Genomic DNA, 110,335 nt, shown 5'->3' with positions numbered 1-110,335 from the left:
AGCCGAACTTGTTCTGCGGAGCAGCGCCGGCATCAGCAGCAGCGGCCAGAAGATCAACGATAAACATGCGATAGTCCTCTCAGAGAAGAATAAGTGTCTGGAAAAACCCGGCTCAGCCAGCCGAGCGGTCAATGTGAAATCAATCCTTCGGAATCACCCAGCGGACGCGGTTCGAGTAGCTACCCGTGGTCGGGTTGCCATCGCCATCGGTTGCGGGGTTGAACCGCGCGCGACGCGTCACGTTCGAGCAGGTGGCGGCGTCGAGATCGTCGCTCCCGCTGGAACCGGTGATTTCGCAGCTGGTGACACGGCCATCCGGGCCCACCGTCACGCGGAAGCTGGTAGTGCCTTCGCGTTCCTCGCGCAGCGCGCGGGTCGGGTAGTCGTTGGTCGTCGCCCAGTTACCGGGGTTGCCCTTCGGCGTAGCCTGCTTCGGCTGGACCCGCGGCGGCGGCGGCGCAACCGGAGCGGGCGGGGCGAGCACCGGCACGACCGGGGCTACCGGCGGCGGAGTCACCACGGTCTGCACCGGGGGCGGAGCCACGCTCACATTGATCTTCGGCGGCGGAGCCACGATCGGGGGAGGCGCTGCCTGCTGCTTGGGCGGTGGCGGCGGCTCCTCCTTCTTCGGCTCTTCCTTCTTAATGTCGACGGTCGTCACCTTTTTCACCACCTGGCGCAGCCCTTCATAGGCAAGCCCCGTTACCAGCGCATAGCCGACAACGACGTGGATCAAGGCAACGATGACAAACGCGGTAACCTTGTTACCGCTCATCTCCTGGTCAGCGTAAGCCATTCAGACGGATCACTCCTAACAGTCCCCCCGGGCCGAAACCCGGACCTAACGCCCGGCCCCGCTGACGGAACCGACCGCTTAAAAACTTAACTTCCACCCTGCGGATCAATCCGGGAAACCGCGCCGGCGCCCGACGCCGACTTGGCCAGATCGCGGGCATTTTTGTTTATAAGCCCGGTTTTCCGTGTGCTTTAACCGCGCTGCGGCAACCACGCAACGCTTTATCCATTAACGGTCGATTCAAGTGTGTTAATGTCTCATTCCATGCCAAGGCCTCGGGAAACCCGCGCTTCATGGCGTGCGAATCCCCCGTCGAAAAGTGGAAAATCACCCAAGATGCCCGCGCTGACCAGAACTTTTGCCCCGATTCTCACAATGGCAGCATCGCTGGCGGCAATCATGCCCGCACCGGCCGATTCGCAGCCCGTCGTCCCCGCCCGGCCAACCCACACATATGCCGACCTGGCCGATCTGGCGGATGGCGCGCCGCTGGTGATCCGGGTCCAGCCGCGCAAGCTGGTGCAGGTCGAGGCCGCGCGCGCGCCCGGGCTGGGGGCTGGCCGGGGCCGATTCTATATCGAGAGCCGGATCGAGGCGCTGGTCAGTGGCGGGGGCCTGATGGGCGATCAGGTCCGCTTTCTGGCCGACCTTCCGCTGGATGCGAAGGGCAAGCCGCCGGCAATCAAGAAGAAGAGCGTGGTGATCTTTGCGCGGCCCGTGGCCGGGCGGCCGGGCGAGCTGCAGCTCGTCGCGCCGGATGCCCTGCTGACGTGGGATACGGCGCTCGACGCCCGCCTGCGCGGAGTGCTGGGCGAATTGCTGACCCCCGGCGCGCCACAGCGGATCACCGGCGTGCGCGAGGCGATCCACGTGCCGGGTACCCTGGCAGGCGAAGGGGAAACGCAGCTGTTCCTGTCGACCGCCAGCGGCGACCCGGCGGCCGTGACGGTTGTCCGTACTGCGGGCCAGTTGCCGAAAATCAGCGTCTCGTTCTCCGAACTCGTCGGATCAAGCCACGGCGTCCCGCCAACCGATTCGCTCGCCTGGTACCGGCTGGCCTGTTTCCTCCCGCCCGCGCTGCCCGCTGGCGCCAACATTTCCGGCACGGCGGGTGATCGCGCCACCGCCGCGGCAGACTACCGCGCATTGCTGGCCCGGCTGGGGCCATGCCCGCGCACCCGCGGCTGACCGGCAGCGACCAACAACCGGAAATAGCAGCCGCCCAAGCACAACTGGCTTTCCAAGCGGGCCGGGGATTGGCATGGGCGCGCCAGCATCAGGAGGGGCACCATGGCCGAACCGCTACGTATCGCACTTGCAGGACTGGGAACCGTCGGGGCCGGCGTGATCCGCCTGGTCGAAGCCAACGCCGCGCTGATCGCGCGCCGCGCGGGCCGTCCGCTCCAGATTACCGCCGTCAGTGCGCGCGACCGCAACAAGGACCGGGGCGTGGACCTGTCCCGCTATGCCTGGGTCGATGACATGGTCATCCTGGGCGAGCGCGATGACGTGGACGTAGTGGTCGAACTGGTCGGCGGCTCGGACGGCCCGGCGCTGGCGCTGGCGCGCACCACGTTCGAAGCAGGCAAGTCGCTGGTCACCGCCAACAAGGCGATGATCGCGCATCACGGCCTGGAACTGGCCGCGAAAGCCGAGGCGGCGAAAGTCGGCCTGAAGTTCGAAGCGGCCGTGGCGGGCGGGATTCCGGTGATCAAGGGCCTGCGCGAAGGCGCCGCGGCGAACGAGATCGAGCGGGTCTATGGCATCCTCAACGGGACCTGCAATTTCATCCTCTCCACGATGGAGGACACCGGTCGCGATTTCGGCGACGTCCTGGCCGAAGCACAGGCCAAGGGCTATGCCGAGGCCGATCCCGCCTTTGACATCGAAGGGACGGACGCCGCGCACAAGCTGTCGATCCTGGCCGCGATCTCGTTTGGCTCGCAGGTCGATTTCGGTTCCGTCGATACCGCCGGGATCACCCGCCTGCGCGCTGCCGACATCGCCCAGGCCGACGCACTGGGCTATGTCATCCGCCTGATTGGCATGGCCGATACCGAAACGGTCGATGGTACCAACCGCCTGTTCCAGCGCGTCCAGCCGCATCTGGTGCCGTTCGATCATCCGCTGGCGCACGTCGATGGCGCGACCAATGCCGTGGTGGCCGAGGGCAATTTCTCTGGCCGACTGCTGTTCCAGGGCGCGGGTGCGGGCGACGGCCCCACCGCCAGCGCCGTCGTGGCCGACCTGATCGATCTGGCCCGGGGTGAGATCGGCGCGCCGTTCTCGGTCCCGGTGGCGGAACTGGAAGCCATGCCGCGCGCCGAAACCGGGCACCGGCTGGGCCGTTCCTACATCCGCTTCATGGTCGCCGACCGGCCGGGCGTACTGGCCGAAATCACCGCGGCGCTGCGCGATGCGGGCGTTTCGATCGAAAGCCTGATCCAGAAGGGCCGCGCGGGCGATGCCGGGGCCGTGATGGTTTCGATGGTCACCCACGAAGGCCCGGAAAGCGCCGTGACCGAGGCGATTCGCCTGCTTGACGGGTCCGACAGCCTGACCGAGCCGCCGCTTGTGATGCACCTGCTGGGCAACTGAACCTACGGCGCGGGCAGTTCGCCCCTGGCGATCCGGTCCGCATCGGAGCCTTCGGGCGCCTGCGGCAACTGGCTGACGTCCACTTCATAGATCGGCGGCGGCGCCCAGCCACCGGTGACGCAACCGGGCTGGCCCTTGCACGAGCCGCGATCGAGCTGCGGCGCGCGCATCACGTCGGCGTCACGGGCGTGCCGTGCCTCACGCGAATCAGGATCGGATTCCGCCGTGGAGGGAACGCGCAGGTCCTCCCCCCGGTCGATGCAGACCACGATCTCGCCCTCGGCCGAACGTCGGCAGCGGTCGCGCGGATCGCGCACCCCATAAGCGGCGCGGGCGGTTTCCAGAAGTTCGGCCACCCGCTGGTCCACGGGATCGGGTGCGGCGGCCTGCGCCCCGGCGGCTGCCGGAACCATCAGGGCCAGCGCGGCGATCATGATCAGACCCTGATAGCGCACTGCCCACCCCGCCCTCGAAACAACCGCCACAAGCCCGCAGCGCCGTTAATCGCCGCTGAACCACTGCCTGTATCGGGACCGCACTCGACATTCCGGCCGCCGCTGTCTAAGCGCTGCCGAACATACGTATTCAAAGGAAAGAGCCGCATCATCATGAGCAAGACCTCTGCCACGCCGCCCAGCAATGTCCTCGACCGCGTCCTGGTGATGGAAATGGTCCGCGTGACAGAAGCGGCCGCGGTCGCCGCTTCGGCCCTGATCGGTCGTGGCGACGAGAAGGCGGCAGACGCCGCCGCGGTCGAGGCGATGCGCAAGGCGTTCGACGAGCTGCCGATCGACGGCACCGTGGTGATCGGCGAAGGCGAGCGCGACGAGGCGCCGATGCTCTATATCGGGGAAAAGGTCGGCGGCGCGCAGGGCACCGGACCGAAGATCGATATCGCGCTGGACCCGCTGGAAGGCACGACCATCACCGCCAAGGCCGGCCCGAACGCGCTGGCCGTGCTGGCCTGCGCCGAAGAAGGCAACCTGCTCAACGCGCCCGACGTCTACATGGACAAGCTGGCCGTCGGCCCCGGCTATCCCGACGGGATCATCAGCCTGGCCAAGACGCCGACCGAAAACGTCCAGGCCGTGGCCGCTGCCAAGGGCGTCCAGCCGAACGAAATCATCGTCTGCGTGCTCGATCGCCCGCGCCATGCCGACCTGATCGCGGAACTGCGCAGCATCGGCTGCGGCATCCAGCTGATCCCGGACGGCGACGTGGCGGGCGTGATCGCGGTGACAAACCCGGACACGACGATCGACCTCTACATGGGCCAGGGTGGCGCGCCGGAAGGCGTGCTGGCCGCAGCCGCGCTGCGCTGCGTCGGCGGGCAGTTCAACGGCCGCCTGGTGTTCCGCAACGAGGACGAGCGCCAGCGCGCCTACAAGTGGGGGATCGAGGATCTGAACAAGATCTACACCCGCGACGAACTGGCCAAGGGCGACTGCATCTTTGCCGCCACCGGCGTGACCGACGGGTCGATGCTGGACGGGGTGAAGCGGCGTCGCGGCGGCGTGATGACCACCGAAAGCGTGGTGATGCGCGCCAGCTCCGGCACGGTCCGCTGGGTCAAGGGCGAGCACCGCAAACCGCGCTGAGCCCGCTGCGCCGGCCCGGCCGGCGGGGTAAAAAGTCTGTCCCGCGATATTGCATTCGCGCCCTGCTTGATTAGAGCCGGGCGCGGGTAGCAGTGGCGTAAAAAGGGACAGCGCAATGAAGATCATGGCCGGCAACAGCAATCTGCCTCTGGCACGGGCCATCGCCGCCTATCTCGAACTGCCGCTGACCGACGCCAGCGTGCGCCGCTTCGCGGACGACGAGGTCTTTGTCGAGATCCACGAGAACGTGCGCGGCGAGGACGTATTCGTCGTCCAGTCGACCAGCCATCCCACCAACGACAACCTGATGGAGCTGCTGATTTGCATCGACGCGCTGCGCCGCGCGTCGGCCAAGCGGATCACGGCGGTCATCCCCTATTTCGGCTATGCCCGGCAGGACCGCAAGCCGGGCCCGCGCACGCCGATTTCGGCCAAGCTGGTCGCCAACCTGATCACCACTGCCGGGGCCGACCGCGTGCTGGCGGTGGATCTGCACGCCGGGCAGATCCAGGGCTTCTTCGATATCCCGACTGACAACCTGTTCGCTGCGCCGGTAATGGCTGCGGACGTGCAGGCCCGGTATGGCGCGCAGCCGCTGATGGTGGTTTCGCCCGACGTCGGCGGCGTGGTCCGCGCCCGCGCGCTGGCCAAGCGGCTCGACAACGCGCCGCTGTCGATCGTCGACAAGCGCCGCGACAAGCCGGGTCAGTCCGAAGTGATGAACATCATCGGCGACGTCGAAGGGCGCGCCTGCATCCTGATCGACGACATCATCGATTCGGGCGGCACGCTGTGCAACGCGGCCCAGGCGCTGATGGATGCCGGCGCGGCCAGTGTCACCGCCTATCTCAGCCACGGGGTCCTGTCGGGCAGCGCGGTGGAGCGCGTGAACAAGTCCGCGCTGAAGGAACTGGTGATCACCGACACCATCCAGCCGACCGAGGCCACCCAGCAATCCGACCGCATCCGGGTGCTGTCGATCGCCCCGCTGATCGGTGAAGCCATCCGCCGCATCGCCGATGAAAGCTCGGTGTCGAGCCTGTTCGACTGATGAACCTGACGGCCGACATCGCCCTTGCCCACCGCCTGGCCGATGCCGCGCGCGCGGCCATCCGGCCTCATTTCCGCAGCGGGCTGACGCCAGAGCGCAAGGGCGATGCCACGCCGGTCACGCTGGCCGACCAGGCCGCCGAGGAAGCGATGCGCGCGATCCTGGCGGCGGACGTGCCGGACGATGCGGTGCATGGCGAGGAATTCGGGGCGACCAATGGCAAGTCGGGACGGACCTGGGTGCTCGATCCGATTGATGGCACGGCCGGGTTCCTGGCCGGGCGGCCGCTGTTCGGCACGCTGATCGCGCTGGTCGTCGATGGCTGGCCGGTGCTGGGCGTGATCGATCAGGCGATTCTGGATGAACGCTGGGTCGGCGTGACTGGCAAGCCGACCACGCTGAACGGCAAGCCGGTGCGCACCCGCGCCTGTGCCGCGCTGGCCGACGCCACGCTGGCCACCACCGGCCCGCACTATTTCGACGATCATGACGGCGAACACTTCATGGGGCTGGCGGCGAAGACCGATCACAAGCGGATGGTGATGGGCGGCGACTGCTACAATTATGCCATGCTGGCATCCGGCCATCTCGACCTGGTGTGCGAGGCCAACCTGAAGCTGCACGACTATGCCGCGCTGATCCCCATCGTCGAAGGCGCGGGCGGGACGATGTGCGACTGGAACGGCGATCCGCTCCACGCCGCCAGCGATGGCCGCGTGCTGGCGCTGGGCGATCCGGCCCGGCTGGAGGACGTGATCGAGGCGCTGGCCTGCCAGCACTGAGCATGCGCCCGGCAGCGCGGATGCCGCGCCGCCGGAGGGGCCGAGAGGTCTAAGCCAGCGCCGCCTTGACGAAGTCGGCCGCGCGTTCACCGATCATGATCGACGGGGCATTCGTATTGCCCGACACCAGCCGCGGCATGATCGAGGCATCGGCGATCCACAGCCCGTCCACGCCCCGCGCCTTGAGCGTCGGGTCGACTACGCTGTCCTCGTCCCCGCCCATCCGGCAGGTGCCGACCGGGTGATAGACCGTGTCAGCGCGGCTGCGGATCAGATGATCCAGCGCAGCGTCGTCGTTCAGGTCGACGGGATAGCGGTCCCTTGGCCCATAGTTGCTGATCGGCGGCGCTTCGACGATGCGGTGCATCATCCGCACGCCCCGGCGCAGCGTGGCGATGTCGCGCGGATCGTCGAGGAAGTTCGGATCGATCGCCGGCGGCGCCGCCGGATCGCTGCTGGCCAGCCGCACGGTGCCCCGGCTTTCCGGGCGCAGGACGCAGGCATGGCAGGAAAAACCGTGCCCGTGCACCGAAGTGCGGCCATGATCTTCCAGCATCGCGGGCACGAAATGGAACTGGATGTCCGGCGCGGGCAGATCAGGGGCGGAGCGCCAGAAGCCGCCCGCTTCGGCAAACGGGGTCGTCATCATGCCGGTGCGGTCCATCCGGTGCTGGACGATGGCCTTCAGCATCTTCCAGGCACCTGCCAGGCTGTCGCCGATGAAATCCTTCGATTCCGTCTGCCAGCTCGACACGTAGTCGATGTGGTCCTGCAGGTCGGCGCCAACCGCTTCGCGGTGCGCCGCCACCGGAATGCCCAGCTCGGCCAGATGCCCGGCCGGGCCGATGCCGGAAAGCATCAGGATCTGCGGGCTGCCAAACGCCCCGGCGGAGAGAACCACCCCGCCGCGTGCGCGCAGCACTTCCGACCGTCCGCCAAACCGCGCCGCAACGCCCACGACCCGGCCCTGTTCGATCACCAGGCGCTCCACCAGCGCGCCGGTGCGGATCGCCAGGTTCGGGCGGGGGGTGAGGTAGGCGCGGGCCGCAGTCCAGCGTTCCCCGCCTTTCTGGGTGACCTGATAGACGCCGAAGCCGTCTTGCTGCGCGCCGTTGAAATCATCGTTGCGCGGCAATTGCAGCGCGCTGGCGCTGGCAACGAAGGCATTGCTGCCGGGGTTCGACCAGTGCTGGTCTGAAACCGACAGCGGGCCATCACCGCCGTGGTAGGCGTCCGCCCCGCGTTCGTTGCTTTCGGAGCGCTTGAAATAGGGCAGGACATCGGCATGGCTCCAGCCGGTGCAACCCAGCGCCGCCCATTGGTCGTAGTCGAACGCATTGCCGCGAACATAGAGCATCGCGTTGATCGCGCTGGAGCCGCCCAGCCCCTTGCCGCGTGGCTGATAACCGGGACGCCCGTTCAGCCCCTTTTGCGGGACGGTTTCGAACCGCCAGTTCGCGTTCTTGGGGATCCAGGGCATGAAGCCCGGCGTCTTGACCCGGATGTTGTCATTGTTGCCGCCCGCCTCAAGCAGACAGACCCGGCGACGGCCATCCTCGGCCAGCCGTCCGGCGACCGCGCTGCCCGCACTGCCACCGCCGATCACGATGACGTCGAATTCTTCCATGACCCACTCCGGAATTGTGTTTCCGGCAGGAGTTAATTGCTCGATTAAATTCGCGCAACGAGTTTCGCGCAGGCGCCGCTATTCCGCCGGGGCCAGCCCTTCACCCTTTTCCCAGCGGGCGCGGATCGTGTCGGACGTGTCGCGGCTGCCATCGTGGGTCCAGCCGGGTGCGCGGACCATGTAGGAGAGCTTGTGCCGCCAGGGTGCGCGCCAAACGTCCTTCGCAATCCCGATCCACTCGTGAAACACGGCCCACAGGACGTTGAAGCTGCCCAGTTGCCGGACGATGCCATACTGGATGCGCTGGTCGTCGCGTTCTGGCTGAAACGTGCGGAACAACCGGTCCCAGACGATGAACACGCCCGCATAGTTGCGGTCCAGGTATACCGGATTGATCGCGTGATGGACGCGGTGGTGGCTGGGCGTGTTCATCACCGCCTCGTACCAGCGCGGTAGCCGCCCCACCGCCTCGGTGTGGATCCAGAACTGATAGATCAGGTTCACCGCACCGCAGGTGGCGATCATCACCGGATCGAAACCGATGAACGCTGGCCAGATGCGGAACACGAACGACAGCGCGATGAACCCGGTCCAGGTCTGGCGCAGCGCGGTCGACAGGTTGTAGTGCTGGCTGGAATGGTGGTTCACGTGCGCCGCCCAGAACCAGCGGACGCGGTGTCCGGTGCGGTGCGCCCAGTAATAATTGAAATCGTCCAGCACGAAGCAGGCGATCCATGCCCACCACGCCCAGCCGATCGTCGCCACCCGATGCTGGAACAGCCAGACCGCGGCAGCCGCCACGATGCCGGCGGTCAGCGCCCCGGCTGCGGTGCTGCCCACCCCCAGCGCCAGCGACGTCAGTGTATCGCGCGGCTCGTATTTTTGCGGAGCGTTACGGCGCGCCCAGATCATTTCCAGCACGATCAGCAGGATGAAGAAGGGAATCGCGTATTCCACCGGGCCCAGTTGCGGCATGGTCAGTTCCCCAGTCTGCGCAGGCTGGCCGCCCAGACCTGCGCCTTGTCGCCCAGGTCCAGCGTGATCTGGCCAAAGGTCTTTTCGCCAGTCCCCACGGTCAGGAAATTGCGGTCAAGCCGGGCAAAGGCGTGGCTGTCGAGAATGCGGGCAGCAAACTGCGCCCCGTGCCGGCGCAGCAGCATGACCCGCCCTTGCGAATCCCGCAGCAACGCGCCGATGCCCGCCCGGTCCAGCGCGAGATCGACCGGATCGAACCCGCAAACCGCGGTTTGCGCCAGCTCGCGCGCCTCGGCCTCACCCTTCAGCCGCACATCGTTGCCCAGTTTCAGGGCCAGCGCCAGCCAGCTGACCAGCAGGATCAGCACGATGGACGCCGCCAGCTGGATCGCGATGAAGGGCACGCCGGGGTCAGTCCTTACGGGTGGCGAGCATGTCCATCACCGCGCGGACCGGGCCGACATCGTATCCGGCGGCCGCTGCCGCGCTGGCCAGCGCATCGGGGCTTTCACCCCGGCTGGCTTCGGCCAGTGCCCACAACAGGGTCGAGCGGGTACCCGACCGGCAATAGGCCAGGACCGGCCCATCGGTGGAGGCCAGCGCAGCGGCCATGGCCGTCACCTGCGGCTGGGAAAAGCCCGCGTGGGTCACCGGGATCGCGACATAGGCAATGCCGGCCGCCCTGGCCGCGGCCTCAATCTCGGCGCCGCTGACCTGATCCTCGCTTTCGCCCTCGGGCCGGTTGTTGATGATCAGGCCGATGCCCTGGGCCTGGGCCTCTGCCACTTCGGCAAGGCCGATTTGCGGGCTGGCGAACACACGCGGCGAAAGCTGGCGAAACATGGCAAATGCATCCCTGGGATCGGCCGGAGCGCAAGGGCGCGCCCGGCCTGTCCGGTGCTCTCTGCCAAGCGCGGCCCCCGCTGACAAGCAGGCGGTTGGCCGGCGCGGGCATGGCCGGCGGTGCTGGCAGAAATGTCACACCTCTCCGTCCGAACCCGGTGGAATGGGCGATTTGGAGGAATCCATTCGCCATGTTGCAGATTATCGGATATTAGGCACGGTGCAGCGGAGAGGGCCTTGCGGTGTTTCGCCCTGTCGTCCGGCGCGAATCGTCCGCGCCGCCGGACTGTGCGAATTGCGGCGAAGCGAAGGTTTGTTCGGGTTTATGGGTTTTGATAGAGGGCGTCGTGGCCGGGGCCGCGACAAGCGGGACGGTTTCGGTGAGGATGGTTTCGATCCCTTCGCCGGTGGTGGTGATCGCTTTGGCGGTGGTGACCGGTTCGGCGGCGGCGATCGCTTTGGCGGCGGAGACCGGTTCGGCGGCGGTCCGCGCGGCGGCTTCGGCGGTGGCGATCGTGGCGGCTTCGGCGGTGGCCCGCGTGGCGGCGGCGGTGGCGGCTTCGGCGGCCCGCGCGGCGGCGGCATGCCGGCCCAGGTCGTGGGCGAAGGCACCGGCACGGTAAAGTTCTTCAACGCAGCCAAGGGCTTCGGGTTCATCCAGAAGGATGGCGGCGGTGAGGACGTGTTCGTCCACATCAGCGCGGTCGAGCGCGCCGGGCTGGAAGGCCTGGCCGAAGGCCAGCAGCTGGAATTCACCCTGGTCGATCGCGGTGGCAAGGTTTCCGCCAGCGACCTGAAGGTCGTCGGCGAAGTGATCCCCGTGGCCAAGCGCGAAGCCCCGCCGCAGCGTGAGCTGACCGGCGAACGGTCGACCGGCACGGTCAAGTTCTTCAACGCGATGAAGGGCTTTGGCTTTATCACCCGCGACGATGGCCAAGCTGATGCCTTCGTGCACATCAGCGCGGTGGAGCGTTCGGGTCTGCAGGGCCTGAACGAAGGCGATCGCCTGGAATTCGACATCGAAGTCGATCGACGAGGCAAGTACTCGGCGGTCAACCTGGTGCCGCGTCAGGATTGACCAGCCGGCTTGGCTGCGGTCGGGTTTGACCGCGTCCTCGCGACAATTTAAAGAACACGGCAATGGCGGTCCCCTCCTTCATCGGCAGGGGGCCGCCATTTGTCGTTTGCGATTTTGTTTCCCGATTTCCCGGTGGTTTCCGTTTCCCGGCAACTGCCAATCATCGTAACCAAGAAGGATCCTTGCGATGTCGATTACCCCGCTGATGCCAGTCTATCCCCGCTGCGGCTTTCGCCCGGTGCGTGGTGAGCACTGCCACCTGATCGGGGAGGACGGCCGCCGATGCCTGGATTTTGCCAGCGGCATCGCCGTGAACCTGCTGGGCCATTCGCATGAAGGGCTGATCGGTGCGATCCAGCGCCAGGCGGCCACGCTGATGCACGTATCGAACCTGTATGGCAGTCCGCAGGGCGAACATCTCGCCCAGCGGCTGGTCGATCTGACCTTTGCCGACACGGTGTTCTTCACCAATTCGGGCGCGGAAGCGGTGGAATGTGCGATCAAGACGATCCGCGCCTATCACGCCCATGTCGGCAATGATCACAAGTTCGAGATCATCACTTTCAAGAACGCCTTCCACGGGCGGACGATGGCCACGATCAGCGCGTCCAACCAGGACAAGATGCACAAGGGCTTCCTGCCGCTGCTGGCGGGCTTCAAGTACGTCGAGTTCGACGATCTGGAAGGGGCGAAGGCGGCGATCGGCCCGAACACCGCCGGGTTCCTGGTCGAGCCCATCCAGGGCGAAGGCGGGATTCGTCCGGCCTCGGACGAATTCATGCTGGGCCTGCGCGCGCTGGCCGACGAGCATGACCTGCTGCTGGCGCTGGATGAGGTGCAGTGCGGCGTCGGCCGGGCGGGAACGCTCTATGCCTATGAGCAGTACGGCATCACCCCGGATGTCGTCGCCACGGCCAAGGGCATTGGCGGTGGCTTTCCGCTGGGCGCGTGCCTGGCCACGGAAAAGGCCGCGCGCGGGATGGTGATCGGCACCCACGGTTCGACCTATGGCGGCAACCCGCTGGCCATGGCCGCCGGCGAGGCCGTGCTGGACGCGGTCGCGAACGAGGCGTTCATGGCCGATGTCCGCGCCAAGGGCGAACGGCTGCGCAGCCGCCTCGAACAGTTCATCGGCAACTATCCCGATATGTTCGAACTGGTCCGCGGACGCGGGCTGATGATCGGCCTGAAGATGAAGTTCGAAACCCGCAGCTTCGTGGCGCACCTGCGCGACAACCACGATCTGCTGACCGTGGCGGCGGGCGACAACACCGTGCGGGTAATCCCGCCGCTGGTGATCGACGATTCGCATATCGATGAATTCATGGACAAACTGTCCGCCGGTGCGGCCAGCTTCCAGCCTCCGGAGAGCGCATGATGGTCCGGCATTTTCTTGAACTGACCGATGCCGGCGGCGATGCCGTGGCAGCGATGCTGAACGACGCACAGGCCCGCAAGACGGCCCGGGCCGCCTGGCCGAAGGGGCAGGTCGATGCCGATGCCCCGCTGGCGGGCCGCGTTCTGGCGATGATCTTCGAAAAGAACTCCACCCGCACGCGCGTGTCGTTCGACATGGCGATGCGCCAGCTGGGCGGCAGCGCGCTGATCCTGGAAGCCGGATCGACCCAGCTGGGGCGCGGCGAATCCATCGCCGATACCGCCCGCGTGCTCAGCCGGATGGTCGATGCGATCATGATCCGCACCGACGATCACGCCAAGATCGACGAGCTGGCGCACTATGCCACGGTCCCGGTGATCAACGGCCTGACCGATCGGTCGCACCCCTGCCAGATCATGGCCGACCTGCTGACCGTCATCGAGCACGGCAAGGCCCTGCCCGGGCTGGAAGTGGCTTGGCTGGGTGATGGCAACAACGTGCTCAACTCGATTGTCGAGGCGGCCGGCCTGATGCGCTTCAACGTGCGGATCGGGGTGCCGGAGGGGTATGATTCCGATCCGGCATACATCGCGGCGGCGCGCGCGCGGGGCGCGACCATCACCGTCACCCGCGACCCGCGCGAGGCAGTGGCCGGGGCGGACGTGGTCGTCACCGACACCTGGGTCTCGATGGGGCAGAGCGGCGCCGAAGCCCGCATCGCGGCCATGACACCCTATCAGGTCAACGAGGCACTAATGGCCGGTGCCAAGGCCGACGCCCTGTTCCTGCACTGCCTCCCCGCCCACCGGGGCGAGGAAGCGACCGATGGCGTGATCGACGGTCCACGTTCGGTGGTCTGGGATGAGGCCGAGAACCGCATCCACGCCCAGAAGAGCGTGCTGCGCTGGGCGTTCGGGCAACTGTGAGCGCGCCCGCACCCATCGCCGAGGGGCAGACCGGCTTTGACCGGGTGCTCAGCTTCACCATCCCGGAGCGCAACGCGCGCGGCCGGGTGGTGCGGCTGGGGCCGGTGCTGGAAACGATCCTGTCGGCGCACGACTATCCGCCGCCGATCAAGCATGTCCTGGCCGAGGCGCTGGTGCTCACCGCGTTGCTGGGCAGCCTGCTGAAGGACGAGGAAGGCCAGCTGACCATGCAGGCGCAGACCGAAAGCGGGATCGTCGATCTGCTGGTTTGCGATTATCGGGCCGGGGAAGTGCGCGGCTATGTTCGCCACGATGCAGAGCGGCTGGCGGCGCTGGGCGCCAACCCCTCGCTGACCGCCCTGTTTGGGCAGGGGTATCTGGCGATCACGTTTGACCTCGCCACCACCGATCAGCGCTATCAGGGGATTGTCCCGCTGGAAGGGGATTCGCTCTCGCAAGCGGTGGAGAGCTATTTCCTGCAGTCCGAACAGATCCCTACGCTGGCGCGCGTTGCGGTCCGTTCGGATGGGCAGGGCTGCGTCGGCGGCGGCCTGCTGGTCCAGCATCTGCCAGAGGGCGAGGAAGGGCGCGAACGGCTGCACGTCCAGCTGGACCACCCGGAATGGGAACATGTCGCCGCTCTGGCTGGCAGCATCCGCCATGACGAGCTGGTCGATCCGGACCTGTCACTGGAGATGCTGGCCTGGCGCCTGTTCCACGAAGAATCGGAAGTGCGCGTGCAGGCAGGCAAGGCGCTGTCGCGCGGGTGCCGATGCAGTGTCGCGCATTTCGCGGCGGTGCTGGGTCGATTCCCCGAATCCGAACGGGTCGAGATGCGCAACGAGGCTGGTGTGATCGTCGTCGATTGCGAATTCTGTTCGCGATTGTTCGAGATCACGGCTTGAAATTTCAATTCGCCTACAAAAATACACGTTTGGTCGTGCCGCGTCGGCATGATACAAGCGGCTGCAACGATATCCGGGTTTGTCGCGCCCAATTGGCTTGAGACCGAGGATGGACATGGTGGGGAAATACACTCTGCGCGTTGCAGCCGGGGCAATTGCCGCCCTGCTGGCCTTCTCCGCCCCGGCATCCGGGCAGCGGTCAAGCCTGACCATGCTGGACCAGCTCGATGCCGGTCGCTGGGAATTGCGCGTGCGCGATTCCGGCAATGCGGCGGAGCGGCTGTGCGTGAGCAACGGTCGGCGGTTCATCCAGTTGCGCCATCCCGAAGTCAGCTGCGACCGGCTGGTGGTGGAAGACGGACCGAGCGAGGTGACGGTGCAGTACACCTGCCGCGGGCAGGGATATGGCCGCACCAGCATCCGCCGCGAGACCAGCCGGCTGGTCCAGATCGAGAGCCAGGGCATCCGCAATGGCTTGCCCTTCGAATTCAGTGCGGAAGCGCGGCGAGTGGGTGACTGTTCGACCTGAGCGGTGTTGCCAGCCGCGCGGGCACAGGCTAGCCCGGTGCGATGCAATCCAATTCGGATGACCCCACCGTTTCAGCGCCCGGCACCGGGAGAAGTGCCGTCGTCCTGCTGTCCGGCGGGCTGGATTCCATGGTCACCGCCGGCCTTGCACGGGAACGCGGCTTTGCCATCAATGCCCTGACCATCGACTACAACCAGCGCCACCGCCGCGAGCTGGATGCCGCGCGCGAAATCGCCGCCGTACTGGAGGCCAGGCGCCATGTCGTGCTGCCGCTGGACTTGCGCCAGTTCGGGGGTTCCGCGCTGACCGACGATATCGCCGTGCCCAAGGATGGGGTCGGCGATGACATACCCGTCACTTACGTTCCCGCGCGCAATCTCGTCTTCCTGTCGCTGACCCTCGCCTGGGCCGAGGCGATCGGTGCGAGGGACATCTTCATCGGGGTCAATGCGCTCGATTATTCCGGCTACCCGGATTGTCGACCGGAATTCATCGAAGGATTTGCCCGGCTGGCAGAGCTGGCGACCAAGGCCGGCGCGGAAGGGGAAGGGTTCACCATCCACGCTCCGCTCCAGTATCTTGGCAAGGCCGAGATTGCCGCAGAAGCCTATCGGCTGGGCTTTGACCCGGCGATGAGCTGGTCCTGCTACGATCCCCAGCCGGATGGCGCGGCCTGCGGGCTGTGCGACAGTTGCCGCCTTCGCCGCGAGGGCTTTGCCAAGGCCGGGCTGGTCGATCCAACCCGCTATGCCGCCTGAAACCAGATCAACACCGGGAGAGACTGCGTGAACGAAGCACAGGATTCGAATAGCGCCCCGCGCGAGGCCAGTTCCTATAGCTGGTACGTGCTGAGCGTGCTGGTGGTGGTGTATATCCTGAACTTCATCGACCGGCAGATCATCTCGATCCTGGCGCTGGAGATCAAGCGCGACCTCGGACTGACCGATAGCGACATGGGCTTCCTGGGCGGCGCGGCGTTTGCCGTGTTCTACGCCTTGTTCGGCATCCCGCTTGGGCGGCTGGCTGACAACTGGAGCCGCGTGAAGCTGCTCAGCATCGGTCTTGCGCTATGGTCGACCATGACCGCGCTGTCGGGCTTTGCCCGAAGTCAGTTGACCCTGACACTGGCACGGATGGGCGTTGGCATCGGCGAAGCCACTGCCAGCCCGACCGCATACTCGTTGATTTCGGACTACTTCCCCAAGCGTCAGCGCGCGACCGCACTCGCGATCTACTCATCCGGCCTCTACCTGGGCGGCGGCGTCTCGCTGCTGATCGGGGCCAAGATCAGCCAGGTTTGGAATGCCACTTATCCGGGCGGCGGTCCGCTGGGGCTGGTGGGCTGGCATGCCGCGTTCCTGGCAGTCGGCATTCCCGGCTTGCTCGTGGCGCTGTGGGTGGCAACGCTGCGGGAACCGGTGCGCGGCGCGATGGACGGAACCCCCAGCCAGGGATCGGCGCGGCCATTTGCCGATTTCTTTGCCGATCTTTCAACCATTGTGCCCCCCTTCACACTGATCGGCGCGGCACGGCGCGGCGGTGCGGCGCTGGCGATCAACCTGCTGGTCGCGGTCGGACTGTGTGCGTTCGCGTGGGTCATGATCCAGTGGACTGGCAACCTGCCGCAATGGTCAGCGGTCGCGCTGGGCTATTACGCGGTGTTTTCGTGGGCCAGCGTGCTGCGCCAGAAAGACCCGGCGACCTTCCGCCTGATCTGGGGGACCCCGGCGTTCATCTGCACGACCCTGGGCTACAGCATGGTCTCGCTGGCAGCCTATGGCCTGTCGTTCTGGTCTGCCCCCTACGCGGAACAGGTGCTGGGCCTGCCCAAGCACGAGCTGGCCTTCTGGTTGGGTGCAAACGGCGCAATCAGCGGTTTCCTGGGCGTGATCATCGGCGGCCGGGTGGCCGACGCGCTGCGCGCCCGCAATCCCGCGGGCCGGATCCTGGTGATCCTGTTCGGGGTGGTCGCGCCTGTCGTGCCGATCTGGATCGGCTATACCACGCCCGATCCGGTGCTGTTCTATGCCATGAACTTCCTGGCCGGACTGTTCGGCGCGGCGGCGCTTGGCGCGGCGGCGGCCACGACCCAGGATCTGGTGCTGCCGCGCATGCGTGGCACGGCCACGGCGGCCTTCTTCCTGGGCACGACGCTGGTTGGCCTGTGCTTCGGCCCCTACATGGTCGGGCAGGTTTCGGATCTCACCGGCAGCATGGTCGATGGCAAGCTGGTTGGCGATCTGCGGACAGGCATTCTGTCGCTGATCGCCGTGGCGCCGCCGGCCGTTGTGCTCCTGATTTACGCCTACAAGGCTGTCCCGCGCGCCGAGGCCACGCTGGCCGAGCGCGCGGGCGAAACGGGCTGAGCCACGCGGCTCAGCCCCGTTTCAGGACGCCACAGACGATCCGTGCCCCGCTGTTGCCAGTGGGGTCGGTCTTGTAGTCGTCAGCGGCGGCGTGAATGATCACGGCCGTCCCATCGGCGTCGAACAGGGCGCTTTCAACCTCTGCCCGGGTTCCGCGCAAGGCCGCGCTGAGTGTGGCCACTCCACCTGCGTCGGCAACGATGTTGGGCAGATCGCCCAGATGCGATCCGGCCGGATTGTCGGTTCCATGTTGATGCCCGCCGGGATTGAGATGTCCGCCTGCGGTGGTGAAGGCGGGCGGGGTGCAATCGCCCACCATGTGCAGATGGATCCCGTGCGGGCCGGGTGAAATGCCGGTCGCGGCGACATTCAGCGTCAAGGTATCGCCAAGGCCGCCGACAAATGCCGTGCCCACCGGCAAGCCGTTGGCATTCTGCAAGGTCGCTGAAGCCAGCCGGACCGGTTTGGCGACATCATTCGTGGCGCAACCTGAAACGAGCACGGCGGCAAGGACAATGGCTGTGGTGGTGTGCTTCACGGTTCTCTCCCTTGATCAATCAAAAGAAAGGGGGACCGGATCGCTCCGGCCCCCCCAATCTTTCAGCGCCTTGCGGCTGCTTACATGCCCGAACCCGGACCGTAGGTGATTTCCACCCGGCGGTTCTGCAGTTCACGCACGCCGTCAGCAGTCGGAACGCGCGGGTTGTTTTCGCCAAAGCCCTGGCTCGAGATCGCACCGTCGGCGATCCCACGCGAGTTCAGGTACGCACGGACCGAGGCGTTACGACGCTCCGACAGGCCCTGGTTGTAGGCGGGCTTGCCCGAACGGTCAGCGTAACCGGCCAGCATGATCGGAACGTTGGCGCAGTTGGCATAAGCAGTGACGGCGCTGTCGAGGATCGAAGCGGCTTCCGGCGTGATGTCCGACTTATCCCAGTCGAAGAACACGATGTACGGACCCTTGTTGCAGACCACAGCCGGCGGCGGCGGCGGCGGCGGCGGCGGGGGCGGCGGGGGCGGCGGCGGGGGCGGCGGAGGCGGCGGAGCCACTTCTTCCGGAGCGCCACCGAAGTTGTAGCCCAGCGTCAGCAGCAGCGAGTGCGAACGGAAACCGACGCGCACGTTGCGGCCCGCAGCGCTCACCAGGTCGTTGCCGTACTGGTTGTAGAAGCGATACTTGAGACCGATGTCGACATTGTCGCTCAGCGGAGCGCGAACGCCCGCCAGACCCTGCCAGGCAAAGCCGGTGTCCGAATCGACGACGTTGAGGCCGGCATTCGGCGTGATCAGCGCGACCTTGGCGCGGCCAACGCCGACGCCACCACCAACGAAGCCCTGCAGACCATCGTCTTCACCGAAGTCGAGCAGGCCGTTCAGCATGAAGCTGAGAGCTTCGGCACCACCGCCGGTCTGAGCCTGGGTGTAGTTGAGGGTCGGGCTGCGATAGCCTTCTTCTTCAGCGCGACGATAGCTGGCTTCGGCTTCGAGGCGGAACGAACCGAAGTCATAACCGACGATGCCGCCGAAGTCATAACCGGGCTTCAGTTCCAGGGTGCCGACGTTGTTCTGGCCCGTCAGGTTCTGGATGTCCTGGACGATCGTGCCGCCAGCATCCATTTCGACGTACCACGAATCGTCACGAGCCAGGGCCGGCGTCGCGAGGGCCGAGGAGGCCAGCGCCATCCCAATGACCAGTTTCCGCATTATGATTTCCCCTTTGAAGTAGGATTGGAGCCACCGAGTTGGCGTTGTCTAACCCCTTAGAATTCCCCGCGCAAGCGCTCAAAGATCGTATCTGTTGCAATTATGCCGCAGTTACAGGCCTGTTTGGCGCGAAAAAGACGCTGTAAACCGCCGCTCACCTGCCTTGCGAGCGGATTGGTCCGGATCGGGCCAAATTCATTCGCTGCCGAGCAGTCCGGCATCAGTCAGGCAATCGACAATCGCGGCAATCGCCGAGCGCGCCTGCACATCGACAGTCTGGCCGCCGCTCGGCAGGTCCGGCCGCGTGGCCACTTGCCAGCCATCAGCAAAGCGGATTTCCTGGCCGCTCGCGCGGTTCAACACCCGCATTCCGTCGCGCGGCAAAAAAAACATCCAGTTGCCGTGGTTTAAGGCAGCGATCTGGTCAGCGCGTCCGGTCCATTCCCCGGTCGGGGCCTGTCCGACCAGCCAGCACGCACTCTCAGCCGGCGTGGCGGGCGGGCTGTTCGCCACGCCTTCGACCGACAGGTGCAACAGGGTGTCGATCCGGGCCAGCGCCTCGTTCACATACCCTTCCTTCTGGGCCTGTCCGGGAAGCATGGCTGTGCTGCGGCCCGCGCAGGCTTTCCGGTTCCCCGGCGGAATAGAGCATGGCCTGCGCGCCACTGCGCCAGGTCAGCAGGCGCTTGGACGGTTCGAACCGGGGGCGGTTGTCGCGCGGGGCAATCGCCAGCAGCCCGCTTTCCCCTTCGACCATCACGCTGCGCGCCTCGACCAGCGAAGCGCCGACCAGCGCAATCCGGGCGCTGCCATCGTTCTGGGCAATCGCGCGGACCCATTCCGCCCCGGCGCGGGTCTTGCCGAACCCGCGCCCGGCCATGATCAGCCAGGCCAGCCAGTCGCCGGGTGGCGCGATCTGCCCTTCATGCGCCCACAGGTTCCAGTGGGTGCGCAGCGACCGGCGCTCCCGGTCGCTCAGCCGGGCCAGCGCAGCGCGGCGCTCTGGCGGTTCGAGGCTGGCAAGATAGGCTCCACGGTCAATCCGCGCCAAGATCACCCTCCCCGCCGTCCATCTCGGCCAGCAAGGCCGCGTTGGCCGCCGCGCGCTCGCGCATCTGGTCGATCATGGCATCGATCGAATCGAGCACTTCCTGCTCGCTGCGCTCGTCCACCGGCGGGCGCGCTTCGGCTTTGGCGGCGCGGTGGTGCGACAACAGCTTCAGCGCGTTGGCGACGTCGATCTTCCGCGCCGGATCGGGATTGCGCAGGTGGGCCAGCAGTTCCAGCTCCAGGTTTTCATACCCCTCGGCCAGCGCGGTGCGCCACTGCGCGGCAAAGGCCGGATCCTCGCGCCGCGCGCGGTAGGCGCGGGTAGGGGACACCCCGGCGATCTGCGCCGACGCCTTGACGCACGACGTTTCGACCAGTGCGGCAAGGAAATACGTGCGCCAGTGCTTGTTCAGCGCGGATTCGCCCGCAGCGGCGCGCAAGCCGGGAGCCAGCTTGATCCGCCGCCCGCGCGGGCGCGGGGTCCGCACCGGCACGGGATTGCCGGACGATGAAATCGCCTTGGTCATGCTGTGGGTTCCTGCTGGCTGGGAGCGACCGGGCGAAGCGGCAGGGCTGCCGAATCGGTCGATCGCGATGTTCTCTTTATGTACCGAAACAGCGTGACGATGTCAAGATATTTTAACCGAATTGGTTATATCGTGTCCGCGCTTGTCGCCAGCGGGCCCGCCCTATAAGCAGGCCGCGTTCCCGCCATCCCCAAGGAAACCCGATGCTGCGCAGCCTCTACGAATGGACCATGGCCAAGGCCGCCCACCGCCACGCCGAATGGTGGCTGGCCGCCTTTGCCTTCGTCGAGGCCAGCTTTTTCCCGATCCCGCCGCACCCCTTGCTGGGGCTGATGTGCCTGGCCGAACCGAAAAAGGCGATCCGCTTTGCCATGATCGCCACGCTGGCGTCCGTGGCGGGCGGGCTGCTGGGCTATGCCATCGGCTATGGCCTGTATGAAACGGTCGGCACCCAGCTGCTCGGCGCGCTGGGGCTGACGGAGAGCTTCCCCAAGGCGGCCTGTTACCTGCGCGAATTCGGAGCCGAGATCATCATGATCAAGGGGGCGACGCCGATCCCGTTCAAGCTGCTGACGATCACGGCCGGCTTCATCGAGATGCCGCTGCTGACCTTCATCGGCGCCAGCCTGGTCAGCCGCTCGATCAGCTTCATGATCGTGGGCGTGCTGTTCCGGATGTTCGGCGCGCCGATCAAGGCGTTCATCGACAAGTACCTGGGGCTCGTCACGGCCGGGTTCGTGATCGCGGTGATTGGCGGGTTCATCGCGGTGACGATGCTCGGCGGCGGCGGCACCGCCGAAGCCAGCGCAAAGTGCGCCGCCGCCACATTGGAGTCCGCCGCATGAGCCCTGCCATCCAGCTGTTCCACTGCCGCGATTCCCGCTCGTTCCGCGTGCTCTGGGCGCTGGAAGAGCTGGAGCTGCCTTATGGCCTTGAGCTGATGCAATTCCCGCCACGCGTCTTCGTGAAGGGATACCGCGACGTGAACCCGCTGGGCACGGTCCCGGCGGTGCTGGTCGATGGCCAGTTGATGACCGAAAGCGCGGCGATCCCGCATTACCTGGCCACCCGGTTCGGCCCCAGCGACCTTGCAGTCGCACCGCACGAACCCGGCTATGCCGCCTACCTCAATTTCCTGCACATGGGCGAAGCAACGCTGACGTTCCCGCAGACGATCCACTTGCGCTACACCATGCTGGAGCCGCCCGAACGCCGCGTGGCGCAGGCGGCGGAGGATTACGCCCAGTGGTTCGGATCGCGCCTTCGCAATGCCGAACTGATGCTGGACGGCGATTACGCCGCCGCCGGGCGCTTCACGATGGCCGACATCTCGGTCGGCTACGCGGTGATGCTGGCGCAGTCGATCGGGCTGGAGGCGCAAGTCACCCCCGGCATGGCCGCCTATCTCGACCGGCTCAGCCAGCGCCCCGCGTTCCAGCGCGCCAAGGCGGCGCAGGGATCGCAGGCAGGCGAAACCAACCCGCTCGGTTAAGGATAGGCCGCTTCCGCCTCGGCCAGCGCGCGTTCGGCTATCGGGCGCATCAGCGCATAGCCGGGCGCTTCGGGATGGACCCCGTCCTTGCCCAGTTCCGGCCGCAGTGCGCCATCGGGCGTCGCCAGCACGCCATGGTAATCGGCATAGACCAGCCCCTGCTCCGCCGCGAACGCGCGCAGCCAGCGGTTCAGCTCGGCAATCCGCAGGGCCGGTTCCAGGCCGGGGCGCCAGTCCATCCGCTTGGCCGGAGGAATGCTGCCCAGAACCACCCGCACACCATTGACCCGCGCCAGATCGACCATCGCCCGGATATTGGCCTGATAGGCCGCGACCGAGGTTGGCCCGGTGTTGCCCGCGATGTCGTTGGTGCCGATCATGATGTGCACGACGCGCGGGTGCAACGCGATCACGTCCTGCCAGAACCGCAGCAGGATCTGCGGGCTGGTCTGCCCCGACAGCCCGCGCCCGACCACCCCCTTGCTGAACAGCGCCGGATCGGTCCGGGCCCAGCCTTCGGTGATCGAATCGCCAATAAACACCGCCCGCGCCGGATTGTGCGCGCCATAGGCCGCGTTTTCGGCGCGATAGCGGCACAGCCACGGCCAGTCGTTCTTCAGCACGTCTTCCGACAGCGCCCACTGGCCGTCGCGACTGGCCGGGCAGGGATCATCCAGCATCCCCGATACGGGTGGCCGGACGGCCGCTTCCGGCGCCTTGGCATGGACAGCCACCGGCAGGGACAGGAACAGGACGGCGAGCAAGGCGGAACGGATCATGCCCTCCGCCTTGCCCCCGCGCAGGGCGGCAGGTCAACTATCGACGGGCGCGAAAGAAATCACGCAGCAAATCTGCCGCAACCGATTCGCCGATGCCGGTGTAGACTTCGGGACGGTGCAGGCACTGCTCATGCTCGAACACCCGTGCGCCATGTTCCACGGCGCCGCCCTTGGGATCGGCCGCCGCGTAATAGAGCCGACCGATTCGCGCATGGGCGATGGCGCCCGCACACATCGGGCAGGGCTCCAGCGTGACCCACAGCTCGCACCCGTCCAGCCGCTCGTTGCCCAGATGCTGCGCCGCAGCCCGAATCGCCAGGATTTCCGCATGTGCGGTGGGGTCGGTCAGGGCGCGCGGGGCGTTGTGCGCGGCGGCAATCACCACGCCATCCTTGACGATCACCGCGCCAATCGGCACTTCGCCCGCAGCGGCCCCGGCGCGGGCCTGCTCCAGCGCATGGGCCATCGGTTCCGGAAGGGGCCACGTCGTCATGTGCGGAGCGCTACCGCGCCGATCCCGTTCACGCAACTTGACCTTTGCAGGGTGAATCGCTAAGCGCCCGCCTTCACCCGGCAACGGTAACGACATTCAAAGCGAGTTTGAACCATGTCCCGTATTTGCGAACTGACCGGCAAGGGCCGCCAGGTAGGCCACAACGTCAGCCACGCCAACAACAAGACGAAGCGCGTGTTCCTGCCCAACCTGCAGAACGTCACGCTGATGTCCGAAGCGCTGGATCGCAGCTTCAAGTTCCGCGTCTCGACCCACGGTCTGCGTTCGGTCGAACACGTCGGCGGGCTGGACAACTGGCTGCTGAAGACCGCGGACGACAAGCTGTCGACCAACGCGCTGAAGGTTAAGCGCGAACTGGCGAAGAAGCAGGCCGCCTGATTGCTGCCGCGCGGCTTCGGCCGCGCGCGGTGACAACCGGCAATGCGATGGGCGTGCGGGCTTGCTCGCGCGCCTTTTGCTTTGTCCGGAGAAGGCGCGTTTAGCGCGTAGCGGGCCGCTCCATGGCCGGCAAGTCGGCCAGATCCAGTTCCAGCCGCCACAACAGCGTGCGCTGGGTAACGGCCATGTTGTCGTCCGAAATCAGCCAGACGTGCACTTTGCCTCCCGGAGCCGGGGTGATCGTCAGCCCTTCGAAATTGTCGACCGGCAGCGGCGCCTCCAACCGCGCGAGCACTTTGCCGCGCCAGCGCCCGCCGGGCTGCAATGTGGCCGGATCGGCCAGCGCGATGGCCCCGGAAAAGCGCGGCGGGAAGGGCCAGAGCAGCGTGCGCTGCAGGATCAGCACCCGACCGTCCGGCAATTGCGCCATATCGGTCGGCCGCCCGCCGCCGTTGCTGTCATAGGTAAACGCCTGTTCGGATGTCCCGCGCGTGGGGTCGCCCGCCAGCAGCAGCGCGGGATGCGAATCGCGATCGCGCCAGCCACCGTCGCGTTCACCCAGAACCACGAACCGGCCATCCGCCAGGCGGACCATGGCTTCTGGCCCCTGGTTGCCCGACCAGCCCTGCATCAGGCGCGGAAAAGCCATCTGCCAGCCCTGCAGCGCGGGCGTGGTGCGGGTAATGGCGTTGCGGAATTCCATCGCCAGGAAAATCTCGTCCTGCCGCGGGTCATAGGTTGCCGCCTCGATATCCCGGGAGGCCTTCAGCGCCTTGTCGTCGCCCGTTGCCGTCAGGATGCGGGCCGGCTCCACCGCCGGACTGCCGGGCAGCGGCAGATCGATGGCATAGCCCCGGTCGGAAAAGGCCAGCAACCGGCCCGGACGAACCGCGACGAGCGCGGAATAGCCGCCAAACCATTCATGCGGGCTGGTCAGGTGCCACACGCCGCTCAGCCGCAAGGGGCCAAGCTGCGCCAGCGCCGGATCGACCGGCACCGGCCGCACATCGACCCGCTGCTCGTAAACCGGGGCGGGACGCGGCATCTGCCACCACAGACCGGGCGCCAATCCAACTATCAGCAGGGCAATCATCACGCGGCGCAGCATCGCCTGACGGTGTGGGGCCAGCCGCCCCGCGAATCAAGCGCCGCCTGCACATGATTGACGCTGGCGCACCGCGCGGGCATCGTCCCGGCAACCAGCCTTGTCATTGGCCAGCCCGAAACGGGCCAGCCCGGAATGGAGAGACGCCGTGACCCGCCTGCCCCGATCGCTCGTGCCGCTTGTAATGCTGACGCTGGGCGCGCTCGCCGCTCCGGCGGCAGCCAGGAACAAAGACGTCTCCACCCCGCCGCCGCCGGTGTTCCAGGCCGTGCTGGACTGCAAGAGCGTGGCCGATCCGGCCGAGCGGCTGGCCTGTTATGACCGCACGGTCGGCGCCATGGCCACCGCGCGGGACGCCAAGGATCTGGTCATTGCCGACCGCGAAACCATGCGCGAGGCGCGGCGCGGCCTGTTCGGCCTGTCGCTCCCGTCGATCAAGCTGTTCGGCGGCGGTGACAGCGAGGACGTGAAGGCAATCGAAAGCACGATCGAAAGCACATACCCCGCCCGCGACGGGCAGGCCGTGTTCGTGCTGGCTGATGGCGCACGCTGGAAACAGATCGCTGGACGCCCGGTCTATGCCAAGCGCGGCGATCCGATCGTGATCGAGACGGCGTCGCTGGGCAGCTATTTCGCCAAGGTCGGCAAAGGCCAGAACGCCCGCGTGATCCGCATCCAGTAAGGCAGCCTAGTTGCCGATATTGCCGTTGGTTTCGTGCAGGATTCGCACGGTGTCACGCGCGGTGCGATTGCCGGCGTAATCGGCTTCGGCCCAGTCACGGGTCGTGCGGCAAACGGTCTTTGCCTTGGCCAGGGTGCCGATTTCGATATCGCGGCGGCAGCGGATGAACAGCGGATGTTCCTTTCCGACCTTGTCGTTATGCGCGCGGATTTCGGCGCGGGTCATCTTGCTGGGGTTCGGTTCGGCCACCTGCACGTTGGCAGCGGCGCCGGACCCGGCGGTCAGAATAATGGCAAGCAATAGGGACATCGCGGGTAGCACTCCCGGCCAGGAAACAAAGTCAGGATTCTAACCCGCTTGCCGCAATGCAGCAAGCCGCTCCGCATGCCGTTCGTCGATGAGTTCAGCCCAGCGACTGGTCCGTGGCCGCGAAGTAGCGGACGATCGCTTCCTGCTCGTGCGCGGTCAGGTGCGGGTTCCAGGTGTCGATGATCAGGATGTGGCGGCGCTCGTCGCTGTGGTTCCACGCCTCGTGGTCGATCGAATCGTCAAAGGCAAAGGCCTTGCCTTCCTGCCATTCGCGGGTTTCCCCGCCGACGCGAAAGCCGCAGCCGGGCGGGATGTCCAGGCCCAGGTGAACGATCGCGCGGGTATTGGTCACCCCGGTGTGCGGCGGAATCGCGCTCTGCGGCTTAAGCATGGAAAAGAACGCGTTGGGCGCCTTGCCGGGGATCTGCGCCAGCGGCAGCCGTGCCAGCAAGGCGGCGGTTTTCGGGCAGCGGTCCAGCACCGGCTGGTTCGGCACGCCATATTCATAGAGGAAGCAGGCGCTCCAGTCGTGCGAGTGGCTGAGCGACGACCACTTGTTCTGCGGCGTGCCTTCTTCCAGGCGGACATAGGGGATGATCGCCGGGTTCCCCTCTGCCAGCAGCCCGTGCAACTCGCCGCGAATGTCGTCCACCGCCGCTTCCAGTTCCGCGAACCACGGGAAGTGCTTCGCGTCGAAGTATTCGTCGGCCGGCAGGAACGGGTAATAGACCCCCGCACATTCGTTGAAGAACACCTGCCGCCGCCCCAGCGCGTGGTCGGCAAAGGCGCGGATGCGGCGGCGCTCCGTCTCGTCCAGCTGCGGCTCCAGCGGGCCGAGCGCGGCATCCACACCGGCCCCCAGCCGCTGCTGCACGGCAGCCACGAACGCGCGCCCCGCCGCCAGTTCATCGGCCAGCCCCGGCACCGGATTGGCAATTCCCTGCGCCAGTTGCAGCGCGCCCGACCACGCCGCCAACGCCTCTGTCTCCGCCCCGCAGCGTTCCAGGTTCTGGGCCTTGCGCAGCTGGGCGACGAAATCCGTCCGGTCGAGCGCCAGCGCCTGATCGAGCGCGGCCCGCTCTGCCACGTCATTGCCCGCCAGCCGCTCGGCATGGGCCAGGTTGCGCCACAGCGGCCCGGCGGCGGGATCAGCCTCCAGCGCTCGGCGGAACGCCACGGCGGCCTCTGCCCCGTTGCCGGCCCGCAAGGCTGCCATCCCGGCGGCGTTGGCGGCGCGGGCCTGTTCCAGACGGGCGGGATCGGCGGGTGCATCGGTCATGGCCGATGGATAGGACTGCGCCCCGGCGCCCGCAAGCGGCAGTTGCGGCCCCGCGCCCCGCCCCCTAGGCTTGGACGATGAACCAGACCCCGCCCTTTGCTCTGGCCGATGCCGCTTGGCTGCCCCACCGCCATGTCGAAGGCACGGACCGCATTCAGTTTCAGCACGTCGCGCGCGCCGATCACCGCAGCGCGCCGTTCCTGACCGACGAATATCTGGGCCCGGACTGCGCGCGCCATGACGTGCCGGTGGCGGACTGCCTGGCGGCGGTCCCCCCGCAGCCGATGGGTTTCCTGTTCCATTCGGCGTTCTGCGGATCGACCCTGCTGCTCTCCGCGCTGGACCGCCCCGGCGTGGCCATGGGCCTGAGCGAGCCGGTGCTGCTGAACGATGTGGTCGGCTTTCGCCGGCGCGGCGCGCCCCCGACGGCGGTGGCCCGGCTGGCGGATAGCGCGACTCGGCTGCTGGCCCGCCCCTTTGCGCCCGGCGAGCGGGTGATCGTCAAACCGTCCAACATCCTGAACCCGCTGGCAGAGCTGCTGCTGGCGCTTCGGGGCGATGCCCCGGCGATCCTGCTCCATGCCCCGCTGGAAACGTTCCTGGTATCGGTGGTGCGCAAGGGGCTGTGGTGCCGCCTGTGGGTGCGCGAATTGCTGGAAGGGTTCCTGACGGACAACATCGTCAACCTGGGTTTCGCCCCGCGTGACTATTTTCGCCAGACCGACCTGCAAGTCGCCGCGACAGGCTGGCTGGCGCAGCACGCGCTGTTCCACCAGCTGGCGGGCAAGCTGGGACCGGGCCGGGTGCGCACGCTTGATTCGGAAACGCTGACGCGCGAACCGCTGGCCGTGCTGACCGCCGCCACGCGGCATTACGGGCTGAATGCCAGCCCCGCCGATCTGGCCGCAATGGCGGGCGGGCCGGCCTTTACCCGCCATTCCAAGTCCGGCGCAGCCTTCGATGCGGCACAGCGCGCGGAGGAATATGCCGAGGCGCGGCGGGCGCATGGCGACGAGATCGACAAGGTGATGGTCTGGGCGCAGGCCGTGGCGGAAGCCAACGGGCTGGCGATGGACCTGCCGCACCCGCTGCTGGGCTAGCGCCGCCACGCGGCCAACCGACTCCGCACAGCATAAAAATCCAACGTCACCCCGAACTTGAGCGGGCTTGCTGCGCACTGCCCACCAACAAAAGGGGGCGAGCATTGCTGCCCGCCCCCGATTGGTTTGACTGAAGTCTAAGGACTAGAACTTCAGGCGAGCGCTCACCGCGAAACGGCGACCCAGCGCGTCGTAGGACGACGGGTAGGTGTTACCACCGTTGTACGAGGTCGAACCCACGGTGCCACCAACAACCGGCGGCTTCTTGTCGAACAGGTTGAACACCGACATCGTCAGGTCGAAGTTCTTCGACACTTCGAAGCGGGTCGTCAGGTCGAACCAGCTGTAGGCCTTGATCGTGCGGAAGCGCGGATCGACCATGCAGCCATCGGGATCCGTACCAGCCGGATCGGTGCAACCGGCATCGGTTGCAGCTTCGAGGTCAGACTCAAGCTGCGCATCTTCAAAGCGCACCTTGTTGACCCAGCGCCACAGCAGCGACACGTCAACCGGGCCGAGGCCCAGCGTCGAACGCTGGCTGAACGAGAACTTCGGCTGGATCGAGCCGCAGTTCACCGAGTACTGGTTCACGCATTCACGGAAAGCGTCGTCGCTAGGATCCGCAACGGCGTTGGCGTTAAACTTGGAAGCGGCCGTGTAGTTTCCGTTGAACGAGAACGACAGACGCCCTTCCTGGCCGAACACAGTACCAATGCTGGTGCTGTAAGCCAAGTTCAAGTCAACGCCGCTGGTTTCGAGCGCGCCGAGGTTCGACAGAACGCCGAACAGGCCGCCCGTGGTCGCCGGGTCACCGTCGAGGCCGCCGGTGATCGGGTTGCGACGGATCGAGGTGCACGCCGAGGACGTGGCACTTGCTGCCGACAGGTTGTCGAAGCAAGCCGCAATCAGGTCGCCCGGGGTCGGGGTGGTGATCGCGCTCTTCACCTTGATGTTGTAGTAGTCGATCGAGCCCGAGAAGCCCGGCAGGAACGCCGGGGTGAAGACCAGACCGGCCGACCAGGTGGTCGCGGTTTCCGGGCCCACGTTCGGGTTACCACCAGAAGTGATGTTGGCCTGACCAGCAGTCGGGGCCTGGATCGTGCCGATCACGTCAGCCGGGGCACCCTGCGCGATGCAGACCGCGCGCAGGTCAGCACTCGACAGCGGAGCCAAGCCCTGGCACGGATCGGTGCCGAGGTTGGTCAGGCCCGTCGAGACCGGCGAGAACAGTTCGCCGATGTTCGGGGCGCGGACGGCGCGCTGATAGTTGCCGCGAACCTTGAAGTCCGGAACCGGAGCCCAGGTACCAGCCACCTTCCAGGTGGTGGTGTCGAAGGTCGGGTTGCCAGCAGCCGCGATCTTGTAGTGCGACTGACGGATACCAGCTTCAACGGTCAGCTCGTGGATGCCGGGCATGTCCGAAGCGATCGGCAGGATCAGTTCGCCGAAGCCTTCATAGACTTCGTAACCACCGTTGATGTCCGGAGCCGCACCGCCAGCACCGCCGAGTTCACCCGGGGTCTTGGCCAGCACGTCCGACGACTGCTGCGCTGCATAACGACGGTATTCCGCACCAGCTGCGAAGTTGATGCCTTCAGCCGCCCACGGCGAGGAAATGCCGGTGTCGCCGCTGATGATCGCCTTGACCTGGTCCAGCTTGGTGTTTTCCTGAACGGTCGCAGCGTCGCTGATGAAGTCCGACATCGCCGAAGTGATCGAGCCGTCCGGACCGAAGATGTTCAGCGGAACGCAGCCATTGGCCGTGTTCTGGCAAGCACCGGTGCTGGTTGCCAGCAGGGCCTGACGGACGCGCGACAGCAGCACGTAGTTCTGGATGGTCTGCAGCTTCTTCGATTCACCGTGCGAGGCCGAAACGTCGAACTGGATCGCGTCGGTGATGTTGCCACGCACGCCGGCGCGGAAATCGAATACCTGGCTGTTGTAGTTCGAAATACGCGGACCGGTTTCGGTGGTGCGGCGACGCAGACCAAACGTGAATTCACGGTAATCCGGGTTGGCGGCACCGTTCGCCAAGAACTTGCTCGCCGTGCTTGCTGCCGAGCACTCGGCGGCAGTCAGGGTCTGGTTCCCGGAAACGCCCGGGTTGGTGTCGGCGTTGGAGCAGAGGTAGGCGCGCTGAGCGGCGGTCATGAACGGGTTCGAGACCGGCACGGTCACAGCCGAACCGAACACGCCCGACGGAGCGATGATGGTTTCGACGGTGTTGTTCGAGTACATGCCACGGGCATAGACTTCGATGTTGTCCGCCACTTCATAACGGGCCTGACCGTACATGTTGAAACGCTCAAACGGCGTCTGGAACACGTTGTACGGGTTGAAGTTGAACGCCTGATAGTAGTTGCTCAGACCGGTACCATCGCGCGAAACCTGCTGCGGGGTACGACCGCCACCGATGTCGAAGCGCGAGGGCGACGTGGTCGACGAACCCTGGCCGGCGACGAAGAATTCGTCATACGATTCCAGCGTCAGGGTCGAGAACGGACGGTCGCCACCGAAGTAAACTTCCTTCTGGTTCTGGTAGCCCAGCGACAGCACGGCGTTGCCGCGGCCGTCGTCGAAGTTGGCGCCCATGGTCAGGTCGGCGCGGAACACGTTGCCGTCACCGCGCTGGGTGATCTGTTCGGAAACGGTGGCTTCCATGCCAGCGAAGTCCTGCTTGGTGATGAAGTTCACCACGCCCGAGATGGCGTCAGCGCCATAGGTCGAGCTTGCACCACCGGTCAGCACGTCGGTGCGCTGAACGAGGGCGAGCGGGATGTTGTTGAGGTCGACGCGGCCAACGAGGTCAGCCGGGACAATGCGGTTGCCGTCGAGCAGGACGATGTTGCGGTTCGAGCCGAGGCCACGCAGGTTGACGTAGGACGAACCACCGTTGCCGTTGTTCACCGACGAACCGATGCTGGGCACGGCGCCCGGCAGGGTGCGCAGAACTTCTTCAGCGTTGTTCGACTGGCGCAGTTCCAGTTCCTGGGCGCCGATGGTGGCGACCGGAGCCGAAGCCGACAGGTTCGGGTTGCGAATCAGCGAGCCGGTGACGACGATCGTCTGGTCAGCGCTGGCGGCGTCTTCTTCAGCGGCATCCTGCGCGAACGCGGCGGTCGAGGACAGCAGCGCAGCAGCGCCGCCCACGAGTGCCAGCGACTGCAGATAAGTCGCGCTCGAAAGGAGCGATTTCTTGGTGGTTTTCACAGGTCAGTCCCTCTGTAGATCCCGCGGACAAGTCCGCGCGGATTCCTGATCGCTCTGCCACCTGAACAGGGAATACCCCCGCCAAACTGGCAGATAGATGGGCGCGCAATGACGAAATGCGAGAGGAGGGGCAAAGCATTTTCACGCAGTTGCAACATTCGCTGTAGTTGCTGTGGCAACGAAGCCACAGCCTTGTGGCCCATGCGCAATATTTTTGCGCACTTTATGAAAATTGCGCAACTTACATTGGTGGAGGTGGGAGCGCCCGGCAGCGCTCTGTTACGGATGAAACGATCAGCGCGGCAGCATCGGCCCCGTGAACAGCAGGGGATCGAGCCGGGAATCGCGCCATTTGATCGACCAGTGCAGGTGTGGCCCCGTTGCCCGTCCGGTGGCGCCGATCCGGCCGATGTATTGCCCCTGGCGGACCGTGTCACCGGTCTTCACGGCCAGTTCGGAGCAGTGCAGGAACGCGCTGTTCAGGCCCATGCCGTGATCGATCATCAACAGCCGCCCCTCCAGCGAAAACGGGCTTTGCGCCGCCAGAATCACCACCCCGTCCGCCGGCGCAACGAACGGCGTGCCGCTGCCCCCCGTCGCGATGTCCAGCCCGGAATGATAGCTGCCCGGCACCCCGTTATAGATCCGCTGCGACCCGAACCGCCCGGAAAGCCGCCCTTTTACCGGCCAGATGAACCCCTGCCGCCAGCCCTGCACCGGATGGTCCAGCGCCCGCGCCGCCTTGATCTGCGCCAGCTCCCCGGCCCGCCGCGCGGCCCATTCGGCGCTGGGCGCGGTGCCGGGCCGCAGCCCCACGCCAACCCGCTCGATCTGCCAGGCCCGCGGCGCAATCGCCAATTCCCGCCGCTCTGCCCGGCCATCGGCATACCGCAAGGTCAGCTGCGCCGCCGCCGCGGCATCGCGATCAAACGCCAGCAGGAACCGGCCATCTGGCGCGATTGCCACTGGCTGGTCATTCAGACTGATGGCAACAACCGCGCGCGGCGCAATCCCGCGCGCCCAGCCGCCCTGCGTCAGTTCGCCCGCCAGCGCCAGATCGGCAGACTGCGCTGTCGCAGTCGCCGCCGAAACCGCAGCGAACAGCGCAACCCCCAGCGCCAGGGCGCGCATCACGCCCCGCCGAGCAGCCGCCGTGTCGCGAGGTCAGGGCTGGCATAGGCCTCCTGCCGCTCCACGCACCAGTAGCGCAGCGCGTCGAGCGCAATAGCCTCGCCCGATACCGCGCAAGTGACGAACTTGCCCGGGGTCAGCACGCGAAAGCCGTTCGGCTGGTAGAACAGGGTGGCGGCGCGATCGGAAGGAGACATCAACATGGCTCCATCCTAACCCGGCTTGGCCGTCAGAGCAATTTGCCCTGCTCGGGCGGCGGGGGCTTCGGGCCGGGTTTCGCGACAGGGCGGGGCCGGGGCGCGGCGGGCTGGAGTGCCGCTTCGCCCGGCGTCACCGCCAGCACGCCATCGCGGAAGTGCAGTTCCAGCGCCGCTTCGCCCGCCGCCGCCGCGCGGGAAATCACCGTCCGGCCATCCGCCGCCGTCACCCGCACATAACCGCGCTCCAGCACCCGGTCGGGGTTGAGCGAGGCGGCGAGCCGCGCCAGCGCCTGCAACCGCTCCTGCCCGGCGGCGATCCGCTGCGTAACCAGTGCAGGCGTCAGCCGCGCCGCGCCGAGCCGGTCGCGCGCCCGCTCCACCCGCGCCAGCAGCAGCGGGGCAGAGAGCCGCGCGGCATCGGCCTGAAGCGCCTGGCGGGCCACCACGGTGCGGTCCCGCAAGCCACGCCGCAAGCGTTCCGCCAAGTCATCCAGCCGCTGGGCCTGGGCGCTGAGCAAGGCTTCGGGACGCGGCAGGCGCTCCGCCCGCACGGCCAGCCGTTCGCGCCCCAGCTTGACCGGGCGCACCACCGCACGGCGGGTGCGCAGCGCCAGTTCGCCCAGTTGCGCCAGCAAATCCTCACGCACCGGCACCGCCATTTCCGCCGCCGCCGTGGGCGTGGGCGCGCGCACATCGGCGGCAAAATCGGCCAGCGTTGTATCGGTTTCGTGGCCGACCGCCGAAATGATCGGGATCGGGCAAGCCGCGATGGCACGGACGACCACTTCCTCGTTGAAGGACCACAAGTCCTCGATCGAGCCGCCACCGCGCGCGACGATCACGAGGTCCGGTCGCGGCACCGGCCCGCCGGGCGCGATCGCGCCAAACCCGCGCACGGCCGCCGCCACCTGCTCCGCCGCACCCTGCCCCTGGACCAGCACGGGCCAGACCAGCACATGGCTGGGGAAGCGGTCCGCGAGCCGGTGCAGGATGTCGCGAATCACCGCGCCGGTCGGCGACGTGACCACGCCGATCACGCGCGGCAGGAAGGGCATCGCCCGCTTGCGCGCGGGATCGAACAGCCCCTCGGCCTCCAGCCGGGCCTTGGTTCTGGCCAGCAGCGCCAGCAGCGCGCCTTCGCCCGCAATCTCCATCCGGTCGATCACGATCTGGTAGTTCGAGCGGCCGGGATACGTCGTCAGCTTGCCGGTCGCGATCACTTCCACGCCGTCTTCCGGCAGGAACGACAGGCGCTGGGCATTGCCGCGCCACATCACCCCGTCGATCCGGGCATTCTCGTCCTTCATCGACAGGTAGAGGTGGCCGGATGCGGCGCGCTTGACGCCCGACAGCTCCCCCCGGATGCGGACAAAGCCGAACCGGTCCTCGACCACGCGCTTCAACGCGGCGGAAATCTCGCTGACGGAGAGCGCGGCAGCGTTGTCCCCGGACGCTTCCTTCGCTACCAGCCCGCCAGCATTGTATTCATCATCATAGGAACGGGGACCGGGCATGAACATCCTGCTGCTGGGATCGGGCGGGCGCGAACATGCGCTGGCATGGAAGCTGGCGCAATCCCGGCTGTGCACGAAACTGTTCGCAGCCCCCGGCAATCCGGGCATCGCCCAACACGCCGAACTGGTCGCACTCGACGCGACCGACCATGCCGCCGTGCTGCAATTCTGCGCCGATCAGCGGATCGGGCTGGTCGTGGTCGGCCCCGAAGCGCCGCTGGTCGACGGGCTGACCGATGCCTTGCGCGCAGCGGGCGTGCCGGTGTTCGGCCCCAGCCAGGCCGCCGCCCAGCTGGAAGGCAGCAAGGCCTTCACCAAGGAACTGTGCGAGCGTCATCACATCCCGACAGCCGGGTTCGTGCGGGTCGCCAGTGCGGCGGAAGGACTGGCCGCGCTGGACCGATTCGGGATTCCGGTGGTGATCAAGGCCGATGGTCTGGCCGCCGGCAAGGGCGTGACCGTCGCCATGACCCGCGCCGAGGCCGAGGAAGCCGTGGCCGACATCTTTTCTGGCAAGTTCGGCGCGGCGGGGGCCGAAGCCGTGGTCGAGGAATTCCTGGCGGGCGAGGAAGCCAGCTTCTTCGCGATCACCGATGGCCATACCATCGTGCCGTTCGGCTCCGCGCAGGACCACAAGCGGGTCGGCGATGGCGATACCGGCCCCAACACTGGTGGCATGGGCGCCTACAGCCCGGCCCCGGTGCTGACGCCCGAGCTGGAAGCCGAAGCCATGACCCGGATCATCGCCCCCACGGTCAAGGGTATGGCGGATGAGGGCATGCCTTATTCCGGCGTGCTCTATGCCGGGCTGATGCTGACCAAGGACGGGGTCAAGCTGATCGAGTACAACGCCCGGTTCGGCGATCCCGAATGCCAGGTGCTGATGCTGCGGCTGGAATCGGATCTGGGCGAGCTGCTGCTGGCCGTGGCCGAGGGCAAGCTGGCCACGCTGCAACCGCCGCGCCTCTCGCCCGATACGGCCCTGACCGTGGTGATGGCGGCCCAGGGCTATCCCGGCACGCCGAAAAAGGGCGGCGCGATTCGCGGGTTGGACGCCGCCGAGGCAACCGGTGCCAAGGTATTCCATGCCGGCACCGCATTGACGGATGGACAGCTGATTTCCACCGGCGGGCGCGTGCTCAACGTCACCGCACGCGGCGCCAGCGCAACCGAGGCCCAGGCCCGCGCCTATATGGCGGTGGATGCGATCGATTTCGCCGACGGATTCTGCCGCCGCGATATCGGCTATCGCGAAGTGGCGCGCGAAGCGCAGGGCTGACGCGCCCGGCTACATCGCCAGTCGCTTGGCCCAAAAGGCAGACGGCGCCCCCTCCGCTAGCGGAGAGAGCGCCGTCCTGGTCCACTGTGGACAGGCATTCAGCCCATCCCGATCGCTCTCGCGATAAGCGCCTTACTGGGCAGCTTCGGTGGTCGCAGCAGCAGCGTCGGTCGCGGCAGCAGCAGCGTCCGTGGCAGCGGCCGAAGCGTCAGCAGCTTCGGTGGTCGCAGCTTCGGTGGCTTCCGGAGCAGCTTCTTCAGCCTTCGAGCAGGCCGAGAGAGCCAGCGGAGCGGCGAGCAGAGCGAGAGTGAGAACGGTCTTGCGCATTATTAAGCCCCCTTCTGTGTTAGGCGCGCCTAGCTAGCTGAAACCCATAGGCGTGTGCAACTGCGAAAATTCGTATGCTCAACCAAGACGGGACAGAACCAGTTCCTTGAGGTCCGCTTCGGGCCGCGCGCCATAGTGCGAAATGACCTCCGCCGCGGCGATCGCGCCCATCGTCAGGCAATCGGCCAACGACCGGCCGGAGACGTGACCATGCAGGAACCCGGCGGCGAACAGGTCGCCCGCGCCCGTGGTATCCACCACCCGCGCAATCGGCTCCGCCGCGACTTCGGCCCGGTTGCCCTCCTGAATCGCAACCGCGCCGTGCTCCCCACGGGTGACGACCAGCACCGGCACCTTGGGCGCCAGTTCCGCAAGGCCGGCTTCGAAATCGTCATGGCCGGTCAGGGCGGCGAGTTCGACATGGTTGGCGAACAGGATATCGACATCGCCCGTTTCGATCATCGCCCGGAAATCGGCGCCGTGGCGTTCGATCACGAAGGCATCGGACAGGGTGAAAGCCACCTTGCGGCCCGCGCCCTTGGCCGCCGCGATCGCCCGGCGCATCGCCGCGCGCGGTTCTTCCGGGTCCCAGAGATAACCTTCGAGATACAGGATCTTGGCCGCCGCGATGGCCGCTTCATCCAGCACGGCGGGCGGCAGGAACTGCGATGCACCAAGGAACGTGTTCATCGTGCGCTGGCCATCGGGCGTCACGAAGATCAGGCAGCGTGCCGTCGGCGGATCGCCCGCGCGGGCCGGGGTGTCAAACGCGATGCCACCGGCGCGAATATCGTGCGCGAACACTTCGCCCAGCTGGTCATCGGCAACCTGGCCAATGAAGGCGCAGCGCGCGCCGAGCGCGGCCAGACCGGCCAGGGTATTCGCCGCCGACCCGCCCGAAATCTCGCGCGCGGGGCCCATTGCGTCATAAAGTTCGTGGGCGCGGGCCGTGTCGATCAGCGTCATCCCGCCGCGCGTCATGCCCAGCCGCTCGATCAGGGCATCGTCACAGGGGGCCATGACATCGACAATGGCGTTACCGATGGCGATGACATCATACTGGGTGGCGGACATGGATTTCCCTGATCGTATGGGCAAAAGTGCCTGCCGCGCCTAGCGATCCGCTGATCGCAGGGCAAGGGGCGCGGCGTTGACAGCAGCGGCGGCGCGGGCAAAGCGGCAATCATGCCTGCCCGATTCGCGCTGCCGCTTGCCCTGATCCCGCTGCTCGCCGCATGCGGTGGAGGCGGCACGGCTGCGCCGAAGGTGCAAAGCGCCTCCGCCAAGCCCGCGCTGACCATCCCGCGCCCGCCCGCGCGCAGCGGCCCGCCCTCGGCGCGAATCCAGTCCGCCCCGGGGCTGGAAGGAGTGATCGGCGCGACGCCGGCGGACCTGGTCCGCCAGTTTGGCGCGGCGCGGCTGGACGTGTGGGAAGGCGATGCCCGCAAGCTGCAGTTCGCGGGCGATGCCTGCGTGCTGGACGTCTATCTCTATCCGGCCAGCGCCGGGCGTGAACCGCAGGCAACCTATGTCGATGCGCGGCGCGGCAGCGATGGCCAGGACGTGGACCGCGCTGCGTGCATCGCCGCGCTGCGGCGTCGCTGATCAGCTGCGCAGCGGCTCCTCGCCGGTTTCCTCGGCGATGAATTGCAGCAGGGCCTTTTCCAGCGGATCAAGCTCTTCGTCCGCGTCGATATGGTCGAGCAGCCACAGCTCTTCGCTTTCGGTCAGGCGCGCGGCTTCTTCCACCTCATCGTCCAGATCGGGCGTGTGCGGCGTGATGCTGAGCAGACTGCTGAAGCCCTTGCTGGTTTCCGCATCGACATCGGCCCCCAGCATCCGGCGCAGGAAACTGCCGATCCCGGCACCGGGGCGATTCATGAACGCTTCCAGATCGGCCGCCCGTTCCCGGCTGAGCGGCTCCTTGCCGCCAAAGCCCAGCAAATAGCTGCCCACGCCCTGCACGAACAGGCGGTCCCATTCGGGCGCGTTGACGTCATAGAGCGTCGCGTCCTTCAACCGGAACAGCATTTCGGCCTCGGCCCGGCTGGCCGCGGCGGGACGGTCCCCGCCGGCGGCAAAGATGACGCGGCGCAGCAGGCGGCATTCCACCTCGTTGATCCCCTTGGGATCCAGCACGCCCGCGCGGGTCGGCCCTTCGCCGGACAGGACGATGTCCTCCAGCTGCCGCAAGGCATAGGCCTTGAGACTGTCCGGCACCGACAGCGCCTTTTCCAGCACGCGAACCAGCAATTCCAGCTCGGTCATCGTCCCGACGCGGCCATCGCGGTCGATCCGGGAAACCAGTTCGTCGCCCATCAACTGGTCGACATAACCATGCGGCTCCACCGTGTTGACCACGAACTCGCTCAGCGCCTCGACGAAGAAGTCACACCAGTCCGGCCCCGGATTGCGCAGCGCCTCGTTCGCGAGAAACAGCGATTCGGCCTCTTCCGGGTCCATCTGCCCGTCGGCCCAGCCGGCGCCGCGCAGGGTCAGGATTTCCTCCGCGCTGATTGCCCCGTCGGCAGCCGCCTGCGCGGTCAGGTCACGGAAATGCATGCTCATGGCGTTTCGCCCCCAGGATCAAGTACCGGGGCGGTATCGGATAATTTGCTTAAAGCCGGGTTAGCGCTGACCCGCCCGGTTCAGACCGTAAAGCTTTCGCCGCAGCCGCACGAACCCTTGGCGTTGGGATTCTGGAACACGAACCCGGCGGTGAAATCGTCTTCCACCCAGTCCATCGTGCTGCCGATCAGGTAAAGCACGCTGGCGCCGTCGATGAAAAACGTGCCGCCCGGCGTTTCGATCCGCTCGTCGAGGGCATTTGCCTCGGTCACATAGTCGACCGAGTAGGCCAGCCCCGAACAGCCCCGGCGCGGGGTAGACAGCTTCACCCCGATCGCGTCGGCGGGCGCATCGGCCATCAGCTTGGCCACGCGCGCCTCTGCCGATGGGGTCAGGATCACGGCGGCGGGGCGCTGGCGGGTGGTCGCGGTCATCACAGCATCCCCAGTTCGAGGCGCGCTTCGTCGCTCATCTTGGCGGGGTCCCACGGCGGATCCCAGACAAGGTTCACTTCGGCATCGCGAATCCCCGGCACGGAGCTGACCCGCAGCTCCACTTCGCCCGGCATCGATTCGGCCACGGGGCAGTGCGGAGTGGTCAGCGTCATCGTCACCGTCGCGCCGCCATCCTTGGTGATGTCCACGCCATAGATCAGGCCCAGGTCATAGATGTTGACCGGGATTTCCGGATCGAAAATGTCGCGCAGTGCGGCGATCACTGCCTCGTAGAGGTCGCCGCCCGGCTCGGTGCTGGAAACGCCCTCCGGCTTGGCCGCCAGGAACCCTTCCAGATAGTCGCGCTTGCGCTCCAGCTTGTCCGCCGGGGTTTCCACATCATCGACCTTGGCGCGGGGCGGCGCGGGAACCGCTGCCACTTCCTCAACCGTGAACTTGCTGTCCTCGCTCACCCGAAAATCCTCCTGGTGCGTTCGATCCCGCGCAACAGCGCGGCGATATCACTGGAATTGCTATACAAACCAAAGCTAGCGCGGGCCGTGGCAGGCACGCCCAGATGATCCATCAGGGGCTGCGCACAGTGGTGCCCGGCGCGGATCGCCACGCCTTCCTCGTCCAATATGGTGCCGAGGTCGTGCGGATGCACCCCGTCAAGCGCGAAACTGACGATACCGGCGCTGTCCTCTGGCCCGAACAGCGTCACATCGTTGCGGCTGCGCAGCGCATCGCGCAATTCGGCAACCAGCGCGGCTTCGTGCGCATGGATCGCGTCCAGCCCGATGGCGGAAACATAATCCACCGCCGCGCCCAGCGCGATCGCCTCGACAATCGCGGGGGTCCCGGCCTCAAACCGCTGCGGCGGCGGGGCGTAAGTCGTGCGGTCGAACGTCACCCGGTCAATCATCGCGCCGCCGCCCTGCCACGGCGGCATGGCGGCCAGAATTTCAGCCTTGGCCCACAGCGCACCAATCCCGGTCGGGCCGTAAAGCTTGTGCGCCGAGAACACGTAGAAATCGCAATCGAGCGCCGCGACGTCGACCGACAGGCGCGGCACGGCCTGACAGCCATCAAGCAAGAGCTTCGCCCCTACCCCATGCGCCAGCTTCGCCGCGCGGGGTGCATCAAGGGTGGAACCCAGCACGTTGGAGACATGCGCCAGAGCGACCAGCTTGTGCGCAGGAGTCAGCATCGCTTCCGCCGCATCCAGATCGATCCGCCCATCGGCGGTGAGCGGGCAGATGTCGATGGCAACGCCGGTCCGCTCGGCCAGCAACTGCCAGGGCACGATGTTGGAATGATGCTCCAGCACCGACAGCAGGATACGGTCGCCCGCCTGCAGGTTCGCCGCGCCCCAGGTCTGCGCCACGAGGTTGATCGCCTCGGTCGCGCCGCGCGTGAACACGATCTCGTCCTCGCGAGCGCCGATGAAGGCCGCAACCTTGCGGCGGGCCTCCTCGAATGCCAGCGTCATGTTGGCGCTGCGGGCATAGACGCCGCGGTGGACGGTGGCGTAATCGCGGCCCATCGCCTGGGTCGCGGCATCGATCACCGCCTGCGGCTTCTGCGCGGTCGCGCCGCTGTCCAGATAGTGCCAGCCCCCCGCCAGGCCGGGAAAATCGTCACGCAGGGCAGGGTCCAGCGTCACAGCAAGTCCCCCAGTGCCTTCAGCGCGGCGTCCTGCAACGCTGCCTCGTCTGCCGCACCGGTGAAGGCTTCGGCGATGAAGGCCTGCAGCATCAGCCGCTTGGCCTCGGGCGGGGTAAGCCCGCGCGACTGGAGATAGAACAGGCCGTTGCGGTCCAGTTCCCCCACCGCGCAGCCGTGCGCACACTTCACATCGTCGGCATGGATTTCCAGTTCGGGCCGGGCGTTGGCCGTCGCCGTGCGGTCCAGCAGCATGGCCCGGACCGACTGCGAACCATCCGTGCCGTTGGCACCCGGCGCCACGTGGACCTTGCCAAGGTAATTGGCCGTCGCCTGTCCACCCACGACCGAGCGAACTACCTGGCGGCTGACCGCATCGGGCGCGGCGTGGCTGACGTTGGTCACCAGTTCCAGCACCTGATCGCCGCCGCCCAGTTGCGCCGCGCCGAGTGTAAACTCCGCACCTTCGCCCAGTTCGGCCCGCACCGCCACCCGGCCATAGCCGCTGCCCGCGTTCAGCACATGGAGCGCAAACTTCGCCCCTGCCGCCAGTGTGATCGACAGCTCACGCACCATCGCCGCATTGCCGGTGTTGACCACGCTGAGCGCGCCGGATTCGCCCGCCGCCACGGTGATCGTCTCCACCGCCGCCGGCCAGACCCCGGCCAGCGCGGTCAGGTCCGCATAGCGGAAGTCCTCGTCGCGGCGGGTGGGGAGAAGTTGGGCGCTCATCAGGCCGCCACCGCCTCGTAGCCCTGCTCTTCCAGCTGGAGCGCAAGTTCCGGCCCGCCGGTCTTCACGATCCGCCCGCCCGCAAGGACGTGGACGAAATCGGGCTGCACATAGTCCAGCAGACGCTGGTAATGGGTGATCAGCAGCACGGCCTTGTCGGGCTTGCGCATGATCGAATTGATCCCTTCACCGCAGATCCGCAGCGCGTCGATGTCGAGGCCGGAGTCCGTCTCGTCCAGAATCGCCAGCTTGGGATTCAGGATGCCCATCTGGACCATTTCCGCGCGCTTCTTTTCCCCGCCCGAAAAGCCGACGTTCACCGGGCGCTTCAGCATGTCCATGTCCATGCGCAGCAACGCGGCCTGTTCCTTGGCCAGCTTCAGGAATTCCCCGCCCGACAGCGGCGCTTCCCCGCGTACCTTGCGCTGGGCATTGGCGGCTTCGCGCAGGAACTGCACGAACGACACGCCCGGAATTTCGACCGGGTACTGGAACCCCAGGAACAGCCCGGCCGCAGCGCGTTCATGCGGTTCCAGCGCCAGCAGGTCCTGCCCGTCAAAGGCCACCGAACCGCCGGTCACTTCATACCCCGGACGTCCGCCCAGCGTATAACCCAGCGTGGACTTGCCCGCCCCGTTCGGCCCCATGATCGCGTGGACTTCGCCCGCGTTGATGGTCAGCGACAGGCCCTTCAGGATCGGCTTGTCGGCGACCGTGGCGGAGAGTTTCTCAATCTTCAGCATCAGCGTTTGCCTTGTGCACAATTGGCCAGGAAATCGGCGCGCAGTTCATCGACCAGCGTTCGCCAGCTGGATTCGACCGCGCGCGCGTCGTCGAGTTGTTTCTGCCGGGCATCGAGCGCACCCAGTGCCAGCGCCAGGCTGGCTTGCCCTGCCGGGGTCGGATCGGCGGTGGGCCGGGTCAGCAGCGCGGCCCGCTCGCGCGCGATCGCCTGCTGTTCGGCATAGGCGGCCGCGGCGAACTGGCTGCGACGGTGGGGCTCGGCCTTGGTCATGTCGGCCATCGCACCCCGGTCGCACGACTTCACCGCTTCCAGCGCGGGAACGGCATCGGGGCCGGTAAAAGCAGCGGCCAGCAGCACGGCAAGCGCGATCATCCGACGCTGCCTTCCAGGCTGATCCCCAGCAGCTTCTGCGCTTCCACCGCGAATTCCATCGGCAGCTGTTGCAGCACTTCCTTGGCAAAGCCGTTGACGATCAGCGCCACCGCCTCTTCCTGGCCCAGCCCGCGCTGCATCGCGTAGAACAGCTGGTCATCGGAAATCTTGCTGGTGGTCGCCTCGTGCTCGATCTGGGCAGAGGGATTCCTCACCTCGATGTAGGGCACCGTATGCGCGCCGCACTGGCTGCCCAGCAGCAGCGAATCGCACTGGGTGAAATTGCGCACGCCTTCAGCGGTCGGGGCGACGCGGACGAGGCCGCGATAGGTGTTCTGGCTCTTGCCCGCCGAAATGCCCTTGGACACGATGGTCGACCGGCTGCCGCGCCCGTTGTGGATCATCTTGGTGCCGGTATCGGCCTGCTGATAATTGTTGGTGACGGCGACCGAATAGAACTCGCCCACCGAATCCTCACCGTTCAGCACGCAGCTGGGATACTTCCACGTCACCGCGCTGCCGGTTTCCACCTGGGTCCAGGAAACCTTGCTCCGCGCCCCCTGGCACAGCGCCCGCTTGGTCACGAAGTTATAGATTCCGCCCTTGCCCTCGGCATCGCCGGGATACCAGTTCTGGACGGTCGAATACTTGATCTCCGCATCGTCCAGCGCGACCAGTTCCACCACCGCGGCGTGGAGCTGGTTCTCATCGCGCATCGGCGCGGTGCAGCCCTCGAGGTAGGACACATAAGCGCCCTTGTCGGCCACGATCAGGGTGCGTTCGAACTGGCCGGTATTCTCGGCATTGATCCGGAAATAGGTCGACAGCTCCATCGGGCAGCGCACGCCTTCGGGGATGTAGACGAACGTCCCGTCGGAAAAGACCGCGCAGTTCAGCGCCGCGAAGAAGTTGTCGCGCACCGGCACGACCTTGCCCAGCCAGCGCTTCACGAGGTCGGGATATTCGCGGATCGCTTCGGAGATCGAAAGGAAGATCACCCCCGCCTTCTTCAGTTCCTCGCGGAAGGTGGTCGCCACGCTGACACTGTCGAACACCGCATCCACGGCCACCTTGCGCGCGCCTTCCACCCCGGCAAGCACTTTCTGCTCTTCCAGCGGGATGCCCAGCTTCTTGTAGACTTCGAGAATTTCCGGATCGACCTCGTCGAGGCTGGCCAGCTTCTTCTTCGGCTTGGGCGCCGCGTAGTAATAGGCGTCCTGGTAATCGATCGGCGGAATGTTCAGCTTCGCCCAGTCGGGCATCGGCATGGTCTGCCACAGGCGGAACGCCTTCAGCCGCCATTCCAGCATCCATTCCGGCTCGTTCTTCTTCGCGGAAATGAACCGGACGATATCCTCGTTCAGGCCCTTGGGCGCGAATTCGGTGTCGATGTCGGCCGACCAGCCATGCTCGTAATCCGCCACTTTCGCGGCAGCTTCACGCGCGGCCTGATCCTTCACGGTCACATCATCGGTCATCGGCCAGTCTCCGTAGCCTGAGCAGTCGCCGCCAACCGGGTCAGCGGCACATCCGCCAGCGCGCCGCGCAGCGCCGCACCAACCACACCCCAGTGCGGCTTGACCGCGCACGAGGCATCCAGCGAGCATTCGTGACGGGCATCGTCGACACACGGCGTCAGGGCAATTGGGCCTTCAACCGCTTCGATAATATCAGCCAGAGTAATGGCCGCCGCCGGACGCGCGAGCTTCAGCCCGCCACCAACCCCGCGCGAAGAACGCAGCAAGCCGGCCGCAGTCAGGCGGCTGACCAGCTTTTGCACAGTCGGCACGGGCAGGCCGGTTTCCTCCGCCAGCTGGGCCGCGGAAACGCGCGATCCGCCGCAATGGCGGGCGGCAGCACTCATCGTGACGACGGCATAATCGGCCATGCTGGAAAGGCGCATGGGGAAGCTCCGGTTAAATCAGACTGATTCTTTCCAGTTTCCCGTAGGCGCAGATCGCGCGGGTTTCAACCGTCAGGATTCGTTCGGGATCCGCGCAAAGTTTGGCCTGACTTCGCGGTAGCCGCGCACACCGCTTGTGGCCGCAAGCAACGGATTGGCATCGCTGTTCAGGCGGCTGGGCGTACGGCCCAGGAAATGGCGAAGTTCACGAATCATGTGCGGCTGATCGAAAAAGAGGTTGGTCACTTCGGCCAGCCGTGCGTCAGACGTATCATCGGCCTGCAGCAATGCCGCCACGCGCAGCGCGCGGTACTTGCGCGCCAGTTGCTTGGGCGATGCCCCGAAATAGCGTTCGACCAGGCGCTGCACTTGCCGTTCGGAATAGCCCATCCGCGCGACCAGATCGGCCACCGGCGGATCGAACGCGGACGACAGCCAATCGCCGACGTGCTTCATCATGGCAATGCGATCAGGCGGCGGCACGTTCAGCCGCGGACCTATGAAACCGGCCAGCATCGCTGCCATATCCTCGTCATTCGCTGTGCTGGAGCGGAGGGTTGCGCCCAGTTCCTGAACGGCGGGTCCCAACAGGGTTCCGGCATCGTAGATCCGGTCGCGGTGATCCCCGGCGTGCAATCCGGTCAAGGCGGCCCAGCCGAGCGGCGACAGGGCTGCCCCGATCATCGCCCAGGGGCCTGCCACATCGACTTCGACCGCAGCCGTGGTCGGCGTCAGGACAAGTTCGGGAAAGGAGGTGCCTTGCGTCCCGTCAGCGAAGCGCAAGGTGCCATCGCCATTCAGCATCACGACCAGATACCCGACGGCGGCAGGCAGGACGTCGCGGATTTCGGTTTCGTCGCAGCGCAGCGTGAACAGGGTGGTGATGAAGGGCTGCAAGGGTTCGGGAGCTGGGTGGTAGACTAGGCGAATCAACTCGGGCGACGTCAGCTTCGTCGATGTCCGTGCTTCTTGATGCTGGTTGTTGAACCGTTCCGTCATCGTGCAAGCACGATGTGCGGCGCGGCAGACCGTTGCAAGAGGCGAAAACAGAATGCTGCAAGGCAGACAAAAAGAGCGGCCCCCAAGCTGAGCCGGGGAGCCGCCATATAAAGTTTCGAACTCGTTGCACCATTGCCACGAGTCCTTCGGGTCGCGGGCTCTGGATGCCGCATTTCAATCCGAACGGATTGTATGGATTCGACAAACTGCTGATGGAACGCGATCAATTGTGATATAAGCGCCCAAGTAGTCGCAATTTTGCAACACCCGGAATCGACTTGGCCGGACGGCGCTGCCATAGGGGCGGGGCTATGCTTTATTCCCTGATCCGCCCCGCCCTGTTCCTGCTGGATGCCGAACGCGCCCACGGATTGGCCCTGTCCGCCCTGAAGTTGTGGCCGGCCGGTGGCACCGATCGCGCCGATGGTCCGCTGGCGACGACAGTAGCCGGATTGGCCTTTCCCAATCCGCTCGGCATGGCGGCCGGGTTCGACAAGGATGCCGAAGTGCCGGATGCGCTGCTGGGCGCGGGCTTCGGGTTTGCCGAAGTCGGTTCGATTACCCCCCTGCCCCAGCCGGGCAATCCCAGGCCGCGCCTGTTCCGGCTGGTCGAAGACCGGGCCGTGATCAACCGCATGGGCTTCAACAACGGGGGCGCGGAAGCCGCGGTAGAGCGGCTGGCGCGGCGCAATTCCCGCCCCGGCATCGTCGGCGTCAACATCGGCGCCAACAAGGATTCGACTGATCGGATCGCGGATTATGCCACCATAGCGCGACTGACCGCGCCGCTGGCCAGCTATCTGGCCGTCAATGTGTCCAGCCCCAACACGCCCGGCCTGCGCGCGCTGCAGGATGAAGGCGCGCTGACCGCCCTGCTCGACGCCGTGCTGGAAGCGCGCGGACGCAGCGGGCCGCCGGTATTCCTGAAAGTTGCCCCCGATCTGGAGCCCGCCGATATCGACGCCATCGCCCGGATCGCCGCCGACAAGGCACTGGGCGCGCTGATCGTATCCAATACCACGATTTCACGCCCGCCGCTGAAATCGGCCCACGCCGGCGAAACCGGCGGGCTGTCGGGCGCGCCGCTCCGTGATCTGGCCCAGCAGCGGCTGCGCGATTTCCGCAAGGCCACGGGCGGCGCCGTACCGCTGATCGGGGTTGGCGGAATTGCCACCGCAGAGGACGCATGGGCTCGCATCCGGGCCGGGGCGAGCCTGGTCCAGCTCTACAGCGCCATGACCTATGCCGGGCCGGGCATTGCCCGCCAGATCACCCGCGGGCTGGAGCGCCTGATGCGGCGCGATGGGTTTGCCACCATTGCCGAGGCGGTCGGAACCGAATAGCTTCCGCGCCCATGAAGCTGAAACTGGTCGCACTCGCCGCCGCGCCGCTCCTGCTGGGAGCTTGCGCGGGTTCCAACGCCAATCGCCCCGCATCGACCCCGCGCTTTGAACAAGGCATGGTCAGCGCCGCCGACCCGCGCGCGGCAGCGGCAGGGGCAGAGATCCTGCGCGCCGGCGGCACGGCCACCGATGCCGCGCTGGCCACGCTGCTGGCGCTGACCGTGGTCGAACCGCAAAGCTCCGGCATCGGCGGCGGCGGATTCCTGATCCATGATGACGGCAAGGGCAGGGTCCAGTCCTATGACGGCCGGGAAACCGCCCCGGCGGCAGCCGACGGAACCTGGTTCTATGTCGATGGCAAACCGCTCAGCGTGCCGCAGGCCATCCCAGGCGGGCGCAGCGTCGGCGTTCCGGGCAACATTCGCCTGATGGCCGAGGCACACCGCGCGCATGGCAAGCTGCCGTGGTCGGCGCTGTTCCAGCCAGCGATCCGGCTGGCGCGCGAAGGGTTCACCGTCACCCCGCGCCTCACCGCATTCCTGACCCGGTTCAAAGCCAGCGCCGCGCTGACCGAGGCTGGCCGCGCCATCTATTACCAGCCTGATGGCACGCCGCTGCCTGCGGGGACCACGCTGAAAAACCCGGAACTGGCCGCCTTCCTCGAACAGGTCGCGGCACAGGGACCGGATGCGTTCTACACCGGCGCCAACGCGCAGAAGATCGTCGATGCCGTCACGCTGGCCCCGCGCAACCCTGCCCCAATGACCACGGCGGACATCGCCGGTTACAAGGTGAAGGAACGCGCCCCGGTCTGCACCTTCTATCGCGCCCACAAGGTCTGCGGCATGGGGCCGCCCTCCTCTGGCGCGACCACGGTTCAGGGCGTGCTGGGAATGCTGGAGCGGTTTGATCTGCGCGGGCTGGGCAAGGACGATCCGCGCAGCTGGCACCTGATCGCCGAGGCCATGCGCCTCGCCTATGCCGACCGCGAGCGGTATCTGGCCGATCCGGATTTCTTCCCGGTGCCGACCGCCGGGCTGCTCGCCCCGGATTACCTGGCCCAGCGGTCACAGCTGATCGCGATCGACCGGACCATGCCCTCGGTCGAGGCGGGCAATCCCCGAGGCGTCAAGGTGGCGCTGGCCGATACGCTGACGCCGGACGTCATCTCCACCTCGCACTTCGTGGCGATTGACCGGGCCGGACGGGCCGCCACGCTGACGTCGACCATTGAAAGCGCGTTCGGGTCAGGCCTGGTGGTCAACGGCTATTTCCTGAACAACGAGCTGACCGACCTGTCGATCCTGCCCGAGCGTGATGGCAAGGCAGTGGCCAACAAGGTCGAGGGCGGCAAGCGGCCGCGCAGTTCGATGGCGCCCACGCTGGTCTATGCGCCGGATGGCAAGTTGCGTCTCGCCATCGGCGCGGCGGGCGGGGCGACGATTCCGGCACAAGTGCTGAAGGCAATCATCGCCGTGATCGACTGGGACCTGCCCGCGCAGGACGCCATTGCCCTGCCGGTGATCTTCGCCCCCGGCGGGCAGACCGTGTTCGTCGAGCGCGGCAGCCCGCACGAGGCAATGATCCCGTTCCTGCAGGCACTGGGCCACACCGACGTGCAATTGCGCGAACGCAGTTTCAAGGCGAATGCGATCGAGGTGCGGGACGGACGACTGGCTGGCGCAGCCGATCCGCGCAGCGAAGGGGTGGCGGTAGCTGAGTAACTTGCCGCTACGGCCAAGCGCGCCTAAGTCATGACAATGACAAGACTGCGCCTTGGGTGCAGCGAAGGGGGCGGTACGCGTGGTTGATATTTCCGATCTTCCGACCAGCCGGAATCTGGTCGAACTGTTTCTGAACCGGGCCGATGCCAAGGGCGCCGCCCCGTTCCTGTGGGCAAAGCGCGACGGGGCCTGGCAATCGATCAGCTGGGCGGATGCAGCGCGGCAGGTCTGCGAGCTGGCGGAGGCCCTGCGGGGACTGGGGCTGGAAACCGGCGACCGGGTGATGCTGGTGTCCGATAACCGCCCCGAATGGTGTATTGCCGACTTCGCGATCATGGCCGCAGGCTGCATCACCGTGCCCGCCTATGTCACCAATACCGAACGGGATCACCAGCACGTGCTGGACGATTCGGGCGCGAAGGCGGTGATCGTCAGCAACGACAAGTTGGCCAAGACCCTGCTGCCCGCAGTCCTGCGGTCGGGTGTGGCGAAGCAGGTGATCGGCATCGATCCGCTTCGCATCGCCCAGACCGGGGCGTTCGAATATCATGACTGGTCCGCGCTGACCGGTGGCGACGGCACTGCCGCACGCGCGCTGGTCGAAGACCGGATTGCCAAGATCAACCGGGATTCCACGGCCTGCCTGATCTACACCAGCGGAACCGGCGGCGCCCCGCGCGGGGTGCGGCAGCATCACGGCGCGCTGCTGTGCAACGTCTATGGCGCGGCCAAGGTGCTGGCCGAGGATTTCGGGCTGGGTGACGATGTGTTCCTGTCGTTCCTGCCGCTCAGCCATGCCTATGAGCACACCGGCGGACAGATGCTGCCGATCGGCGTGGGCGCGGAAATCTATTACTCGGAAGGGCTGGAAAAGCTGGCCAGCAACATCGAGGAAGTGCGCCCGACGATCATGGTTGTGGTCCCGCGCCTGTTCGAGGTGCTGCGCACCCGGATCATGAAACAGATTGAAAAGCAGGGCAAAGTCGCCAATTACCTGATGAACCGGGCGATGGCGATCGGCTCGGCCAAAGCGCAGGGTGTGCGTGGCGGCAAGGGCAGGCTGCGCGACAAGCCGATGGACCTGATCCTGGAAAAGGCGCTGCGCCCGAAGATCCGGCAGAAGTTCGGCGGCCGGATCAAGGCCATGGTTTCGGGCGGGGCACCGCTCAACCCCGAAGTCGGCGTGTTCTTCGAATCGATGGGTCTGACCATGCTCCAGGGCTATGGCCAGACCGAGGCCGGGCCGGTGATCAGCTGCAACCGCCCCGCCGCCGGGTTGAAAATGGACACGGTCGGGCCGCCGCTGGACGGCGTGGAAGTAAGGATCGCAGCCGACGGCGAAATCCTGGTGCGCGGCGAACTGGTCATGCACGGTTACTGGCGCAACGAGGCGGAAACCGCCCGCGCCTTGCAGGACGGCTGGCTGCACACCGGCGATATCGGGCATATCGATGATGCCGGGCGGATCGTGATCACCGACCGCAAGAAGGACATGATCGTCAACGACAAGGGCGACAACGTATCGCCCCAGAAGGTTGAGGGGATGCTGACCCTGCAGCCCGAAATCGCGCAGGCGATGGTGGTGGGCGACAAGCGGCCCTATCTGGTTGGCCTGATCGTGCCCGATGCGGAATGGGCGCTGGAATGGGCCCGCGCGCAGGACGAAAAGTTCGATTTCAAGGCCCTGCAGGCCCTGCCTGCCTTCCGCAGCGCGGTGCGCGCGGCAATCGACCGGGTGAATCAGGACCTGTCGGTGATCGAAAAGGTCCGCCAGTTTGCCTTCGCGGACGAAGCCTTCACGATCGAGAACGAGGAAATGACCCCCAGCATGAAGATCCGACGCCACAAGCTGAAGGAGCGCTATGGCGACCGGCTCGACGGGCTCTACAAGGGATGAGCACCGCAACGATTCCGTGGGATCAGCCCGCCACCATGATCGACCTTGAAGGGCGCGCGCCGATCATCGGCACGATTCGCGACTGCGCGATGCATTTCGCCATCTACAAGCCCCACGCCAAGGAGCAGGCGCGCGTCCTGCTGACGCGCCCCGTGCACCGTCCGGGCCGGGTGACCCGGACGTGGATTCTGGAACCGAATGAAATCGAGGAGCTGGTGGTGCGGATGCGCCGCGAGGCGAACTAGGCCGCTTCCTTCTCGACCCATTCCGGATAGAAGCTCGGCTCGCGCGAGGACCAGCCCGGAGCGGTCGCCGCAGCTTCGCTGATCGACTGGAGCAGGCCCTTGCGGCGGTCCGGGCGAATTTGCGGCAGCGCGCTGGCCGCACAAAAGGCAGAGGGCAGGAAGGGCCGCACTTCTGCGCCCAGCAGCCGCTCATACAGGAAGCGGAACGCTGAAAAACCTTCGATCCGTTCCTGCGCAAGGTCAAACGCGGCCACCCGGATCAGCTTGCCCATGAACGCTTCGAGCGCGGCAAAGCTGGTCTCGGCCGGAACGTTGCCGCGCAGTGCCTTCAGTTCCTGATAGACAACATACTGACTGCGGATCGAACCGCTTTCATCGGCATCGCGCGCCCACAGCTTGAATGCGTCCTGACGCCCCAGGCCAATGTCCAGGCTGCGCTTGATATAACGCTGCTCTGCCGCCGTGAAACTGGCGAACTCGCGCAGTTCGGCGATGGTCAACGAAGCGGTTCCGGTACTGGCCATGACTGTCGTTCCCAAGTGTGGTCGGGGACAGATCACCAGAACATGGTTTAAAAGCCGTTAACCGGAATCGTTGGGAACCTGCTCAGATCAGGCCGGCCAGCGGACTGGACGGATCGGCGTACTTGCGGGTCGCCATGCGTCCGGCGAGATAGGCTTCGCGCCCGGCCTCTACCGCCAGCTTCATGGCCCGGGCCATGCGGATCGGGTCTTTCGCTTCGGCAATGGCCGTGTTCATCAGCACGCCATCGACGCCCAGTTCCATCGCCACGGCGGCATCGCTGGCCGTGCCCACGCCCGCATCGACCAGCACCGGCACTTTGGCGCCTTCAACGATCAGGCGGATCGTCACGCGGTTCTGGATGCCCAGCCCGGAGCCGATCGGTGCGCCCAGCGGCATCACAGCCACGGCCCCGGCTTCTTCCAGCTGCTTCGCCGCGATCGGATCGTCGACGCAATAGACCATCGGCAGGAAGCCCTCCTTCGCCAGCACTTCGGTGGCCTTCAGCGTCTCGCGCATGTCGGGATAAAGGGTGCGCGCCTCGCCCAGAACTTCCAGCTTGACCAGGTCCCAGCCGCCCGCCTCGCGCGCCAGCCGCAGCGTGCGGATCGCCTCGTCAGCGGTGAAGCAGCCAGCAGTATTGGGCAGATAGGTGACCTTCTTCGGATCGATGAAATCGGTCAGCATCGGTGCCTTGGGATCGCTGACGTTGACGCGGCGCACTGCCACGGTGACGATTTCCGCCCCCGATGCCTCCAGCGCCGCAGCGTTCTGGGCAAAGTCCTTGTACTTGCCGGTGCCGACAATCAGCCGCGAATGGAAGGTGCGGCCCGCAACGGTCCAGCTATCCCCATGATCGCCCCCGCCGACGAAGTGCACGATTTCCAGCGTGTCACCATCCGCCAGCGCCACATCGGAGAGGGTCGAGCGCGGAACGATATCGCCGTTGCGCTCGACCGCGACCTTGGCCGGGTCCAGTTCCAGGCTGCGGACGAGATCGGCGACGGTTCCGGGCGCGGCGCGGCGCGGTTCGCCATTGACGATGAGGGCAAGCGTGAGTTCTGCGGTCATGCCCCGCAGATAGCGACTAGTCGGCGCAGCGCAAGTTGCGCAGATGCGCCCAGGCCAGCAGAGCCACCCCGACAATCGTCAGCAAGGCTTCTTCCAGGCCATGCCCGACGAACAATGCAACGGTCATCATTGCAATGCCGGCTCCGCCAGCCTGCAGCGGACGCGGATCGCCGTGGCGGGCCACGCCCATCACCAGCGTAATGGCGCCGATCACGATCGCCAGGGCCAGTCCGACCCGATGAAACGCCGGTGAAAGCAGCACTTCGCCGCCCAAGCCCAGCCCGGCAACCAGCACGATTCCGGCGATGCAATGCAGCATGCACAGCCCGGACAGCAGCACGCCGACCCGGTCCAGCCGGTCGCGAATCGAAAGGAACGCATCACGCATCGCAGCGCTCATGTATGTTATGTTGTAACATGGATCAAGTGCCGCCCTGTCGTTCGCCGATCCATGCTTGCGATTCGCGCGGGGCGAGAGCAGGGGGCGGACATGAGCAAGGCAGTGCATGCGCAGGCTTCGGCCGCAATTCTCGCCCGCTGGCTACTGGTGGTGGCCACGCTGGTCGTCCTGATCGTCGCGGTGGGCGGGATTACCCGCCTGACCGAATCCGGGGTTTCGATCACCGAATGGAAACCCGTGACCGGCACCTTGCCGCCGCTGAACGACGCGGCGTGGCAGGCCGAGTACGACGCCTATCGCCAGACCCCGCAATACCAGCAGATCAACGGTCCGGCGGGGATGACGCTGGAAACCTACAAGTTCATCTATTTCTGGGAATGGTTTCACCGCCTGATCGCCCGGATCATCGGCCTTGCCTTTGCCCTGCCGCTGGCATGGTTCTGGGTAAAGGGGATGATCCCCGCCGGTTACAAACCGCGCCTGCTGGCCCTGCTGGCCTTGGGCGCGTTGCAAGGCACGGTTGGCTGGTGGATGGTCAAGTCGGGGATCGTCAACGACGTCAGGGTCAGCCATTTCCGCCTCGCCACGCATCTGCTGGTCGCATTGCTGACGCTGGGCGGGCTGGTCTGGACCGCGCTGGATCTGCGCGCCCATGCCCGTGGTGAAGGGCGCGCCCGGTTGACCGGATTTGCCGCCTTCACACTGGCGGCCCTGGCCTTGCAGCTGTTCTTCGGCGCGCTGGTGGCGGGGCTGCGCGCCGGCTATGTGGCCGGGGCCGGCTGGTTCAACTGGGATGCCTGGCCGCTGATGCAGGGCCGCTTCGTGCCCGATGGCATTGCCTGGGCCGGCGGCACCATCCACGCTTTTCTGAACGATCCCTTCCTGACGCACTTCGTGCACCGCTGGTGGGCGTGGGGCGTGGTGGCCATCCTGATCGTGCTGGCCCGCAAGGTCCGCGCCAGCCACCGGTCCGCCTCCATTGCCATTCACAGCGCCTTCGGGACGCAGATCCTGCTGGGAATCGCCACGGTGATGAGCGGGATGTCGCTGTGGATCGCCGTGCTGCACCAGCTGTGTGGAGCGCTGCTGGTTGCGGCCACCACGCTTGGCGTGCACGCTCTGGGTCGCCGGACCGCGTGACGGATACGCCGCCACTGGCCGGGGCGATGATCTGGTGCCCCTTCCCGGATGAGAATGTGGCACGTTCCGTTGCGGGCAAGGTACTTGACGAGCGGCTGGTTGCCTGCGCGAATATGCTTGGTTCTACATTGTCACTGTTTGTCTGGCAGGGTTCGCAACGCCAGGCGGAGGAGACCGGGGTGCTGTTCAAGACCGACGCGGTCCTGCTTGATCGCGCAGTTCAGCGCATTGCCGAATTGCACCCCTACCAGGCACCGGCGGTGCTGGGCTGGCGCTGTGAGGCAGGCGCGCCGGCAACGCTGGCCTGGCTCGCGGAACTGCGGCCGTGACCGTGCGCACCCTCTTGCTGGCAGGGATCGCCACCCTGCTGCCGACGGGGCTGGCGGCACAGCAGCCGCAGTCGATTGCATCGGGGGTCAAGAACTTCGCGCCGCCGCAAAAGCCGCTGGTCCTCAGCCGCACGGTCTGGCGGTCGTTGCCGGATGGCAAGCACATCATGGTCAAGCGCAGCTACGAAGTGCGGATCGCGGCGGATGGCGACGGGTATGTGGTCGATGGCGCCCTGATCGACACCGTGGTGGAAGCCCCGCCGCCGGTCGCACTGCTGGCCGATCTGGAGCGCAAGCGCGTGGACGCCGGGCCTTTCCCTCTGCGACTGGACCGGCATGGACAGATCACCGGAACCAACGCCGCCGCATCGGACAGGGCAGCCCGCAGCGAAGCGGCGCGGGCCAGCGCGCTGATCCTGAATCAGACCCGGCAGAGCTACGCGCGCGGAGCTGGTTCGATGGAAGCGCTCAACCGCATTCTGGCCGCGGCCAATGGCGGCGCCGCTTGGCCGGTCGACCTGTTCAACCCGGCGCGCAATCGCCATCATGAAGTGCGCCGCGTCCCGCTCCCCAGCGGCAACCAGGGCGAAGTGGACGTATCGATCAATGTCGCAAGCCCGGAGCCGGGCAACCTGCCGCAGCAGTTCGAACGCACCGTGATTACCCGCCTGGACGGGTCCGAACGCGTCAGCCGCGAGGTCTGGACGTTCGACAATCGCTAGTGGCGATTCATGCGGTATTATTTTACCTCTATCGAAAACCCCCGGTTCGCTTGACTTTCCAGCCCCTTTCCGCGAAAGGGCCGCCTTCCCCGCTATCCGGCCTGCCGGATGGAGATTCGGGAATGCAAGGGTTTTGACCTAAAAATCAGGAAGGGCTGGCCATGAAGGCGCTCAGCAAGGTCACCCGGTCGATCAAGCCGGCCGAGGTGGAAAAGAAGTGGCATCTGATCGATGCCGAAGGTCTGGTGGTCGGGCGTCTGGCCGTGATCATCGCCAATATCCTGCGCGGCAAGCACAAGCCGAGCTTCACCCCCCACGTCGATTGCGGTGACCACGTCGTCGTCATCAACGCTGGCAAGGTGCGCCTGACCGGCAACAAGCTGAAGCAGAAGACCTATTACAAGCACACCGGCTATGCCGGCGGCATCAAGGCGGTGACCGCGGACAAGATCCTCGACGGTCGCTTCCCCGAGCGCGTGCTGGAAAAGGCTGTCGAGCGCATGATTCCGCGCGGCCCGCTGGGTCGTGACCAGATGCGCGCGCTGCACCTCTATTCCAGCGCCGAACATCCGCACGCCGGCAACCAGCCGGAAGTGCTCGATGTTGCTGCCCGTAACCGCAAGAACAAGGTGGGTGCCTGATGTCCGATAACACCGTCACCGATCTGGCCGACCTCGGCTCGATTGCCGAAACCCCGGCTGCCCCGGCCGCTCCCGCCGCGCCGCTGCGCGAAAAGGAAATCGACGCCCAGGGCCGTTCCTATGCCACCGGCCGCCGCAAGGACGCCGTTGCCCGCGTGTGGATCAAGCCCGGCACCGGCAAGGTTACCGTCAATGGCCGCGACCAGTCGGTCTATTTCGCCCGTCCGACCCTGCGTCTGGTGCTGAACCAGCCGTTCCAGGTCGCTGATCGCGAAGGTCAGTACGACGTGATCGCCACCGTCAAGGGCGGCGGTCTGTCGGGCCAGGCGGGTGCCGTGAAGCATGGCATCTCGCAGGCGCTGACCAAGTACGAGCCGGCGCTGCGCTCGGCCGTCAAGGCTGCCGGGTTCCTGACCCGCGACCCCCGCGTCGTTGAACGCAAGAAGTACGGCCGGGCCAAGGCTCGCCGCAGCTTCCAGTTCAGCAAGCGCTAAGACGAAAAGTCACTTTTTCGTACTGAAATCAAGGGGTTGCGAGAAATCGCAGCCCCTTTTTCTTTGTAGCAGAATCATAGCAGAACCGCAGAAACATTGACGGTTCGGGTTCTCGGAAATAGCATAATCGCAGCAGTCAGGGCATCTTCTGGGGGTCTGCGGTGGCATATTACGAGAACAGGATCGAGCATCTCGGCGGCGATCTGATTCTATATCAGCGCAATCTCGCCACTGCCGCCCCCAATGTGAAATCCCATCGCCAGCCTAAGTGGTACATGAAGCTGCGAGTTGGTCCGCGTAAGATCATCAATCGCAGCACGGGTTTGACGATCTACGAAGATGCTTATGCGTTTGCGCGGAAGGAGTATGATCGGCTCAGAAATGCGGCATCTCTCGGTCACACGCTTGATGACTACACTTTCGAAAAGCACTGTGACGATTGGTATCAGCGCCAGATCAACAACGGTGTCTGGAAGGCAGATCGGCAGCGTTGGTATAAGAACCAGTCTGCCCGCTACTACAAAGCATATTTCCGATATGCAGACGGCACCTCGATGCGTCTCAACGATATCACCCCTGAGATAGCGCAAAACTACTGGGATTGGCGCATCGCATATTGGTCAACGCATCAGGGCGAAAAGCTGTCTGATTACAATCCAAAGCGGCGCAAGGCGAAAACCAAGACCACGAAGAATGTGGCGAAGGTGCCTGCGAAAAAGACGCTTCAGATGGATCAGACTGCGCTCAACATGATCTTCGCAGATGCGCGGGAGCGTGGGCGCTTACAGCAGGTCTTCAAGATGAAGCCACCTCAAGACAGTCGCCCTCATCATCGTCGTCCACACTTCGAACCCGACGAACACCGATCGATGACAGCCTATCTGCGAAGCTACCGCGACCTGATTGGTCACTTCAAAGATGACAGGGTGAATGCGTGGCACAAGCTACAACGCACTCAGCTTTATCACTTCGTGATCTTCATGCTGAACAGCGGTCTTCGTGTAGGTGAAGCCCGCGAAATGAGGTGGCGTGACATAACGTTCGATCAACCCAGCGATGAGTTTGATGAACCAATCTGCGTCGTGGGCGTGAGAAAAGCGACAAAAACCAGTCAAAACCGCGATGTGCAGACACAGCCCAATGCGAACAAAACGCTGAAAGAGTGGCGAGACAAATCACCATACACTGGTCCGAATGACCTTGTTTGGTTCGGACAGCAAAAGGCGAGTGACAACAAGCCCAAGCCGTTCTCGAACCTGAACAAGTCGTTCCAGCACTTCCTGAGCCGTTTGCCCGTCGAAGGCACGGAAACGGGGCTGCTTTTCAACAAGGAGGGCGAGAAGCGTTCACTCTACTCGTTGCGCCACACATACGCCACAGTGAGGCGAGAGCATGGTGTCGAATATGCAGACTTGGCGCTGAACATGGGCTGCAAGCGTGAGCAGCTTGAACGACACTACGATCACTCGACTTCAAACACACGACGCAGTGCTATCGTGAAAGTGAAGCGCAAGGCGAAGAAGGCAGAGCCAGAAACCGTAACCAGTCTCGATCCGTTCATTCTCGAAGCAATGAAGCGGTATCAAGCTGGAGAGATTGATGAGCAGACGATGCTCGGCATCATGAAACTCGCAAAACAGAAAGCTGACGAACCGCAGCCGTGAAACTTTAAACTTTAAAGTTTCTCCGCAACGCCGCCTTTTTCGTGCCCCTGTTATAAATAGACAGACAGGAGTTTGTCACATGGAGGCACGAGAAGAGTTTTCACGCTTGATGGCGTGGTTGATTGAAAACAGCGATGAGGTCGAAAGCGATCAGATCAAGGCTGACATTATGCTTTTGCAAGGCGCAGCTGGTCAGCTTGTCACGAAACTTGCCGAACGAAATGCTGCACTCGCCAAGCAGTGTCGCCCCAGAAAGTCTAAACCGCCGAAATCCGCTCCTGTAAGCGGTCCTCAGAAGGGAAGCGGGGGTAAGAGCAGCACAGATAGCGCAGATAGCAAGAATGACTCTGAGGACCGTCCTGAGGGGCTCTCTTCGATTCAGCAGGGTATTATCAAGGCATTGAACGTGCCGTCATCTCAACCTCAGCAACAGCAGCAGCAACAACGACTGCGACAGCAGATTTATGGCACGCAGAATGATGATGTTGCGTTTGCGAAAGCGGCTAAGGCGATTTCGAGATGAATGCTGAGCTACGGGAATCGCTCTATGATCTATACGAAATCGGGGGTTTAGAACTTCTCGGGCAAGGGTCTGGTGGCTCAAGGCGCGAGCTGTTGCTTGACTTGGAAACATCGGCGCTGACACCTGAGAAAGGCGATATTGTCCGTTTTTTCGCTCAGAATCGTTGGGCTTGCGACGAGGTCTTCGATGAATGGGTAAAGCCTCCGCGCCCATTGTCGCTTGAGGCTGAGCGGATAATCGGCACAACGAATGATCGTTTAGCGCATTGCCGCCCCATGCACGTTGCACTCGCAGACTTCCTCGATTTCATCGATGGTGCGGAACTGATCGGAGATCGATTGGACTTCGATCTTGCGTTCTTGAAGGCTGCGTCATCGAGTGACGGATTCCAGTGACAATAGATTTGCTCGACCTGATCCGCTAAGCTCCCAGCGTGGCTTCGCTTTTGACGCGGCGCAATGAGATTTCAGGGGCGGGTTATCGATGAAGTTATTCAAGCAAAACCAGAATAAGTTGGTTGAGTTCTCGCCGACGCCGTTTGAGCTTGAGAAAGACATTCAGTCCCTCATCGAGAGCAATGTCAGCTCCCTTTTCAACCTTCAAATGGTGTGCAGCGAGTTCACTATCGGGAGTTACAGGCTTGATACGCTTTGCTTTGATGAGGACAACGCCGCGTTCGTGATCATCGAGTATAAGAAGGGTAACAGCTACTCAGTTATCGATCAGGGGTATTCGTATCTTTCCACGATGCTGCAAAACAAAGCTGACTTCATTCTCGAATATAACGAGAAAACCGAAAAAACGCTGAAAAAAGATCAGGTCGATTGGTCGCAGTCACGAGTGATCTTCATATCTCCTTCGTTCAACTCGTATCAGAAAAACAGTGTCAACTTCAAAGACATGCCATTTGAGCTGTGGGAGATTAAACGCTTCAACAACGATATCATATCGCTTGTGCAGCATCTGCCAACGTCGAAGGAAAAGATCGAAAACATAACCGCAAGCGGCTCCGTCATCTCATCTGTGAACGCTGAAATCGAAGTAACGGATGAAGCTGAACATGTTTCAAAAACTTCGGCTCAGTGCGCTGAGGTGTGGGAGGGCTTGAAGGAGTATTTTGGCAATCTTGAAGACACGAGCTGCTCAAGCAAGAAGCACTATATCCGAGTTAACAAGGGCTCGACGGCAATCTGTTACGTCTACTTCAGAAAAACCAGCCTGATGATCAGCATTGTTCGCGGCACTCTCTATCCCGACGGGACGAAGTCCAAGAACTACATCGAGATTGATGACCCAAAGGGTGTGGGAGCTGCTAAGGAGTTCACTTGGCGCAATGGCAACAAGGGACACGAATATCAGTTTTCCGTCACAACCCCTAAGGACGTTGAATACGCAACCCTGCTTCTGAAGCAGAAATATGACAGCATTTGACCGTCACGCATTCGCCTGTTTAGGGGCGTTGTCTCGGCTCAGATAGACAGCGGGAGGTTGGGCAGATATCGTCCAACGCATGTATGAGCCTGATCAAATCCAAAAAACGAGTCGCCGATCACGGAGAGGTTTTTACGCCTGACTGGATGGTCGAGAAGATGCTCGATCTGGTGAAGGGCGAAGCTGAACGCATCGATGCACGGTTTCTTGAACCAGCATGTGGCAGCGGGAACTTTCTCGTGCCGATTCTCCAGAGGAAGCTCGCGGCTGTCGAGTTGAAGTTCGGCAAGTCCGATTTCGAGAAAAGACACTATGCGCTTCTGGCGCTCATGTGTTGCTACGGCATCGAGCTTCTGGACGACAACATCGCTGAATGTCGTGCTAACATGTTGGAAGTTTTTACCGAGTATCTGGATCTCGAAGAGAGCGATGAACTCTATCGAGCTGCCTCATTCGTGCTGTCGCTTAATCTTGTGCATGGTGATGCCATGACGATGAAAGATATCGCATCACAGCCGATCAGTGTGGTTGAATGGGGATATATCGGAAAAGGTAAGTTTCAACGCAGAGACTTCAGACTGGATGTTCTGACCAGCATGTCGAGCTTCAGTGCCGAAGATTCTTTGTTTGCACATCTCGGAAAACATGAGATTTTCACACCAACTTCGGTATATCCTCCGATGACTGTGCGTGAGTTAGCGGGCGCCGAGTAGGTTGATTAAGGGGGCAATATGAACGAGCAGGTTGGCTTTGCACTTCGTGGGCGAAACCCTGATGTGCTGACCTGCATTGCGAATCTCTCAAACGATGAAGTTTTTACGCCGCCCGAGTTTGCTAATCGAATGTTGGACACGCTGGCTGAAGCATGGTCAGAGCGCAATGACGGGGCAAGCATCTGGGCGGATAGCTCTGTTCGCTTTCTCGATCCGTTCACCAAGTCTGGCGTGTTCCTTCGAGAGATTGCAACCCGACTGATTGTTGGATTGAGGGAAGAAATCCCTGACCTTCAAAAGCGTGTCGATCATATTCTGACAAAACAGATTTTCGGCATTGGCATTACTCGGCTGACCAGCCTGCTTGCCCGTCGCAGCTTGTATTGCTCGAAACATGCTGACGGCGAACATTCGGTCGCCAAGAGTTTCGATGCTTCTGATGGAAACATCTGGTTTGAACGCATTGAACATTCATGGGTCGGCAGTAGCAAATGGGTTTCTGTTACAGATAAGAGCGGCAACACCGTCAAAAAGTTTGCCGAAGCTAAAGACGGTAAATGCGAGTTTTGTGGCGCGCCCCGCGCTCTTTTTGATCGTGAGAGTGAGTTAGAAAACCACGCTTACGCATTCATCCATACCGACGATATCAAGCGCCGCATTGCGGAGCTGTTTGGAGACGACATGCAGTTTGATGTGATTATCGGGAATCCGCCATATCAGATGACAGGTGGAGCTGGCGGGACGAGTGATTCTTCGATTTATCATCTCTTCGTGGAGCAAGCGATGCGTCTTGAACCGCGTTATGTGAGCATGGTCATACCCTCACGCTGGATGGCGGGCGGACGAGGCATGGATGAGTTTCGTGCGGAAATGCTTTCGTGCGGGAAACTCGCAGAAATAGTAGACTATCCTGTTTCGAAGGATGTTTTTCCCAACGTCGAAGTTAAGGGTGGGATTTGCTATTTCTTATGGGATAATGAGCATAGTGGCTCCACCAATGTAACCATGATAAGAGGCGAAGAGGTAGTTGGACCCGTTGCTCGTAGTCTGAATGAGTTCGATGTTTTTGTCAGGGACCCGCGCGGTGCTGAAATCCTTCGAAAAGTTCAACAGCAGGCGGAGCCATCGATTATTGAGATTCTCACAGGCGACACGCCGTTTGGTATTGCCACAAACTTCGAAGACTATCGGAAAGCGCAAAGTCATGCAGATGTGGAGCTGCACTTGGTTAAGCAAGGTAAGCGTTCAGTCGGATATATAGAAAGATCAACAGTTAAGAAGAACGCACACCTAATCGACTTATGGAAAGTCCTCGCGCCAAAAGCGGGGTCGGACGGTGGTCAAAAGATTCCAGATGTCGTGCTTGGTAAGCCGATGATTGTCGCTCCGAACTCGATCTGCACACAGACGTTTGTTGCCTTTTGGGTAGAGACTGAAAGTGAAGCAAAAAGCTTATATTCCTATTATGGTACAAAGTTTTTCCGCTTTTTGGTTTCGTTGAGAAAGATCACGCAAGATGCGCTGAGGGGAACATACGCATGGGCTCCCATGCAGCAATGGGATCGCATTTGGACAGATGATGCACTCTATAAGAAGTATGGTCTGACGCAGGCGCAGATCGACTACATTGAAGCGGTTATCAAACCGATGGAGTTGGGGGTCATTGACGGCGATGACTAAACCAATCGATGAGATTCTTGCGTCAAAGCCAGACGCAAATCCGCGCATTTACGCATATTCGATCAACAGCGACTCGCATGTCGGACTTCTTAAGATTGGGCAGACCACACGTGACGTAAAGCAGCGCATAGCTGAGCAGGTCAAAACTGCTGCCATCGACTTCAAGATTGAACTTGATGAGAGTGCAGCGAGAGATGACGGCTCAACGTTATCTGATCACGCTGTTAGGACCGCTCTCAAAAAAAAAGGTTTCGATAACCCCCAGTTGGAGTGGATGAGATGCACTGTTTCTGATGTTCAGACTGTGCTGACCGAGCTGCGAACGGGCAAAAAGCTATCCGAGAACCGCAGCGAAAGGTTTCCTCCGCGTCAAGAACAAGCTGAAGCTGTTGAGAAGACTGCTTCTTACTTCCAGTCGATCTGGAACGAAGATGCGAATGCAGTTCCGCGTTTCCTTTGGAATGCGAAGATGCGTTTCGGGAAAACGTTTACTTCATACCAGCTCGCCAAGAAGCTGGGCGCAAAGCGTGTTCTGGTCGTGACATTCAAGCCAGCTGTCGAAGATGCGTGGCAGACTGACCTTGAGTCTCATGTAGACTTCGAAGGGTGGCAGTATCTCTCTCGCAAGTCAGAGAGCGATCCAAGCCAGATCGACAAAGACAAGCCCGTCGTTTTCTTCGGCTCGTTTCAAGACCTGCTCGGACGTGACAAAGCCACTGGAGCGATCAAGCCGCGCAACACATGGCTACATACGATCAACTGGGATCTTGTCGTGTTCGATGAATACCACTTCGGGGCATGGCGAGACACAGCGAAAGAGCTTTTTGAAGGCGAAGAAGACGCAAAGCGTGAAGAGAAGCTGGAATATGATGCTGGTCTCGATGAGGTAAACGAAGACCTAAGCGATCTATCTGCAAACGAAGCGATATTCCTGCCGATCACGACCCGCGCATATCTCTATCTTTCTGGGACACCGTTCAAGGCGCTTGCGACGGGCGAGTTCATCGAAGAGCAAATCTTCAACTGGACATACACGGACGAGCAACGAGCAAAAGCAGCGTTTGCCGCCAAGCATCCCGACAAACGCAACCCGTATGCCGCTCTGCCGCAGATGCGTTTGCTGACATATCAAATGCCCGACGAACTGCTTGCGATTGCCAGCGCGGGTGAGTTTGACGAGTTTGATCTAAACGAGTTTTTCGCCGCAACGGGCAACGGTGCAAAAGCAGCGTTTAAACACAAGTCTGACGTTCAAAAGTGGCTTGAGATTATTCGAGGGTCATACGTCCCGCAGACGGTTGATAGCTTGAAGACTGGAACGCGACCGCCGTTTCCTTACTCAGATTCACGACTTTTGCCCTATCTTCAGCATTCGTTCTGGTTCCTGCCGAACGTCGCCGCCTGCCATGCGATGGCAAATCTGCTCGAAGAGAAGCACAACACGTTCTGGCACGGCTACAAGGTTATTCTTGCTGCTGGAACGCAAGCAGGCATTGGTCTCGATGCTGTTCCCCCCGTTCGCCGAGCAATCGGAAGCGGTTTCGAGACGAAGACGATCACGCTCTCTTGCGGAAAGCTGACAACAGGGGTGACGATTCCGCAGTGGTCTTCGATCTTGATGCTTCGCAATCTGAAGTCGCCTGAAACCTACTTCCAAGCTGCGTTTCGTGTGCAATCACCTTGGTCGATCAAGAATCCGAATGGTGACAATCCGAATGAAGAAGAGATTTTGAAGCCCATTTGCTTCGTGTTCGACTTTGCACCGACGCGGGCACTGCGTCAGCTTTCTGACTACGGCATCGGGCTTTCGCCAGGTGAGACGAACCCTGAAAACGCCGTGAAGGAGCTTGTCTCCTTCTTACCCGTGCTGGCTTACGATGGCGCGAACATGACGCAGATCGATGCAGGCGGCATTCTCGACATTGCGATGGCAGGTACGTCAGGCACTTTGTTGGCTCGCAAGTGGGAATCTGCGCTGCTGGTCAATGTCGATAACGATACGCTGCGCCGCGTTCTCGATAATCCCGAAGCAATGGCAGCAGTTGAGCGTATCGAGGGCTGGCGGGCGCTTGGTGACAACATCATTGAGACGATCATCAATAAGGGTGAAAAGATCAAAGATTTGAAAGGCAAGGCGAAGGGAGAAGGACTAACAGCGAAAGAGAAGAAAGAGCTGACCGACGAGGAGAAGGAATACAAGTCGAAGCGTAAGCTCGTTCAGGAGAAGCTGATCAAGTTCGCCACTCGCATTCCTGCCTTCATGTATCTGACTGATTTCCGTGAAAACACCCTTCAAGACGTGATCACGAAGTTAGAGCCTGATCTTTTTCACGCTGTCACAGGCTTAACGGTAAGCGACTTTCACCTGCTCGTGCGGTTGAAGGTGTTCAATACGGAACGCATGAACCACGCAGTTTTTGCGTTCCGTCGTTATGAAGATGCATCATTGCGATATACGGGCATCAATAGTCACAAGGGGCTGACGCACTACGGGCTTTACGACACGGTTGTCGCAAAGGAGTGATTTGGCTTTGAGCTATGCGGGCGCTGCACTCTCGGAGATAAGCAGCTTTCCATACAAAGCCTTTGCCATCTGAATCGCTTCGTAAGCGTTCGTTGCAGACACATACTGACGCCCGAACCCAGAGCCAGCTTCATCCTTGTAGCGAACCAGAACCCACCACTGCCTTACTTGCGTCATAATCACCTCCTGCAACTTTAAACTTTAAAGTAGCTTAGTTCCGCGCCAGACTATGGAAAAGCCGACAGGCAAGCGGGGGCTGGTATGATTGAACGGGGCGAGTTGAGGGGATTTGTAACGGGACTACGGGAGACTTTGCTCTCGCAGGCTACATCGAAGTCTGATCGTGAGAAGCAAAAAGACCCAAAGATTGCGGGAGCGCGCCGCTCTCGGGTCAAACGTTATCTCGCAAAGATGGACGGGCTGCATTTCAACCCGAACCTTTCAGATGAAGATTTCTGGAAGATTGCGGCGATGAAGCCATTCTACGCTGGCAAACGAGCCAGCGCAGTCGATGAGCGAGTGCCTCACATGCTCAAGAAATATCTAGGAGACAGAGAGGCACTTGATTCCAAAGAATGGAATGAAGGCGGCAAGAGATTTGAAAAGTTTCTCAAAGACTCACGAAACTACCGTCACAAGCCCGCTCTCAAGAAGGTCATTCGTGCTGCAAGACGCATCAATGAGTGGAAGAGGGTGAATGATAGATCGATATTAGATTTCTACACATATCGCAGGGGGGACGTATCAACGCCTGAGGCGATGAGACAGATTCATGAGCACCTGCAAGGCGACCTACGATTTGGTGCGGTTACCATATTCCATTTGATGACTGAGCTTGGGTTTCAAGTCGTTAAGCCAGACCGTGTTCTCAACAGATCGACTGTTCGAATGGGATGGATGGATGGCTATGATAAGAATGGCGTCAGATATCAGCTTGATCCAGATATTACGACAAAGCGGGCTACGTCTCTCGGCAGCGATGCAGATTTCATGTGGGCATTGCAGGGCGTCTATAGAGATATTTCTGAAGCGTCAGGCGTCTCGATGCGGTCGCTTGATTATATAGTCGTCAAGCTCGGTCAGGAGCCTGACGAAAAAGGCGGCTTTGCTCGAACGGTCTGTCATGCGAAAAAACCGCTCTGTCACCTGTGCAGCGTGAAACCCATGTGCGCTTATGGAAGCAAGCGTTAGCGACTTCGATCTGCCGTTATCTTTTAGTTCCCCCAAAAAACTCCGAAATCTCGACCTGAGGTGACGCAAGGCTTTCGGTCCTATGTGGCTGGCTATACGTTCTTTTTTGTAAGAGACCAGAAACGGGGTTTGAGAGATGAAGGTTGCGATCTACGCTCGTGTGTCGACGGTCGATCAGAACTACGAGGGTCAGCTCGAAGAGCTTCACGCACTTGCAGAACGATCGGGCTGGGAAGTCGTAGAGGTTTACAGCGAGAAGATCAGCGGGACGAAGGAGACTGAAGATCGCCCAGAACTGAAGCGCATGATGAATGACGCCAAGCTCCGTCGCTTTGAGAAAGTCGTTGTCTGGTCCGTTGATCGCTTGGGCAGATCAATGCGAAATCTTGTCTTGGTGCTCACCGAGCTGAAAGACAGCAAGATTGATATCTTCAGCTACAAGCAGGCAATCGATACCTCGACAGCAATGGGATCGATGTTCTTCCAGTTTTTGGGGATCTTCAGCGAGTTCGAGAATACGATCCGTAAAGAGCGTCAGATTGTCGGGATCAGGAAGGCGAAAGAGCGCGGTGTGCGTTTCGGTCGCAAGCCCACAACGGAAGCGCAGATCGCAAAGATACAATGGATGAAGCGAAATGGAGCTTCCATTCGAGCTATCTGTAAAGAGGTCAAAGTCAGCCCAAATACGGTTTATGCCGTGTTGCAATGAGACGGGATTTTTGACGTATATAACTCAGACGATTTTCTGACATTTACTCAGATTTTCAGAGCCTGATTGTTTATGAGTTCTGCGAACTCATGCGATTGCGGGTTTCTACGCAACCCTTATCGCTTTCTTTTTCATATTTGTTGGTTGGTACATTTCTTTAGATCTATGCCACAGTGAGGCTTACGCCCCACTGAAGCTAACGGATACGTTTCTTTGAGTCGTTTAGCCTATGACTGCACACAACCATCTATGGATTTATTTTCTAAATGGGAGATAAGGTTACGCTGTTACCTTTACGTGCGGTGAGTTGTTCGCAACGCAACGCCTTAGGAACCAGTCATTTACCCCTAAGGCGCATACAAGTTACTGTTTTCACAGTCTCATATCTTGCTCTACCGCATAATGTTTTACAAGCCAGTTGCGGCTTTGCTTGTCGTATTGCGTGTCTGTGATCACGCTTACTGGGCTGCGAGTTCTGATGGCTACAGCAATCAAGCTGGCTACCTCAACGCAACAATAGAGCCCTATGTTCGAACAGGGAGAATGTGAATAGGTTACAGACTCACCCCCCTGTCTCACAGATAAATACATGTCAGACGGATCTCTCAATCGTATGACAAGTGTATTTATAACAGGGAATGATAAATGAATAAAAACACGGTGATTTTGGAGATATTTGATTTTTTGAGACAGCGTGGAGTTGTCGAGAATGAAGGAGAGTTTTCAGAAGGATGGCTTGGGCAATGCAGCAGCTATTATCGCGGTCTTCGGTTCAAAAAGACTGAGCCGAGCATTGGTGTGGTCGCCATCGTGGGGAGTCGTCTTCAGAAAGCAGGAGAGCAGATTGTTGCATCGCCACGCCACGCTCATGTCGGTCATCGCTTTCTCGAACTAAGCGAGAAGTGCCACCAGCTGGTTAACGAAGAAGCGGTAGAGCTTGAACTGATCGGTTAAGTCGTCGTGGTCGGTTTCGGCTTTTTCTTGCGGCAGAGCTTTTTCATGATCGGCTCGAACTGCTGGTGCAGCTCGTCTGGCTTGTCAGTCGTGAAGTAGCTTTCAGCGAAGCCGATAAACTCCTGTATCGCCGTTGGCACCACTGAAAGATCACGCTTTTTCTTATCGAAGATCAGATCACAAGATTCCTGCGCTGTCGCATGGAACACGTAGATGTTGTGATTGACGATGAGATGTTCAGCGAATGGGTCTACAAAGCTGTGTTGGTATGGGTCATCGTGATAGACAAGATCATTGATACTAAAGAACTTTGCTAGCGGTGATTCCTCAGGCATCGGCACTGGTGCGCGACCTTTTGCAACCTGAATGTTCTGGGGAACAACATCCAAGCTCATGCGCCACGAGCTGAGCTTACTCGTGTATGTAGGGCGACGATAAAGGGCGCGATTCTTTCCCGCTGCCTGATGCGGTGAGCTGCTGTCGCAACTCAAGGTGATCTTATGACCCGCTGCTTTACTCAGTGATCGCTGAATGGCTGTGTAAAGCGCGGTCATGATCGGTGGCGAGTTTTGAAGAACGTGAATCCACTCCGTCTTATCGAGCTTCTTTTCGTCCAGCAGCTTTCGCAGCCACGTCATCGTTTGTGGAAGTCGAGCAATGTCACCAGCAAACGCCCAGCCTTCGAACTCAAAGTCCTTTACAGCATCATACCAACGAAAGCCTGAGCCATTGCCATCATCTTGCAAAACACTCAGAAACTTCGTCCCCTTGCCGTGATTGCGCCCGCGATTGTCCGCAAAAAAGCGAAGATTCTCGACACTCAGCTGGATCAGTTGATCGACTTCGAGATTGCGAAGCTGACTGCCATTCTTGTTTCGCGCCCAGAGTGGCATGTCGAGGGTCATGGAATAATCGCAGTAGAGGTCGAGAAACTCTAAAGTGCGCTCTCGAAAGCCCGTTGCGTGCCAGTTTGCAACTTGCTGAGCAGGATCATTCGCATAGCGATTGAGTGCAGCTTTTTCGTTTACATTGCTGATTTTGCCAGTGCCGAGCTGAAACCCGCCACTGTCTCCGATCACGACTGATTTGCTGCGATCACGATATGCGATGATATCTGATCGAAGCTGTGAGTCCGTGAACTGTCCTGCGCTGTAGAGCGCATAGCCACAGCTCCATAGTCGGCTATTTGGGTTGAAAAAGTCGAGGTCCTTGATGCGGAAATCTTTAGGAAGATCCCCGTCACGCACTTCGCTTTCAAGCTTAGTAGCAAACGATGCGTATGGCGATTGCAACGACGGCAAATAGATTGCGTAGTCTCGCTTATCGTAGACCTTCTTTAAATCGGGACCATGTGCTTTGCGATCAATCTCAGGCATTGGGGACATACCATTTGAAGTATGTCGCATCCCGCTGACCATCATGGTCACATGCGGGAATGAAGGCTTCATGCTTCGCTGTCGCAGTCTCGTATGAGATATTCATGATGTGGGTATTACCCCTGATCATGATGCGTCCCTTTGTCGGAACATTCGCCAACGTCGCAAAAAGCTCTACTATATCAAGCGGTGAGACGGTGATTTCGGCAGGCGCATCTGTCAGGTGCTCGACTTTCGCATCACGCCCATAGAGCGTGTAGTAGTCATCAGCGAAACGAGCGTAGCCTTCCTCATTCACACCTGGCTGATCTTTGACGAAGTGGGATCGTGCTTCAAGATAACTATCTGCCAGCACCAGTTTCATCGTTTTGTTGCTTGCGAGATGAATGTTCTTTTTGACCAGCACGAGCCATTGGTCGAGCTGCTTGCGATAGAAGCGTGTGACAAACTTTTTGTCCGCATCTATCTGCCAGTCATAGCTGATTTGATCGACAGGGACGGGCTGATAACTCTGCTCTTCGTCGAGGTTTTCGTAGTCGTAGAAGTAGATTCTTCGTTCTTCGTCAGCCTGCTGATTTTTCAGCACAAGCATTTTCGAAGCAGTCAGATTTGCTGGGGCATCAAGCAAACCTTGCTCCGTCGTGACCTTGAACAACGGCATTTGACCGTTGTTCAAAAGCTCCGTTTCAATCCAGAAGCGGTCCTTGCCACGTAGAAAGATATCTCGCTCAAGCTCGAAGGGCACATTGGGCTGAGAGATGGTTGTAAGGCTTGCAGTGCTGGGCGACTTGCTGGCGATGATGGCTCCAGATTTGGTAAGGACAAAACGAACGAACTCGCTGAAGTTTCGGTCCTTTCCCTCCTTATTCTTTCCCAGATCGTGCTCCAAAAAGAATGTTTTTCGAACGTTCAGCTTTTGCAGCTTGTGCGGCACGATATGCGGGCGCAGGCATTCAACAATAAGACGTAGATTTGGGGCGAGCTTGCGAACGTCCGTATCAACGCTTTCCATGATCGCTTGTCGGATCACGTCATCGTCATTCGTCGTGCCAACAGCTTCGAGCTTGCCCGTTTTGGGATTACGTTTTGCAAGGACAACGATCAGGTCATCATCGTTCGTGGCAATGTCTGAGATTTCGACGGCACCGAGACTCTTCGAATCCTTGAGAAGGCTTCTCTTCGATTTGAATATCTTAGCTTCGGTATCGAGACGATATTTGTCGCCTTTCGTTGGTTTGCGTTTCGGCTCAACAGTTGCTGTCGAGGTGAGCGCATCTGGATTATCTGCATCGAATATCTGATTGTGAATCAGCCTAAGCCCACTGATTCCGCCCTTTTTTCTGATGAAAGCCGCAATCTCGCCCTCAATATCGTTAACTCTTCGAAGGTGACTTTCGTTTGCTTGATAATATTCATGCACGACTCGTAAAGCGGCGGACCACTGGCTTGCGGTTCCAGCATTTGCAGCTTGCATTTTGAATATCAGGCGAATGATCGGATTGAAGTTCACTTCGTTTGAGGTTGAGCGGGTTTCAATCGCATTCGTTTTAAAGATGCTGTCGAGATAGCTCTTCGGTTGTTTGATTGCTTCAAGCCACCAGACATATGCGTCAGCAAGGTTCCGATGCAGTAGGTTTCTTGCACCTACATGCAGTCGATGCTGCTCCTGTGCATCACCCTGAATCTTTTGCAGTCTGTCGTTTAGTTCCTGCTCAGTAGCCATCCAACGCCCCCGCTATGCCGCACACGCTACCATGCGTAGTGGTCGATGCAACTGGTGACGAAAAGCGAACTTTAAAGTTTAAAGTATGGCTCATTTAGGCTGGAAATCGGTAGGAATATCAATGTGAAGGATTCAGAATCGCATTCTCGGAACAGGAGAATGCGATCATGTCGTCACTTGCAAAACTTACGATTAAGCCTGTCACTCGACAGACCAAACTTAGCCCAATCGAAGCACGTCGAACCAAGCTGCTGACTGCAATCAACGAGCAGATCGAAGTCGCTGAAGCTGCAATGCGTGGCGAGCAATACGCTGTCACGGCACCGCGCTGGACGAAGAATGAAGCTGGCGAGAGGGTGCGTGTGCAAAGGCAGAAGGTCGTGCGTTCGTGGTTCTTCGAACAAGATGGTGGATTCTATGTGCAGTGTAAGTATGGGTCTAAGCCAATCTCATTGAGCAAAGACGGCAATGCCGTTTTTGTAAAACAGCTTGTCGATGTGAAACCCGTGCTTGAAACACTGCGTTCTGCGGCAGTAAATGGAGAACTGGATGCTTATGTCGCAATGGCTATCAACGCACCGAAATCTCGTGATAAATCGACTTAATGGCTAAGGCGCATCTGCGTAGCAGAATCGCAGCAGAAATATTCTCTTTAGGAATAAACATTTGTTTTTAAAGCGTTTTTTACACGGTTCTGTTATCGAAGCGCTGATCAAGGCCGTTTCGGTTATTCAAGGAAAAGGGGTCGGCCGCAGGGCTGGCCCCTTTTTCGTTGGTCCCTCCGCTCCGCGGCCCCACCGCATCACGCAAGGTTTCCCGCAATGCCCAACCAGGTTCCGCTTTCCTCACCGACAGGCATGCGCGCGCTGGGGCGCATTGGCTGGTTGCGCGGCGCGCTGGGCGCGACCGTGGCCATCCTGATCACCGGACTGGTGGGCCGGGCGACTCTGGCCGGTTCGCCCACACTGCCCTGGCTGATTGCATCAATGGGGGCATCGGCGGTGCTGGTGTTCGTGCTGCCCGCCAGTCCGCTGGCCCAGCCTTGGCCGGTATTGGGCGGGCACCTGATTGCAGGAGCGCTGGGCATTCTGGCGCACTGGCTGATCCCGCTGCCCTGGCTGGCGGCGGGCGTGGCCGTTGGCACCGCAATTGCAGCGATGAGCATTGCCCGCTGCCTGCACCCCCCGGCCGGCGGGACCGCGTTGCTGACCGCGCTGCCCGCGCCTGCCGTTGTCGCGGCCGGTCCTGGGTTCCTGCTAGTTCCGCTGATGCTGAACGTGGTCGTACTGCTGGCGGCGGGTTTCACGTGGAACCGTCTGACCGGCCATTCCTATCCGCACCGCGCCGCTCCGATCCCGACTCCTGCCAACTGGGTCGGTCATATCGAGGATCAGGATGTCGATGATGTGCTCGAAACCTGGGACGAAATGCTGGACATCAGCCGCGAAGACCTGCTGGCGCTGATCCACGCGGTCGAGGCGAAAGTCCGCGCCCGCGCTGGCAGCCGCTAGTCCAGGGTCCGCACCTGAACGTCCATCGCGCCGTTCGCATTCAGTTCCAGCCGGTTGAAGCAAGGCCGCGACGTCCGCAGCCGCTGCGACAGCGTGCCCGCGCCGATGATCCGGATCGTCTGACCATCAAGCTCGACCAGCTTGTCGAACGGATCGTGGACATGGCCCGACAGGACCGCCGTCGCCCCCGCCCGTGCCAGTGCGGCGAGCGCGCGTTTGCCTCCGCGCGTCGAAGCCGTGGCGTGGGTGTCAGCCTCCACCAGAGGGTGATGGCAGGCCACCAGCCGGGTGCGCCGTCCCGCGTGATGGGCCAGGCCCTGCAAGGCGGCATCCAAATCGCCGGCACTGACTCGTCCTTTTGACCAGTTCAGCCGGAACTGTGCCCGCGCCACCGTTTTCAACGGTACTACCGCAAGGTCGGGTAGCGCGATCTCGCTTTCCAGCGCGGCTTCGAGCGCCCGGTAGCGGGCATAGGGCCGGGTCAGGCGGCGCAGCATGTGGTGGTAATAGGGTACGTCGTGATTGCCCGGCTCAAGGCTGACCGGCACGGGCAGCTGCGCCAGCCATTTCGTCGCGGCAGCGAATTCACGCGCCGAGCCGCGCATCGTCAGGTCGCCGGTGCAGATCACGGCGGCGGGGCGTTCGCGGTCGACCTCGGCGGCGAACCAGTCCAGCGCAGCGCGATCTTCGTATCCGAAGTGCAGGTCGCTGACGTGATAGAGAACTGTCGGTTGATCCATCACCGCGCCTGTTAGCCGATCAGACCCGGCCCGTCAGGATCAACCATGCGGAAACCGCGTTGACCCCGCTATACCCCAGATAGAGCCATACCCAGCCATCAGAGCCCTGCGACACCATCAGCAGCGCGCCCAGCAGCATCAGGAACTCGACGATCAGACTGAACCGCCCGCCCAGCAGATGAAAGAACATCGGCACCTGCCCCAGCAGCGGATGCCGGCTTTCCAGCACGGCCTTGTGGACCGCGAAATTGGCAATGCCGAGCAGGAAGATCAGGATCACGCCCATCGCCGGGGACTCTAGGCGCTCTGTCAGCGTCCCGCCATTGCTTTCGCGCGGGCCAGATAGGTCCGCCCGATCCTGACGGTCGAGCCGTCCGCGAGCTCCGCCGACCAGACACCCAGTCCGTCATGCCGCAGGCCCGTGATCCGGTCGCGGCGCAGAATGGTGGAGCGGTGCAGGCGAATGAAGCGATCCGGGTCGAGCCGTGCTTCCAGCCCGGATACCGTCTGGAGCAGCAGGTAACTGCGATCGCCCACGTGCAGCCGCACGTAATCGCGCTCCGCATCGATCCGGTCGACATCGCCCGCCGCGATCCGCAGCAACTCCGAACGATGCGGGACCCAGAATTCGCTGAGCCAGTTGCCCCCACCCGCCGCACGCGATCCGCGCCGCGCCACGGCGCGAGCGACGGCCCGCTCCAGCCGTTCGGCCGTCACCGGCTTCAGCACGTAATCGACAGCATCGAGATCAAAGGCCTCGACAGCGAAATTGTCATGCGCCGTCACGAAAATCACCGCCGGCGCCTGATCCCGGCGCGCCAGGGCGCGGGCCACGGACAGACCGTCGAGCTCTGGCATCGTCATGTCCAGCAGCACCAGGTCGGGGCTGCTCGTTTCGATCTCTTGCAGCGCGGCTGCTCCGTCCAGCGCGTGCGCGATGACCTCAATCCCGGCAAGGCCGCCGCAGATCACGCGCATGCGTTCGATCGCCAGCGGCTCGTCATCGACGATGAGCGTGCGCAGCGGGGCGGGCGAGGCGGGGGCTTTATCCGGCATGCGCTTCCAACGGCAGGCGGATCACCGTGCGCCAGCCGCCAGCCGCAACTGGTCCGGCGGACAGCCGGGCCGCGTTGCCATAGCGCGCGGCCAGCCGGTCTTCGACGTTGGCGAGGCCAATGCCAAAGCCGGATTTCGGCCCGCCGGGCGCGCCTGGACCATCATCGCCAACCGTGATCACCAGTTGATCGCCTTCGCTGCGGGCGGAAATGCACACATGGACCGCACGATTCGTCGGGGCGACCCCATACTTGACCGAATTTTCGACCAGCGGTTGCAGGATCATGCCCGGCACGCGGGCGTCGAGCAGATCGTCGGGAATGTCGATCCGGGCCTTCAGGCGTTCGGGAAAGCGGACCCCCTCAATTTCCAGATAGAGCCGCTGCAAGGCGATTTCCTGCTCCAGCGCAACGTCCGCGGTAGGGTCGCCCGCCAGGCTGCGGCGATAGAACGTGGACAGCGTCTGGATCATTTCCTCGGCCGCATCGGTCTTGCCGGTCATCACCAATGCGGAGAGCGAATTGAGCGTATTGAACAGGAAGTGCGGGTTGACCTGATAGCGCAGCGAGCGCAGTTCCGCCGCCTTCGCCGCTCGGCGATAGGCTCCCTCGCGCCGCTCTGCCGCGCGGGCCTGCTCGGCATTGACGAGCGCGAAATAGAGCGCCGCCCAGGCCAGCAACAGGAAGTAGCGCCCCAGCGCCACATCGGTCAGCTGACGCCAGCGGTTATCCTCGCGGGTCTGGGCAGCAATGGTGATAGCGGCCTGATCGGCAGACATTGCAGCCGCGGCGTCGTCCGGAACGACATCGGTCGGCAGCGCCCCGGCGTCGACCGGATCGTGGCGCTCCAGCGGATCGACCAGCAGGTTGCCAGCCTCGTCGCTGCGCACGCGCAGGCCTTCGCGCTCACCGATCTTGGCAACGACTTCATCCTCGATCGCGGCGAAAACCCACTGGTTGATGCTGGCCAGCAGCAGCGACGCGGGCAGCGCCATCAGCAGGACCGCCACGATCTTGACCCACACGGTGCGCGGATCCAGCAGGCGCAACAGCGGCCACAGGCCAACCGTCACCACCATCGAAGCCAGAATCACCAGCATCCGCCGCCACAGCAGCGCGTCGTGCAGTTCCAGCCCGACCAGCCAGCCGCGCAGCGTGGCCAGCGCAAAGTAGGTCACCCACAGCGCGGCAATCGACGCCAGCACGATCCGCGCCGGAACGCGCGGCGGCTGCGCCGGGGCCGCCGCTGGGGCCGAAGGGATGGCTGGGTCCATGTCGATCATGGCCTAGCCCGTCCAGCCCGCCCGGCGCCAGCAGCTTCGTCGAGGTGCAAGGCGCTTTGGTCGATCCGGGAACCGCTGCCGGGGCCGCGATCAGCCGAGGAGGTGTTCCTTGGCGATCTTGTCCTTCCAGACCAGCGGAGCGAGCGTGTGGACGTTCTGCCCTTCGCTGTCGACCGCGACCGTCACCGGCATGTCCTCGACCGTGAATTCATAGATCGCTTCCATGCCCAGGTCCTCGAAGCCGACGACCTTGGCCTGCTTGATCGCCCGCGCCACCAGATAGGCCGCGCCGCCGACCGCCATCAGGTAGGCCGACTTGTGCTGGGCGATCGACTGGGTCGCCGCCGGGCCGCGTTCCGCCTTGCCGACGCAGGCCAGCAGGCCCTGCTCCAGCATCATGTCCATGAACTTGTCCATGCGGGTCGCCGTGGTCGGGCCCGCCGGGCCGACGACTTCGTCGCGCACGGGATCGACCGGGCCGACGTAATAGATCACGCGGCCCTTGAACTCGACCGGCAGGTCCTCGCCCTTGGCCAGCATGTCCTGGATGCGCTTGTGCGCGGCATCGCGGCCGGTCAGCATCCGCCCGTTGAGCAGCAACCGGTCGCCCTGCTTCCAGCTCTGCACTTCCTCGGCGGTCAGCGTGTCGAGGTTGACCTTCTTGGCCGCCTTGTCGGGCGTCCAGTGGACTTCGGGCCACTCGTCCAGCTTCGGCGTTTCCAGGAAGCTGGGACCGGAGCCATCGAGCGTGAAGTGCGCGTGGCGGGTGGCGGCGCAGTTGGGGATCATCGCCACCGGCTTGCCCGCGGCGTGGCACGGCCAGTCGGCAATCTTGACATCGAGAATGGTGGACAGGCCGCCCAGCCCCTGCGCCCCGATGCCCAGTGCGTTGACCTTGTCGAAGATCTCGATCCGCAGCGCCTCGATATCGTTCTGCGGCCCGCGCTCCTTCAGCTGGGCCATGTCGATCGGCTCCATCAGCGCCTTCTTGGCCAGCAGCACGCAATGTTCCGCCGTGCCGCCGATGCCGATGCCCAGCATCCCCGGCGGGCACCAGCCCGCGCCCATCTGCGGCAGCATTTCCAGCACCCAGTCGACGATGTTGTCGCTGGGGTTCATCATCTTGAACTTCGACTTGTTCTCGCTCCCGCCGCCCTTGGCCGCGACATCGACCGAGACCTTGCTGCCCGGCACCATATCGACGTGCAGCACGCAGGGCGTGTTGTCGCGCGTGTTGCGGCGCGTGAATGCCGGATCAGCCAGAACCGAGGCGCGCAGCTTGTTTTCAGGGTTCAGGTAGGCGCGGCGCACCCCTTCATCGACCACGTCCTGCAGCGACCGGTCCGATTCCAGACGGCAGTTCTGGCCCCATTCGATGAACACGTTGACGATGCCGGTGTCCTGGCACAGCGGACGATGCCCTTCGGCGCACATCCGGCTGTTGGTCAGGATCTGGGCGATGGCGTCCTTGGCCGCCGGGCCCTGTTCCGCCTTGTAGGCTTCGCCCAGCGCGCGGATGTAATCCATCGGGTGGTAATAGCTGATGTATTGCAGCGCATCGGCCACGCTTTCGATCAGGTCTTCCTCACGGATCGTCACCATCCCGGACATTTCGCGCTCCTTCGCCAAGCCATGAATTGCGGCCCCCATAAGCCCGGACAGGCAAGGCGTCAAAGTGCTTGGCACGGGGGGCGTCAAAGCGCTTGGCGCAGGAAGTCGCTTCGCCTAGAAGGCACGGGATTGCGTCGCTGTGTTACGTGTGCAATACAGCGTCCACGAGGGATCCCAAGATGACGCTTACCGCAGACCGTCCGATTGCCACCGACTTCGCCGCCGCGCGCCGCGCGATGGTTGACAGCCAGCTGCGCGTCAGCGGCGTGAACGAGGAATGGGTGCTCTCTGTCATGGGAACCACGGCGCGCGAACAGTTCGTGCCCGCAGCAGCCCGCGGCCACGCCTATATCGACCGGGCGATCCCGCTGGGCGATGGGCATGCCCTGCCCGCGCCGCTCGTTCAGGGCCGGATGCTGGCCGAAGCCGCGCCGACCGCGCAGGACGACGTACTGATCGTCAGCTGCGGCAGCGATTACCTGGCCGAACTGGTCCGCCCGCTGGCCCGGTCAGTCACCGTGGTATCCGCGGCCGACGCCGCCGCCGGGGCGGTCAGCGGCGAATATTCGCTGCTGCTGGTCGATGGCGCGGCAGAACAGCTGCCCGCCGCACTGACCGACACGCTGGTTGACGCTGGTCGAGTGGTGACGGGGTTGGTCGAACGCGGGGTGACCCGCCTGGCTGCCGGTCGCAAGCTGGCCGGGTCTGTGGCGCTGCTGCCCCTGGCCGAAATCGGGATTCCCGTACTGGCCGAATTCGCCGCGCCGAAACGCTGGAGCTTCTGAATATGCCGTCACGGAGGGGTCGCGTTGCCGTCCTGCTTGCGGGTTTCGCCCTGATCAGCACGCCCGCATTGGCTGACGATCTGCGCGAAGCCCTGGTGCTGGCGTACAATACCAATCCGTCACTGCAGGCCGCCCGCGCCCAGCAGCGCGCGGTGGATGAGACCGTGCCGATCGCCAAGTCGGCCGCCCTTCCCTCGCTGAGCGGCACGGCCACGTTCACCGAACTGGTGAAGCAAAGCACGCCGACCGTCGCTTCGCCCGAACGCGTGTTCGGCGCCTCCGCATCGCTCGGCATGCCGCTCTATGCCGGGGGTGGGATCAGGAATTCGATCCGCGCCGCCAAGTCCCGCGTCGAAGCCGGGCAGGCCGACCTGCGCGGCGCTGAAACCGGCGTGTTCAGCGCGGTCGTGGCGTCCTACATGGACGTCATTCTGGCCGAAGCCGTGGTCAAGCTGAACCGCAGCAACGTGGGTGTGCTGGAAGTGAACCTGCAGGCCACGCAGGACCGGTTCGAAATCGGCGACCTGACCCGCACCGACGTGGCCCAGTCGCAGGCCCGCCTCTCGCTGGCCAAGGGTCAGACCCGCAACGCGGAAGCCAACCTGATCGCCGCTCGGGAACGCTATATCCAGGTCGTGGGCAAGGCTCCGGTCGATCTGCAGGCCCCGCCCGCCCTGCCCGGCCTGCCCGGCAGCGTCGAAGAAGCCGTGACCATCGCTTTGGACAGCAATCCGGACCTGATCGCCGCGCGCCAACGCAGCAAGGCTGCCGGATTTGACAGCGATGCCGCCGGCGCTGGCCGCCTGCCGCGCATCAGCGTGTTTACCGGCGCGGACTATACCGATTACCTGGGCACCAATGGCGGCCCGGCCTCGGCCGTGACCCGGCAGGGCTTCACATCGGCCACAGCGGGCGTGCGGGCCACGATTCCGCTGTTCCAGGGCGGCCTGCCCGCCGCGCAAAAGCGCCAGGCCCAGGCCCGCGAAGGCGCGACGCTGGAGCAGGAAATCGCGATCGAGCGCGAAGTGATCGCTTCCGTCCGTGCGGCCTATGCCAGCTGGAGCGCATCGAGCGAGATCATCGCCTCGACCCAGAGCGCGGTCGATGCCGCCGCACTCAGCCTGGAAGGCGTGCGCGCGGAAAACACCGTCGGCAACCGCACGATCCTGGAAATCCTGAACGCCGAACAGGAACTGCTCAGCGCGCAGGTCCAGCTCGCTACGGCCAAGCGCAACGCCTACGTCGCCGGGTTCAACCTGCTGGCCGCGATGGGCAAGGCCGAAGCCCGCGATCTGGGCCTGGATGGCGGGACGCTCTATGATCCCGACGTCAATTACGACCGCGTCCGCAGCCAGATCTGGGATTGGTCGACCGATTCCGATCCCAGGGCGCTTGGCACCCGCACCGTTGACACCAAGCCGCAGGACGGTTCAGTAACCAGCCAGTGATTCCGTCCCGGCGTGGGACATGTCCGGATCATCGGGGCCGGATCATCGGGGGTTGAGTTCAAATGCGCCAGGTTGGTGAACCGTCGGTCGAAGAGATTCTTGCGTCGATCAAGAACGTGATCGCGCGCGACAATCGCGAGGATGCGGCGCAGGAACGGCGCGAACGCAGCGAACGCGGCCTCGCCAAGGCCGCACAGCGCTCCGGCCACGACGCCGATGAAGTGCTGGAGCTGGACGCTGCCGCCGTGATTGCCGACGATCCGGCCGATGAAGCAGGCCAATCCCCGCTGCTGAGCGCCAATGTCGCCAGCTCGATGCGCGAATCGCTGGCCGCGCTGGCCATGCTGGCGGAACCGGGCGTGCCGCCGCAAATCGTGCGCAGCGGCGAAACCTCGCTGGAAGCGCTGACTCGCGAACTGCTCCGCCCCGCACTGGCCGAATGGCTCGACAAGAACCTGCCGCCGCTGGTGGAACGCATGGTCGCCGCCGAAATCGCGCGGATCGTCGGGAAAAAGGGCTAACCCCTTTTCCGCCACGCGCCATCCCGCTAACCCAGTGGGATGAAGCACATCTCTGCCGCGCTGGGCGCACTGGCTGTAGCCCTTCTCCCCCACGCCGCCATGGCCGAAACCCGGCCGATGACGGCGCAAGACCTTGTAACCCTGAAGCGTCTAGGCGCGCCTGCCGTGGCCCCGGACGGGCAGACGGTGGTGTTCCAGCAGGTCGATACCGATCCGGTCACGCACAAGCGCACTCCCGGCCTGTGGCGGGTTCCGGCCAGGGGCGACGCGGCCACGCGCATCGCCGACTTGCCCGAAGCCGGTGAAAGCAGCCCCGCGTTCAGCCCGGATGGCAAGCGGCTCTATTTCATCTCCGGCAAATCGGGCCGCGACCAGCTGTGGTTTCTCGACCTGACCGATCCCGCCGCCACGCCGGTGCAGGCCAGCGACTTCAAGGCCGATGTGGCCGGCTTCCTGCTGTCCCCCAACGGTCAGCGCGTGCTGGTCTGGGGCGATGTCGCGCGTGATTGCCCGACGCTGGGCTGCGATTCCGATGGCAACACCAGTGAACCCGGCCCCGGAACGGGCCGCCTCTATCGCGATGGCGCGGGCTTCGTCCGTCACTGGGACAGCTGGGAAACCCCTGGCAACTACAGCCGCGGCTTCGCGCTGGCGCTGGCCGCGGACGGCAAGGTAACTGGGGAAGCGGCCGCACTGGATGGCCCGCCGGGAACGTTGACCGGCGATACCCCGTCCAAGCCGATGGGCGGAGCAGAGGAACTTGCCTGGCAAGCCGATTCGAACGGCGTGTTCTTTGCCGCACGACAAGCTGACCGGCACGAACCGATCTCGACGAACCTCGACATCTGGCATTCGCCGCTGGATGGCACCGCCCCGCATAACCTGACCGCAGGCAACAAGGCGACCGACACTCTGCCCGCCGCCTCACCCGATGGCCAGTGGCTGGCCTGGGCGGCAATGGAGCGGCCGGGGTATGAGGCGGACCGGCTGGTCGTGCAGCTGCTCAACCTCAAGACCGGGCAAAAGCGCGCCCTGACCGCAGGTTGGGACCGGTCGGTCAGTTCGCTGGCGTGGACGCCCGATTCGAAAGCCCTGATCGCGACCGCGCAGGATGTGCTCGACACCCCTGCTTTCCGCATCGACATTGCCAGTGGCAAGGCCCAGCGCCTGAAACTGGCGCCCAAGGGGCTGACCGAGGCGAACGTCGCCAATGTCGTGCCGCTGAAGGACGGGCGGATCGTTTTCACCCGCGATGCCATCGCGAATCCGGCAGAGGTATTCATCGCGGCCAAGGGCAAGCCGGGCACCCAGCTGAGCCAGGCCAACGCCGCCACTTTGGCCGCGCTGACGCCGGTCAGCACCACCCGCTACAGCTTTGCCGGGGCGCAGGGTGCCACCGTGTGGGGCCAGATCCACAAGCCCGCGAATGCGACGGCCAAGCTGCCGGTGCTGCTGTTTGTCCACGGCGGGCCGCAGGGCAGCTATAACGATTCGTGGTCGTCGCGCTGGAACCCCGCGCTGTTCGCGGCGCAGGGCTACGCTGTGGTGTCGATCGATTTCCATGGCTCCACCGGCTACGGGCAGGCCTTTACCGACGCGATCAACCGCGATTGGGGCGGCAAGCCACTGGAAGACCTCAAGAAGGGTCTCGACGCCGCACTGGCACGCGATGCCGCGCTGGATGGCACGCGAACCTGCGCGCTGGGTGCCTCCTATGGCGGCTACATGATGAACTGGATCCAGAGCGAGTGGGCCGACCGTTTCCAGTGCCTGGTCAACCACAACGGCGTGTTCGACAACCGCGGCATGGCCTATTCGACCGAGGAGCTGTGGTTCACCGAATGGGAGCACGGCGGCAAACCCTACCACGAGGCGCCGGAAGAATACGAAAAGTGGAACCCGGCCAGCCGCGTCGCCAAGTGGCAGACGCCGATGCTGGTCGTCCTCGGCGAAAAGGACTTCCGCATTCCCTACAGCCAGGGGCTGGGCGCATTCACCGCCTTGCAGCGCAAGGGCGTTCCCGCCGAACTGCTGGTCTTCCCGGATGAGAACCACTGGGTGTTGAAGCCGAAGAACTCGCTGCAATGGCACCAGACGGTGTTCAGCTGGCTCGATCGCTGGCTGAAGGCGGGGAAGTAAACCGATGCCCCGTCCCGATCCCGCCCTGCTGGACCCCGCGCGCTATCCATTCCGGCTGGAAACGACCACGCGCTTTGCCGATGTCGATCCCAACCAGCACCTCAACAACGTCGCGCTGGCGGCGATGATGGAAGATGGCCGGGTACGGTTCAATTTCGCCATCGGCTTTCGCGAGGCGATTGCCCCGCGCCGGGCCATGGTGGCCAGCATGGGGATCGAATACCTGGCCCAGGGGTATTTCCCCGATCCGGTCGAAGTGCGCTGCGCGATTGAAGGTGTGGGGCGGACCAGCTTCACCATCATCCAGCTGATGTCGCAGGGTGGGCGCAATGTCGCCTTCGCCCGCTCGATCATTGTCTGCACGGATGGCGATACGCCCTCGCCCATCCCGGACGATTTCCGCGCCCGCCTGATCAGCGACTGGAGCCTGCGGGCATGAGCGCCGATCCCGCCGAACTGGCCCGCGCGCGCGCCGCACTGAAAACTACCGGCGGGGACAACATCCGCCGCCACATCTTCCTCTGCGCCGAACCGCAGAAGGGCGAATGCTGCTCGCCCGAAGTCGGCGCGCCGGCGTGGAAATTCCTGAAGAAGCGCCTCAAGGAACTGGGGCTGGACCGCGATGGCGGCATTGCCCGGACCAAGGCCGATTGCCTTAAGATCTGCGCCGCCGGGCCGGTCGCGGTCGTGTGGCCGGACGGCGTGTGGTACCATTCCTGCACCCAGCCGGTGCTGGAGCGGATCATCCAGGAGCATCTGGTCGGCGGCGAGCCGGTAGAGGAATTCCGGTTGCGCCCCGAAGAGTAGCGCTGCGGCCCTAGCGCCGTTTCTCGATCTCGGTCGGGTCGATCACCGATTCGTCATGGCCGGTGCCGCTGGACAGGAACACCAGCCCCATCAGCGCGCCAACCATCATGACGATACCCACCGTGCCGACCGCCGATGCCAGGTAGACATGCGGTGAACTGAACCCGAAACTGGGCCATAACCAAGCTTCCACGGCGATGACGCAAACCAGCGAGGCCCAGCCCCAGCCGCGCATGAAACGGCGGAAGCGTGCCCAGGCGAAAGCCGCCCCTTCGGGCGTATCAAGGCTCGATCTGTGCATGACGGGCCGCTTTTGCCCCTGCCCGGCGCGCCCTGCAACCCCGGCATTTGCGCAGTCTGGCGCTGAAGGGCGAATCATGAGAAGCTGGCGCGATAACAGGAGCGGGAGAGGTTCCAATGACCATTGCACGGCTTATCGAGGGGCGAAGCAGTGAGGTCGTCAGTTGCGATGCGGCGCTAAGCGTGCGCGAAGCGGTGGCAATCCTGGCGGAACGGCGGATCGGGGCGATGCCGGTCTTTTCCGGCGGCCGGATCGCGGGGATCTTTTCGGAACGCGACGTCGTCTATCAGCTGGCCGCCAACGGACCGGCGATGCTCGGCCAGCCGGTCAGCTCGGCCATGACCGCACCGGCGATCACCGTATCCCCCCATACCGAAGTGCTCGAAGCGCTGGGCCTGATGACCCGGCGCCGGATTCGGCACTTGCCGGTGGTCGATGGCGGCGCGGTCATCGGCTTCGTTTCGATCGGTGATCTGGTGAAATACCGGATCGACCGGATCGAATCCGAAGCGGACGCGATGCGCACCTATATCCAGAGCGCCTGAGGGTATCCTTGCCGCACAGGCCGAAGCGCCCTACATCAGCGGCATGGACGCTCCAACGATGACTCTCAGCCCCTCCGCCGCGGCGCGCGTGGCGGCGATTGCCGCGAAGCAGGGCAAGCCCGCGATCCTGCGCCTGTCGGTCGAAGGCGGGGGCTGCTCCGGCTTTCAGTACAAGTTCGGCCTGGCCGATGCGGCGGACGGCGGTGATCTGGTGGTCGAAACCGATGGGGTGGCATTGGTGGTCGATCCCGTCAGCCTGGATCTGGTGGCCGGGGCAGAGGTCGATTACGTCGAATCGCTGGGCGGTGCGGCGTTCCGGGTGACGAACCCCAATGCCGCATCGGGTTGCGGCTGCGGCTCCAGTTTCGCGATATGATCAGCTCGCCTGACGGCTCGAACGGCACCGGCCGATCATGAAGATCGCATCCTACAACATCAACGGGATCAAGGCCCGCCTCCCGCGCTTGCTGGAATGGCTGGAAGAAACCCGTCCGGCGGTGGCCTGCCTGCAGGAAATCAAGACGCAGGACGAAGGCTTTCCCGCCGCCGAGTTCGAGAAGCTGGGCTATCATGCCATCTGGCACGGCCAGAAAGGCTTCAACGGCGTGGCGATCCTGGCAGATGGGACCAAGCCGGTAGAAGTGCTGCGCGGGCTTCCGGGCGATCCGGAAGACGAACAGTCGCGTTATCTGGAAGCGGACGTGTTCGGCGTGCGGGTGGCCTGTATCTACCTGCCCAACGGCAATCCGCAGCCGGGGCCGAAGTTCGACTACAAGCTGGCCTGGATGAAACGGCTGCGCGCGCGCATGGCGGAAATCAAGGCCGAGGAAGTGCCCGCGATCATCACCGGGGACTTCAACGTGATCCCGACCGATGCCGACATCTGGTCCCCCAAGGCCATGGCTGACGATGCCCTGATGCAGCCGGAATCGCGCGACGCCTATCTGCGGCTGCTGCACGATGGCTGGACCGATGCCGTGGCCACCCACAATCCGCGCGGCGGGGTGTGGACGTATTGGGATTATCAGGCCGGAGCGTGGCAGCGCGATCACGGTTTCCGGATCGACCATGCCCTGCTCTCGCCTGAACTGGCCGACCGGCTGGAATCCTGCGGGGTCGACAAGAACCATCGCGGGCGGGAAAAGGCCAGCGATCACGCGCCGATGTGGGTCCGGCTGCGGCCGGAGTCATAAAAAAGGGCCGGATTGACCCGGCCCTTTCAAATGCGTTTCGCCAATTGGCTCAGCGATAGAAGATGTGATTGTCGACCCGCGCCAGGCGCTGCAGGCGCCAGCCGGGCGACACACGGCTGGCGTGGAAGAACAGCGCGCCTTCCACCGGGCTGCGCCAGGTGCCTTCATGCGCAATCTGGGCGATCGCGACGGCTTCCTTCCAGTCGATCGACTGCTTCTTGATGTAGGGCAGCGCACCGCCGCGCACGAACGAGAACTGCGAGGGTTGGAACACCACGCCGCAGTAGCTGCCGGGGAAGCGGCCGGACTTGGACCGGGCAACGACGACGCGGCCAACGGCCAGCTGACCGGCCAGCGATTCGCCCTTCGCTTCGAAATAGATGGCCCCGGCCAGGCAATTCAGCTCGCTCGACAGCGCTTCGGGATGCGGCTGGGCGGCGACCAGTTCAGCGAGCGAGTCGGCAACGTCGGGCTCTGCCGACGGGACTTGCTGCACCTGCGGCTCGATCTGGGCCGGTTGAATTTCGGGGGTGGGTTCCTGGGGAACAGCCACGGGAACGAGGCTTTCCGCTGCGGCGCCGGAACCATTGGCGCTAAGAAGAATGGTAGTCATCATGGCGGCCACGGCAATCGCGCTGGCCTTGTTCAGTTTACTGCTCATCAAATCAACAAAACGGGCGGTGGACGCGCCCGACGCAGGTTGGTGAGGATGATCGCCAAATGGCCCCTTGCCCTCAAACCGGTACCTGCCGGCTGCCCCCCGTCTGCGTGCTAGCGAACCGGGCTGCGTGCCCGCTTGCGCCGCCTGCGCATCAAAAGGTTCGCGCCCCTAGATGCCGCAGTGCAGCAGAGTCAACCCGTCAAAGCTTGCTATCGGATGAACCGTTCCCCATCCGCGATATCCAGTTCGACAATCCACAGGTCCGGATCCTGCGCCCCGCGCCGGTCCAGCCAATCATAGAATTCCTGTTTGTTATCAGGCATTTCCGCCTTTGATTGCCGCCAGGAACGAGCACCTTCCAGATCGGGCATCCGCTCAAAAACCCGCGCACTTCCGCCACGTTCGGTCAAAACCAGCAGGATTGTGCCGGCGTCCGGCTCCCCCTTTTGCAGCACGCTGGCAAAGCCGCCCTCGGCGTTGGCGCGGCGGATCAGGGCGCCGACTTCAAGATGGGCAGGCAGGCGCGGTTCCAAGCCGGTCAACCGGTCAGGCCCGCGGCATACCCCGGCAGACCCGACAAGGCGATGCGGCTGCGCTGGAACGTCCCGGTGCCGCGCCCGATCTCCTCACCTTCGGCATCGACCAGTCGGGATTCCGCCACCAGCACCCGGCGGCGGCCGGAAATCCAGCGCCCTTCGGCAATCACCCGGCCGGATTTTACCGGGCGCGAAAAGTGCAGGTTGAACGAGGTGGTCAGCAGGAACTTGTCCGTGACCAGCGTGTTCGCCGCATAGAACGCGGCATCGTCAAGCATCTTGAAATAGATCGTGCCATGCGCGGCACCCGCGGCGTGATAACAGCGTTCGTCCACATCGAAGGCGATCCGCGCGGTGCCTTCGCCCGTGATCGTCAGCTGCGACGAGAACAGGCTGTTGACCGGGGCCGAGGCATAGAGCCCTTCCAGCGCGCGCCAGTGCAGCGCCGCGCCGGCCGGAGCGGCTTCAAGCGGCGTTGCGGTCGATGTCATTGGCGATGAGCGCATAGATTGCCTCTGCGCCGGGCGCTTCGGCTAGGGCGGTGTGCATCTGTTCGTTGCGCATCATCCGGCTGATCGCTGCCAGCGCGTGCAAGTGCGCGGCGCCCGCCGATTCGGGGGAAAGCAGGCCAAACACCATTTCCACCGGCATGCCATCCGCCGCATCGAACGCCACGGGCGAGGACAGGCGGAAAAACACCGCCACCGGCCGGGCCAGATCGGGAATGCGGGCATGCGGGATCGCCACGCCCCGGCCAAACCCGGTGCTGCCCAGCTTTTCGCGCTCCTCGATCCGATCCAGCACAAGTACCGGATCAAGCTGGTAAACTTCGGCAAAACGCCGCGCCAGCTGGTCGAGAATCGCCGGCTTGCTGTCTGCATCGATCGTGCCGACAGCTTCGGGCGTAAGCGTGAAAAGTGCGGTCATCGAAAGGCCCAGGTCCCAAAGTTGCCGGTCCGGCAAGTGCGGGGGAAAGGGACAGGATTGGAAACCCGGCGCATCAGCACCGTCAATTTCCTGCCCCTCGCCCCTTCAGAATGACCGCGCCTTTACGCGCTCAATCAGGAAGGTTCAACCCAGCCAATCGAACCGTCCCCGCGGCGGTACACCATGTTGTAGATGCCGGTTCCGGCATTCTTGAACAGCAGCGCGTTCGTATTGCGCAAGTCGAGCATCATCACCGCATCCGAAACCGTGGCTTCGGGAACATCGACGCGGGTCTCGGCAATGATGACCGGTGCATCGACGGTGACTTCCTCTGCTTCCGGTTCAGGCTCGACGAATACGGTATAGGCAGCTTCTTCCTGCCGCATCGCGTAGGCAGTCTGTTCGTGCCGGTCATTCAGGCGGCGCTTGTAGCGGCGCAGCTGCTTGTCGATCTTTTCAGCCGCGATATCCAGCGCGGCATGGGCATCGTGCGCCACGCCCGCACCTTTCAGGATCAGGCCCTGCATCACGTGGGTCACGATATCGCAGCGGAATGCCCCGGCGGGCGCGCGATTGAACGTGACGTGGGAAGACAACGCGCCGGTGAAGTACTTCGCCGCAATGGCCGCCATCCGCTCCTGCGCGTGGGCCTGCAGCGCTTCGCCAGTTTCGACCTGGTGACCGGAAACGCGAATATCCATGAAAACCTTCTCCTGTCGTTATCAATCGAACCGGGTCATTCGTTCCACAGGGGTGACTTCACCGATTCGAGGAAGGCGGCATGTGCCGCCAGCTCTGCCTCGCTCGCCGAATGGGGGCGGGCGGGGCGGAACACGCGTTCACGCACCGGCATGGCGACCGGTGCGGCAATGGTTTCCTGGCGGGCACCCGCCAGTTCGAGGCCGATCTGGCGGCCCCCGGTCAGCTCGACATAGACTTGCGCCAGCAGCTCCGCGTCGAGCAGCGCGCCGTGCAGGGTGCGGTGGCTGCGATCGATTCCATAGCGCGAGCAGAGCGCATCAAGGCTGAGCTTTGCTCCCGGATGGCGGACCTTGGCCAGCGCCACCGTATCGATCATCCGCGTCTTGCTGACCGGTTCCAGCCCGCAGGCTTCGAGTTCGGCGTTGATGAAGCCGAAGTCGAAGCTGGCATTGTGGGCGACCAGCATGGAATCGCCGATGAACTCAAGGAATTCCGCCGCCTTTTCATGAAAGCGCGGCTTGTCCGCCAGGAACGCCGCAGACAGGCCGTGCACCGCTTCGGCAGCGGCGGGCATATCGCGATCGGGGTTGAGGTAGCAGTGGAAGGTGGCCCCGGTGGTGACCCGGTTGACCATTTCGACGCAGCCGATTTCCACCAGCCGGTCACCGTTCCTGGGATCAAGGCCCGTGGTTTCGGTGTCGAAGATAATCTCGCGCATTATGGACAAGACATGGGCCTGTCCGCGCGGGGTGGCAAGGGGGTGAAAACCTATTTTTGACTGCCACCGACCGAGGCGATGATCGCATGGACCAGCCGCTGCACGACGTGGCGGGTTTCCGCCAGCGAGGTGCCTGTATCGATGACGTAATCGGCCCGCGCGCGCTTTTCCGCATCCGGCACTTGCAGCGCCAGAATCCGTTCGAACTTCTCCACCGTCATGCCCGGTCGGGCCAGCACCCGTTCACGCTGCATCTCCGCCGGAGCCGAGACAACCGCTACCGCATCGACCGATTGCCAGCCGTCCTTTTCATAGAGCAGCGGCACATCGAACACGATCAGCGGCGCATCGCGGTTGTCGGCCAGAAACGCGCGGCGCACTTCGGCAACTTCCGGGTGGACGATCATTTCCAGCCGCTTCAGCGCATCCGGATTGCCGAACACCGCGGCACCCAGCTTGATCCGGTCAACCCCGTCCGGCCCGGTCGTTCCGGGAAACGCGGCTTCAATCGCGGGCAGCAACGGCCCGCCCGGTCCCTGCAATTCGTGCACCACCGCGTCGGCATCGAACACCGGCACGTTCAGGCCCTGGAACATCGCCGCCACGGCCGACTTGCCCATCCCGATGGATCCGGTCAGGCCAAGGATGAAGGGGCGATGTTCGGTCATGTCGTCAGCACCTTGCGCAGTTCTGCATCGTGTTCACGCGGGGCCGGGGCGCCGAAGAACTTCTCGAACGCCACTGCCGCCTGCCCGATCAGCATGGCCAGCCCATCGACCGTTTCCAGCCCGCGCTGACGCGCTTCGATCAGCAGGGGCGTATCGAGCGGGTGCGTGACGATGTCATAGACCGCACTGCCGGGCGGAACGTGGCTGAAATCCACGTCGAGCGGCGGCTTGCCGGCCATGCCCAGCGGGCTGGCGTTGATCACCAGATCGAGAATCCGGTCACGATCGTCGAAGGCAAAGTCGGTCGGCGGGGCAAAGTGCGCCAGTTCGACCGCGTGATGCTCGCCCCTAGGGGCCAGTTCATCCAGCAGCGCACGCGCCTGCGCCGGTTTGCGCGCCGCAACGACCAGCGTGAAGCCCTGGTCCGCCAGTGCGGTAATGATCGCCCGCGCCGCGCCGCCAGCGCCGAAAATACGCGCCATGCGATACAGGTGCGTCTGGTCCAGCAACGGCTGCAGCGGTTCCAGAAACCCCGGTGCATCGGTGTTGTAGCCGGTCAGCGTGCCATCTTCGGCACGCACCACCGTGTTGACCGCGCCGATCCGGGCGGCAGCCGGATCGATCCGGTCGAGCAGCGGCATGATCGCCTGCTTGTGCGGCATCGTTACGTTGCAGCCGCGCCAGTCGGGATCGGCCCGGCGGCTGGCGACGTAATCGGCAAGACCCTCCGCCGTGACGTGACAGGCGCGGTAATCGGCATCGATTCCCAGTTTGCCCAGCCAGAAGCCGTGGATCGCGGGGGACTTCGACTGGACGACCGGATCGCCGATCACTTCGGCATAAGGGCGGGTCATGCCGGAATTTCCCCAGCCTCGCGCAGCGCGGCCAGCACTGCCAGCAGCGGCATGCCCAGCACGGTAAAGTGGCTGCCGGTGATCGCTTCAAACAGGTTCACCCCCAGCCCCTCGATCCGGAACACGCCCACGCAGGCGCCCACTTCGGGCCATTCGGCGGTCAGATAGCCGTCGATGAAATCCTCGCTGAGCGGGCGAACCTGCAACACGGCGCATTCGCCATGCTGCCAGGTAATCGCGCCGTCGCGGGCCAGCGCCACCGCGCTGTGCAGCCGCATGGCCTGCCCCGAAAAGAACCGCAGGTGCTCGGCCGCTTCGGCGCGGCTGCGCGGCTTGTCGAACCGGCGACCCGCCACTTCGACCAGGCTGTCGCTACCCAGCACCAGCGCGCCGGGGCGCTGCGCGGAAACGGCCAGCGCCTTGGCCTGTGCCAGGGCCAGCGCGATGGCATTGGGATCGGCACCGGCCAGCCCGGCCTCGATTCCACGCTCATCGACGTGGGCGGGGCAGGGCGTGAACGGCACGCCGGCGGCTTCCAGCATCGCCTTGCGCGATGCACTTTGCGACGCAAGCACCAGCATCAGTCGGCCCGGCCATCCTTGGGCGCGCGGAATTCGTTGTAGAGATTGATCACGGCGGCAGCGGTTTCCTCGATCGAGCGACGGGTGACGTCGATTACCGGCCAGTCGTTATCGGCAAACATCCGCCGTGCATACTGCACTTCACGCGCGACCCGGTCCTGATCGACATACGCGGTTTCGGGCGCCTGGTTGAGCGAGAGCAGCCGGTTGCGCCGCACCTGGATCAGCCGGTCGGGCGCAGTGGTCAGCCCCACGACCAGCGGATGCTTCAGCCCGAACAGCGCGGTCGGGGGCGGGCTTTCCACCACGATCGGGATATTGGCGACCTTGAACCCGCGATTGGCCAGATAGATGCTGGTCGGCGTCTTGGACGAACGCGAAACGCCCGCCAGCACGATGTCGGCTTCCTCCCAGTCTTCCCACATCACCCCGTCATCGTGGGCAATGGTGAACTGGATCGCATCGACCCGGGCGAAATAGGCCTCATCCATGATGTGCTGCCGGCCGGGACGGGCGCGCGGGTGCTGGCCCAGCGCGGATTCCAGCGCTTCGACGGCCGAATCCAGCACCGACACCACCGGCAGGCCCAGTGTCCGGCACCGCTCCACCAGCTTGCCGCGCAGTTCGGTGCTGGCCATGGTGTAGAACACCAGACCGGGGTTGTCGGCGATGTCGCCCATGATCCGGTCCAGGTGTTGCTGGGACCGGACCATCGGCCAGAAGTGCCGGACCACGTCCGCCCCTTCGAACTGCGCGAGCGCCGCCTTGGCAATGGCTTCCAGCGTTTCACCGGTGGAATCCGACAGCAGATGCAGGTTGAGACGGGGCATTGTGGCTCCCTGTGGACAATTCGCCGCATAAATCACGGGACGAACGCGGGGACAAGTTCAGAGGCGGATTCCATGCCCGTTAAGAGGAGTCATTTGCGTCACTTGTGGACAGGTGGAAAGCGTTGCCCACAGGCTGGGGATAACCGGGATAACCTTTGCTTGACGCCGAGGCGGACAGAGTCGCGCTGCGCGTCACCCCTGTTCAGGCCGGGACAAATCAGGCAAGGCGCGGTTGTTCGCGCTATCCACAGGCCAACTACACCCAAATCCTTATTAAGAATCTTATTAGTTATTGGATTGGAATCCCTCGATGCCCGGTTTGCTCCTTCGTACCCTGCGTGGTGAAAATGCCAGCCAGCGCCCGGTGTGGCTGATGCGCCAGGCTGGGCGCTATCTGCCGGAATACCGGGCCTTGCGAGCGAAAAAGGGCGGATTCCTGCCGCTGGTCTATGACAGCGCGGCAGCGGCAGAGATCACCCTGCAGCCGATCCGGCGGTTCGGCTTTGACGGCGCGATCCTGTTTTCCGACATCCTGATCGTGCCCTATGCGATGGGTCAGGACTTGCAGTTCCTGGCCGGTGAAGGCCCACACCTCTCGCCCCGGCTGGTCGATACCGCGCTGAGCAGCCTGACCGCCGTGCCGGAACGGCTCAGCCCGATTTACGAAACGGTGCGCCAGGTCCGCACCGCCTTGCCCGCCGACAAGACCATGCTGGGCTTTGCAGGGAGTCCGTGGACGGTTGCGACGTACATGGTCGCCGGTGAGGGCAGCCGTGACCAGCACGAGACGCGCGCCATGGCCTATCGCGATCCGGCCGCATTCCAGGCGATCATCGATGCCATCGTCGACGTCACCGTGGACTATCTGGCCGGACAGATCGAGGCGGGCGCGGAAGCGGTGCAACTGTTCGACAGCTGGGCGGGAAGCCTGGCTCCGGCCGAATTCGAACGCTGGGTGATCGCCCCCAACGCCGCGATTGCGGACCGGATCAAGGCACGCTTCCCCGACACGCCGGTGATCGGCTTCCCCAAGGGCGCGGGTGAGAAGCTGCCCGCCTATGCCCGCGAAACCGGGGTCCACGCGGTGGGGATCGACGAAACGATCGATCCGCTGTGGGCGGCAAAGGAATTGCCCGCCGGTCTGCCGGTGCAGGGCAATCTCGATCCCTTGCTGCTGCTGGCCGGCGGAGCGGAGCTGGAGCGGCAGGCGCTGCGCGTGCTCGATGCCTTTGCGGATCGGCCGCACGTGTTCAACCTGGGCCACGGGATCGGTCAGTTCACGCCGATCGAGCACGTCGAACAATTGCTTGCCCTGGTGCGCGGCTGGCGCGGATAAGTTATCATGGGTTCATGCAAGAGGTCCTTTCCGTGACATATCTCTGGCTCAAATCCGGCCACGTGATCTTCGTGATCTTCTGGATGGCCGGGCTGTTCATGCTGCCGCGCGTGTTCGTCTATCATCAGGAATGTGCGCCGGATTCGCCCGATAATGCGGCGTGGATCCAGCGGGAGCGGCGCTTGCTGAACATTATCATGTGGCCATCGCTGGTGGTTAGCTGGGTGCTGGGGCTGATGATCGCGTGGTCGATGGGCTATTTCACCTCCGGCTGGTTCCACTTCAAGCTGGCCGCCGTGCTGGGGCTGACGGCCTATCACGTCTGGCTGGCGGGCTATGCCGCCGCACTGGCGCGGGGTGAGCGCAAGCTGAGCGGGCGGGCGCTGCGGATGATCAACGAGATTCCGGGCATCACCATCCCGCTGATCGTCATTCTGGTGATCGTGCGTCCGTTCTGAGCGCCGTGAGCGGCATTGCGTGAAAGGGGCTTCCCCGCCTAGGGTGCGGGCATGACCGACAGCCTCTCGATCACGCTTGCCCAGTTGAACCAGTCCGTTGGCGACATGGCCGCCAATTCCGCCGCGATGCTGGCTGCGCGTGACCGTGCGCGCAGTGCGGGTGCGGACCTGATCGTCTTCCCGGAAATGCAGCTGATTGGCTATCCGCCCGAAGATCTGGTGCTGAAACCGGCGCTGATCGAACGCGCTGCCACTGCGCTGGAGCAACTGGCACTGGCGACGGCAGACGGCGGCCCGGCGATGCTGGTCGGCAGTGTGTTCGTGCGCGATGGCAACCTGCACAACGGCGTGGCGCTGCTCGATCAGGGCAAGATCGCAGCGGTCCGCTTCAAGCACGAGCTGCCCAATTACGGCACTTTCGATGAAGTGCGCCTGTTCGAGCCTGGCCCGCTGCCCGAACCGATCGTGTTCAAGGGCGTGATGATCGGGCTGCCGATCTGCGAGGATATCTGGCACCCCGACGTATGCCGCCACCTGGCCGATTTCGGCGCGGAACTGCTGATCTGCATCAACGGCAGCCCTTATGAAATCGACAAGGACACGCTGCGGATCGATGGCGTGGCCAAGCGCCGTGCGGTCGATACTGGTCTGCCGCTGGCCTATCTCAACCGTGTTGGCGGGCAGGATGAACTGGTGTTCGACGGGGCCAGTTTCGTGGTCAACGGCGATGGCAGCTTGGCCGTGCAGATGGCTGACTGGGAAGAACAGGAAGTACTGACCCGCTGGACCCGCACCGCCACCGGCTGGCGCTGTGACCGGGGCGTGGTGGAGCCGCTGTCCGACCATCCGGAGGACATTTACTGCGCGATGGTGCTGGCGCTGCGCGACTATGTGGATCGCAACCGCTTCCCTGGGGTGGTGCTGGGCCTGTCGGGCGGGATCGACAGCGCGATCTGCGCCGCGATTGCCGCCGATGCGCTGGGACCGGAGCGGGTGTGGTGCGTGATGCTGCCCAGCCGTTTCACCAGCCAGGAAAGCCTGGACGACGCGACCGAATGCGCGCGGCTGATCGGCTGCCGCTATGACACGATTCCGATCCAGCCTGCCGTCAGCGGGTTCGACGCGATGCTGGAAGGCAGTTTTGCCGACACCAAGGTCGATCTGACCGAGGAAAACCTGCAGTCGCGCATTCGCGGCGTCACGCTGATGGCGCTGTCGAACAAGTTCGGACCGATGCTGCTGACCACTGGCAACAAGAGCGAAATGAGCGTCGGCTATGCCACGATCTATGGCGACATGGCGGGCGGCTACAACCCGTTGAAGGACGCCTACAAGATGACCGTGTTCGCGGTTTCGAAGTGGCGCAACCGGCACAAGCCCAAGATCGGGCTGGGGCCGGACGGGCCGGTAATCCCGGAAAACATCATCACCAAGCCGCCCAGCGCCGAACTGCGCCCGGACCAGAAGGATTCGGATTCGCTGCCCGAATACCCGGTGCTCGATGCGATCCTGCTGGGGCTGGTGGAACACGATAAGAGTGTCGACCAGCTGGTGGGCGAGGGGTTTGAGCGCGATACCGTGGTGCGGATCGAACGGTTGTTGCACCTGGCGGAATACAAGCGCCGGCAGGCCCCTCCAGGCGTCAAGCTGGGCACCCGCAACTTTGGCCGCGACCGGCGCTATCCGATCAGCCACGCGTTCCGTTCGGCCTGATTTCCGGCCCGAACGGGCTGGTTTGCGTTGACAGGACCCTCGGTGCGGGCGTATCCGCAGCGTCGCTAACCGGCATGACACCGCGCCCTTGCGCGCGGAATGATCCGCTTTCTCCAAGCCCTTCGATCAGCCGGCCATTTCAAGACCTGACCCAAGACAAGCTGGAATCGAATTTCCGATGCACCTGAAAGAACTCAAGAAAAAGACTTCCGCCGAACTGGTCGAAATGGCCGAGGAACTGGGCGTTGAAGGCGCATCGACCCTGCGCCGCCAGGACCTGATGTTCGCGATCCTCAAGGAATTGGCCGAAGACGGTGAGCAGATCCTGGGGATCGGCACGATCGAAGTGCTGGCCGATGGCTTCGGCTTTCTGCGCAGCCCCGAAGCGAACTATCTGGCCGGTCCGGACGATATCTATGTTTCGCCCAACCAGGTCCGCAAATGGGGCCTGCGCACCGGTGACACGGTGGAAGGCGAAGTCCGCGCGCCCAAGGATGGCGAACGCTATTTCGCGATCACCAAGCTGATCAGCGTCAACTTCGACGATCCCGAAGCGGTCCGCCACCGCGTCAATTTCGACAACCTGACGCCGCTCTATCCGGACGAGAAGCTGAACCTCGATACGCTCGACCCGACGGTCAAGGACAAGTCGGCCCGCGTGATCGACATTATCAGCCCGCAGGGCAAGGGCCAGCGCGCGCTGATCGTCGCCCCGCCGCGCACCGGCAAGACCGTGCTGCTGCAGAACATCGCCAAGGCGATCACCGACAACCACCCCGAAGTGTTCCTGCTGGTCCTGCTGGTCGATGAACGGCCGGAAGAAGTGACCGACATGCAGCGCAGCGTAAAGGGCGAGGTGATTTCCTCCACCTTCGACGAACCGGCCACGCGCCACGTGCAAGTCGCTGAAATGGTGATTGAAAAGGCCAAGCGCCTGGTTGAGCACAAGCGCGACGTCGTGATCCTGCTGGATTCGATCACGCGCCTTGGCCGCGCCTACAACACCGTGGTGCCGTCATCGGGCAAGGTGCTGACCGGCGGCGTGGACGCCAACGCGCTCCAGCGTCCCAAGCGCTTCTTCGGTGCGGCCCGCAATATCGAGGAGGGCGGCTCGCTCTCCATCATCGCCACCGCGCTGATCGATACCGGCAGCCGCATGGACGAAGTGATCTTCGAAGAATTCAAGGGCACCGGTAACTCGGAAATCGTGCTGGACCGCAAGGTTGCGGACAAGCGCATCTTCCCGGCGCTGGATGTCGGCAAGTCCGGCACCCGCAAGGAAGAGCTGCTGGTCGGCAAGGACAAGCTGTCGAAGATGTGGGTCCTGCGCCGCATCCTGATGCAGATGGGCACGATCGACGCGATGGAATTCCTGCTCGACAAGATGAAGGATTCCAAGACCAACGAAGACTTCTTCGCGACGATGAACCAGTAAGGGTTCATCGCCCGAACAGGCCGATCAGGGCGCCGTCCGGCTTCATGCTGGACGGCGCCCTTTCGTTTATCCCTGTGCCGCCTGCAGCTGTGCGGCCATCAGGTCCCAGACCTTGTTGATGGCTTTCAGCGGTCGCACCATCACCTTGAAATCCTGTATCTTTCCGTCCGCATTGAACCGGATCAGGTCGATGCCGTTAACCCGGATACCGTCCATCTCGCAGGTGAATTCCAGCATCACATTGTCGCCATCGACAATCTCGCGAACATATTCGAACGTCCCGTTGCCGAACACGCCGCTGGCCGCGCCAAGGTAGGCCATGACCTTGGCCTTGCCCGCCTGGGGCGTGTGGACCACGGGCGAGTGGAACACGGCATCATCCGCCAGCATCTCCGCCAGTACGGCCGGATCGCTGCCGCCATCCATATAGGCATGCCAGCGGGCAAGTCCGGGGTGTGTCGCCATCGTGGGGTTCCTCTGCATCGTTATCGCTTTGTCGCAGCATGACCCAGCTTGCGGAGGAGTTCCAGCCTCGCCTATGCCGGACGTCACAAGGAGTGCGCATGAGCAACGATCCCCGCGCCGCAATCGCTGCCGGAATGCAGGCCCTGGCCGCGCGCGACATGCCGCGTGCGGCGGCGCTGCTGCGCGAGGCGGCTGAATTGGCTCCGGCTGCCGAGGTGCCATGGGTGGCGCTCGCCAATGCCGAACTGGCGTTGGGGCAGCGCGATGCCGCCGAGGCCGCGCTGGACCGCCAGCTGGAGCTGGCCCCGCGCGAGGTCGGCGCGCTGTTGCTCAAGGCCCGGCTGCGCGAACAGGCCGGGGATGCCCGCGCTGCTTCCACGTATTATCGAACCGCCCTGAATCAGGCCGCTGCCGATGGCGCGGTGCCGCCCGCGCTGACGGCCTTGCATGCCCATGCGGTGCAGTATCTGGGTGAGGCAAACGCGGGATTTGAGAGTTACCTGCTTGATATCGTTGGGAAAGACCTGTCTCCAACGATGACTGAGGCGGTCGAACTGCTGACTGGCAAGCGGGAACTCTATCTGCAGGAACCGTCGGTGTTTTATTACCCCGGCCTGCCGCAAAAGCGGTTCTACGATCCCGCTGGGTTCCCCTGGCTGGAACCGATGTTGGCGCTGGTGCCGCAGATGCAGGACGAGTTGGCAGCGGTGCTGGCCAGCGGGGCGGAGGGGTTTGCCCCCTATGTCCACCGCAAGGAAAACCGGCCCGCGCCCAACACGCCCTTGCTCGATAATCCGGCGTGGACCGCGTTCCACTTCTGGCAGGACGGTGCGCAGGTAGAAGATAACGCGGCACGCTGTCCCGCGACGATGGAGGCACTGGCCTATGCGCCCATGCCGCAAATTCCAGGCCGTTCCCCCAACGCGCACTGGTCGCGCCTGCTGCCGGGTGCACACATCGCGCCGCACACGGGGATGCTCAATACCCGCCTGATCTGCCACATCCCGATCCTGACCGCGCCGGACTGCTGGTTCCGGGTTGGCAGCGAAACGCGTGGGTGGGTGGACGGGGTGCCGCTGGTGTTCGATGACAGCTTCAACCACGAGGCCAAGAACGATGGACCGCAAGAGCGCGTGGTGCTGTTGTTTGAGATCTGGCGACCGGAAATCGACGCGGCGGATCGGGAAGCGATCGGGCGGATTTTTCAGGCGATCGGGCAGTACGAATAGATTCCGGGGCCATTGCCCCGGACCTCGATCTGTCTCCCGGCGCGGTCGTTGCGCTGGGGTTGAACCAAGCGCCTGCATCGCACCGGAAGACGGGTGGGGTGCAGGGGCAATGGCCCCTGCAAGATCGATCAGGCCAGATTCGCCTTGAGGAACGCGACCGTCCGCCCATCGGCCAGCTGCGCGCCTTCCTCGTTCCGGCGGTTGCCCATTTCGGCGGCGAAGCCGTGGTCCAGCCCGACATAGTCATGCAACGTCACCTTGGGGTGGGTATCCAGCGCGCCATGGATCGCGGCTTGCGCTTCCGGGCCGACGAGGTGGTCGCCGGTGGGAATGTGCAGCATCAGCGGGTTGGCGATGGCATGGGCTTCGTCCAGCATGGTTTCGATAGCAACGCCGTAATAGCCGACCGAGGCGTCGATGTCGGTGCGCGCCGCCGCCATATAGGCCAGCCGTCCGCCCAGGCAGTAGCCCGCGCAGCCGACCTTGGTGACGCCCTGCGTGGCGCGCAGCCACTTGATCGTGGCTTCGATGTCATAGACGCCGTCGGTGGGATCGTACTGCTGGTAATAGCCGAACGCTTCCTCCAGCTCGGCCTGAACGTCGGGGTTCAGTTCGACGCCGGGGGCAAAGCGCCAGAACACATCGGGCGCGACCGCGAGGAAGCCCAGTTCGGCCCACTTGTCGCACTTCTGCCGGATGCCGGGATTCACGCCGAAGATTTCGGGGATCACGATGATCGCCGCCGTCGGCGTGCCGGCGGGACGCGCGACATAGGCGGGGAAGGTGGCGCTGCCGTCAAGCGCGGGGACCTGGACCATTTCGGACATCTGCTGCTCCTGCATGTTGGGTTGTTACCGCATGGCCTAACCACGCACCGTGGACTTTGCCAAGACCATGTGTCAGCTTTGCGGACGGGGAAGGCTGGGTGGCCCGCCAAGGAGAGCCAGATGAAGATCAATGTCGAAATCGACTGCACGCCGCAGGAAGCGCGCACCTTCCTTGGATTGCCCGATGTGGCCAAGGCCAATGAATTCTATGTCGATGCCATTGCCAAGGCGATGAAGGGCGCGGGCAATGTCGAACAGGTGCAGGAATTCGCCAAGAACCTCGCACCGATGGGGCAGGTGGGCATGAAGCTGTTCCAGAGCTTCATGGAAAACAGTTCGGCCTTCGCGAGCGGCGCCAAGAAGAAGGGTGACGACTGATCCCGCTTTCCCCCGCGCGTCCGCCGTGGCAGGCGCGCGGGCGATGACTGACACGATCTTTGCCTTGTCCAGCGGGGCTCCGCCTGCCGCGATTGCCGTTGTGCGGATCAGTGGACCGCTGGCGGGGGATGCACTGCGGGCGCTCGCCGGACGCTCCCTCCCGCCACGCCGTGCCGTGGCCGCAACGCTGCGCGATCAGGCCGGGGCCGTGCTGGACCGGGTGCTGGCGCTGTGGCTTCCGGGACCGACGACCGCGACGGGGGAGGATACGGCGGAGCTGCATTGCCACGGTGGTCGGGCCGTCGTTCGTGCGGTGGAGCAGGCGCTATCGGCCTTGCCGGGGTTACGTCCCGCCCAGCCGGGGGAATTCACCCGCCGCGCCTTTGCCAATGGCCGGATCGACTTGTCCGAAGCCGAAGGCCTGGCCGATCTGCTGTCGGCGGAAACCGAACTGCAGCGCCAATCCGCGTTGGCGATGGCGGGTGGCGATTTTTCCCGCGAAGTCGCAGGCTGGCGCGAGCGCCTGCTGATGCTGTCGGCTGCGGTCGAGGCGGTGCTGGATTTCGGCGACGAGGACGATGTCAGCGATCTGCCCGCGGATTTCACCGCGCGCCTGGCCGGATTGGAGCAGGAACTGGCCGCCTGGCTGGCGCGTCCCCGGGCGGAAGCACTGCGCGAAGGGTACCGCGTGGTGCTGGCCGGGCCGCCCAATGCGGGCAAGAGCACGCTGTTCAATGCACTGGTGGAGAGCGATGCGGCGATCACCGCGCCCGTCGCCGGGACGACCCGCGATGTGCTGACTCATCCGGTCGCGCTGGGCGGGGTGCCGTTCCGGTTCAGCGATACCGCCGGCCTGCGCGACGAAGCGGGGGACGCGATCGAGGCCATCGGGGTAGAACGCGCGCGCTCGGCACTCGCGCAGGCCGATCTGGTCCTGTGGCTTGGCGCTGAGGGCGAGGGGCCGGATAGCGCTTGGGAAATCGAAGCACAGGCCGACCGGAAGGACCATCCGGTCAAGACCGCGCCGCGCCATCGCGTCTCGGCCGTGACGGGTGAGGGGATGGACGCGCTCCGGACTGACCTGATTGCCCACGCGCGCGCTGCCTTGCCGCGTCCCGGCGAGGCGGCACTCAACGCGCGTCAGCATCGGTTGCTGGACGAGGCGCGGGCCGCGCTGGCTGCGGCAGACGGCTTGAACGACGCCTTGCTGGTTGCCGAAAGCCTGCGACTGGCGCGCGTGGCGTTCGATGCCTTGCTGGGCCGCACCACGACCGAGGATATGCTAGACGCCTTGTTTGGCCGGTTCTGTATCGGCAAATAGGCGCCTGTTTCACGTGAAACATCGGTTCCGGGACAATCGCTGCTAAAACCTGTTCCACGTGAAACGCTCCTCCGCTAAAGCGCGTGGATGCAGTCATTCGACATCATCGTGATCGGCGGCGGACACGCCGGCGTGGAAGCGGCGGCCGTTGCCGCGCGCATGGGTGCGCGCACCGCGCTGGTCAGTTTTGACCTCGATGTCATTGGCGCGATGAGCTGCAACCCGGCGATTGGCGGATTGGGGAAGGGGCATCTGGTCCGCGAAGTCGATGCGCTCGACGGGATCATCGCCCGCGCTGCGGACGCGGCTGCGATCCATTACCGCATGCTCAACCGCTCCAAGGGCAGCGCGGTGCAGGGGCCGCGCATCCAGGCCGACCGGGCGCTGTTCAAGGCCGAGGTCCAGCGCTTGCTGAAGCGGCAAGGTGACCTGACCTTGATCGGCGGGGAAGCGGCGGCGCTGCGCATGGCTGGCGGGCGCGTGACTGGCCTGGAGCTGGCGGATGGCACCCAGCTGGAAAGCAATGCGGTCGTGCTCTGCACCGGCACTTTCCTGGGCGGAGTGCTGTTCCGAGGCGAGGAGCGGATCGTCGGTGGGCGGATTGGTGAGGCTTCGGCCCAGCGCCTGGCCGAGCAGCTGCGCGATGCAGCGCTGCCGATGGCCCGACTCAAGACCGGCACGCCGCCGCGTCTGGATGGCCGCACGATTGACTGGGCGCAGCTGGATGAGCAGCCGTCCGATCCGGATCTGTGGCTGATGTCCGCGCTGGGCCGGGCGCGGGTGAACCCGCAAGTTTTCTGTGCGATCACCCGCACCAACGAACGCAGCCACGACGTCATCCGGGCCAACCTGCACCGCTCGCCGCTGTTCAGCGGGGCGATTGGTGCTTCCGGTCCGCGCTATTGCCCCTCGATCGAGGACAAGATCCACCGCTTTGCCGACCGCGACGGGCACCAGGTGTTCCTGGAGCCGGAAGGGCTGGCCACGCATCTGGTCTATCCCAACGGCATTTCCACGTCGCTGCCGGCGGATGTGCAGCTGGCGATGTTGCGGACAATGGCCGGGCTGGAAGCGGTCGAGATGGTCGTGCCTGGCTATGCCGTGGAATACGATCACATCGATCCGCGTGCCCTGCGTCCGTCGCTGGAGCTGCGGGATCTGCCGGGGCTGTACTGTGCCGGTCAGATCAACGGCACCACCGGCTATGAAGAAGCTGCCGCGCAAGGGCTGGTGGCCGGGATGCATGCCGCCGCTGCCGTGCTGGGGCGTGAACCGGCAGCACTGGATCGGGCCAATAGCTATATGGCGGTGATGATCGATGATCTGACGTTGCACGGGGTGTCCGAACCCTATCGGATGCTTACGGCACGGGCCGAATACCGGCTGCGTCTGCGTGCCAATAATGCCACCACCCGCTTGACCCCCTCGGGCTTGGCTGCGGGCTGCATCGGGGCCGAACGGGCGGACTGGTTCAAGGCGCGCGAAGCGGCGCGGGCCGGGCTGGACCGGGCGCTTGATGCCAGCGCAACCAGCAACGAGCTGGCGCTGGCCGGGCTGCCGGTGCGGGCCGATACCGGGCGCTTGCCGCTGCGTGAATGGTTGCGATTTGGCGGGGTCGATATGCCCGCCCTATCCCCGTGGGTCGATGCAGAGGTGCTGGCTGCGGCCCATGCGGCCGATTCGCAACTGGTTGAGGAAGTGGCCGAGGATGCGGCCTATGCGCCCTATCTGGCGCGGCAGGACAGTGAACTGCGCGACCTTCGTGCCGCGGAAGCGTTGCCGCTGGGCGATGACTTTCCCTATGCCGCGATTCCCGGCCTCTCGCGCGAAATGGTCGAGCGCCTGAGCCGCGCCCGGCCGACAACCTTGGCGGCGGCGGGACGGGTTCCGGGAATCACGCCCGCCGCGCTGGCGGCGCTGCTCGTGCATGCGCGGCGGCGGGCGGCATGATGCTGCACACCGATGCCGAAGCGCGCGCCTGGCTTGAGCGCTTGCCGGAATGGGATGCCGGTGCGGCCGATCGGCTCACTGCGCTTGTCCGTTTGCTGGAGGAGGAGAATACCCGCCAGAACCTGGTTTCGGCGGCGAGCCTTGCGGAAGTGTGGCGACGGCACATTGCCGATTCGGCACAGCTGCTGACCCACGTTCCACGTGAAACATGCTCACCCTGGCTGGACCTCGGCACTGGGGCAGGGTTTCCCGGCCTGGTGATTGCCGCGTTGCGGCCCGAGTGTGCCGTCCTGATGGTCGAATCGCGGGCGCGGCGAATCGAGTGGCTGGAGCGCGCCCGAATCGCGCTGGGGCTGGATCGGGCGCAAGTGATCGGGGCCCGGCTTGAGCTGGTGCCGACCCGGCCCGTGCGTGTCATTTCGGCTCGGGCCTTTGCGCCATTGCCGCGCTTGTTGGAACTATCCGCACGATTTTCCACAGCGGACACCATTTGGCTGTTGCCGAAGGGGCGGTCTGCGCCGCAAGAATTGCAGGAACTCTCTGGCTGGCAGCATCGGTTCCACGTGGAACAATCGCTGACTGACGCGGATGCCGGGGTGATCGTCGGCACTTTGGCCGCAAACACCGCAAGGAAGGGACGCAAATCGTGATTCGCGTGGCGATCGCCAACCAGAAGGGCGGGGTGGGCAAGACTACCACCGCGATCAACATCGCCACGGCCATGGCCGCGACGGGGTGGAAAGTGTTGCTGATCGATCTCGATCCGCAGGGCAACGCGTCCACGGGAATCGGGGTCGGCACGGCCGAGCGTGAGCGTTCGTCTTACGACCTGCTGGTCGATCAGGCCTCTCTGGAAGAATGCGTGATCCAGACGCGAATTCCCGGGCTCGACCTGATTGCCGCGACGGTCGACCTGTCCGGGGCTGAGGTGGAGCTCGTCTCGGTCGAGAATCGCACCCAGCGCCTGGCCGACGCGCTGGCGGCCGATTCGGTATACGATATCTGCTTCATCGATTGTCCGCCGTCGCTGGGACTGCTCACGCTCAACGCCCTGTGCGCTGCGGATACCTTGCTGGTGCCGCTCCAGTGTGAATTCTTCGCGCTGGAAGGGCTCAGCCAGCTGCTGCAGACGGTGGAGCGGGTGCAGCAGCGCTTCAACCCGGAGCTGGGGATCGTTGGCATCGCGCTGACGATGTTCGATCGGCGCAACCGGCTGACCGATCAGGTGGCAGAGGATGTGCGCTCGTGCCTGGGCGGGCTGGTGTTCGAATCGGTCATCCCGCGCAACGTGCGCCTGTCCGAAGCGCCCAGCCACGGGCTGCCGGCGCTGATCTATGACCACAATTGCGTGGGCAGCCGCGCCTACATGGCGCTGGCGCGCGAGTTGATTACCCGCCTGCCCGAACAGAGGAAGGCCGCATGAGCGACGAACCCGTAGTCCGCATTTCCGTTCCGCAAGCTGCCGCAGCCAAGAAGCGCCCGCCCGCGCTGGGGCGCGGCCTGGGTGCGCTGCTGGGTGAAACCCGGCGGGAAGAACCGCTGGTGACGCCAGCCGATGGGCTGGATGCGGCTGCCACTGCAACCACGACGCCATCCGTTCGCGCGCCTGCCTCGGGACTGACGCTGCTGGCAGTTTCGTCGATCTCGCCGCTGCCCGGTCAGCCGCGCCGTCATTTTGATGAAGCCGCGCTGGACGAGCTGGCGGCGTCGATTGCCGCCCGCGGGGTGATTCAGCCGGTGATCGTGACGCCACAGGGGGGCGGGCGCTATCGCCTGGTAGCGGGGGAGCGCCGCTGGCGCGCGGCTCAGCGGGCGCAAGTCCATGAAATTCCGGCAATTGTTCGCGATCTGAGCGAGCGTGAAGTGATGGCGCTGGCGCTGATCGAGAATCTGCAGCGCGAAGATCTCAATCCGATCGAGGAGGCCCGCGCCTATCACAGCCTGGCCGAGCAGGAAGGGCTGACCCAGGCTGAGATCGCCAAGCTGGTCGACAAGAGCCGCAGCCACGTCGCGAATCTCCAGCGCCTGCTGGCCTTGCCCGAATCGGTCATGGACATGGTGCAGGACGGACGCCTGTCGATGGGCCATGCCCGCGCCCTGATCGGCGTGGAGAACGCCGAAGCCCTGGCCGAATCGGCAGTGGCCAGGCAGCTGTCGGTGCGCGAGGTGGAAAAGCTGGTCCGGCGCCAGACCACCGGCACCACCGCGCCGCGCCGCGCGCGCAGTGACCGGGATGTGGGCGCCTCAGCCGATATCGCGGCAGTTCAGAGCCACCTTGAGGAGTTTCTGGGCCTGTCGGTGCGGATCAACGCCGATGCTGATCCGCGTTCTGGCACAGTTACCATCCGTTATCGCACGCTCGACCAGCTTGATCTGATTTGCCAGCGCCTAACTGGCGGCGGAATATAGGGAATTTTGCGGGGTAATCGTTAATTTTCCACCCTGATCCATTAACCATAATCAAAAGCAAAGCCTGAACAGAGTAGTTCTACATAGGGTCCTGCGAATGGGGGCAAGCCGTCCATTCGGGCGGCGCTCATCACGCTGCAAGCTCTCGAATGCTTGGATAGGGACCAGTAGATTTATGCGTAACTCGCTTCGCCTCGCTGTTGTCGGCGCCGCTCTCAGCGCCATCTCGTTCGCTTCGGCTGCCAACGCCGCTGCCACCGCCACTGCCACCGCCACCGCGGAAGTGCTCGACACCCTGTCGCTGGCCGCCGATTCGGCGCTCGACTTCGGTCAGATCGCTGCCAACACCGGCGGCACCGTGACGGTTGGTTCGGATGGCAATGCTTCGAAGACCGGTACCCTGGTGTCGACCGGCACCCGCGCTCCGGCCGGTTTCACCGTCACCGGCAGCGCCGGCGCAACGGTTCTGGTTTCGCTGCCCGATACCTCGGCCGGTCCGGTCGTGCTGAGCCTGAACGATCCCAGCTGGGACGTGGGCGTGCAGGGGCCGCTGCCGACGATGGAACTGGACAGCTTTGAATCGGACATCACCGACGTTGCGCTGAGCGCCACCACCGGCCAGGGCACGTTCAAGGTCGGCGGCACGCTGACCGTCGGCAGCGCCCAGCACCCGGGCGTCTACAACGGCACGTTCGACGTTTCGGTCGAATACCAGTAAGCGCCGCGTCGCAACCGCGACACGACTTTCAGGGGCCGCATCCGCGCTGGCGGGTGCGGCCCTTGGCCTGTCCGCAACCCGCGTGCGCGACGATCCGGCGTGGTTAGCTGAAAATTAACCCTGTTTTCCTATGCCCTAAGGGAATTCCCGGAGGTGCCCGTGCACCCGACGGTCGTGATTGCACCAAGGGGTATTTCATGTCGCAATTTCCTCGCTTCCGCCGCGCCCTGTTCGGTCTGGCTGCCTTGGGCAGCGTCCTCACGGCGGTGCCGGCCCAGGCGCAGGGGGATCTGCTGGTCGCCCCAACGCGGGTGGTGATGAACGGCGGCGGCTCGGCCGAAGTGGTGCTGAGCAATATCGGCAGCGCCCCGGCGACCTATCGCATCACGGTGGAACTGCGCCGCATGGATGCGGAGGGTGATTTCAGCGACGTCGCGGAAGAATCCGCCAATGCGGTAGAGCGGGCCGCGCTCGACATGATTCGCTATGCCCCGCGCCGCATCACGCTGCTGCCGGGTCAGCCCCAGGCCGTCCGGATCTCCGCCCGCCCGGCGCCGGACCTGCCAGATGGGGAATACCGCGTCCACATGGGCTTTCGCGCGATTCCTGCCGCGATGACGCCGGAGGAGGCGGCCAAGGAGGCGGCGGCTGGCGGTCTCTCGATTCGCCTGACCCCGGTCTATGGAATCACGATCCCGGTGTTCGTGCGCAAGGGCCGACTTGAGGCCAGCGCCGCGCTGGCCAATCCGCGCTTCGTGAAGGATGGTGAGCAGACCTTCGTGGAACTGGACATGAGCCGCACCGGCCAGCGTTCTGTCTTCGGCATGGTCGAGGGCAAGACCGCGCGCGGCGAAGCGGTGTTCCAGCAGCGCGGCATCGCGATCTATCCCGAAGTCACCCAGCGCAAGCTGCGGGTGCCGGTGACGCCCGAACAGCAGGCCAAGCTGACCGGACCGATCCGCATCGAATACCGCGAGCTGCCGGAGAACGGCGGCCAGCTGATCGCCGAAGTCACTTCGGCCATTCGTTAAGTCACTGATCCAACAGGACTGATCCGAAAAAATCTGACGTCATGACACGCTGGTCCGCCCCGCTGCGTCACGCCGCCGCCCTGCTTGGGGCGGCGCTTGGCGTTTGTGCGGGCGCGGGCAGTGCGCAGGCCCAGGCCTGGCAACCGACCGAGGATGACCAGTTGCTGCTGGAACTGCGCAGCGGGGCCTACAAGCTGGGCGAGCCGATGCGCGGCTATCAGACGCCCGCTGGTGTCTGCATCGATTTCGCGGACCTGATCCAGAACCTCGACCTGCCGGTGCGACTCGACAAGAAGTCGCGCCGCGCAACTGGCTGGTTGTTCGCGGAGGATCAGCGGTTCGTGCTCGACCGCGATGCCAATACGGTACAAAACGTGAACGTTACACGCGGGATCGCCGCGAATGCGATCCACGACACCCCGGAAGGGTGGTGCATGGATCTGGGGGCGCTGTCCGGCTGGATGGGGGTGCGGTTCAAGCCGGACCTTGGCAACCTGACGGTCGTGCTGGAATCGGACCGCAAGTTGCCGTTTCTGGAAGCGATCGAGCGCAAAAGTCGCGCGGCGCGACTTCAGCCGCGGTCCTTTGACGAATTCGACCTCGCCCGGCTGCCGCAGGCGCAGCTGCCCTACAAGGCCTGGCGGGCGCCGTCGGTCGATATCCAGTTGCAGGCGCAGTGGAGCAAGGCCGGTGGCACGAAAGTGCAGTATGAGGCGCTGGCCGCCGGCGAACTGCTGGGGATGAGCTATACCGCGCGACTGGCGGGTGAAGGGCTGGGCCGCCCGGATTCGCTGCGGGTGCGGGCCTATCGCAATGACCCTGCCGGTGAACTGCTTGGCCCGCTGAAGGCGACGCAAGTTGCGCTGGGCGATGTCGACCTGCAACGCGGCAACCTGACCGGGCAAAGCGCCTATGGCCGGGGCGCGGTGATTACCAACCAGCCGATCAACCGCCCGGCGCGGTTCGGCGTGACCGCGCTGCGCGGGACATTGCCGGCCGGATGGGACGCGGAACTCTATCGCAACGGGGAACTGCGCGCGTTCCAGGCGGATCGCGGCGACGGGCGCTATGATTTCAACGATGTCGAACTGTTGTTCGGCGATAACGAATTCGAAGTCGTGCTTTATGGCCCGCAGGGCCAGATCAAGCGCGAACGCTCCAGCGTGCCGGTCGGGCAGGCGCGGGTTCAGGCCGGGCAAACGCTCTATTGGGCCGGGATTGCCGAAGAAGGCCGCGACCTGATCGACTTTACCCGCAGTTTCGCTGATCCGCAGACCGGCTGGCGCTGGGGCGTGGGCGTGGAGCATGGGTTGAGTAAGCGCACCAGCGTCGGGGTCGAATATCAGAGCCTGATGCTGGCCGGACAGCGCCGCCAGTACCTCGAAGCCAAGGTCGACCACGCGTTCGGCCCGGTGCTGGTCGGGCTGTCGGGCGCACAGCAACTCGGTGGCGGGCAGGCCGTGCGGGCCGAAGCGTTGGGCAAGCTCGGTCCGGTGCGGTTCAACGCGCAAGTGCTATGGGTCAACGGGGATTTCGACAGCGATCTGGTCCGATCGACCCAGCGGCGCGATGCCAGCTTGCGGCTGAGCAGCGCGATTCCGCTGGGCAGCTGGCGCCTGCCGGTGGAAGTGGGCTATCGCCAGTCGCAGCTGCGCAACGGGGCAAGTGTTAACGAATGGTTACTGCGCACCTCAGCGCATCTGGGCCGCCTGTCGCTGGCAGCGGAACTGATGCAGCGCAGCGCCAGCGGGCAGACCGCCGGACTGGCACTGGGCGATACCGGCACGAAGCTGAACCTGATCGCCAATACGATGATTGCCGGCGTGCGGCTGCGCGGTTCGGCGCGGCTGGCGCTGACCGGGCCGAAGCGCGGGCTGGAAACCGCGCAGGTCATGGCCGAAACCCGCTTTGCCCGCGCATCGACGGTGCGATTCGGGCTGGACTACGATGCCCAGGCCGACCGGCGCGAGCTGATGCTGGGTGTTGTCCATCAGTTCAGGAAGTTCGCGGTGCGGGCGGAAGGGCGCATGGACAATCGCGGCAATCGCGGGGTCAACCTGACCCTGGCCTTCAGTCTGGGGCCGGATCCGGTCAGCGGCGGTATCCGGCTGGCGCGCGAACGACTGGCCGAGGAAGGCCAGGCGAGCATCGAGGTCTATCGCGACGAGAACGGCGATGGCATCCGCCAGCCGGGCGAGGAAGCGGTCGAGGGCGTGACGGTGGAAGCCGGCTTCCGCCATACCGACAAGGCGACCAATCCCGATGGCCGCGCCGTAATCAATGGGCTGACGCCCTATGTGCCGGTGCTGATCTCGATCGACGCCGGGACATTGCCCGATCCGCTGCTCCAGCCCAAGGGGCAGGGCATGGTCGTGGTGCCGCGCCCCGGCGTGGCCGCGAAAGTGCAGCTGCCGCTGGCCCCCACGGGCGAGATCGAGGCGATCCTGCTGGGTCCGGATGGCGAACCGCGCGCGGGCGTGCCGATCGAACTGGTCGACATGGCCGGGCAGATGCTGCTCCAGACGCGCAGCGACTTTGATGGCTATACACTGTTCGACAGCGTTCCTTACGGCCAGTACCGCCTGCGGGTGCATGGGCCGAGCGCGCAGATCCTGGGGGTGAAGCCGGATATCGCCGGCACGCTCACGCTCGACCGGGCCAATGCCTCGTTGCGACTGGGGCGGCTGCGGCTGGAGGCTGGGCCGCGCGCTGCGCAAGTTGCGGTGCAGGGTGCCGAAAGGCCTTAATCGCGCGATTAAATTCGGCTTGACCGCCTCGCGCGGCGCGGCCTAACCCTGTGCCGCAATCATTCCCGTGAGAGAGGGTTTCCCATGTCGCTCGATAAGCTGCACCGCACCTGCTACAACGAAGATCACGAGGCGTTCCGCTCCACCGTGCGCCGGTTCGTGGCCGAACACCTGGAACCGCATGCGGCCAAGTGGGACGAGGACGGGATCATTCCCAAGGATGTCTGGCCCAAGGCGGGTGAACTGGGCCTGCTCTGCCCGACCGTGCCGGAAGAATACGGCGGCCTGGGCCTCGACTTCGGCTATAACGCGATCATCGACGAGGAAATCGGCTATGGCACCGATGTGGCCACCGGCTTCTCGCTCCAGTCCGACATCGTTGCCAACTACATCATGCAGTACGGCTCGGAAGAGCAGAAGCAGACCTGGCTGCCCAAGATGGTATCGGGCGAAGTCGTCACCGCCATCGCGATGACCGAACCCGGCACCGGGTCCGACCTGCAGGCGCTGCGCACCACCGCGAAGAAGGATGGCAACCACTATGTCATCAACGGCAGCAAGACCTATATCACGAACGGCCAGAACGCCGACCTGATCCTGGTCTGCTGCAAGACCGACACCGACGTGCAGCCCGCGTGGAAGGGCGTGTCGATCGTGCTGGTCGAAGCCACTCGTGAAGGGTTCAAGCGTGGTCGCAATCTCGACAAGGTCGGGCTGGATGCGGCCGATACCTCGGAGCTGTTCTTCGAGGACGTCCGCGTGCCGATCACCAATTGCCTGGGCGAAGAGGGCAAGGGCTTCATCTATCTGATGACTGAGCTGCCGCAGGAGCGCCTGGGCATTGCCATTTCCGCCCAGACCGCGGCGCAGCGCGCGTTCGACATGACGGTGGAATTCTGCCGCGACCGCAAGGCGTTCGGCCAGTCGGTGCTCGATTTCCAGAACACCCGGTTCGTGCTGGCGGACCTCAAGGCCAAGCTGCAGGTGGGTTGGGCGCATATCGACTGGGCTCTGTCGCGCCATATCAAGCACGAGCTGACCCCGGTCGAGGCGTCTGGCGCCAAGCTGTGGCATACCGAGCTGCAGGGCGAAGTGGTCGACAAGTGTCTGCAGCTACACGGCGGGGCAGGCTTCATGAACGAATATCCGATCGCCAAGCAGTGGCGCGGCGCGCGCGTGACGCGGATCTTCGGCGGCACCAGCGAAATCATGAAGGAACTGATCGGCCGCTCGCTCTGACGCGGATGTGAAAACGCCCCCGGTTGCGGCCGGGGGCGCATGAATCTGGGGGGGGAGCCTGCGGGCTCCCCTTTTCCGTTCTGGCCTCAGTACGTGCGGACGCGCTTGTCCGGCACGATCTTTACCCGCTTGTCGGGGCGGGGAGCGATCCGGCGCTTGGCCGTCTTCACCGGCACCCATTCCTCGATCACGGTGGT

The 110,335-nt window shown here is 63.9% G+C and carries 121 protein-coding genes (2 of these 121 running past the window's edge); 64 read left to right on the top strand and 57 right to left on the bottom strand.

What is annotated here, in order from left to right:
* Both IE113_RS00960 and IE113_RS00955 read right to left on the bottom strand, forming a co-directional pair.
* A protein-coding gene (locus tag IE113_RS00960) for a MotA/TolQ/ExbB proton channel family protein (protein ID WP_189538554.1) crosses the window boundary here: on the bottom strand, positions 1-67 show its 5' portion. The gene continues 701 nt to the left of window position 1, outside the view; only the first 67 of its 768 coding nucleotides appear in the window; its start codon is at positions 65-67; the stop codon falls past the left edge of the window.
* Positions 68-139: 72 nt separating this feature from the next.
* Positions 140-796: an energy transducer TonB gene (locus tag IE113_RS00955; RefSeq protein ID WP_189538553.1), complete on the bottom strand. Its 657-nt coding sequence runs from the start codon at positions 794-796 to the stop codon at positions 140-142.
* Between the two features lie 375 nt (positions 797-1,171).
* Between IE113_RS00955 and IE113_RS00950 the strand changes: the two genes are divergently transcribed.
* Together IE113_RS00950 and IE113_RS00945 are read left to right on the top strand one after the other, a co-directional pair.
* Entirely contained in the window at positions 1,172-1,984 is an 813-nt protein-coding gene (locus IE113_RS00950) for a hypothetical protein (RefSeq protein WP_189538552.1), read from the top strand.
* Between the two features lie 102 nt (positions 1,985-2,086).
* Positions 2,087-3,394 carry a homoserine dehydrogenase gene (locus IE113_RS00945; protein ID WP_189538551.1) on the top strand — a complete coding sequence of 436 codons (1,308 nt, stop codon included), beginning with the start codon at positions 2,087-2,089 and terminating at the stop codon, positions 3,392-3,394.
* A gap of 2 nt (positions 3,395-3,396) precedes the next feature.
* Here IE113_RS00945 and IE113_RS00940 read toward each other — a convergent pair whose 3' ends face one another.
* Complete coding sequence (locus IE113_RS00940; RefSeq protein WP_189538550.1) at positions 3,397-3,849, bottom strand: hypothetical protein; 453 nt, start codon at positions 3,847-3,849, stop codon at positions 3,397-3,399.
* Between the two features lie 153 nt (positions 3,850-4,002).
* On the opposite strand from IE113_RS00940, the gene glpX reads away from it, so the two are divergent.
* The 3 genes from glpX (at position 4,003) to IE113_RS00925 (ending at position 6,825) form a co-directional block, all read left to right on the top strand.
* Positions 4,003-4,992 (top strand): class II fructose-bisphosphatase, encoded by a 990-nt coding sequence (gene glpX, locus IE113_RS00935; protein ID WP_189538549.1) that lies wholly within the window; start codon positions 4,003-4,005, stop codon positions 4,990-4,992.
* A gap of 115 nt (positions 4,993-5,107) precedes the next feature.
* Entirely contained in the window at positions 5,108-6,043 is a 936-nt protein-coding gene (locus IE113_RS00930) for a ribose-phosphate pyrophosphokinase (RefSeq protein WP_189538548.1), read from the top strand.
* Complete coding sequence (locus IE113_RS00925; protein ID WP_189538547.1) at positions 6,043-6,825, top strand: inositol monophosphatase family protein; 783 nt, start codon at positions 6,043-6,045, stop codon at positions 6,823-6,825. The genes IE113_RS00930 and IE113_RS00925 overlap by 1 nt, the downstream gene beginning before the upstream one ends.
* Before the next feature lie 49 nt (positions 6,826-6,874).
* Here the strand turns inward: IE113_RS00925 and IE113_RS00920 are convergent, their stop codons facing one another.
* The 4 genes from IE113_RS00920 to IE113_RS00905 form a co-directional block, all read right to left on the bottom strand.
* The gene (locus IE113_RS00920) at positions 6,875-8,452 is read right to left on the bottom strand and encodes a GMC family oxidoreductase (RefSeq protein WP_189538546.1); all 1,578 of its coding nucleotides are present in this window, start codon (positions 8,450-8,452) and stop codon (positions 6,875-6,877) included.
* Positions 8,453-8,530: 78 nt separating this feature from the next.
* The gene (locus IE113_RS00915) at positions 8,531-9,427 is read right to left on the bottom strand and encodes a sterol desaturase family protein (protein ID WP_189538545.1); all 897 of its coding nucleotides are present in this window, start codon (positions 9,425-9,427) and stop codon (positions 8,531-8,533) included.
* Positions 9,428-9,429: 2 nt separating this feature from the next.
* Positions 9,430-9,831: a hypothetical protein gene (locus tag IE113_RS00910; protein ID WP_189538544.1), complete on the bottom strand. Its 402-nt coding sequence runs from the start codon at positions 9,829-9,831 to the stop codon at positions 9,430-9,432.
* Positions 9,832-9,838: 7 nt separating this feature from the next.
* A complete protein-coding gene (locus IE113_RS00905; protein WP_189538543.1) occupies positions 9,839-10,270 on the bottom strand; it encodes a protein tyrosine phosphatase family protein in 432 nt (143 codons plus the stop codon).
* 325 nt (positions 10,271-10,595) lie between these two features.
* On the opposite strand from IE113_RS00905, the gene IE113_RS16375 reads away from it, so the two are divergent.
* The 7 genes from IE113_RS16375 (at position 10,596) to IE113_RS00870 (ending at position 17,452) form a co-directional block, all read left to right on the top strand.
* Positions 10,596-11,348: a cold-shock protein gene (locus IE113_RS16375; protein WP_189538542.1), complete on the top strand. Its 753-nt coding sequence runs from the start codon at positions 10,596-10,598 to the stop codon at positions 11,346-11,348.
* A 187-nt stretch (positions 11,349-11,535) separates the two neighbouring features.
* The gene (locus IE113_RS00895; protein ID WP_189538541.1) at positions 11,536-12,726 is read left to right on the top strand and encodes an aspartate aminotransferase family protein; all 1,191 of its coding nucleotides are present in this window, start codon (positions 11,536-11,538) and stop codon (positions 12,724-12,726) included.
* A complete protein-coding gene (argF, locus tag IE113_RS00890) occupies positions 12,726-13,652 on the top strand; it encodes an ornithine carbamoyltransferase (protein ID WP_189538540.1) in 927 nt (308 codons plus the stop codon). Before IE113_RS00895 ends, argF begins: the two co-directional genes overlap by 1 nt.
* Positions 13,649-14,557, top strand: a complete 909-nt coding sequence (gene hslO / locus IE113_RS00885) for an Hsp33 family molecular chaperone HslO (protein ID WP_189538539.1) — start codon at positions 13,649-13,651, stop codon at positions 14,555-14,557. The genes argF and hslO overlap by 4 nt, the downstream gene beginning before the upstream one ends.
* Before the next feature lie 115 nt (positions 14,558-14,672).
* Complete coding sequence (locus tag IE113_RS00880; RefSeq protein ID WP_189538538.1) at positions 14,673-15,086, top strand: DUF3617 domain-containing protein; 414 nt, start codon at positions 14,673-14,675, stop codon at positions 15,084-15,086.
* 41 nt (positions 15,087-15,127) lie between these two features.
* On the top strand, positions 15,128-15,844 hold the full coding sequence (queC, locus tag IE113_RS00875; protein WP_189538537.1) for a 7-cyano-7-deazaguanine synthase QueC: 717 nt from the start codon (positions 15,128-15,130) through the stop codon (positions 15,842-15,844).
* 27 nt (positions 15,845-15,871) lie between these two features.
* Entirely contained in the window at positions 15,872-17,452 is a 1,581-nt protein-coding gene (locus IE113_RS00870) for a spinster family MFS transporter (RefSeq protein WP_189538536.1), read from the top strand.
* 10 nt (positions 17,453-17,462) lie between these two features.
* Here IE113_RS00870 and IE113_RS00865 read toward each other — a convergent pair whose 3' ends face one another.
* The 5 genes from IE113_RS00865 to IE113_RS00845 form a co-directional block, all read right to left on the bottom strand.
* Positions 17,463-17,990 (bottom strand): superoxide dismutase family protein, encoded by a 528-nt coding sequence (locus IE113_RS00865; protein ID WP_189538535.1) that lies wholly within the window; start codon positions 17,988-17,990, stop codon positions 17,463-17,465.
* A gap of 80 nt (positions 17,991-18,070) precedes the next feature.
* Entirely contained in the window at positions 18,071-19,156 is a 1,086-nt protein-coding gene (locus tag IE113_RS00860) for an OmpA family protein (protein ID WP_189538534.1), read from the bottom strand.
* A 195-nt stretch (positions 19,157-19,351) separates the two neighbouring features.
* Positions 19,352-19,756: a DUF2793 domain-containing protein gene (locus IE113_RS16500; protein WP_189538533.1), complete on the bottom strand. Its 405-nt coding sequence runs from the start codon at positions 19,754-19,756 to the stop codon at positions 19,352-19,354.
* Complete coding sequence (locus IE113_RS00850) at positions 19,638-20,207, bottom strand: terminase large subunit domain-containing protein (protein WP_373297830.1); 570 nt, start codon at positions 20,205-20,207, stop codon at positions 19,638-19,640. Before IE113_RS00850 ends, IE113_RS16500 begins: the two co-directional genes overlap by 119 nt.
* A complete protein-coding gene (locus tag IE113_RS00845) occupies positions 20,194-20,733 on the bottom strand; it encodes a hypothetical protein (RefSeq protein WP_189538532.1) in 540 nt (179 codons plus the stop codon). The genes IE113_RS00850 and IE113_RS00845 overlap by 14 nt, the downstream gene beginning before the upstream one ends.
* Positions 20,734-20,936: 203 nt before the next feature.
* Between IE113_RS00845 and IE113_RS00840 the strand changes: the two genes are divergently transcribed.
* The gene (locus tag IE113_RS00840; protein WP_189538531.1) at positions 20,937-21,578 is read left to right on the top strand and encodes a YqaA family protein; all 642 of its coding nucleotides are present in this window, start codon (positions 20,937-20,939) and stop codon (positions 21,576-21,578) included.
* Positions 21,575-22,225 (top strand): glutathione S-transferase family protein, encoded by a 651-nt coding sequence (locus tag IE113_RS00835; RefSeq protein ID WP_189538530.1) that lies wholly within the window; start codon positions 21,575-21,577, stop codon positions 22,223-22,225. Before IE113_RS00840 ends, IE113_RS00835 begins: the two co-directional genes overlap by 4 nt.
* On the opposite strand, the gene IE113_RS00830 is transcribed toward IE113_RS00835, so the two are convergent.
* Both IE113_RS00830 and IE113_RS00825 read right to left on the bottom strand, forming a co-directional pair.
* Positions 22,222-23,004: a GDSL-type esterase/lipase family protein gene (locus tag IE113_RS00830; protein WP_189538529.1), complete on the bottom strand. Its 783-nt coding sequence runs from the start codon at positions 23,002-23,004 to the stop codon at positions 22,222-22,224. The two genes, IE113_RS00835 and IE113_RS00830, sit on opposite strands and share 4 nt — an antisense overlap.
* A gap of 37 nt (positions 23,005-23,041) precedes the next feature.
* Positions 23,042-23,497: a nucleoside deaminase gene (locus IE113_RS00825; protein WP_189538528.1), complete on the bottom strand. Its 456-nt coding sequence runs from the start codon at positions 23,495-23,497 to the stop codon at positions 23,042-23,044.
* A 114-nt stretch (positions 23,498-23,611) separates the two neighbouring features.
* Here IE113_RS00825 and rpmB point away from each other — a divergent pair, with 114 nt between their 5' ends.
* Positions 23,612-23,896: a 50S ribosomal protein L28 gene (gene rpmB / locus IE113_RS00820; protein ID WP_189538527.1), complete on the top strand. Its 285-nt coding sequence runs from the start codon at positions 23,612-23,614 to the stop codon at positions 23,894-23,896.
* 100 nt (positions 23,897-23,996) lie between these two features.
* On the opposite strand, the gene IE113_RS00815 is transcribed toward rpmB, so the two are convergent.
* Positions 23,997-25,004 (bottom strand): esterase-like activity of phytase family protein, encoded by a 1,008-nt coding sequence (locus IE113_RS00815; RefSeq protein WP_189538526.1) that lies wholly within the window; start codon positions 25,002-25,004, stop codon positions 23,997-23,999.
* Positions 25,005-25,149: 145 nt separating this feature from the next.
* Between IE113_RS00815 and IE113_RS00810 the strand changes: the two genes are divergently transcribed.
* Positions 25,150-25,683: a hypothetical protein gene (locus IE113_RS00810; protein ID WP_189538525.1), complete on the top strand. Its 534-nt coding sequence runs from the start codon at positions 25,150-25,152 to the stop codon at positions 25,681-25,683.
* 6 nt (positions 25,684-25,689) lie between these two features.
* Here IE113_RS00810 and IE113_RS00805 read toward each other — a convergent pair whose 3' ends face one another.
* Positions 25,690-25,992: a hypothetical protein gene (locus IE113_RS00805; protein WP_189538524.1), complete on the bottom strand. Its 303-nt coding sequence runs from the start codon at positions 25,990-25,992 to the stop codon at positions 25,690-25,692.
* A 94-nt stretch (positions 25,993-26,086) separates the two neighbouring features.
* Positions 26,087-27,271, bottom strand: a complete 1,185-nt coding sequence (locus tag IE113_RS00800) for an aspartyl/asparaginyl beta-hydroxylase domain-containing protein (RefSeq protein ID WP_189538523.1) — start codon at positions 27,269-27,271, stop codon at positions 26,087-26,089.
* Positions 27,272-27,348: 77 nt separating this feature from the next.
* Here IE113_RS00800 and IE113_RS00795 point away from each other — a divergent pair, with 77 nt between their 5' ends.
* The gene (locus tag IE113_RS00795; RefSeq protein WP_189538522.1) at positions 27,349-28,371 is read left to right on the top strand and encodes a hypothetical protein; all 1,023 of its coding nucleotides are present in this window, start codon (positions 27,349-27,351) and stop codon (positions 28,369-28,371) included.
* A 144-nt stretch (positions 28,372-28,515) separates the two neighbouring features.
* On the opposite strand, the gene IE113_RS00790 is transcribed toward IE113_RS00795, so the two are convergent.
* The 4 genes from IE113_RS00790 to xseA form a co-directional block, all read right to left on the bottom strand.
* Complete coding sequence (locus IE113_RS00790; RefSeq protein ID WP_229822032.1) at positions 28,516-31,581, bottom strand: TonB-dependent receptor domain-containing protein; 3,066 nt, start codon at positions 31,579-31,581, stop codon at positions 28,516-28,518.
* A 294-nt stretch (positions 31,582-31,875) separates the two neighbouring features.
* On the bottom strand, positions 31,876-32,712 hold the full coding sequence (locus IE113_RS00785) for a M23 family metallopeptidase (protein WP_189538521.1): 837 nt from the start codon (positions 32,710-32,712) through the stop codon (positions 31,876-31,878).
* Positions 32,712-32,909 (bottom strand): DUF2093 domain-containing protein, encoded by a 198-nt coding sequence (locus tag IE113_RS00780; RefSeq protein WP_373297829.1) that lies wholly within the window; start codon positions 32,907-32,909, stop codon positions 32,712-32,714. The genes IE113_RS00785 and IE113_RS00780 overlap by 1 nt, the downstream gene beginning before the upstream one ends.
* A gap of 32 nt (positions 32,910-32,941) precedes the next feature.
* On the bottom strand, positions 32,942-34,426 hold the full coding sequence (gene xseA / locus IE113_RS00775; RefSeq protein WP_189538519.1) for an exodeoxyribonuclease VII large subunit: 1,485 nt from the start codon (positions 34,424-34,426) through the stop codon (positions 32,942-32,944).
* On the opposite strand from xseA, the gene purD reads away from it, so the two are divergent.
* Entirely contained in the window at positions 34,425-35,705 is a 1,281-nt protein-coding gene (gene purD, locus IE113_RS00770) for a phosphoribosylamine--glycine ligase (RefSeq protein WP_189538518.1), read from the top strand. The genes xseA and purD overlap by 2 nt on opposite strands.
* Positions 35,706-35,837: 132 nt before the next feature.
* On the opposite strand, the gene IE113_RS00765 is transcribed toward purD, so the two are convergent.
* Positions 35,838-36,032: a hypothetical protein gene (locus IE113_RS00765; RefSeq protein ID WP_189538517.1), complete on the bottom strand. Its 195-nt coding sequence runs from the start codon at positions 36,030-36,032 to the stop codon at positions 35,838-35,840.
* Positions 36,033-36,110: 78 nt separating this feature from the next.
* Entirely contained in the window at positions 36,111-37,106 is a 996-nt protein-coding gene (locus IE113_RS00760) for an adenosine kinase (RefSeq protein WP_189538516.1), read from the bottom strand.
* 111 nt (positions 37,107-37,217) lie between these two features.
* On the opposite strand from IE113_RS00760, the gene IE113_RS00755 reads away from it, so the two are divergent.
* Positions 37,218-37,637, top strand: a complete 420-nt coding sequence (locus tag IE113_RS00755; RefSeq protein ID WP_189538515.1) for a hypothetical protein — start codon at positions 37,218-37,220, stop codon at positions 37,635-37,637.
* Here IE113_RS00755 and IE113_RS00750 read toward each other — a convergent pair whose 3' ends face one another.
* From IE113_RS00750 to IE113_RS00705, 10 genes are all read right to left on the bottom strand, one after another.
* Positions 37,638-38,600: a hypothetical protein gene (locus IE113_RS00750; protein ID WP_189538514.1), complete on the bottom strand. Its 963-nt coding sequence runs from the start codon at positions 38,598-38,600 to the stop codon at positions 37,638-37,640.
* A gap of 80 nt (positions 38,601-38,680) precedes the next feature.
* Complete coding sequence (locus IE113_RS00745) at positions 38,681-39,034, bottom strand: HesB/IscA family protein (protein ID WP_189538513.1); 354 nt, start codon at positions 39,032-39,034, stop codon at positions 38,681-38,683.
* The gene (locus IE113_RS00740) at positions 39,034-39,507 is read right to left on the bottom strand and encodes an SUF system Fe-S cluster assembly protein (protein ID WP_189538512.1); all 474 of its coding nucleotides are present in this window, start codon (positions 39,505-39,507) and stop codon (positions 39,034-39,036) included. Before IE113_RS00740 ends, IE113_RS00745 begins: the two co-directional genes overlap by 1 nt.
* Entirely contained in the window at positions 39,504-40,700 is a 1,197-nt protein-coding gene (locus IE113_RS00735; protein ID WP_189538511.1) for an aminotransferase class V-fold PLP-dependent enzyme, read from the bottom strand. Before IE113_RS00735 ends, IE113_RS00740 begins: the two co-directional genes overlap by 4 nt.
* Positions 40,697-41,431, bottom strand: a complete 735-nt coding sequence (locus IE113_RS00730) for a SufD family Fe-S cluster assembly protein (protein WP_189538510.1) — start codon at positions 41,429-41,431, stop codon at positions 40,697-40,699. The genes IE113_RS00735 and IE113_RS00730 overlap by 4 nt, the downstream gene beginning before the upstream one ends.
* The gene (gene sufC / locus IE113_RS00725) at positions 41,431-42,174 is read right to left on the bottom strand and encodes a Fe-S cluster assembly ATPase SufC (RefSeq protein ID WP_189538509.1); all 744 of its coding nucleotides are present in this window, start codon (positions 42,172-42,174) and stop codon (positions 41,431-41,433) included. Before sufC ends, IE113_RS00730 begins: the two co-directional genes overlap by 1 nt.
* The gene (locus IE113_RS00720; protein ID WP_189538508.1) at positions 42,174-42,548 is read right to left on the bottom strand and encodes a hypothetical protein; all 375 of its coding nucleotides are present in this window, start codon (positions 42,546-42,548) and stop codon (positions 42,174-42,176) included. Before IE113_RS00720 ends, sufC begins: the two co-directional genes overlap by 1 nt.
* Positions 42,545-44,026, bottom strand: coding sequence for a Fe-S cluster assembly protein SufB (gene sufB, locus IE113_RS00715; RefSeq protein WP_189538507.1), 1,482 nt, complete (start codon positions 44,024-44,026; stop codon positions 42,545-42,547). Before sufB ends, IE113_RS00720 begins: the two co-directional genes overlap by 4 nt.
* Entirely contained in the window at positions 44,023-44,451 is a 429-nt protein-coding gene (locus IE113_RS00710; RefSeq protein WP_189538506.1) for an SUF system Fe-S cluster assembly regulator, read from the bottom strand. Before IE113_RS00710 ends, sufB begins: the two co-directional genes overlap by 4 nt.
* Before the next feature lie 72 nt (positions 44,452-44,523).
* Complete coding sequence (locus IE113_RS00705) at positions 44,524-45,450, bottom strand: helix-turn-helix domain-containing protein (protein ID WP_189538505.1); 927 nt, start codon at positions 45,448-45,450, stop codon at positions 44,524-44,526.
* 311 nt (positions 45,451-45,761) lie between these two features.
* Between IE113_RS00705 and IE113_RS00700 the strand changes: the two genes are divergently transcribed.
* The 4 genes from IE113_RS00700 (at position 45,762) to IE113_RS00685 (ending at position 50,659) form a co-directional block, all read left to right on the top strand.
* Complete coding sequence (locus tag IE113_RS00700) at positions 45,762-46,793, top strand: quinone-dependent dihydroorotate dehydrogenase (protein ID WP_189538504.1); 1,032 nt, start codon at positions 45,762-45,764, stop codon at positions 46,791-46,793.
* A gap of 11 nt (positions 46,794-46,804) precedes the next feature.
* Positions 46,805-48,517, top strand: coding sequence for a gamma-glutamyltransferase (gene ggt, locus IE113_RS00695; protein WP_189538503.1), 1,713 nt, complete (start codon positions 46,805-46,807; stop codon positions 48,515-48,517).
* A gap of 79 nt (positions 48,518-48,596) precedes the next feature.
* Positions 48,597-50,414, top strand: coding sequence for an AMP-dependent synthetase/ligase (locus tag IE113_RS00690; protein ID WP_189538502.1), 1,818 nt, complete (start codon positions 48,597-48,599; stop codon positions 50,412-50,414).
* The gene (locus IE113_RS00685) at positions 50,411-50,659 is read left to right on the top strand and encodes a hypothetical protein (protein WP_189538501.1); all 249 of its coding nucleotides are present in this window, start codon (positions 50,411-50,413) and stop codon (positions 50,657-50,659) included. Before IE113_RS00690 ends, IE113_RS00685 begins: the two co-directional genes overlap by 4 nt.
* Here IE113_RS00685 and IE113_RS00680 read toward each other — a convergent pair.
* From IE113_RS00680 to IE113_RS00670, 3 genes are all read right to left on the bottom strand, one after another.
* Complete coding sequence (locus IE113_RS00680; RefSeq protein WP_189538500.1) at positions 50,656-51,183, bottom strand: hypothetical protein; 528 nt, start codon at positions 51,181-51,183, stop codon at positions 50,656-50,658. The two genes, IE113_RS00685 and IE113_RS00680, sit on opposite strands and share 4 nt — an antisense overlap.
* An 82-nt stretch (positions 51,184-51,265) precedes the next feature.
* Entirely contained in the window at positions 51,266-52,252 is a 987-nt protein-coding gene (thiS, locus tag IE113_RS00675; RefSeq protein WP_189538499.1) for a sulfur carrier protein ThiS, read from the bottom strand.
* Between the two features lie 16 nt (positions 52,253-52,268).
* Positions 52,269-52,640 carry a MerC domain-containing protein gene (locus tag IE113_RS00670; protein ID WP_189538498.1) on the bottom strand — a complete coding sequence of 124 codons (372 nt, stop codon included), beginning with the start codon at positions 52,638-52,640 and terminating at the stop codon, positions 52,269-52,271.
* 102 nt (positions 52,641-52,742) lie between these two features.
* Between IE113_RS00670 and IE113_RS00665 the strand changes: the two genes are divergently transcribed.
* The 15 genes from IE113_RS00665 to IE113_RS00595 all read left to right on the top strand — a co-directional run bounded on the left by IE113_RS00665 (position 52,743) and on the right by IE113_RS00595 (position 67,367).
* Positions 52,743-53,792 (top strand): COX15/CtaA family protein, encoded by a 1,050-nt coding sequence (locus IE113_RS00665; RefSeq protein ID WP_189538497.1) that lies wholly within the window; start codon positions 52,743-52,745, stop codon positions 53,790-53,792.
* On the top strand, positions 53,789-54,121 hold the full coding sequence (gene cutA / locus IE113_RS00660; protein ID WP_229822031.1) for a divalent-cation tolerance protein CutA: 333 nt from the start codon (positions 53,789-53,791) through the stop codon (positions 54,119-54,121). Before IE113_RS00665 ends, cutA begins: the two co-directional genes overlap by 4 nt.
* The gene (locus IE113_RS00655; protein ID WP_189538496.1) at positions 54,118-54,843 is read left to right on the top strand and encodes a hypothetical protein; all 726 of its coding nucleotides are present in this window, start codon (positions 54,118-54,120) and stop codon (positions 54,841-54,843) included. The genes cutA and IE113_RS00655 overlap by 4 nt, the downstream gene beginning before the upstream one ends.
* Positions 54,844-55,004: 161 nt before the next feature.
* Positions 55,005-55,484 carry a 50S ribosomal protein L13 gene (gene rplM / locus IE113_RS00650; protein WP_189538495.1) on the top strand — a complete coding sequence of 160 codons (480 nt, stop codon included), beginning with the start codon at positions 55,005-55,007 and terminating at the stop codon, positions 55,482-55,484.
* Entirely contained in the window at positions 55,484-55,978 is a 495-nt protein-coding gene (rpsI, locus tag IE113_RS00645; RefSeq protein ID WP_189538494.1) for a 30S ribosomal protein S9, read from the top strand. The genes rplM and rpsI overlap by 1 nt, the downstream gene beginning before the upstream one ends.
* Positions 55,979-56,139: 161 nt before the next feature.
* The gene (locus IE113_RS16480) at positions 56,140-57,642 is read left to right on the top strand and encodes a tyrosine-type recombinase/integrase (protein ID WP_189538493.1); all 1,503 of its coding nucleotides are present in this window, start codon (positions 56,140-56,142) and stop codon (positions 57,640-57,642) included.
* 79 nt (positions 57,643-57,721) lie between these two features.
* A complete protein-coding gene (locus tag IE113_RS00635) occupies positions 57,722-58,165 on the top strand; it encodes a hypothetical protein (protein ID WP_189538492.1) in 444 nt (147 codons plus the stop codon).
* Entirely contained in the window at positions 58,162-58,560 is a 399-nt protein-coding gene (locus tag IE113_RS00630; RefSeq protein ID WP_189538491.1) for a 3'-5' exonuclease, read from the top strand. Before IE113_RS00635 ends, IE113_RS00630 begins: the two co-directional genes overlap by 4 nt.
* An 88-nt stretch (positions 58,561-58,648) precedes the next feature.
* On the top strand, positions 58,649-59,596 hold the full coding sequence (locus tag IE113_RS00625) for a PDDEXK family nuclease (protein WP_189538490.1): 948 nt from the start codon (positions 58,649-58,651) through the stop codon (positions 59,594-59,596).
* A gap of 83 nt (positions 59,597-59,679) precedes the next feature.
* Positions 59,680-60,309 (top strand): N-6 DNA methylase, encoded by a 630-nt coding sequence (locus IE113_RS00620; protein ID WP_189538489.1) that lies wholly within the window; start codon positions 59,680-59,682, stop codon positions 60,307-60,309.
* Positions 60,310-60,327: 18 nt separating this feature from the next.
* Positions 60,328-61,989, top strand: coding sequence for an Eco57I restriction-modification methylase domain-containing protein (locus IE113_RS00615; RefSeq protein ID WP_189538488.1), 1,662 nt, complete (start codon positions 60,328-60,330; stop codon positions 61,987-61,989).
* On the top strand, positions 61,982-64,513 hold the full coding sequence (locus IE113_RS00610) for a DEAD/DEAH box helicase family protein (RefSeq protein WP_189538945.1): 2,532 nt from the start codon (positions 61,982-61,984) through the stop codon (positions 64,511-64,513). Before IE113_RS00615 ends, IE113_RS00610 begins: the two co-directional genes overlap by 8 nt.
* Before the next feature lie 261 nt (positions 64,514-64,774).
* A complete protein-coding gene (locus tag IE113_RS00605; RefSeq protein WP_189538487.1) occupies positions 64,775-65,704 on the top strand; it encodes a hypothetical protein in 930 nt (309 codons plus the stop codon).
* Positions 65,705-65,840: 136 nt separating this feature from the next.
* Positions 65,841-66,413, top strand: a complete 573-nt coding sequence (locus IE113_RS00600) for a recombinase family protein (RefSeq protein WP_189538486.1) — start codon at positions 65,841-65,843, stop codon at positions 66,411-66,413.
* A 645-nt stretch (positions 66,414-67,058) separates the two neighbouring features.
* Positions 67,059-67,367, top strand: a complete 309-nt coding sequence (locus tag IE113_RS00595) for a DUF6626 family protein (protein ID WP_189538485.1) — start codon at positions 67,059-67,061, stop codon at positions 67,365-67,367.
* Here the strand turns inward: IE113_RS00595 and IE113_RS00590 are convergent.
* Positions 67,364-68,743: a hypothetical protein gene (locus IE113_RS00590; RefSeq protein ID WP_189538484.1), complete on the bottom strand. Its 1,380-nt coding sequence runs from the start codon at positions 68,741-68,743 to the stop codon at positions 67,364-67,366. The two genes, IE113_RS00595 and IE113_RS00590, sit on opposite strands and share 4 nt — an antisense overlap.
* Positions 68,736-70,466 (bottom strand): hypothetical protein, encoded by a 1,731-nt coding sequence (locus IE113_RS00585; protein ID WP_189538483.1) that lies wholly within the window; start codon positions 70,464-70,466, stop codon positions 68,736-68,738. Before IE113_RS00585 ends, IE113_RS00590 begins: the two co-directional genes overlap by 8 nt.
* Before the next feature lie 167 nt (positions 70,467-70,633).
* On the opposite strand from IE113_RS00585, the gene IE113_RS00580 reads away from it, so the two are divergent.
* Together IE113_RS00580 and IE113_RS00575 are read left to right on the top strand one after the other, a co-directional pair.
* Positions 70,634-71,071, top strand: coding sequence for a DUF6641 family protein (locus tag IE113_RS00580; protein WP_189538482.1), 438 nt, complete (start codon positions 70,634-70,636; stop codon positions 71,069-71,071).
* 252 nt (positions 71,072-71,323) lie between these two features.
* Positions 71,324-71,977, top strand: coding sequence for an HPP family protein (locus IE113_RS00575; RefSeq protein ID WP_229822030.1), 654 nt, complete (start codon positions 71,324-71,326; stop codon positions 71,975-71,977).
* On the opposite strand, the gene IE113_RS00570 is transcribed toward IE113_RS00575, so the two are convergent.
* The 5 genes from IE113_RS00570 to IE113_RS00550 form a co-directional block, all read right to left on the bottom strand.
* Positions 71,974-72,717 carry a metallophosphoesterase family protein gene (locus IE113_RS00570; RefSeq protein ID WP_189538480.1) on the bottom strand — a complete coding sequence of 248 codons (744 nt, stop codon included), beginning with the start codon at positions 72,715-72,717 and terminating at the stop codon, positions 71,974-71,976. The genes IE113_RS00575 and IE113_RS00570 overlap by 4 nt on opposite strands.
* A 19-nt stretch (positions 72,718-72,736) precedes the next feature.
* Entirely contained in the window at positions 72,737-73,003 is a 267-nt protein-coding gene (locus IE113_RS00565; RefSeq protein ID WP_189538479.1) for a hypothetical protein, read from the bottom strand.
* A 23-nt stretch (positions 73,004-73,026) separates the two neighbouring features.
* Entirely contained in the window at positions 73,027-73,773 is a 747-nt protein-coding gene (locus IE113_RS00560) for a LytR/AlgR family response regulator transcription factor (RefSeq protein WP_189538478.1), read from the bottom strand.
* Positions 73,763-75,055 carry a histidine kinase gene (locus IE113_RS00555; protein WP_229822028.1) on the bottom strand — a complete coding sequence of 431 codons (1,293 nt, stop codon included), beginning with the start codon at positions 75,053-75,055 and terminating at the stop codon, positions 73,763-73,765. Before IE113_RS00555 ends, IE113_RS00560 begins: the two co-directional genes overlap by 11 nt.
* A gap of 90 nt (positions 75,056-75,145) precedes the next feature.
* The gene (locus IE113_RS00550; protein ID WP_189538477.1) at positions 75,146-76,666 is read right to left on the bottom strand and encodes a fumarate hydratase; all 1,521 of its coding nucleotides are present in this window, start codon (positions 76,664-76,666) and stop codon (positions 75,146-75,148) included.
* Positions 76,667-76,845: 179 nt separating this feature from the next.
* Here IE113_RS00550 and IE113_RS00545 point away from each other — a divergent pair, with 179 nt between their 5' ends.
* The 6 genes from IE113_RS00545 (at position 76,846) to IE113_RS00520 (ending at position 82,366) form a co-directional block, all read left to right on the top strand.
* Complete coding sequence (locus IE113_RS00545) at positions 76,846-77,451, top strand: protein-L-isoaspartate O-methyltransferase family protein (protein WP_189538476.1); 606 nt, start codon at positions 76,846-76,848, stop codon at positions 77,449-77,451.
* Between the two features lie 2 nt (positions 77,452-77,453).
* A complete protein-coding gene (locus tag IE113_RS00540; protein ID WP_189538475.1) occupies positions 77,454-78,899 on the top strand; it encodes a TolC family outer membrane protein in 1,446 nt (481 codons plus the stop codon).
* A gap of 62 nt (positions 78,900-78,961) precedes the next feature.
* The gene (locus IE113_RS00535; protein ID WP_189538474.1) at positions 78,962-79,420 is read left to right on the top strand and encodes a DUF2497 domain-containing protein; all 459 of its coding nucleotides are present in this window, start codon (positions 78,962-78,964) and stop codon (positions 79,418-79,420) included.
* Between the two features lie 39 nt (positions 79,421-79,459).
* Positions 79,460-81,559, top strand: a complete 2,100-nt coding sequence (locus IE113_RS00530; protein WP_189538473.1) for a S9 family peptidase — start codon at positions 79,460-79,462, stop codon at positions 81,557-81,559.
* A gap of 4 nt (positions 81,560-81,563) precedes the next feature.
* A complete protein-coding gene (locus IE113_RS00525; RefSeq protein WP_189538472.1) occupies positions 81,564-81,998 on the top strand; it encodes an acyl-CoA thioesterase in 435 nt (144 codons plus the stop codon).
* Complete coding sequence (locus IE113_RS00520) at positions 81,995-82,366, top strand: (2Fe-2S) ferredoxin domain-containing protein (RefSeq protein WP_189538471.1); 372 nt, start codon at positions 81,995-81,997, stop codon at positions 82,364-82,366. Before IE113_RS00525 ends, IE113_RS00520 begins: the two co-directional genes overlap by 4 nt.
* 10 nt (positions 82,367-82,376) lie before the next feature.
* On the opposite strand, the gene IE113_RS00515 is transcribed toward IE113_RS00520, so the two are convergent.
* Positions 82,377-82,667 (bottom strand): hypothetical protein, encoded by a 291-nt coding sequence (locus IE113_RS00515; protein ID WP_189538470.1) that lies wholly within the window; start codon positions 82,665-82,667, stop codon positions 82,377-82,379.
* A 116-nt stretch (positions 82,668-82,783) separates the two neighbouring features.
* On the opposite strand from IE113_RS00515, the gene IE113_RS00510 reads away from it, so the two are divergent.
* From IE113_RS00510 to xth, 3 genes are read left to right on the top strand one after another with little or no spacing between them, the layout of a single operon-like run.
* On the top strand, positions 82,784-83,212 hold the full coding sequence (locus IE113_RS00510; protein ID WP_189538469.1) for a CBS domain-containing protein: 429 nt from the start codon (positions 82,784-82,786) through the stop codon (positions 83,210-83,212).
* A gap of 43 nt (positions 83,213-83,255) precedes the next feature.
* The gene (gene erpA / locus IE113_RS00505; RefSeq protein WP_189538468.1) at positions 83,256-83,588 is read left to right on the top strand and encodes an iron-sulfur cluster insertion protein ErpA; all 333 of its coding nucleotides are present in this window, start codon (positions 83,256-83,258) and stop codon (positions 83,586-83,588) included.
* A gap of 37 nt (positions 83,589-83,625) precedes the next feature.
* Complete coding sequence (xth, locus tag IE113_RS00500; RefSeq protein WP_189538467.1) at positions 83,626-84,405, top strand: exodeoxyribonuclease III; 780 nt, start codon at positions 83,626-83,628, stop codon at positions 84,403-84,405.
* A gap of 49 nt (positions 84,406-84,454) precedes the next feature.
* On the opposite strand, the gene IE113_RS00495 is transcribed toward xth, so the two are convergent.
* The 10 genes from IE113_RS00495 to IE113_RS00450 all read right to left on the bottom strand — a co-directional run bounded on the left by IE113_RS00495 (position 84,455) and on the right by IE113_RS00450 (position 90,882).
* Positions 84,455-85,066, bottom strand: coding sequence for a cell wall hydrolase (locus tag IE113_RS00495; RefSeq protein WP_189538466.1), 612 nt, complete (start codon positions 85,064-85,066; stop codon positions 84,455-84,457).
* A gap of 209 nt (positions 85,067-85,275) precedes the next feature.
* On the bottom strand, positions 85,276-85,608 hold the full coding sequence (locus IE113_RS00490; protein ID WP_308430024.1) for a DUF1491 family protein: 333 nt from the start codon (positions 85,606-85,608) through the stop codon (positions 85,276-85,278).
* Complete coding sequence (locus tag IE113_RS00485; protein WP_189538465.1) at positions 85,605-86,093, bottom strand: PaaI family thioesterase; 489 nt, start codon at positions 86,091-86,093, stop codon at positions 85,605-85,607. Before IE113_RS00485 ends, IE113_RS00490 begins: the two co-directional genes overlap by 4 nt.
* On the bottom strand, positions 86,068-86,529 hold the full coding sequence (locus IE113_RS00480) for a PTS sugar transporter subunit IIA (protein ID WP_189538464.1): 462 nt from the start codon (positions 86,527-86,529) through the stop codon (positions 86,068-86,070). Before IE113_RS00480 ends, IE113_RS00485 begins: the two co-directional genes overlap by 26 nt.
* Positions 86,530-86,663: 134 nt before the next feature.
* Entirely contained in the window at positions 86,664-87,230 is a 567-nt protein-coding gene (gene hpf / locus IE113_RS00475) for a ribosome hibernation-promoting factor, HPF/YfiA family (RefSeq protein WP_189538463.1), read from the bottom strand.
* Positions 87,231-87,265: 35 nt separating this feature from the next.
* On the bottom strand, positions 87,266-87,949 hold the full coding sequence (dnaQ, locus tag IE113_RS00470; protein WP_189538462.1) for a DNA polymerase III subunit epsilon: 684 nt from the start codon (positions 87,947-87,949) through the stop codon (positions 87,266-87,268).
* A gap of 50 nt (positions 87,950-87,999) precedes the next feature.
* Positions 88,000-88,617, bottom strand: a complete 618-nt coding sequence (gene coaE, locus IE113_RS00465; RefSeq protein WP_189538461.1) for a dephospho-CoA kinase — start codon at positions 88,615-88,617, stop codon at positions 88,000-88,002.
* Positions 88,614-89,471: a shikimate dehydrogenase gene (gene aroE, locus IE113_RS00460; protein WP_189538460.1), complete on the bottom strand. Its 858-nt coding sequence runs from the start codon at positions 89,469-89,471 to the stop codon at positions 88,614-88,616. The genes coaE and aroE overlap by 4 nt, the downstream gene beginning before the upstream one ends.
* Positions 89,468-90,052 (bottom strand): Maf family protein, encoded by a 585-nt coding sequence (locus IE113_RS00455; protein ID WP_189538459.1) that lies wholly within the window; start codon positions 90,050-90,052, stop codon positions 89,468-89,470. The genes aroE and IE113_RS00455 overlap by 4 nt, the downstream gene beginning before the upstream one ends.
* Positions 90,052-90,882 carry a pyruvate, water dikinase regulatory protein gene (locus tag IE113_RS00450; protein WP_189538458.1) on the bottom strand — a complete coding sequence of 277 codons (831 nt, stop codon included), beginning with the start codon at positions 90,880-90,882 and terminating at the stop codon, positions 90,052-90,054. Before IE113_RS00450 ends, IE113_RS00455 begins: the two co-directional genes overlap by 1 nt.
* Positions 90,883-91,192: 310 nt before the next feature.
* Here IE113_RS00450 and hemE point away from each other — a divergent pair, with 310 nt between their 5' ends.
* The 4 genes from hemE to rho all read left to right on the top strand — a co-directional run bounded on the left by hemE (position 91,193) and on the right by rho (position 95,824).
* A complete protein-coding gene (gene hemE, locus IE113_RS00445; RefSeq protein ID WP_189538457.1) occupies positions 91,193-92,218 on the top strand; it encodes a uroporphyrinogen decarboxylase in 1,026 nt (341 codons plus the stop codon).
* A gap of 14 nt (positions 92,219-92,232) precedes the next feature.
* Positions 92,233-92,676 carry a CopD family protein gene (locus tag IE113_RS00440; protein WP_189538456.1) on the top strand — a complete coding sequence of 148 codons (444 nt, stop codon included), beginning with the start codon at positions 92,233-92,235 and terminating at the stop codon, positions 92,674-92,676.
* A gap of 51 nt (positions 92,677-92,727) precedes the next feature.
* Positions 92,728-94,389, top strand: coding sequence for an NAD+ synthase (locus IE113_RS00435; protein WP_189538455.1), 1,662 nt, complete (start codon positions 92,728-92,730; stop codon positions 94,387-94,389).
* A 178-nt stretch (positions 94,390-94,567) separates the two neighbouring features.
* Positions 94,568-95,824, top strand: a complete 1,257-nt coding sequence (gene rho, locus IE113_RS00430; protein WP_189538454.1) for a transcription termination factor Rho — start codon at positions 94,568-94,570, stop codon at positions 95,822-95,824.
* A 66-nt stretch (positions 95,825-95,890) separates the two neighbouring features.
* Here rho and IE113_RS00425 read toward each other — a convergent pair whose 3' ends face one another.
* Positions 95,891-96,289: a nuclear transport factor 2 family protein gene (locus tag IE113_RS00425; protein WP_189538453.1), complete on the bottom strand. Its 399-nt coding sequence runs from the start codon at positions 96,287-96,289 to the stop codon at positions 95,891-95,893.
* 98 nt (positions 96,290-96,387) lie between these two features.
* Here IE113_RS00425 and IE113_RS00420 point away from each other — a divergent pair, with 98 nt between their 5' ends.
* On the top strand, positions 96,388-97,518 hold the full coding sequence (locus tag IE113_RS00420) for an aspartyl/asparaginyl beta-hydroxylase domain-containing protein (RefSeq protein ID WP_229822026.1): 1,131 nt from the start codon (positions 96,388-96,390) through the stop codon (positions 97,516-97,518).
* 128 nt (positions 97,519-97,646) lie between these two features.
* Here the strand turns inward: IE113_RS00420 and IE113_RS00415 are convergent, their stop codons facing one another.
* Positions 97,647-98,345 (bottom strand): dienelactone hydrolase family protein, encoded by a 699-nt coding sequence (locus IE113_RS00415; protein ID WP_189538452.1) that lies wholly within the window; start codon positions 98,343-98,345, stop codon positions 97,647-97,649.
* Between the two features lie 120 nt (positions 98,346-98,465).
* Between IE113_RS00415 and IE113_RS00410 the strand changes: the two genes are divergently transcribed.
* The 10 genes from IE113_RS00410 (at position 98,466) to IE113_RS00365 (ending at position 110,138) form a co-directional block, all read left to right on the top strand.
* Positions 98,466-98,723, top strand: coding sequence for a DUF6489 family protein (locus IE113_RS00410; RefSeq protein WP_189538451.1), 258 nt, complete (start codon positions 98,466-98,468; stop codon positions 98,721-98,723).
* Positions 98,724-98,766: 43 nt separating this feature from the next.
* Positions 98,767-100,044: a tRNA uridine-5-carboxymethylaminomethyl(34) synthesis GTPase MnmE gene (gene mnmE, locus IE113_RS00405; protein ID WP_189538450.1), complete on the top strand. Its 1,278-nt coding sequence runs from the start codon at positions 98,767-98,769 to the stop codon at positions 100,042-100,044.
* An 87-nt stretch (positions 100,045-100,131) separates the two neighbouring features.
* Entirely contained in the window at positions 100,132-101,994 is a 1,863-nt protein-coding gene (mnmG, locus tag IE113_RS00400) for a tRNA uridine-5-carboxymethylaminomethyl(34) synthesis enzyme MnmG (protein WP_189538449.1), read from the top strand.
* Positions 101,994-102,644, top strand: a complete 651-nt coding sequence (gene rsmG / locus IE113_RS00395; protein WP_189538941.1) for a 16S rRNA (guanine(527)-N(7))-methyltransferase RsmG — start codon at positions 101,994-101,996, stop codon at positions 102,642-102,644. Before mnmG ends, rsmG begins: the two co-directional genes overlap by 1 nt.
* Positions 102,641-103,417, top strand: a complete 777-nt coding sequence (locus IE113_RS00390; RefSeq protein ID WP_308430022.1) for a ParA family protein — start codon at positions 102,641-102,643, stop codon at positions 103,415-103,417. Before rsmG ends, IE113_RS00390 begins: the two co-directional genes overlap by 4 nt.
* Positions 103,414-104,403, top strand: coding sequence for a ParB/RepB/Spo0J family partition protein (locus IE113_RS00385; RefSeq protein WP_189538448.1), 990 nt, complete (start codon positions 103,414-103,416; stop codon positions 104,401-104,403). The genes IE113_RS00390 and IE113_RS00385 overlap by 4 nt, the downstream gene beginning before the upstream one ends.
* 175 nt (positions 104,404-104,578) lie before the next feature.
* Positions 104,579-105,121, top strand: a complete 543-nt coding sequence (locus IE113_RS00380) for a DUF4402 domain-containing protein (RefSeq protein ID WP_189538447.1) — start codon at positions 104,579-104,581, stop codon at positions 105,119-105,121.
* 197 nt (positions 105,122-105,318) lie between these two features.
* A complete protein-coding gene (locus tag IE113_RS00375; protein WP_229822024.1) occupies positions 105,319-106,152 on the top strand; it encodes a fimbrial biogenesis chaperone in 834 nt (277 codons plus the stop codon).
* 41 nt (positions 106,153-106,193) lie between these two features.
* Positions 106,194-108,899 carry a carboxypeptidase-like regulatory domain-containing protein gene (locus IE113_RS00370; RefSeq protein ID WP_189538446.1) on the top strand — a complete coding sequence of 902 codons (2,706 nt, stop codon included), beginning with the start codon at positions 106,194-106,196 and terminating at the stop codon, positions 108,897-108,899.
* A gap of 84 nt (positions 108,900-108,983) precedes the next feature.
* Positions 108,984-110,138: an acyl-CoA dehydrogenase family protein gene (locus IE113_RS00365; protein WP_189538445.1), complete on the top strand. Its 1,155-nt coding sequence runs from the start codon at positions 108,984-108,986 to the stop codon at positions 110,136-110,138.
* Between the two features lie 86 nt (positions 110,139-110,224).
* Here IE113_RS00365 and IE113_RS00360 read toward each other — a convergent pair whose 3' ends face one another.
* Positions 110,225-110,335, bottom strand: partial view of a glycine zipper 2TM domain-containing protein gene (locus IE113_RS00360; RefSeq protein WP_229822023.1) — the 3' end only. 732 nt of this gene lie beyond the right edge of the window; 111 of the gene's 843 nt are visible here — the last part of the coding sequence; the start codon falls outside the window, past its right edge; it ends in the stop codon at positions 110,225-110,227.

The organism is Novosphingobium arvoryzae, from assembly GCF_014652615.1.
Taxonomy (GTDB): Bacteria; Pseudomonadota; Alphaproteobacteria; order Sphingomonadales; family Sphingomonadaceae; genus Novosphingobium; species Novosphingobium arvoryzae.
Note: the sequence above shows the minus strand (reverse complement) of the source record. Positions and strands in the feature narration are given on the sequence as shown.

Excerpts from the sequence above, each read along its gene's own strand:
- IE113_RS00955 (WP_189538553.1), bottom strand. The coding sequence starts at position 796 with ATGGCTTACGCTGACCAGGAGATGAGCGGTAACAAGGTTACCGCGTTT.
- IE113_RS00950 (WP_189538552.1), top strand. The coding sequence starts at position 1,172 with ATGGCAGCATCGCTGGCGGCAATCATGCCCGCACCGGCCGATTCGCAG.
- IE113_RS00945 (WP_189538551.1), top strand. The coding sequence starts at position 2,087 with ATGGCCGAACCGCTACGTATCGCACTTGCAGGACTGGGAACCGTCGGG.
- glpX (WP_189538549.1), top strand. The coding sequence starts at position 4,003 with ATGAGCAAGACCTCTGCCACGCCGCCCAGCAATGTCCTCGACCGCGTC.
- IE113_RS00930 (WP_189538548.1), top strand. The coding sequence starts at position 5,108 with ATGAAGATCATGGCCGGCAACAGCAATCTGCCTCTGGCACGGGCCATC.
- IE113_RS00925 (WP_189538547.1), top strand. The coding sequence starts at position 6,043 with ATGAACCTGACGGCCGACATCGCCCTTGCCCACCGCCTGGCCGATGCC.
- IE113_RS00920 (WP_189538546.1), bottom strand. The coding sequence starts at position 8,452 with ATGGAAGAATTCGACGTCATCGTGATCGGCGGTGGCAGTGCGGGCAGC.
- IE113_RS00915 (WP_189538545.1), bottom strand. The coding sequence starts at position 9,427 with ATGCCGCAACTGGGCCCGGTGGAATACGCGATTCCCTTCTTCATCCTG.
- IE113_RS00905 (WP_189538543.1), bottom strand. The coding sequence starts at position 10,270 with ATGTTTCGCCAGCTTTCGCCGCGTGTGTTCGCCAGCCCGCAAATCGGC.
- IE113_RS16375 (WP_189538542.1), top strand. The coding sequence starts at position 10,596 with ATGGGTTTTGATAGAGGGCGTCGTGGCCGGGGCCGCGACAAGCGGGAC.
- IE113_RS00895 (WP_189538541.1), top strand. The coding sequence starts at position 11,536 with ATGTCGATTACCCCGCTGATGCCAGTCTATCCCCGCTGCGGCTTTCGC.
- argF (WP_189538540.1), top strand. The coding sequence starts at position 12,726 with ATGGTCCGGCATTTTCTTGAACTGACCGATGCCGGCGGCGATGCCGTG.
- IE113_RS00880 (WP_189538538.1), top strand. The coding sequence starts at position 14,673 with ATGGTGGGGAAATACACTCTGCGCGTTGCAGCCGGGGCAATTGCCGCC.
- queC (WP_189538537.1), top strand. The coding sequence starts at position 15,128 with ATGCAATCCAATTCGGATGACCCCACCGTTTCAGCGCCCGGCACCGGG.
- IE113_RS00860 (WP_189538534.1), bottom strand. The coding sequence starts at position 19,156 with ATGCGGAAACTGGTCATTGGGATGGCGCTGGCCTCCTCGGCCCTCGCG.
- IE113_RS16500 (WP_189538533.1), bottom strand. The coding sequence starts at position 19,756 with ATGCTTCCCGGACAGGCCCAGAAGGAAGGGTATGTGAACGAGGCGCTG.
- IE113_RS00845 (WP_189538532.1), bottom strand. The coding sequence starts at position 20,733 with ATGACCAAGGCGATTTCATCGTCCGGCAATCCCGTGCCGGTGCGGACC.
- IE113_RS00840 (WP_189538531.1), top strand. The coding sequence starts at position 20,937 with ATGCTGCGCAGCCTCTACGAATGGACCATGGCCAAGGCCGCCCACCGC.
- IE113_RS00835 (WP_189538530.1), top strand. The coding sequence starts at position 21,575 with ATGAGCCCTGCCATCCAGCTGTTCCACTGCCGCGATTCCCGCTCGTTC.
- IE113_RS00830 (WP_189538529.1), bottom strand. The coding sequence starts at position 23,004 with ATGATCCGTTCCGCCTTGCTCGCCGTCCTGTTCCTGTCCCTGCCGGTG.
- IE113_RS00825 (WP_189538528.1), bottom strand. The coding sequence starts at position 23,497 with ATGACGACGTGGCCCCTTCCGGAACCGATGGCCCATGCGCTGGAGCAG.
- rpmB (WP_189538527.1), top strand. The coding sequence starts at position 23,612 with ATGTCCCGTATTTGCGAACTGACCGGCAAGGGCCGCCAGGTAGGCCAC.
- IE113_RS00815 (WP_189538526.1), bottom strand. The coding sequence starts at position 25,004 with ATGCTGCGCCGCGTGATGATTGCCCTGCTGATAGTTGGATTGGCGCCC.
- IE113_RS00805 (WP_189538524.1), bottom strand. The coding sequence starts at position 25,992 with ATGTCCCTATTGCTTGCCATTATTCTGACCGCCGGGTCCGGCGCCGCT.
- IE113_RS00800 (WP_189538523.1), bottom strand. The coding sequence starts at position 27,271 with ATGACCGATGCACCCGCCGATCCCGCCCGTCTGGAACAGGCCCGCGCC.
- IE113_RS00795 (WP_189538522.1), top strand. The coding sequence starts at position 27,349 with ATGAACCAGACCCCGCCCTTTGCTCTGGCCGATGCCGCTTGGCTGCCC.
- IE113_RS00785 (WP_189538521.1), bottom strand. The coding sequence starts at position 32,712 with ATGCGCGCCCTGGCGCTGGGGGTTGCGCTGTTCGCTGCGGTTTCGGCG.
- IE113_RS00780 (WP_373297829.1), bottom strand. The coding sequence starts at position 32,909 with ATGTCTCCTTCCGATCGCGCCGCCACCCTGTTCTACCAGCCGAACGGC.
- purD (WP_189538518.1), top strand. The coding sequence starts at position 34,425 with ATGAACATCCTGCTGCTGGGATCGGGCGGGCGCGAACATGCGCTGGCA.
- xseA (WP_189538519.1), bottom strand. The coding sequence starts at position 34,426 with ATGCCCGGTCCCCGTTCCTATGATGATGAATACAATGCTGGCGGGCTG.
- IE113_RS00765 (WP_189538517.1), bottom strand. The coding sequence starts at position 36,032 with ATGCGCAAGACCGTTCTCACTCTCGCTCTGCTCGCCGCTCCGCTGGCT.
- IE113_RS00760 (WP_189538516.1), bottom strand. The coding sequence starts at position 37,106 with ATGTCCGCCACCCAGTATGATGTCATCGCCATCGGTAACGCCATTGTC.
- IE113_RS00755 (WP_189538515.1), top strand. The coding sequence starts at position 37,218 with ATGCCTGCCCGATTCGCGCTGCCGCTTGCCCTGATCCCGCTGCTCGCC.
- IE113_RS00750 (WP_189538514.1), bottom strand. The coding sequence starts at position 38,600 with ATGAGCATGCATTTCCGTGACCTGACCGCGCAGGCGGCTGCCGACGGG.
- IE113_RS00745 (WP_189538513.1), bottom strand. The coding sequence starts at position 39,034 with ATGACCGCGACCACCCGCCAGCGCCCCGCCGCCGTGATCCTGACCCCA.
- IE113_RS00730 (WP_189538510.1), bottom strand. The coding sequence starts at position 41,431 with ATGAGCGCCCAACTTCTCCCCACCCGCCGCGACGAGGACTTCCGCTAT.
- sufC (WP_189538509.1), bottom strand. The coding sequence starts at position 42,174 with ATGCTGAAGATTGAGAAACTCTCCGCCACGGTCGCCGACAAGCCGATC.
- IE113_RS00720 (WP_189538508.1), bottom strand. The coding sequence starts at position 42,548 with ATGATCGCGCTTGCCGTGCTGCTGGCCGCTGCTTTTACCGGCCCCGAT.
- sufB (WP_189538507.1), bottom strand. The coding sequence starts at position 44,026 with ATGACCGATGATGTGACCGTGAAGGATCAGGCCGCGCGTGAAGCTGCC.
- IE113_RS00710 (WP_189538506.1), bottom strand. The coding sequence starts at position 44,451 with ATGCGCCTTTCCAGCATGGCCGATTATGCCGTCGTCACGATGAGTGCT.
- IE113_RS00705 (WP_189538505.1), bottom strand. The coding sequence starts at position 45,450 with ATGACGGAACGGTTCAACAACCAGCATCAAGAAGCACGGACATCGACG.
- IE113_RS00700 (WP_189538504.1), top strand. The coding sequence starts at position 45,762 with ATGCTTTATTCCCTGATCCGCCCCGCCCTGTTCCTGCTGGATGCCGAA.
- ggt (WP_189538503.1), top strand. The coding sequence starts at position 46,805 with ATGAAGCTGAAACTGGTCGCACTCGCCGCCGCGCCGCTCCTGCTGGGA.
- IE113_RS00685 (WP_189538501.1), top strand. The coding sequence starts at position 50,411 with ATGAGCACCGCAACGATTCCGTGGGATCAGCCCGCCACCATGATCGAC.
- IE113_RS00680 (WP_189538500.1), bottom strand. The coding sequence starts at position 51,183 with ATGGCCAGTACCGGAACCGCTTCGTTGACCATCGCCGAACTGCGCGAG.
- thiS (WP_189538499.1), bottom strand. The coding sequence starts at position 52,252 with ATGACCGCAGAACTCACGCTTGCCCTCATCGTCAATGGCGAACCGCGC.
- IE113_RS00670 (WP_189538498.1), bottom strand. The coding sequence starts at position 52,640 with ATGCGTGATGCGTTCCTTTCGATTCGCGACCGGCTGGACCGGGTCGGC.
- IE113_RS00665 (WP_189538497.1), top strand. The coding sequence starts at position 52,743 with ATGAGCAAGGCAGTGCATGCGCAGGCTTCGGCCGCAATTCTCGCCCGC.
- rplM (WP_189538495.1), top strand. The coding sequence starts at position 55,005 with ATGAAGGCGCTCAGCAAGGTCACCCGGTCGATCAAGCCGGCCGAGGTG.
- rpsI (WP_189538494.1), top strand. The coding sequence starts at position 55,484 with ATGTCCGATAACACCGTCACCGATCTGGCCGACCTCGGCTCGATTGCC.
- IE113_RS00635 (WP_189538492.1), top strand. The coding sequence starts at position 57,722 with ATGGAGGCACGAGAAGAGTTTTCACGCTTGATGGCGTGGTTGATTGAA.
- IE113_RS00630 (WP_189538491.1), top strand. The coding sequence starts at position 58,162 with ATGAATGCTGAGCTACGGGAATCGCTCTATGATCTATACGAAATCGGG.
- IE113_RS00625 (WP_189538490.1), top strand. The coding sequence starts at position 58,649 with ATGAAGTTATTCAAGCAAAACCAGAATAAGTTGGTTGAGTTCTCGCCG.
- IE113_RS00620 (WP_189538489.1), top strand. The coding sequence starts at position 59,680 with ATGAGCCTGATCAAATCCAAAAAACGAGTCGCCGATCACGGAGAGGTT.
- IE113_RS00615 (WP_189538488.1), top strand. The coding sequence starts at position 60,328 with ATGAACGAGCAGGTTGGCTTTGCACTTCGTGGGCGAAACCCTGATGTG.
- IE113_RS00610 (WP_189538945.1), top strand. The coding sequence starts at position 61,982 with ATGACTAAACCAATCGATGAGATTCTTGCGTCAAAGCCAGACGCAAAT.
- IE113_RS00605 (WP_189538487.1), top strand. The coding sequence starts at position 64,775 with ATGATTGAACGGGGCGAGTTGAGGGGATTTGTAACGGGACTACGGGAG.
- IE113_RS00600 (WP_189538486.1), top strand. The coding sequence starts at position 65,841 with ATGAAGGTTGCGATCTACGCTCGTGTGTCGACGGTCGATCAGAACTAC.
- IE113_RS00595 (WP_189538485.1), top strand. The coding sequence starts at position 67,059 with ATGAATAAAAACACGGTGATTTTGGAGATATTTGATTTTTTGAGACAG.
- IE113_RS00590 (WP_189538484.1), bottom strand. The coding sequence starts at position 68,743 with ATGCCTGAGATTGATCGCAAAGCACATGGTCCCGATTTAAAGAAGGTC.
- IE113_RS00585 (WP_189538483.1), bottom strand. The coding sequence starts at position 70,466 with ATGGCTACTGAGCAGGAACTAAACGACAGACTGCAAAAGATTCAGGGT.
- IE113_RS00580 (WP_189538482.1), top strand. The coding sequence starts at position 70,634 with ATGTCGTCACTTGCAAAACTTACGATTAAGCCTGTCACTCGACAGACC.
- IE113_RS00575 (WP_229822030.1), top strand. The coding sequence starts at position 71,324 with ATGCGCGCGCTGGGGCGCATTGGCTGGTTGCGCGGCGCGCTGGGCGCG.
- IE113_RS00570 (WP_189538480.1), bottom strand. The coding sequence starts at position 72,717 with ATGGATCAACCGACAGTTCTCTATCACGTCAGCGACCTGCACTTCGGA.
- IE113_RS00565 (WP_189538479.1), bottom strand. The coding sequence starts at position 73,003 with ATGGGCGTGATCCTGATCTTCCTGCTCGGCATTGCCAATTTCGCGGTC.
- IE113_RS00560 (WP_189538478.1), bottom strand. The coding sequence starts at position 73,773 with ATGCCGGATAAAGCCCCCGCCTCGCCCGCCCCGCTGCGCACGCTCATC.
- IE113_RS00555 (WP_229822028.1), bottom strand. The coding sequence starts at position 75,055 with ATGATCGACATGGACCCAGCCATCCCTTCGGCCCCAGCGGCGGCCCCG.
- IE113_RS00550 (WP_189538477.1), bottom strand. The coding sequence starts at position 76,666 with ATGTCCGGGATGGTGACGATCCGTGAGGAAGACCTGATCGAAAGCGTG.
- IE113_RS00545 (WP_189538476.1), top strand. The coding sequence starts at position 76,846 with ATGACGCTTACCGCAGACCGTCCGATTGCCACCGACTTCGCCGCCGCG.
- IE113_RS00540 (WP_189538475.1), top strand. The coding sequence starts at position 77,454 with ATGCCGTCACGGAGGGGTCGCGTTGCCGTCCTGCTTGCGGGTTTCGCC.
- IE113_RS00535 (WP_189538474.1), top strand. The coding sequence starts at position 78,962 with ATGCGCCAGGTTGGTGAACCGTCGGTCGAAGAGATTCTTGCGTCGATC.
- IE113_RS00530 (WP_189538473.1), top strand. The coding sequence starts at position 79,460 with ATGAAGCACATCTCTGCCGCGCTGGGCGCACTGGCTGTAGCCCTTCTC.
- IE113_RS00525 (WP_189538472.1), top strand. The coding sequence starts at position 81,564 with ATGCCCCGTCCCGATCCCGCCCTGCTGGACCCCGCGCGCTATCCATTC.
- IE113_RS00520 (WP_189538471.1), top strand. The coding sequence starts at position 81,995 with ATGAGCGCCGATCCCGCCGAACTGGCCCGCGCGCGCGCCGCACTGAAA.
- IE113_RS00515 (WP_189538470.1), bottom strand. The coding sequence starts at position 82,667 with ATGCACAGATCGAGCCTTGATACGCCCGAAGGGGCGGCTTTCGCCTGG.
- IE113_RS00510 (WP_189538469.1), top strand. The coding sequence starts at position 82,784 with ATGACCATTGCACGGCTTATCGAGGGGCGAAGCAGTGAGGTCGTCAGT.
- erpA (WP_189538468.1), top strand. The coding sequence starts at position 83,256 with ATGGACGCTCCAACGATGACTCTCAGCCCCTCCGCCGCGGCGCGCGTG.
- xth (WP_189538467.1), top strand. The coding sequence starts at position 83,626 with ATGAAGATCGCATCCTACAACATCAACGGGATCAAGGCCCGCCTCCCG.
- IE113_RS00495 (WP_189538466.1), bottom strand. The coding sequence starts at position 85,066 with ATGAGCAGTAAACTGAACAAGGCCAGCGCGATTGCCGTGGCCGCCATG.
- IE113_RS00485 (WP_189538465.1), bottom strand. The coding sequence starts at position 86,093 with ATGACATCGACCGCAACGCCGCTTGAAGCCGCTCCGGCCGGCGCGGCG.
- IE113_RS00480 (WP_189538464.1), bottom strand. The coding sequence starts at position 86,529 with ATGACCGCACTTTTCACGCTTACGCCCGAAGCTGTCGGCACGATCGAT.
- hpf (WP_189538463.1), bottom strand. The coding sequence starts at position 87,230 with ATGGATATTCGCGTTTCCGGTCACCAGGTCGAAACTGGCGAAGCGCTG.
- dnaQ (WP_189538462.1), bottom strand. The coding sequence starts at position 87,949 with ATGCGCGAGATTATCTTCGACACCGAAACCACGGGCCTTGATCCCAGG.
- coaE (WP_189538461.1), bottom strand. The coding sequence starts at position 88,617 with ATGACCGAACATCGCCCCTTCATCCTTGGCCTGACCGGATCCATCGGG.
- aroE (WP_189538460.1), bottom strand. The coding sequence starts at position 89,471 with ATGACCCGCCCTTATGCCGAAGTGATCGGCGATCCGGTCGTCCAGTCG.
- IE113_RS00455 (WP_189538459.1), bottom strand. The coding sequence starts at position 90,052 with ATGCTGGTGCTTGCGTCGCAAAGTGCATCGCGCAAGGCGATGCTGGAA.
- IE113_RS00450 (WP_189538458.1), bottom strand. The coding sequence starts at position 90,882 with ATGCCCCGTCTCAACCTGCATCTGCTGTCGGATTCCACCGGTGAAACG.
- hemE (WP_189538457.1), top strand. The coding sequence starts at position 91,193 with ATGCCCGGTTTGCTCCTTCGTACCCTGCGTGGTGAAAATGCCAGCCAG.
- IE113_RS00440 (WP_189538456.1), top strand. The coding sequence starts at position 92,233 with ATGCAAGAGGTCCTTTCCGTGACATATCTCTGGCTCAAATCCGGCCAC.
- IE113_RS00435 (WP_189538455.1), top strand. The coding sequence starts at position 92,728 with ATGACCGACAGCCTCTCGATCACGCTTGCCCAGTTGAACCAGTCCGTT.
- rho (WP_189538454.1), top strand. The coding sequence starts at position 94,568 with ATGCACCTGAAAGAACTCAAGAAAAAGACTTCCGCCGAACTGGTCGAA.
- IE113_RS00425 (WP_189538453.1), bottom strand. The coding sequence starts at position 96,289 with ATGGCGACACACCCCGGACTTGCCCGCTGGCATGCCTATATGGATGGC.
- IE113_RS00420 (WP_229822026.1), top strand. The coding sequence starts at position 96,388 with ATGAGCAACGATCCCCGCGCCGCAATCGCTGCCGGAATGCAGGCCCTG.
- IE113_RS00415 (WP_189538452.1), bottom strand. The coding sequence starts at position 98,345 with ATGTCCGAAATGGTCCAGGTCCCCGCGCTTGACGGCAGCGCCACCTTC.
- IE113_RS00410 (WP_189538451.1), top strand. The coding sequence starts at position 98,466 with ATGAAGATCAATGTCGAAATCGACTGCACGCCGCAGGAAGCGCGCACC.
- mnmE (WP_189538450.1), top strand. The coding sequence starts at position 98,767 with ATGACTGACACGATCTTTGCCTTGTCCAGCGGGGCTCCGCCTGCCGCG.
- mnmG (WP_189538449.1), top strand. The coding sequence starts at position 100,132 with ATGCAGTCATTCGACATCATCGTGATCGGCGGCGGACACGCCGGCGTG.
- rsmG (WP_189538941.1), top strand. The coding sequence starts at position 101,994 with ATGCTGCACACCGATGCCGAAGCGCGCGCCTGGCTTGAGCGCTTGCCG.
- IE113_RS00385 (WP_189538448.1), top strand. The coding sequence starts at position 103,414 with ATGAGCGACGAACCCGTAGTCCGCATTTCCGTTCCGCAAGCTGCCGCA.
- IE113_RS00380 (WP_189538447.1), top strand. The coding sequence starts at position 104,579 with ATGCGTAACTCGCTTCGCCTCGCTGTTGTCGGCGCCGCTCTCAGCGCC.
- IE113_RS00375 (WP_229822024.1), top strand. The coding sequence starts at position 105,319 with ATGTCGCAATTTCCTCGCTTCCGCCGCGCCCTGTTCGGTCTGGCTGCC.
- IE113_RS00370 (WP_189538446.1), top strand. The coding sequence starts at position 106,194 with ATGACACGCTGGTCCGCCCCGCTGCGTCACGCCGCCGCCCTGCTTGGG.
- IE113_RS00365 (WP_189538445.1), top strand. The coding sequence starts at position 108,984 with ATGTCGCTCGATAAGCTGCACCGCACCTGCTACAACGAAGATCACGAG.